Source organism: Rothia sp. 27098_8_27 (genome assembly GCF_041432805.1).
GTDB lineage: Bacteria > Actinomycetota > Actinomycetes > Actinomycetales > Micrococcaceae > Rothia > Rothia mucilaginosa.
Window position 1 is genome coordinate 57,672 of sequence record NZ_JAPWAJ010000005.1, and the last position, 115,343, is coordinate 173,014.

Sequence of the window (115,343 nt, forward strand, 5' to 3'; positions counted from 1 at the left end):
GTTGCTGGGGTACTTCGCCTTCACCCAGCGCTCGAAAACGCCCACCAGCGCGTCGGTAATCTTACCGAGCACCGCCAGCGCCACAATAGCCAGTAGCAGGCGGTCGGTGCGGCCGTTGTTCTGCGAGTCGGTCAGCAGGTAACCCAGGCCCATGGATGCACCCAGCAGCTCGGCGGCGACCAGGAACAGCCACGCCTGAGCCAGCGCCAGACGCAGACCCGAAACGACCGACGGCAGAACCGCGGGAAGCTGAACCGTGGTGAACAGGCGCAGACCCTTCAGGCCGAAGGCGCGTGCCGCCTCCACAAGCTTGGGGTCAACGTGCGCCAGAGCCGCAGAAACCGTGGTGTACACCGGGAAGAATGCACCAATAGCAACCAGGGTCACCTTGGAATTCTCGCCGATACCGATCCACAGCAGAAGCAGCGGAACCCACGCCAGGGACGGTACGGCACGTAGCGCACCAATGGTCGGTGCGGCAATCAGACGCACCGGCGCAGACAAGCCAATCAGCGCACCCAGCACCAGGCCGAGCACGGCACCAATACCGAAACCAATCAGCACACGCTGAGTAGAAATCGCCACGTGGCGGCCCAGTTCGCCGCGCTGCGCCAGCTCAACACCGGCGCTGACCACACGGTCGGGGGAGGGCAGCTGAACCTGGGTGAACACGCCGTTCGTGCTCAGAATGTACCAGAGGGCAATCAGCGCCAGGGGAAGAATCAGGCCCAGGTACTGCTTACCGGCGAACGGGTTCGACGGCAGCTTCACGGAAGAGACACGCTTCTCGGCACGCTCAGCGCGAGCGCTGGAGGCGGCGGTAATCGTTGCGGCGGTCATTACTTCTCAACCACCTTTGCGATCTTCTCAACGGCTGCGCTGTCAGACTTCTTTGCGAACTGGTCGTCCACAATGCTGTTCAGTGCCTTGTCCACGTCAGACTGGGAGGGAACGTCGCCGGACTCCACCAGAATCGGGCCGACACCCTTGAGAACCTCAACCTGCTTAGCGCCCGGAACCGGGTCGATGTCCAGGTGGGTGCGCTCCATGACGACCTGAGCGGTCTCGTGCTTAATGCCGGACTCCTCCTCGACAATCTTCACAGCCTCTTCGGGGTTCTTCTTAGCCCAGGCGCGAGCGTACTCGTACACGTCCACGATGGTCTGTGCGGCGGTCGGGTTGGACTGAATGAACTTCTCGGTCGCGTTCAGGAAGCCGTAGGTGTTGAAGTTCAGGTTGCGGTAGAAGAGCACGTCGCCGCTTTCCACCTCGGCAGCAGCCATGATCGGGTCCAGGCCGCTCCACGCGTTGACCTGACCGTTATCCAGGGCGGTGCGGCCGTCGGCGTGCTGCAGGTTCTGAATGGTCAGGTCCGAAGCGGAAATACCTTCCTGCTTGAGTGCCTGCAGCAGCAGGAAGTACGGGTCGGTACCCTTGGTCACGGCAACGGTCTTACCCTTCAGGTCCGCAACCTTGGTGATGCCCGAATCCTTGCGGGTCACCAGTGCCGACCATTCCGGCTGCGAGTAGAGGCTAATGACCTTGATGGGGGAGCCATTAGCGCGTGCCAGCAGCGCCGCCGAACCGGCGGTCGAGCCGACATCAATATTGCCGCTACGCAGCGCCTCATTCGCCTTGTTCGAGCCGGCCGACTTGACCCACTCAACCTTCTTACCCTCGGCGGCGAGGGCGGTCTCAAGCCAACCCTTCTTGCGGATAATCAGGGACAGCGGGTTGTAGGTCGCGTAGTCAATGGTCACGGTGTTCTGATTGCCACCACCGGCAGCACCGGAGGCGTTAGCGGAACCGGAACCTTCACCGGCGCAGGCGCTGAGCAGAGTAGCAAAAGCGGCGGCTGCAGCAAGGGACTTGAGGGCGGTACGGCGAGACGGGGAGTAAGTCATGATGAAATCTTTTCGCTTCTGAAGATGATGATGTGATGTGTAAGAAATGCGTTTCGTGGCGGCTTTAGGCGTTATCTTCCACGCCGAGCTCAGCCAGCAGTTCGCTGCGCAGCGCCGTGATCTCTGCATCGGCGCGGTCACGCGGGTGAGAACGGTCAACGGTCACAATGCGCTGGATGGTGGCGGGCGCCTCCGGGGTGTCCTTACCGAGGACAATCACCCGGTCAGAGAGGTACAGCGCCTCTTCCACATCGTGGGTGACCAGCAGAATCGTGGTCGGGTCTTGACGGTGCACGTCCAACAGCAAATCCTGCATGTTGATGCGGGTCAGCGCGTCCAGAGCACCGAAGGGCTCGTCGAGCAGTAGCACGCCGGGGTTGCGTGCGAGCGCTCGCGCCAGGGACACGCGCTGAGCCATACCGCCTGAAATTTCCTTGGGACGGTGGGTTGCGTATTCGCCCAGTCCGACCAGGTCGAGCAGGCGCGCTACGGATGCTGCGCCTTCAGATTTTTTGGTGCCCTGCGGCAGCCCGAGCGCCACGTTGTCGGCGACGGTGCGCCAGGGGAGCAGGCGCGGTTCCTGAAAGCCGATAGCTACGCGGGGGTCGAGGCCGGTCACTGCCTTCTCGCCGATACGCACGGTACCTGCGGTGATGCGGTTCAGTCCTGCTGCTGCACGCAGGAGGGTGGATTTGCCGCATCCGGAGGAGCCGATGACGGAGATAATCTCGCCGGGGGCTGCGGTGAAGGAGACTCCGCGAAGAACTTCGTGGGTTCCGCCGGGCACGGGGAAAGATTGTCCGACGTCTTCAAAGCTCAAGGGGACGGCGGCGGTGGATACGGCACGGCGGCCGTTCTTTTCACTGGTGGGTACGTCAGTTACTGCACTGTTGAGTGTCATGTCACTTCCATCGTTCCTGGCGTTAGCACCGGGGGCGGAAGAATCCGTGCCGGTTGCTGCGACGTCGTGGAGCCAGGTCTCTCAGTCGCTCTGGATGGTTTGCTTCTCCCACCCTATGGGCTGTGGTGTGCCTCAATCAACCCGGCGGGCGCGTATGAATTTCTATGACCGTATATTTCGCATTTATCACGAAATATTTCGGTTCCACGTCACAAAAAGATTTTTTCGTCACAAACGTGACCTCCCTCCCGCGTGCCCCGTACACTCAAACCACGAGATCATGAGTCCCGGCGCTAAGCTCTGGCTAGCCGGGCGGCAACCCTCTCCCGTAGCGGGGTGCCCCAGATGATGATCTGGCCTCAATGAAAAGAGGCAAGTACGGCGCGAACGCGCCACCTGCACGAAGGCCACCACCGAACGCAGAAGGCAAAAAGGAGGCGGCGCGCGGGGTGCAGGGCACTAACCCGATCCTCCCCGATCATTCGCGAAAGGAAAATCGATGGCTGAGCAGAAGAAGCGCATCGTAGTTAACGCATTCGAAATGACCTGCATTGGTCACCAGAGCTTCGACCTCTGGCGTCACCCGCGCTCCCGCGCAACCGAGTACAACACCATCAAGTACTGGACTGACCTGGCTAAGACCCTTGAGCGCGGCCTGTTTGACGCCGTGTTCATCGCTGACGTTGTTGGTATCTACGACGTGTACAAGAACTCTGCCGCTCCCGCCATTGAGGGTGCCGCTCAGGTTCCCGTGAATGACCCCGCAACCCAGATTTCTGCAATGGCTGCAGTGACCGAGCACCTCGGCTTTGGCGTGACTGCTGCCGCTACTTTTGAGCAGCCCTACACCCTGGCTCGCCGCTACGCCTCCCTCGACCACCTCACTGAGGGCCGCGTCGGCTTCAATGTTGTGACTTCTTACCTGCCTTCGGCTGCTGAGAACCAGGGCCTGCCCACCCAGATCCCGCACGACGAGCGTTACGAGATCGCGGACGAGTTCCTGGACGTCTGCTACAAGCTGTGGGAAGGCTCCTGGGAAGACGGCGCAGTAGTCAAGGACCGTGAGCGCGGCCTCTACGCTGACCCCTCCAAGGTCCACCCGATTGGCCACAAGGGCAAGTACTTCTCCGTGCCCGGCATCTCCCTGACCGAGCCGAGCCCGCAGCGCACCCCCGTGATCTTCCAGGCTGGTGCATCCAGCCGCGGCCAGAAGTTCTCCGGTAAGCACGCTGAGGCTGTGTTCATCAGCGCCCTGCGCCCGGACCTGACCCGCGTTGTGACCGACCGTATTCGCGCCGCTGCCGAGGAGCAGGGCCGTAGCCGTGACGACGTCAAGATCCTCGCAATGCTCTCCGTCATCGTGGATGAGACCGAAGAGAAGGCAAAGGCAAAGTACGAGGAGTACAAGAAGTACATCAACCTCGAATCTGCACAGGCTATCATCGGCGGCTGGTCCGGTGTTGACCTGTCCCAGTTCGACGAGGACGAGGTCCTGAACTACGTGCAGACCGAGTCGATTCAGTCCTTCCTGACCCCCTTCACCCTGCAGGCGAAGGACAAGAAGTGGACCCGCAAGGCCATCGCTGAGCACACCACCCTCGGCGGCATGGGCGATGTCATTGTTGGTGACCCGGTTCAGGTTGCTGACGAGCTGGAGCGTTGGATCGATGAGGGTGGCCTGGACGGCATCAACCTGGCATACCACGTCTCCCCGGGCTCCTTCGAGGACTTCATCGAGTACGTTGTGCCCGAGCTGCAGAAGCGCGGCCGCTACCGCACCGAGTACGAGGGCAACACCCTGCGTGAGAACATCTTCGGTAAGGGCCACACCAAGGTTGCTGACTCCCACCCGGCCGCTAAGTACCGCGGCGCATACGTGGGTAAGCCTTCGGCTGCTGACACCCCGGCTCGCGCAACCGCTGAATAAGCGTTGCCGCTGATGCGAACCGTGTAGGTGCGCTCAAACTTAACGATTGAAAACAAGAACGCCCGTTCTACTGGAGGATTTGTATCCCCGGCAGAGCGGGCGTTTCTTTGCGCTGTGCTTTCTTGATGCGGCACTTTCTTGACGTGGCGCGTTCTTTATACTGGGTGGCATGACTGAACTAAACCATGATGACCGCTGCCCCTGCTCGAGCGGCGAGGTGTACGGCGCCTGCTGCGGCAGGTTCCTGGGCGAGTTTGCCGCCTCCGGCACGTTGACTGCTCCCGCGCCGGAGCAGCTGATGTGCTCGCGTTTTACCGCGTTTGCGACAGGGGATGCGGCGTACTTGCTGGCGAGCTGGCATCCGAGTACTCGCCCGGCCGCCTTGGAGTTGGAGGATGATATCCGCTGGTATCGCCTGGATATTCTCGGTGCTTCGGGTAGCCCGTTTGATGCGTCCGGTACGGTGGAGTTCGTTGCGTATTACCGTTCGGTGCCGAGTGTTCCTGCGGAGGAGCGGGTGAAGGGCAGCATGCATGAGCTGTCGCGCTTTGAGAAGGTGGGCGGCGCCTGGTTCTATGTGGATGGAGACGTCCGCTAAGTCTCGTCACTTTCCCTGCCTCTCGTACGTGCAGAGTGTGGACATAGAAGAAATGGCAGAATCATTCCGAAACCGGAACGATTCTGCCGTTCCTTGTTTTAGTTAGCTTCTGTCTTTTAGAAGCTTTTCAAGATAGTTCTCTAAACGAGAGGCTACCTCCAGCTCATGGTCAGAAATAATGCCGGTATATTCGTGAACTGACCTGGAGACACCATCATGAAGGCGATATATCTGTTTTCCAGAAAGCGTCGGGATATCTCGACGCTCTTGAGAATTAAGAACCGAAGACAAAAGAATAATATCTCGGAAATGTCGACTTTTATCGGAATCTCCATTGTTGAGCAGGGCTGATACCTTCTCGTAAAGAGCGCCCAAACCATCAGGAACATTGACTGTAAATTGGCGGTCAGCGCAGAGTACAGATGCTTTACGGGTACGCTCAAGCCCAAACTGGGCACCACGAGTTTCTAACAGGCGGCCAAACCCCGGATACTCATAGGTGCGAGCGGCCTCCGACTGTCCCGAAGGGATGAGGATATCTATCTGAGCTTCACCGCGAACCCATCGGTGATTTTGACCTGATGCGTTGAATCCGGCAATTGAAAATCCGGCATTGCTAAGAGCCTCATGGAACTGACGAACATACGCCCGTGATGCGCGGATATCAAGAATAACGTCGATATCGTGAGTGGATCGAGAACCAGCGTAGCTTCGCTCTGCAGCCAACAGACGCATCATGCTTCCGCCTGCCAGGGACCATCCTTGCGGCATAATCTCTGAGATATCAGCCAGACCAAGCCAAGAGGCACGCTCTGCCCCAATAGCAGGAATCAAAATAGGGGATGCGGTCATGACTAAGACGCTTTCTTGAAAACAGAATCTTGAAGAATGCGCTCTGCCTCAGCGGAGCTTCGCGGATCCCCCAAATCTAGAAGATCTACCGCCACATGCAAGGGCAGAATGTGGGGCGGCTCATCGCATTCACGCAAGATAATGTTCGCCGAATCTACAGACGCTGGAAGCAGGTTGTACAGAAAAATGATGTTCTCTAAATCCTGGCTTGAAACATATGCATCAACCATTGAGCCGTACACCTGAGAAATATCGCTACTAATGCCGGTAAGCGACAATGCAGAGTCTTCCAAAATTGCAGGAATTTCAGCGGGAGGAGCCTGCAGATGATGCACTTTCAGACCGCGGCGAGCTCGGTATCGCTCAACAGACGCAGGTCCTTGCACCTGAATTGCTGAGGCGCGTTCTTTTGCCCTGCGGCGTTCCTCAGCAGATAGAACAGATGACTGACCATCGCAGTAACGCGCCAAAGCGTTGAATGCATCGAAGGAAATAGGACGGCCAGCATTACTGCGGTGCGCAGCGGGAAGAGCGTCGACAACCCAGCGGCTTCCCAATTTACGACCTTGGAGCATTCCGCGTTCTAAGCGGGCGCGCACGCTTCGCTCTGAAACCTTAGCTTCTTGAGCATACTCTTGAACGGACATCATGGCAGAATCATACCGAAAACGGAATGATTCTGCCATGATTTTCTCGTACCGGAGAGCGATAAGGAACATGCAAGAGCGAACCAGATACGCCAAAGGCAGGCCCCTCGGCAGCTTGAAAACTTACATTCTCAGCCGCATCAGGAACCTGCCTTCAGCAAATATGTAGACTGTCGGACTTAGCTAGTCCAGCCGTTAATGATGCCCATACCGAAGTAGATCACGAACACCGCGGAGACCAGGTACATCAGCCAGTGCACGTCCTTGCCGCGGCCCTGCACCAGGCGAATGAAAGTGTACGCCACGAAGCCGGCACCAATACCGTTCGCAATCGAGTACGACAGCGGCATGAAAATAATGGTCAAGAACGCCGGAATACCCAGACCCCAGTCGGTCCAGTCAATATTCACGGCCTGGCGAATCATCAGGAAGCCGACCACGACCAGCGCCGGAGCAACCGCCTCGAAAGGAACGATGGTGACCAGCGGCGAAATGAAAATCGCCAGCAGGAACAGCACACCGGTCACAATGTTCGCAAAGCCGGTGCGTGCACCCGCACCAATACCGGTAGCGGATTCCACGAAAATCTGGTTCGCCGAACCGGACGCTCCACCACCGACAACGGAACCGAAAGCGTCCACGAGCAGGACCTTGTCGATGTCCTCAACCTTGCCGTCCTTCATGGTGCCAGCCTCGGCGGCAAGACCCACCGAAACGCCCATCGCGTCGAAGAACACGGACAGCAGAATGGTGAACACCAGCAGCGAAGCAGCCAGCGGACCGATGTGGGTGAATGCGCCGAACAGGTCAGCGGAACCGATGAGGGAGAAGTTCGGGGTGGTGAACTTCATGTCCGCAAGGGAAGGCACGTTCAGGGACCAGCCGGTTGCCGACTCCTTCACGGAACCGGAGGGGACAACCGCCTCCAGAATCAGGGACAGTGCGGTGGAGGCGAGCACGCCCCACAGGATCGCGCCCTTCACGTTACGGATGAACAGGGCGATGGTGAAGAACAGGCCGAAGAGGAAGACGAGGGTGGGCCAGCCGAGCAGGTGACCGCCCGCGCCGAGGCTCACCGGAACGGTGGTGCCAGCTGCGTCAGGCATGCGGCGGATAATGCCGGAGTCGACCAGACCGATAAAGGAAATAAAGAAGCCGATACCGACCACAATCGCGGTCTTGAGCGACTCGGGGACCGCCTCAAACACCGCGGTACGGAAGCCGGTGAGCACCAGAACGGTCATGATCAGACCGGCAAGAACGACCAGGCCCATGATGTCTGCCCAGGTCAGGTTCGGGGTGGTGGCAATGGTGGAGGCGAGCAGCGCATTCACGCCCAGGCCAGCCGCCATGGCGAAGGGCTGCTTGGCGATAACACCCATGAGGATGGTCATCACGCCGGCAACCAGCGCGGTCACAGCCGCGACGGGTGCGATACCGAGGGTGCGTTCGGATGCGTCCTTGCCGAGGCCGATGACGAGGGGGTTCAGCACCACGATGTAGCTCATGGCGAAGAATGCGGCGAGGCCGCCGCGGAATTCTGCGGCGATGGAGGAGCCGCGTTCGGAAATCTTGAAGTAGCGGTCGAGTGCGCTGGTGGGCGCTGCCGCCTTCTGGGGTTCAGACATGTGAGGATCCGTTGATGTTGTTCGGTGTGTACTGTTGCGCCGCCGGTTTCGCGGGTGAAGCTCGCGGGCTAGGCTCATAACCGGGCGCCACGATGGTTCAACCATTGTAGGCGCCGCCTCCTAGCTTGTGCCGTTGAAACGCGTTGTGTGCGGCGGTTCAGTCGGTGCTGTGGTGTTTCCCCGACCCCTGCACCCAGAATCGGTGGTTGGGGCAGAGGGAAGAATAGCGCAGGGCGGGGTACCGGCAACCCGAAGGTGCCGATACCCCGCCCTGATGGCGCCCGCGCCTCCACATGTGGAGGGTGAGGCACCTGATGTATTTAGTGCATCCAGCCGGTAATCAGGCCGTTAGCGAAGAAGATGAGGAACACTGCGGAAACCACGTACATGAGCCAGTGAACTTCCTTGCCGCGACCCTGCACCAGGCGGATGAAGACGTAGGACAGGAAGCCTGCGCCGATACCGTCCGCGATGGAGTAGGACAGGGGCATGAAGATGATGGTCATGAACGCGGGGATACCCAGACCCCAGTCGTTCCAGTCGATGTTCACTGCCTGGCGGATCATCAGGAAGCCAACGAACACCATTGCGGGTGCAACAGCTTCGAAGGGCACGATGGTGACCAGCGGGGACAGGAAGATTGCGACGAGGAACAGTGCGCCGGTGACGACGTTCGCGAAGCCGGTGCGTGCGCCCGCGCCGATACCGGTTGCGGACTCCACGAAAATCTGGCTGGAGGAGGAGGAAGTGCCACCGCCGACTACGGAGCCGAGGGCGTCCACGAGCAGGACCTTGTCGACGTTCTCGATCTGACCATCCTTGATGGTGCCTGCTTCGGTCGCCAGACCGACGGAGGTGCCCATTGCGTCGAAGAACGCGGAGATGAGGATGGTGAAGATCAGCAGAACAGCAGCCATGCCGCCGAGGGTGCCGAAGGCAGCGAACAGGTCAGCGGAACCGAACAGGGAGAAGTCGGGCAGCTTGCTGGTGTTGGAGTCCCAGACGGGGACGTTCAGGGACCAGCCGGTGGGGGATGCCTGCGAGCTGCCGGAGGGCACGACCTTCTCCAGGATGATGGAGAGGGCAGTGGAGGCGAGCACGCCGTAGAGGATTGCACCCTTCACGTTGCGGATGAACAGCGCAATGGTGAGGAACAGGCCGAAGAGGAAGACGAGGGTGGGCCAGCCGAGCAGGTGACCGCTGACACCGAAGGAGACGGGCACGGTGGTGCCTGCTGCGTCGGGCATGCGGCGGATGATACCTGCGTTGACGAGGCCGATGAAGGCAATGAAGAAGCCGATACCGACGACGATTGCGACCTTGAGCGATTCGGGGACCGCGTTGAACACTGCGGTGCGGAAGCCGGTCAGCACGAGGATGGTCATCAGCACACCAGCCCATACGACGAGGCCCATGATGGCGGGCCAAGTCAGTCCGGGGGTGGAGGCGATGGTGGTTGCCAGCAGTGCGTTCACGCCGAGGCCTGCCGCCATGGCGAAGGGCTGCTTGGCGATGACGCCCATGAGGATGGTCATAACGCCTGCGACCAGTGCGGTCATTGCTGCGACCTGCGGTACACCGAGGGCATTGCCGGATGCGTCCTTGCCGAGGCCGATGATGAGGGGGTTCAGCACGACGATGTAGCTCATCGCGAAGAAGGTGGCGAGGCCGCCGCGGAATTCTGCGGCGATGGTGGAGCCTCGTTCAGTGATTTTGAAGTAACGGTCCAGTGCGCCCTTGGCTTCTGCCTTGGGGTTCTGGGGAGCCGCGGTGTTCTCAGAAGACATTCGTGAAAATCCGTAGATACTCATAGTCGGGGCGGGGTTCGGGGTTCCGATCCCGCATAAAAAAGTGCCACTTCCCGGTGTGTTGGGGAGGTGACACTGTTGTACCGAAATATTCTACGGTTAAAGTTTCTCTAAGCGTTAATCCAGGAAATTCCCAGCTTTCGCTTAGGAAGCCTAATAAGGCACGGTAAAAACTCTAAAATCCGCTGACTAGTAAAAAAATATATGTCATGAATCTAAATAATTCGAAAATCTATACCATTTAGGTTATGAAGGTGGTAGTCTTCTAGCACCAGGCCTGGGGCGGTGAAGTTTTATACCCGCCCGCTACAGACGGGGATTCAACGATGAAAAATGCTCTGAGAGTGTGCGCAGTATTGTGCACGGTTCTGACCTTTCTGCTGGGTAGCGCCCTCATCTCTGTCCTGGAGACGCAGACTCCTCTGGGTACCAATGCACAGGCACAGCTTTCTCTCCGTGCTTCGCAACAGTCTAAGTCTGAGCTGATTCAGAACTTTGATACCCTGGTGGATCGCTACGCTGCCGATGGTGCCCAGCTACTCAAGGTGGTCGCCGACCCCGAAGATTTCTGGCACGGAAAATCCGTCTACGTTTTTGGGGCAAATTCACTGAGCTCTGACGGTGAAACTATCGATTGGTTTGACCCGGATAAGCACGGGAAAAAATATCCATCACGAGCACTCGGGGATTCTTCGCTTGACGGCCAATACGCGCTAGCTGGTAGCCAAGAATTTGTGCGTGCTTTTGAAAACCTTGCCCGTGAACAAGGTATGGATGTTAAAGTTACCTCCGTTAACCCGGTGCGTGTTGTCTACGGGGCTGTTACTTCTTCGGGCTCTCTGACGAGCCTTATCTGCCTCGCTGTGCTCTTCTGTACCGCAATCATGGGGTGGTTGTCGGTCCGTTCGCGAACTCAGAATATTCTGCTTCTGAACGGATACTCCCCGCAGCGCCTGCAGCTAAGGGATGCACAAGATCTCCTGCTCCTGGCGCTACCTCCTGCAGCGGTAACAGCATTGTGCATGGGATGCGTAGAGGGGTTCGTGTACGGCGTGGCGCATCTTCCTCATCTGATGGGGGTTACAGCGCTGATTTTTGCCGTGTTTACCGTTCTCATGCTGGTTGCTCTACTGCTTATCAACCTCATGACTTGGCCGAGCATTAATGCGGTGGGACGTAGGGAACCGGCGTATCGACGTTTTACAGTTCCGAGTGCAATCGCTAAGTATGCTGTGGTGGTTTTAGTGGTGTGCACTATTCCGGGTCTGGTCTCAAGCGCTCAAGTGAGTTTGGGTAGGAGCGATTCGGCGGCTGGCTGGTCTCTTCTTTCTGACCAGTACACCTTACGGGTGAACGTGCCTGAAGCGACGATACGGGATGAACAGGCGCTCGCCTCCTACGACCAGGCCACAGTGCGTGCTTTAGGTTCTCTTGAATCACGGAACGGTGTCCTCTTGTCCTATGCGTTGGAAAACGTTAAGGGTTTGGAGGGTAGCGAATACGATGGCGCCCTTATGGTGAACCGCGCCTATGTGGACCTTCTTCAGCAACGTCTTGGCTTGTCGTTCAAGAACGTTGAGGATAGCAACTTCCCTGGATCTCAGTCTTTGCGTGCAGAGTATTCTTTCCACCAGAAAGACCGGGAGGATCGCGGATTTACTCTGCTCACTGTGGAGGATAAAACCAACTCGTCGGGGGTAAAGGTGCCTGCTTTGAGCTCTCAGGATTCACGGCTTCTGAACTATAAAAAGCCTGTTCTTGTGGTGACCGAATCGGCGACTCAGAATCTACAACCTTCCTTTATTTCTGCGGCCTTGACTACCGGTAACGTCATGGTTTCTCAGCCTGCGTCTGTACGGGCTGCCTACAACGCTGAGGAAATTGGGCAGACCCTACTTTCTGTGGACCGCGCGGGAGAGGAACACCTTTACATCGCGCAGCTGGAACGTAACCAGTATGTTGCGCATCTAGTGGGCCTAGCAATTCTCTGTGCGGCACTCATTATTGGCACAGCAATTAACACGTACATTACCCTTGCGGCTCGTGCTCGTAATGATTTTGTTTTACGTACTGCTGGTCTGCCTCTCAGAACAATTTTTAGTGGGTACCTTCTGAAGGAAACCTGCATTGTGTGCCTTTGCTCTGCTGCGGCGTTGGTACTTCTTCTGGTGCAGGGAGCAGAGTACGCTTTTTCAGCGATGGCGGCACCGCTGTTGTACGGCACTATTCTGGCGTTGGTGCTGAGACTGAGTTTTAACCGTATCTTCACCGCGACGGTTCACCGTCGTCACGTATAGGAGTGAATGATGAGGAATACTGCTTATCCCTCTGGCAATGTGGAACATCCTGAGGTAACTATCGCCTCCCGCGACATTGTGGTGTATGCGCAGGGGCAGCCCATTCTCCAGAGTCCTCACTTTGAGGCATATGCGGGGGAAGTAACTGGCATTGTGGGCCCGAGCGGATGCGGTAAAACGACGCTTTTGAATGTGTTGGGTCTGCTGATGCCGCCTCATGAGGGTGAGGTTGTTATTGGGGGCCGGCATATGGAACGTGCTCGTGAGAAGGCGCGTCTTGCGTTCTGGGCTGATGAAGCTTCCTTCGTTTTTCAGGATTACGGAATTATTGAGGAATGGAGCGTTATCGAGAATATTCTGCTTGATCGTAAGACCTTTGGTCGTGCTCGTATTACGGATGAGAGCCGCGAGCTTTTGAACGTCATTGGTCTTGAAGGGAAGGAACGTACTTCGGCTGCCCTGCTGAGTGGTGGTGAGAAGCAGAGGGTGGGTATCGCTCGGGCAATCCACAAGGGTGTGCGCTACATTTTTGCGGATGAGCCGACGGCAAGTCTTGATGCTGAGAACCGGGCATTGGTTGTTGAGCTGTTGAGCTCTGCTGCTCGGCGTGGAGCCACAGTTATCGTGGCGACTCATGATGCAGATATGATGACCGCCTGCGATAGGGTATGCCGTCTTGAAGCCCCTACCAGAATTCCCGATTCGGGATTAGTGGATGTAAATGTAAATTCTCATCGGAAGGAGAACGGATCATGACGACAAGGAGCCCTCTAGCTCGTGATGAGTATGATCGTGCGCCGGAAAATTCAGGAGGCGACACCCCTCGAAAAAACGGATTGCGGCACCTGCCGCGAAAAGTGGTGGGCGTTCTAGTATCTTGCGTGGTGTTTGTTGGCGCTCTTCTGGGTCTGTACTGGGGTGGAGCTTTTGAGCCATGGCTGAATGAGTATTCGACCACTACACCAGCTTGTGCAACAGCTTCTTCACCGGAGGATGTGCAGCAAGCTCTTGCGCGGACTGAAGAGCTTAATGCTATTCGTTCGGCTGCGAAGAATGTTGAATTCTCCCAGACTCTTCTGTGTGATGGGCAGAAGGCTGTTTTGACGATTACGTACACTGACCGGTCGGATTTTAAGCGTTTGAATGATGCGGTCACTTCGGCACATTTGGGTGCTGCTGCTGAGATTAAGCTCAAGAGGTAGGCGTGTAAAGAACGGTGGTTGTTTATCGCCCCTGCGCGAACAATGATAGTTTGTTAGGTTAGTAGACCCTAAGTTTCTGCTATATTCGAGGTGAAACATGTGTCGCCGGATGCAGGGTTCCGTGTGGTGAGCCTTTTTCGGCATAGATGAGAATTCGGCATAGATGAGAAGGAACCCACCGTGACTGAAACTCCCCAGGAAAACACCGCTGAGAATTACCCCGCCGCAGAATCCCTGCCGGTACGCCAGCGCGCCGTCGTAGCAACCGACCGCCCCGCCCGATACATTAAGCAGCTCGGCTCGCACATGGGTCGCAAGCTCGGCACCGCAGAACTGCCCGACGGTATCCGCCTCACCTTCAACCGCGACGGTATTTTCCGCGGCTACGGTGACCTGCGCGAAATCGACGGTGCCCTCATCATGGAGGTGCGCGCCGAAAGCGACGAGTTGGCTGCTGGTCTGGCGGATGTGCTGGACCGCCACCTGGTCCGCTTCGGTGAGCGTGACGAACTGGTCGTCACCTTCGAGGCGGTACCCGCCTCCTAGTCCCTGCTTTCTAGTCTTCGTTACCCTGCCCCGCCCTCCTGCACCTCGGAGGGCGGGGCAGTTCTATGCCCGCTGCGTGCGGAGGCTCCCGGGGTCGAACGCGCCGCGCTGCCCGGATTAGGTGACCCCGCCCGGATTAGGTGACAGAAAATTGTCCTATTTAGTGGGCGAAGACATATAAGCCCCCGAACACCCGTCAATCCCCGGTAAAATAGGCAAGAAGTGAACACTAAGCTCACCGCCTGTTCGCGCCGCACCGGGCGCCGGACGGTGAACTTCGAAAGGAAGATTTTCGTGTCTGAAGCAGCACGCCCCCTGCGCGTCGCCGTTATTGGTGCAGGTCCCGCCGGTATTTACACCGCCGATATCCTCACCAAGTCTGAAGAGGTCCGCACCGGCGCCGTCGAGGTCGCCATCGACATCTTCGATCGCTACCCCGCCCCCTTCGGCCTGATCCGCTACGGTGTGGCACCGGATCACCCCCGCATCAAGGGCATCATCACCGCGCTGCACAAGGTCCTGGACCGCGGCGACATCCGTTTCTTCGGCAACGTTGAATACGGCAAGGACCTGACCCTCGCCGACCTGCGCGAACACTACGACGCCATCATCTTCGCAACCGGCGCGATTTTTGATGCACCCCTGAACATTAAGGGCATCGACCTGGACGGCTCCTACGGCGCAGCAGACTTCGTCTCCTGGTACGACGGCCACCCCGACTACCCCCGCACCTGGCCGCTCGAAGCTGAGCAGGTTGCAGTGCTCGGTAACGGCAACGTCGCTCTGGACGTCTCCCGCATCCTCTCCAAGCACGCTGACGACCTGCTCGTCACCGAAATCCCCGACAACGTCTACGAGGGTCTGAAGGCTTCCCCCGTGACCGACGTGCACGTCTTCGGTCGCCGCGGCCCCGCACAGATGAAGTTCACCCCGCTCGAGCTGCGCGAACTCGCACACTCCCGCGACGTGGACATCGTCCTGTACGAAGAGGACTTCCAGTTCGACGCTGCTTCTGAGGAAGCCATGGAGAAGAACGCGCAGACCAAGGTCATGATGAAGACCCTGCGCGGCTGGCTGGAAGACCAGAAGACCAATGAGCAGACCGCATCCCGCCGCCTGCACCTGCACTTCCTGCAGTCCCCGCACGAGATCCTCGGCGAAGACGGCAAGGTCGTGGGCCTGCGCATGGAACGCAACAAGCTCGACGGCAACGGCGGCATCATCGGCACCGGCGAGTACGTGGACTACCCCGTACAGGCTGTCTACCGCGCAATCGGCTACTTCGGTTCCGAGCTGCCCGAAATCGGTTACGACGACAAGCGCGGCGTCATCACCAACGTTGAGGGTCGCGTCGTGGACGAGAACGGCGAGGTCGTTCCCGGCCTGTACGCATCCGGTTGGATCAAGCGCGGTCCCGTCGGTCTGATCGGCTCCACCAAGTCTGACGCGCTCGAGACCATCACTCACCTGCTCGAGGACCGCGAGAACCTCTACACTGCACCCGAGCCGGAGGCAGAGGCATTCAGCGCCTACCTGGACTCCAAGGGCATCAAGTACACCACCTGGGAAGGCTGGCACCGCCTGGACGACCACGAGAAGGCACTGGGCGCCGCATCCAAGGACGCAGCCGGTGAGCCTCGCGCCCGCGTGAAGGTTGTGGACCGCGACGAGATGATCAACATCTCCCGCGGCAAGTAATCCTTACGTTGAGTACGTAGAGCATAGAAATCGACCCCGTATCGTGAACCGGTGCGGGGTCGATTTTTATCTATATATAAGGAAGCGGGGGAGTAGGGGGCTCTCGGAAAGTGCTCGCCCGGAAGAGTTATCGAAAGAGCGGTTAAAGAAACCCACCCCGCACCATGAGGTCATGCGGGGTGGGTTGGGTAGGTGCCGAAGACACTCGAGGACATACCCTCCGGCTACCCGGACGCGCAGCGAGCCCATGCAGTGACTCCACGTGCGGCGCATCCCTTAACGGGGTCTAGAAAGCTAAAGAAACACCAAGATTAGCTCTCTAAACAAGCGCATAGCCGTACGGTGTGTAGACTATGCACACTTTTTGAGGACGTCTTCAATGCCCAAAATGGCCTTGAGTACGGTTTCAGTTTCAGTACCCAGCTTCTTGCGGGCTTCACCAGAAATGACGGCCTTCACGATGTTCTTGAAGGTCTTCCACTGCTTGAAGGCGTTAACGAGTGCCTTAATAAGCTTGTAAATGGCGATGCCCAGCTGAATGACAAACTTTGCAATACTGACAACGCAGGCAATAACACCAACGGGGGAGAGCGGTGCGTGGGCGCGTCCATCAGACTTACGAACAGCGGCCTTAGCGCTTGCAATCTGACGGCCTGCGTCAGTGCCCTGGACGGTGGTCAGGTTGCCCAGTGCGCTCTCAATGCCGCTATTAACGCGGTTGGAGGATCCAGGCTTCGCATACTTCAAACGGGCAGGTACCTGCTCTAGGCGGCGCAGAATCAGCTTGAGCTGCTGGTCGGCAGTCATTGCCTTCTGCGGATGCGCCATCTGCTGTGCCTGCGCTGCGGGTGCAGCTGCACAGCCGAGAGCGATGGTTGCGGTGCCTACGCCGAGTGCACGGAATGCCGTGCGGCGATTCATCGTTGCGGACACTGGATCCCCCTTTGGATCTCTATGCGGTTTATCGGTGCTGTAATGTGCGGTGACTTTACGTCTGGGGCTCCGGAAGTGGCCCCGTGCAAGGTCCGGAAGTGACCTCACGCCCTCTATAGTACGGTGCTCAAAGAGGGGGCTTCAAGCTATTTCAGGGGGTATTTTCAGCCGGCTTTCATCTCTCCTTGTCAATCGCTAGAGGTTTATCAAATCTTTATATTTCTGCGTCGTCATAATTGCGTAGATATCTGCACTGAGAGAAAAATAAGCGTCTGACAAGCCGGTTTATTGTATTCCCAAGAATGAATATTTGCATCTACGTGCATTCTGGCCTGTAGTTGCTTTGCGCGGCAGATTTTTGTGGGTTGCTTGAAGGTTGAGGCGAGTCTTGCTGAAGGGATGCGCCGCCAGATTCACCGAAGATGCACCGTGGAATCCATCACAGGATTCACCACAGAATTTGCCGCAGGATTCACCGCAGAATTCGCCGTGCACTCTCTTGCGGTTTTGTGGCTCGGCTTGTGCTTGCTTGTGCACCTTATGCTTGTGCCCCTTATATAGGGGCAGATACAGGGGCGCCAGATAGTACTGAAATTTTTAGAGATATTGTGGGGCTTTTAGGGCTGCCGTGAGCTGAGTGAGGGAGCGTAAAACAGATTTTCGGAACTCTACTGAAAGGCCATTCAAAGGTCTTTGACTCTCTTCGGAGCATTTCCGGAACAAAATTTTGGAAGATTCTGAAGAAAATTTGTAGAAATCAGAGTAGAAAATAGGGCTTCCTCGAGGCCTCCGCGGGTTCCCAAAAGCAGCTAAAACCCCTCCAAAAGCCCCTGATGTGGGGTGTTGTGAAGAAATTTTAAAATTTTTTGAAGTTTTTCTGAATCATCATTGACAAGCTTAAACGCATATGTGCCAGGCAATAAATGGTCGAAAATGGGGGTCAAAATCGGGCAAAATCGAACAAAACGGTTTGCACGCCTCCGCAAACCTGTCATAGACTAGTGGAGGTTCGAACGACGGGATGAAGAAAACTGAACCTGTTCGATCGACTAGGCCCCCATCGTCTAGCGGCCTAGGACGCCGCCCTTTCACGGCGGTAGCACGGGTTCAAATCCCGTTGGGGGTACTTGCAAATTTCACGATTTGCAAAGCCAAGTTTGATGATATAGAATTTATTTCTGTTGATTCCAACAAGGCCCCGTAGCGCAGTTGGTTAGCGCGCCGCCCTGTCACGGCGGAGGTCGCGGGTTCAAGTCCCGTCGGGGTCGCTCTGGCCGCGTAAGTTCAGATGATTATTCATCCGAAGACGCGGTCATTGCGTATCTAAAAGTAAATACGCAAGGCTCTGTAGCTCAGTTGGTAGAGCGTACGACTGAAAATCGTAAGGTCACCGGATCGACGCCGGTCGGAGCCACGAAATCCGCCTCCAGGCTTCTACAGTGGGGCGGGTTTTGTTTTTAAAAAACTTTGCGGTTGCAGATACTGCAAAACCGCCAAAAAGGCGGCATCTTGGGAATAAAACCCTGAGATGCCGCCTTTTTATATACGGTCTATGTACAGAACAGGTACATCACAATCACTGTAGAAACGCCCAGCAGGAAGCTACTCGATAATTTCTGCTCAAAGAGCGCATACAACGGGTTGCAGAAAGGATTGCCGCACCCATGACTGCCCAGAATTTCAGTACACAGCCTCCGGAGAGCTCACCCCAGATTCCCTGGGCAAAAAATGCTGCTGTCGATAGTGCTCAGGCGGGCGGAATCCGCTTCGAGAACATCACCAAAAGCTACCCGAGCCGAACCGGTGAACCCACCACGGTGCTGCAGAACCTGAACCTGCATATTCCCGCCGGGCAGATTACCGTGTTCGTCGGCCCCTCCGGATGCGGTAAAACCACTAGTCTGCGCATGATTAACCGCATGGTAGAGCCCAATAGCGGCACCATCACCATTGACGGCGTGAACGTGCACGAGAAGAACCCCTACGAGCTGCGCCGCGGCATTGGCTACGTGATGCAGCAGGGCGGGCTCATGCCGCACCGCACCGTCGCGCAGAATATTGCCACCGTACCGCGCCTGCTCGGCGCCTCCCGCAAGGAGGCGCAGGCGCGCGCCCTCGAACTGCTCGAAGTAGTCGGTCTGGATCCTTCGTACGCCAAGCGCTACCCCTCCCAGCTTTCGGGCGGTCAGGTGCAGCGCGTTGGTGTGGCGCGTGCTCTCGCCGCCGATGCGCCCGTCCTGCTGATGGACGAGCCGTTCTCCGCGGTGGATCCGGTGGTGCGCACCGACCTGCAGAAAGAGCTGTTGCGCCTGCAGGGTCGACTCGCCAAGACGATTGTGTTCGTCACCCACGACATTGACGAGGCGCTTCTGCTCGGCGATACAATCGCCGTCTTCGCGGAGGGTGGCCGCCTCGCACAGTTCGGTACTCCAGAAGAGATTCTCTACAGCCCCGCCGATGATTTTGTGCGCTCCTTCGTGAGCCGCTCCGTTGCCGGTCTGCTGGATGAGCAGACGGTACGCCAAGCGCGCGCACGCCGACTTGCCGCCTCCCGAGAAGCACAGAATGGTGCGGTAGAAGGCGAGAAAAGCGAATGAGTCTTCTAGAAAATATCGTGCTCGCGGCGCCACCTCTCGCCGCGCAGCCCCTAGTGGCATCACCCCTCGCCGCAAGCGACATGCACTGGGAATGGGTCGCCACCAACAGCCAGCGCATCCTCGAGCTGACCCTCAGCCACCTCTACCAGGGCGTCGTACCCGTCGCGATTGGCGCTCTCGTCGCGCTGCCGGTCGCCTACTACGCGAGCCGTCGCCGTGACCGCGGTTCCGAACGCCGCATCGGTGCGCGAACCCTCATGCACCTCTCCTCGCTGCTGTACACCATCCCCTCGATCGCACTGTTCGTGCTGATGCCGCTCATTCTGGGAACCTCCATTATTTCCCCGCTGAACATGCTCGTCGCCCTGAGCGTCTATTCCTTCTCGCTCATGGTGCGCTCCGGTGTGGATGCCTTCGACTCCGTACCCGATAGCGTGCACGAATCTGCACGCGCCCTCGGATACACGCCCCGACAGGCGCTGATGGAGCTCTACCTGCCCCTCGCTACGCCCGTCATTATGGCGGGAATCCGCGTGGCAACCGTGGCAAATATTGCGATGGTGTCCGTGGGTGCCCTCATCGGTGTACCCTCGCTCGGTACGCTCTTCACCGACGGACTCGCGCGCAATATCCCTTCGGAAATCCTGGCTGGCGTAATCCTTAGCCTGCTGCTGGCGCTGGTCCTCGACCTGCTCCTTATCCTTCTGACAAGGGCACTTACGCCCTGGCAGGCGGCTACGGTTGCGAACCGCCGCAGCCTCGAAAGGAAGGCATAACCCGTGAACGTCATAGAACGAACCTTCGCCTACCTCATGGACGGCGCCAACTGGCAGGGAAACGGCGGAATCCTCGTGCGCCTGCTCGAACACCTGAGCGTCACCGCCCTCGCCACTGCCTGCGCGGCACTCATCGTCGTGCCCCTCGGCCTCTGGGCTGGCCACCACCGACCCTCCGACGGCGCTAATCGCCGCCGCAGCAACCTGCTCATGAGCGCTGTAGCCGCCACCCGCGCGCTACCCGCGCTCGGTCTGCTCACCATCCTGGCGCTCTGGCTGGGCGTCTCAACCCTGCCAGCCCTCATCGTGCTCATTATTATTGCGGCGGCACCCCTGCTCGCCGGAGTTCTTGAAGGCCTCGCCGCCGTGCCGGAAGACCTCGTGGACGCAGCCCGCGCCCAGGGGCTCACCGAATGGCAGATCCTGACCCGCCTCGAAATCCCGCTCGCCGCCAACATGATGCTCGGCGGGCTCCGCTCCGCACTCGTGCAGGTCATCGCAACCGCGACCATCGTCGCCTACCTCAGCGGCGGAACCCTCGGCAGGTACCTCTTCGACGGGCTCGCCGTGCGCGACTACCCGCGCATGCTCGTCGCAACCCTGCTCGTGGCGCTTCTCGCCTTCGCCGTGGACGCGCTCATGGGCCTCGTGCAGCGTGCGCTCACCCCCGCGGGGCTCACCATCAACCGGAAGAAGGCATGAACCGATGAATCAGACGCATCAAACCTCCATGCGCCGTACCGTATCTCGTCGCGTTGCACTCACCGCCGCTGGAGCGCTCGGCATGGCGGGTATTCTCAGCGCCTGCGGGCTCAGCGGCGACAAAGTCTTCAGCGGTGAACACGAAGGAATCATCGTCGGCTCAGCAGCCTTCGCTGAATCCCAAATCCTTGCCGAAATCTACGCCGGAGCCCTCGCCCGGGCGGGATTCAACGCCCGCACCCAGCTGAGCATCGGCGCCCGCGAGGCGTACCTGGGGGCACTCGCCTCCGGTGCGGTGGACGTTATCCCGGACTACTCCGGCAACCTGCTTCTTTACCTGGACCCGAAGGCTACAGCTAACACTGCGCAGGAGATTCTGCAGGCGCTACCCGCCGCCCTCGGCACCCTCACCACGGGTGGCTCCGGGGCTGAAATCCGCGCCCTGAACGCCTCCGAGGCGGAGGATAAGGACTCGCTCGTCGTTACCGCGCAGACCGCCCAAAAGTACGGCCTGCGAAGCCTAGAAGACCTCGCCTCCCGCTGTACGAATCTGAAGCTTGGCGCCGCCCCGGAGTTTGCCGAGCGCGCCTACGGCATCCCGGGTCTGAAAGAGAAGTACGGATGCGTCCCCGCCGAGTTTGTGCCCCTCTCGGATGGCGGTGGCGCGCTGACCGTCAAGGCCCTGCTGGATGACACCGTGCAGGTGGTTGACCTCTACTCGACCACCCCCGCAATTGAGCAGAACAAGCTGGTGGTGTTGGAGGATCCGAAGAACATGATTCTGGCTCAGCAAGTGCTGCCCATTATCAATACGTCGCGAGTTCCCGACTCCGCGGCGGAGGTTCTGAATCGTGTCTCGGCGAAGCTGACCACCGCCGATTTGCGCACCCTCAACGACCGCGTTTCGGGCACCTCCAAGCAGGAGCCCTCGCAGGCGGCGGCTGCCTGGCTGAACGAGCACGGCTTCTAAGATTCCGCCTGATATTCCACATTAATTCCTCTACAGGAATGGATATAAACAACACCGACCTGGGAATATTCTAGAAATAGAATATTAACAGGTCGGTTTATATCGTCCTTCTCCCATACGTCTCCCACAGGTTAGGGGAGGGGCATACAGTAGCTTTTAGCCCTCAATCAGTAGCGCCAGAGCCTCGTAGGGGCGCAGGCTCAGCGTCACCGTCTCAGCCGAATCAGATACAGCAGAATCCGCCGTAGCGGAATCGACAGCAGAATTCTTGTAATTACACACCAGCACGCGACCGGAACGAACGAACTCAGCCGGAACCTCAACCTCGGTCGGCTCACCGTAGAAGTTCGTCAGCACCAGCAGGCGCTGCCCCGGGATACCGTTCTCAGCACTAGCCTCAGCGGGCAGCTCACGCAGGTACGCAAACACTCGCTCGTGATTCAACGCGTAGGGCGCGTACGAACCCACAGAGATGACCGGGTACTGCTTACGCAGGGCAATCAGGTTGCGGTAGTAGGGCAGAATCACGCCGTCGCGTTCCTCGTCCTCCACCGAAATACCGGCACCGGTCGCCGCATCACGCACCGGGGCGGGAGCCAGCCACGGCGAGGTGGAACCGAACCCGGCAGTCACCGGATCCGCGGTCCACTGCATCGGCACACGCGAATTATCGCGAGCCTTCGATGCCACAATCTCCAGGGCCTGCTGCTCGCTCAGACCGCGTTCACGTAGCATCGCGTAGGCGTTGTGCGCCTCCACATCCACGTACTGCTCGATCGAGGAGTAGACCGGGTCAATCATGCCGATTTCCTCGCCCTGGTACACGTACGGGGTGCCGCGCAGCAGGTGAATCACGGTCGCCAGCATGGTTGCTGACTCGGCGCGGTAACGCTCAACGTCACCAAAACGGTTCAGTGCGCGCGGCTGATCGTGGTTATTCCAGAACAGTGCGTTCCAGCCGCCGCCGGCCTGCATACCCAGCGCCCAATCGTTCAGGATCTGCTTCAACTCGGCAAAACGGAACGGCACCTTCGACCACTTCTCGCCGTTCTCGTAGTCCACCTTCAGGTGGTGGAAGCTGAACACCATGTCCAGCTCGTGGTGTGCCGGGTTGGAGTAGCCCACGCAGTTTTCGATGCTGGTCGAGGACATTTCGCCCACGGTCACGGTGTCATCATGCTGACCGAAGGAGGCGCGGTTCAGCTGCTGAATGCGGGTGTGCACAATCGGGGTGTCGGTGTATTGTGCCTTGTCCACGGTGCCTTCGGGGGCGTCGAGTAGCTCTTCACCCTTGCCGATGACGTTAATAACGTCGAAACGGAAGCCGCGCACGCCCTTCTCGTACCAGAAGTTCACGACCTTAAACAGCTCGTCGCGCACAGTCGGGTTGTACCAGTTCACGTCTGCCTGGGTGCGGTCGTACAGGTGCATGTAGAACAGGGGAGTGCCGTGCTCATCCGTGTACTCGCCAAAGCGGGACCAGCAGGAGCCGCCGAACTTCGACTCCCAGTTGGTCGGTTCGCGCAGCTGACCGTCCTCGGTGTATTTGCCGGGGCGAATGTAGAAGTAATCCCAGTACTCGCGCTCACCGGCGAGCGCACGCTGGAACCACTCGTGCTCGGTCGAAACATGGTTGAGCACCATGTCGAACATGACGCCCACACCGTGCTCGGCGAGGGCGGCAATCATCTCTTCAACGTCCTCCATGGTGCCCAGGTCGGGGTTGATGGCGTAGTAGTCGGAGATGTCGTAGCCGTTGTCGTTCTGCGGGGAGGCGAAGAACGGGTTGAACCACACCATATCCACGCCCAGGGAAGCAATGTAGGGCACCTTCTCGATGACGCCGCGCAGGTCGCCGTAGGCGCCACCCGCCGAGGAGTAGAAGGACTTGGGGTACACCTGGTAGATCACGGAGGACGCGAAATCCTTGCTGCCTGCCGGGCTGGTTGCCGGGCTGGCTGCCGGGGTGAGGGTGAGAGATGCGGTGGGTGCCTGTGTCATAGAAACCTTCTGAAACGTAAGCAGGGTTCAGCGTGTATAAAAGTGTGTATAAATCAGTGTGTTGGATACGAACCGTGCCGGTGTTACGTATGCTGCTACGTATCCACAGAGAGGCCCGTACGCGGCAGGCACGGCAGCCCGCCGCCTCCCGGTGCGTTCGCCGACTGAATATCGCCGCCCGCAACCTGGGCTCATTCCAGATTAGGGGGCATAATGGGGTGAAGTCCCCCATCTACCCCAAAGGGGGCAATTCTGCCGCAGATCCGGCACAACCCCCGTGGCCTCAACCCTCCCACCGATAGGCGGTTGCAGGCTCGTGCGCGTTTCGATGCATGAAACCAAAGTGACCCTGAGCTGAAGAGCGTTGGACGCCGCGCGTAAAATCAGTACTTGCATCACTACGGAAGGTAAAACAATGCCAGAACTGCGTTCACGTACTTCAACTCACGGCCGTAACATGGCTGGTGCCCGCGCCCTGTGGCGTGCCACCGGCATGGGCGATGACGACTTCGGCAAGCCCATTATTGCTATCGCGAACTCCTTCACCCAGTTCGTGCCCGGCCACGTGCACCTGAAGGACATGGGTGAGCTGGTCGCCGGCGCGATTCGTGAGGCTGGCGGCGTCGCCAAGGAATTTAACACCATCGCTGTTGATGACGGTATCGCGATGGGTCACGACGGTATGCTCTACTCGCTGCCTTCCCGCGATCTGATTGCTGACTCGGTCGAGTACATGGTCAACGCGCATCGTGCCGACGCGCTGGTCTGCATCTCTAACTGTGACAAGATCACCCCCGGTATGCTTCTGGCGGCTATGCGCCTGAACATCCCCACCATCTTTGTCTCTGGCGGCCCCATGGAGTCCGGCGAGGGTATTGAGGGTATTGTTGAGCACCGCCTCGACCTGGTGGACGCCATGGTGATGGCTGTTGATGACAGCGTCAGTGACGCTGCGCTCGCCCAGATTGAGAAGAATGCGTGCCCGACCTGCGGTTCGTGCGCGGGTATGTTCACCGCGAACTCCATGAACTGCCTGAATGAGGCGATTGGTCTGGCGCTGCCCGGTAACGGCACCACCCTGGCTACTCAGGTTGCTCGTAAGGAGCTGTTCCTGGACGCTGGCCGCCGCATCGTTGAGCTGGCTAAGCGCTACTACGAGCAGGATGACGAGTCGGTTCTGCCCCGCTCCATTGCGACCAAGGAGGCGTTTGAGAACGCTATGGCGCTGGATGTGGCGATGGGCGGTTCGACCAACACCGTGCTGCACACCCTGGCGATTGCGCACGAGGCGGGTGCTGACTTCACCCTGAAGGATATTGACCGCATTTCGCGTCAGGTTCCCTGCCTGGCGAAGGTTGCCCCGAACTCCACTAAGTACCACATTGAGCACGTGCACCGTGCCGGCGGTATTCCTGCCCTGCTGGGTGAGCTGAACCGTGCCGGCCTGCTGCACAAGAACGTTCATTCTGTTCACGCTGACTCGCTGGACGAGTGGCTGGACGAGTGGGATATCCGCAGCGGTAAGGCGAGCGAGAAGGCGAAGGAACTGTTCCTTGCTGCTCCCGGCGGCGTGCGCACCACTCAGGCGTTCTCCACCGCGAACAAGTACGAGTCCCACGAGACCGACGCTGAGAACGGCTGCATCCGCTCCGTGGAGCACGCGTACACCAAGGACGGCGGCCTGGCGGTCCTGTACGGCAACATTGCCCAGAACGGTGCAATCATCAAGTCCGCTGGTATTGATGAGGAGCTGTTCCACTTCAAGGGCCGCGCCTTCGTGGTCGAGTCGCAGGACGAGGCTGTGCACGAGATCCTGTCGAAGAACGTGAAGGAAGGCGACATTGTCGTCATCCAGTACGAGGGTCCGAAGGGTGGCCCCGGCATGCAGGAAATGCTGTACCCGACCTCCTACCTGAAGGGTCTGGGCCTCGGCAAGAAGTGCGCGCTGATTACTGACGGTCGTTTCTCCGGTGGTACTTCCGGTATTTCTATCGGTCACGTCTCCCCGGAGGCTGCTGCTGGCGGCGCTATCGGCCTGGTGCAGACCGGCGACGAGATTGAGATTGACGTGAACAACCGCATCCTGCGTGTGAACGTTTCGGATGAGGAGCTTGCTGCTCGCCGCGAGGCGAAGGGCGCTGCACCGTGGCGTCCGACGAAGCCGCGTGAGCGTCAGGTATCGAACGCCCTGAAGGTGTACGGTATGCTGGCTGCTTCGGCTGATAAGGGCGGCGTGCGCATCCTGCCCGAGGACGCATAAGCCCTTCACGCATCGTGTGAGAATTTAATATCTTGCCCTAATGGGCTGGCGCCCCGTTCCGCGGTTTTTCTGCGGGCGGGGCGCTGTTCTTTGTCCGCGTCTTTGTTCGTATCTTTGTCCACCGTCGTGGGATGCCCGGTGCGGCGTATTGCCTTGTCAGTGGTGTTGCAGTAGGGTGTAAGAAGGTATTTAGGTACCCGATTCACCGACTCAGCACAACCACTCGACACAACGCAATTCGCAACCCTCACGAGGACGCATTCATGGTTACCCTGCCCGCACGCGCACAGCGTGCTTTTACTCGTCGTGCCCTGACGGCTCTTGCCTGCATCGGTGCGCTCGCTTTGAGCTCTTGCTCCGCTCAGCCGCAGGCTGATGATTCTGAAACCGCCCCGATGATGGTGGCGACTTCTTCCGCGCCCGTTGATGCAAAGACCCTGTTCACCGCGGCGGACGGCTCCTGGAAGCCGAATACTGTGCAGATCTCTGCCGGTCTGGATGCGCCGGCAACGTACGACTCGGTAGCGACCCCCACGGATGAGCCGAGCACCAACGCCGAGTACGAGGCTGCATACGCCACCGCGAGCGGCTCCGCGAACACTATCGATGCGGGTACCCGCTGCGGCATAACCAGCCAGCTGGGTGGTTCCGCCGGTATTTACGTGTATGACGGTTCGGATTGTGCAAAGGCTCAGGAGGCGGTGCGTCTGTTCAACAGCCGCAAGAACCAGGACGGTTCGGCGAGTGTTGAGTGGTACCAGTGCGCTACGAAGGTGCAGGGCCGCGACTACATTACGGGTGCCTGCTTCACGAAGGGTGGTAGCGTTGAGAAGCCGCGCCTGGCGCTGATTCCGGCGCAGACCCGCATGCTCTCGGGTACGCTGACTTTCGCTGAAGCGTACGGTGGCGGCACTTTCGGTCAGGGTGATTCTGCGAAGACTGTTGAGGCGCTGCGTTTCACCAGCCCGGACTCTAAGGTCGCGTGTTCGGTGACCCCGTCGGGTGTGGACTGCCAGGCGCTGGTGGGTGTGACCCTGGAGGGTTGGGATGCCGCCTCCGGTAAGGCGCAGCAGCGTGTGCACATGGTGCAGGGTCAGGCTCCCGAGGTGAGCCTGGTCGGTCAGACCGCCACCCCGGAGCCGGTGAATACTGAGGGCATTGTTGCCCTGTCTACCGGTCAGGTGGTGACTGCGTACGGTTACACCTGCAAGTCGGTGAATACCGGTAAGGTGCATTGCGTGAGCGCGACGAATGGTTTCACACTTGATTCGATGGAGGTTGGCGTAGAACGCCGTTAAACCGAGAGCGCTGCTAAACCGAGAATGAAGGCGAGGCGTGCTACGAGTTGCCGCGCTCGCCTCCATAACTGACATGCGAAGGTGCCCGGCACCCCTCACTTAGGGGGTGCCGGGCACCTCGGTCTTTAACGTCGTTTAGCGGAAGTTGACGATGCGAACGTCCAGCTCGGAGGAGAGCAGCGGCTCCCATGCGGCGACAGCCTTCTGGAAGTGTTCGGTGCCCATGTGCTTTTCGAGCAGTTCCTGGGATTCCCAACGCTCGATGAATGCGAAGTCGGTGTCGGAGACGGCACCGAAGTCGTAGCTGACGTTGCCTTCGTCCTGGCGGCTTGCGGTCACGAGCGGTTCGATGGTCTTGAGGAATTCTTCGACGTGCTCGGGCTTGACGGATACTCCGGCGTAAACACCAATCATGGGGCTCTCCTTGTGGGGTGGTGCGGCGGTTGCCGCGTCGTATATGACTCTTTTACCGTACACCTTTCCCCGCGCCTCGGTGAGGTATGCGTGGGGGTTTCTCGCGCTGTGTTGTGTGCTGGGTTTTGTGCTGTGCCGGTGTGAGAGAGGAGTTGCGGTTATTCCATTCGCTGACTGTAAAAAAGGTGTTTTATATTTGCGTGCCCCTTTCTTTTCGACCTATAAAAGAATGAGGACGATACACCGCACGAATGGAAGGAGAAGCGGTATGGCACGCATGGGGGGTGACACTCATGGGATTTTCACCGGCGCACATCAAACGATGCACCCTGACCTGGGAGGCGCCCGACTATAGCGCCTCGTACCCTGCCGGGTACACGGATCAGGGCGTTGCTGTGATTGCGGTGGCTCAGGAGCATCGTAAGGCGCAGGGTTTTTGTTATTCGGCGTTGTCGACGGTGGTTTTTATTTCTAAGCAGGACGGCACCCGCACTGTGGTGAATGAGGAGCCGATGCTTTTCACTCACGTTCATTCCCTGATGGAGTGCTGTGATGAGGTGCATCCGCGTCTGCTGGGTCGTGCCGTGCTTTCTGCGTGGGATGTGGTTCCTGAGCAGTACCGTCAGAACCTGGTGACGATTGCTGCTGACCGTAAGAATTTGAAGCATCTTTTCCGTGATTGCGACCAGTTGAAGGGGATTATGGAGTACCGCGCCTTTGAGAAGGTGCTGGACCCGTACGATAACCATTCTTTGGGTGAAGTGCATGTGAAGCTTGCTGGCACGCCCGCGTATGAGCGGATGCAGGCTGAGGTGTGTGCGGCACGTACCGCTGTGGATGAGATGGTGGAGGAGGCACTGACCCCTCGTCCGCTGGATCAGCTGCAGGACTATAGCGTTTTCACGGATTGTTCGTTCCGTTCGACTCACAATAAGAAGTATCAGCGTGGCGGCCGTATGGGTATCGCCGGCGTGAGTGAGGACGGCTTCTATTTTCATGCCCACTATGATGGCGTGAACATTATGACCGGTGAGCTGTCTGCAATGTTGGCGGCTTATACGGTGTTCCATAGCGGTTCGCGCCGCCTGATTATTCATACGGATTCTTTGGGTGCGTTGACGTTTGTGTTGCGTTTGGCGCATAGCCGTTGGGCTTTTGAGGCGTGGGTTTCTGAGGGTATTCAGGATGAGCGTGTGGTGTCTCAGATGCGTGCTTTGACGGAGGCTATCCGCGAGAAGCGTGTGCTGGTGAAGCATGTTCCGGGCCATACGGGCCACGGTTTGCAGGAGAGTAGCGACTCTGTGTCGAAGATGCATCGCCATTTTCCGGGGCAGATTGTGGATAAGCGTCATCAGAGCGAGTTTAATCAGCGTTGCGAGTCGATTATTACTGCTTTGTCGGGGTGTGCGAAGGCTGTTCGCCTGCTTGCGCCGGAGTGGTTGCAGATTAAACCTTCTTCAATCCACACGGGAAACCGTTTATGGCGCTAAACTAGTCCAGGGTAGAAATGAACGCGCGATACATTCGCTGCATACGAAGGTATGCGATGTCGGAGGTGTCGCGTGTTTCTTTTTGCCCTTTTGCCTTCTCCGCATGCGCTTTTACGAGGCTCACCTGTAGCGCTGCTCTAGCTTGTAGCCCCGCGCATCCTGCAATGGTGCGTGGGAAAAGAATGCGGGGGAAACGAAAGCTCCCCCTGAGCGTCGAATCAATCGAACTCAGGGGGGGGAGCTTTTAGGTTATTTACCAGCGTGGGTGAACATAATCTTCACAATCGCAAGAACAATAACGGCGAGGGTGAGCCACACGGCGCTTCGGACAGTACGCCAGCAGATTGGCTCGCCGCGGTAGCGAGCAATCGCGAAGTTGAGGGTAAAAATACGCCACACCACGGTCACAAGACAGAGAATAATAGTGCAGTCAAAAATGATGTCGTAGGTGCCGCCGGGCGGTAGGAATGTCGCCAGAATCAGGAGCGCCACGGGGTACACGGTCGTACCCAGAATAGGGCTCGCGTTGCCCAGCGCGTGCTTGACGAAATCTCGCGGCGGGGTGCCGCCGTGCAGCACCCGGTACTCCTGCATTTCTGAGATGACGTGGGCAATGTAGGTGGTCAGACCGGTACCCGTAATGTAGAGGATTGCGGTGCCGTCAAAGATCGCGTTCGCGTCGTGAATGCTCAGCAGAGCCGCCAGCACCAAGAAATTACCGTAGGTGTACGCAGAGATACGGTGAGCAACGTCGTGCGCATCGAGTTCAGCGAATTTACGGCGTGCTTTACGGAATAGAAGGGGCATTCGATAGTCCTTTGGCGGGTGCGGGGATGAAAACTCAGACCCCCGAGTGTGTGACAAATAGCTTAGAGGAGCGATGACCACAGTCGGCAGAGGTTCTCCACCATCTTGATGCGGCGCGGGCGCTCCGCCCACTGGGTGTACAGCAGCTCGGTGCAGACCTGCTCGTATTCGGCGCATACTTCATCCAGCATCGCGACCATGCCGCGGTCAATGACGAACGTTGACACTTCCATGTTCAGTGAGAAGGAACGCGGGTCCATATTGGACGAGCCAATGAACGTAATTTCGTCGTCGACCATCATGAACTTGGAGTGCAACACGGTCGGGCTGGGGTACTGCAGAATACGCACACCCGCCTGCAGCAGCTGCTCGTAGTAGGAACGCTGCGCCATGTTCGGCAGGAACTGGTCGCCCTTCTCGCACACAATCACGGTGGTTTCAATACCGGAGTAGGCGGCGTTCGTGAGTGCCTGCAGTAGGGTCTCTTCGGGCACGAAGTAGGGCGAGCAGATGGTAATACGCCGCTCGGCGTTGTAGATCAGGTAGTTAATGAGGCGCAGGTTGTTTTCGGTTTCAAAACCGGGGCCGGAGGGCACAACCTGGGCGCGCATCCCATCCTTGTAGTAGGGGATATTGGTGTTAATTTCTGCCAGGATCAGCTGGTTCGTTTCGGAGTACCAGTCGGAGACGAAAACGGCGTTGAGCTCTTCAACGATGGGGCCGGTGCAGGAGAAGGTCAGGTCCTTCCACTCCAAGCCCTTCTTAATGTTTTCGGGCATGTCGTAGGAGCGGTGAATAGCGTTCTGCGAACCGGAGAACGCGACGCGTCCGTCCACGACGAGGACCTTGCGGTGGTTACGCAGGTCGGGTCGCTGCCACTTGAGTTTCCACGGTTTGAGCGGCAGCATGAGGCGCCACTGCATACCCGAGTCGTTGAGCATTTTCACGAGTTTCTTATAGGACGGGTATTTGCGGGAGCCGATGTGGTCGAGGAGTACGCGCACCTGTACACCGCGTTCGTGGGCTGCGAAGAGGGCGTCCCAGAGGACTGCGCTCGCCTCGTCGTAGGCGGTGATGTAGAACTCGAAGTGCACGTATTTGGTGGCGCGGTCGACTTCTTCCGCCATGGCGACCATTGCCTCGTGGTTGTCGGTGTGGAGGGTGAATTGGTTGCCGCCGACCAGGGGGAGCGAGCCGAGGGTGTAGTTGAGTTGGCTGGCTACCTTTGCCGGGTCGGAGAGGTCATCGGTGCGGGTGAGGAAGGGTTTGTTTTCGCTGACATCGCGAATCATGTCGTTCATGGCGTGTTGGCGTGCGCGGCGGTAGGCGGGCAGGCGCGAGGAGCCGAAGACGAGGAATGCGATGAACCCTACGAAGGGGATGAAGAAGATGGCCATGAGCCAGCCCAGGGCAACCACGGGTTTGCGGTTGTAGGGGAGCCAACAGAGGGCTGCGAGTCGGATGAGGATATCGGCAATGCCGAGTGCGAGGCGTAGCCAGTCTGGCAGGAAATCGAGATAGGCGGGGGCAAACAAGTTCATCCCTCTATTATGCCGATGTTTTGTGTGGGGCTGGAGCTTAGCTGGCTATGCTGTGGGCCTTAACGCCAAAAATGCACTTGAGCATTGTGTGCAGTGATGAAATAATTGCAGTTATGCAGAAAAAGGAACAGAGCCTTCGCGAACGCCGCCGCGAACAAACCTGGACGGCAATCCACGAAGCAGCCCTCAAACGCGTCCGCGAACACGGGATGCGCGGAACCACCGTTGAAGAAATCGCCCAGGAGGCGGGCGTCTCCCCGCGTACCTTCTTCAACTACTTCCCCTCTAAAGAGGATGCCGTCCTGGGTCTGCGCGAACCGGTGGTCAGCGAGGAAATCCTCGAAACAGACCGTGCCCACGAGGATGACAACACGATCATTCGTGTAACCCACCTTCTCTGGGAGGTCATTTTCCAGAGCTTCCACTACGCCAAGGGCAAGGACCCTCGAGCTCCCTATCAGGAGTTCCCCGAGTCCGCGAAACGAATGAAGATGCACTACATGAAGTGCGAACAGGTGCTCACCGAGTACCTGAACACCATCGACTGGGTGGCTTTTGATGCTGCTGGTCGCCGCGGCCCCTTCCCGCGCCGAAACCCGGCTGACCCGCTGACCGATCACTTCCGCGAGCGATCGCGCGCAAAGGTCCAGCTTGCCTCCGCGGTGCTTCGTCAGCTGGAGTTTGCCCGCGACCTGGAAGACAAAGAGGATATCGCCCGCCATATCCGCCAGACGGTGAAGACCTTCCAGTTCCTGCTTTTTGAGCAGAACCGACCGGCAATCTAGCGGCGGTTCACTGCTACAAATGACAAAAGCCCGCCGGAAACCGAATCGGAGGCCCCGAATCGAGGTAACCGAATCCAGAGCCCGGCGGATACTCACAACAGACATATATAGAACGTAACTAAGGATTAAACGATGAGTACAGAGGAAAAGAATCTACCTCAGCCGCCAGCCGGTGAGGCTAAGCAGGAAAGTAAAAACCGCATCCGCGCCATGTTCCTGGGCCTGGTCATTGTGATGCTCATGTCCTCGCTGAACCAGACGATTCTGGCGCCGTCGCTGCCCACGATCGTTGGTGAGCTTCACGGCGTGGAGCACATGAGCTGGGTGATTACCATTTTCATCCTGCTTTCGACGATTACGATGCCGGTCTACGGCAAGCTTTCTGACCAGTTCGGACGCAAGCCCTTCCTGATTTTTGCGATTGTTGCTTTCATGGCGGGTTCGATTGTTGGTGCGCTCGCTCAGGACATGAACTGGCTGATTTTTGCTCGTGCCCTGCAGGGTCTGGGCGGTGGCGGTCTGATGATTCTTTCTCAGGCTGTGATTGCTGACGTGATCCCTCCCCGCGACCGCGGCCGCTACATGGGTATTATCGGTGGCGTTTTTGCTTTCTCGTCGGTGGCTGGTCCGCTGATTGGTGGCTGGATTACTGAGGGTCCGGGTTGGCGTTGGGCGTTCTGGCTTAATCTGCCGTTGGCTATTCTGTCGATTCTTGCGGTGATTTTCTTGCTACCGCACCGCCCGTTCCGTGACCGTGAGAAGCACAGTATCGACTACCTTGGTTCGCTGATTCTGATGGCGGGTACGAGTGCGCTGGTGCTTGCCACGATTTGGGGTGGCAACCAGTACGAGTGGACCTCGCCCGAGATTATTGGTCTGCTGGTCTTCTCTGTGGTTGCTGCGCTGGTGTTTATCCCGGTGGAGAACCGTGCGGCTGAGCCGGTCATGCCCATGTACCTGTTCAAGAATCGTAACTTCCTGCTGACTCTGGGCGCTTCGCTGGCGCTGGGCGTGGCAATGTTCGGTGCGGTGGAGTACATCCCGACTTATCTGCAGATGGCGCTGGGTGTGAGCGCTACGGTGGCCGGTCTGCTGATGATCCCGATGATGGGCGTCATGCTGGTGGTGTCCATTGTGACGGGCCGCGTGGTGTCGAAGAGCGGTCGCTACAAGCGTTACGTGACGAGCGGTACCGCGATTGTGGCGCTGGGCCTGTTCCTGCTGTCGACCGTGACTATTGAGACTCCGACCTGGCTGTTCTGTGTGTACCTTGCGGTGATGGGTGCCGGTCTGGGTATGTCCATGCAGTTCTTGACTCTGATTGTTCAGAATGCGTTCCCGGTGAGCGTGGTTGGTACCGCGACGGCGTCGAATAACTTCTTCCGTCAGGTGGGTGCTACTGTGGGTGCCTCGCTGGTGGGTGGTCTGTTCACCTCGCGTCTGACCTCGCTGATTTCTGAGCGTATGCCGCAGCAGGCGCTGCAGTCTTCGGGTAGCCATGCGTCTTCGTCTCTGACTCCTGAGCTGGTGGCGTCTTTGCCGGAGCCGGTGCACGGCATCATTGTGAATGCGTATAACGATGCGCTGATTCCGCTGTTCCTGTACCTGGTGCCGCTGGGCCTGGTGTCTACGCTGCTTCTGTTCTTCATTCGTGAGGATGCGCTGGCGACGACCCTGGAGACTGAGCCGGCTGTTGATATTGCCCGTGCGGCGACCGGTGCGATTCCGGTGATTACTCCGGAGATGGCGGCTAAGGATGCTGAGGCTCTGAAGAGCATGCACGCCTCTGCTCGTGCTCGTATTGATGAGTCGTTGAGCTCGGAGGCTTCGCCTGATTCGGAGCCTAACGCTAAGAGCTAGGGTCTTAGCACTAAACGCGGAGGCGTTGCCTTCCTATATAAGTGGCGCCCCGGTGCGAGTCGTGTGCTCGTGTCGGGGCGCTGTTTTTGGCTGAGTTGCCTTAAATAGCGCGCTTAAGAGGTGTGCCTTAGTGCTTGGTTTAGGGGTTGGAAGTGTTGGTTTAGTCCCCTAAATGGTGGGTTTACGTGGTGTTTTACCCCGTTAAAGCGCTTATCGAAAAGGTTATTACGTCCCTATGTCGAGAGAATTGTTTCGGATGTAAAATTTTCGTAAAAATTGTTAATCCGCCCCTTTTCCCCGGTATTCCGGGGCATTTTTTTACCCAGCTCCCTTTTAGCTTGCATACAGGCTGTTCTAAGGGGTGAAAGTGCCCAATGTGGGTTTGGTGGAAGTGTTACAGGCTATATAAGATAAAGTACATATGCTCCTAGTGACAGTCATCACGAAGCAGTGCGCTAGGACAGCATGACACACATGCCTTAACACCGACATCTACACAAGGAGGGGAACCGTCCCATGTTTAGGTACATCCTCCAGCGATCGCTGACGTACCTCGTCATGGTCTTTATTACGACCACGATGGGTTACTTTGCAGCGGTTACTGCCCTGAAGCCTGCCCTCTTGGAGCAGGAAAAGGTTCCGAAGCCTAGCCCCGAGCAGGTGAACCGTAACTTCGCATCCCTGGGTCTCGATCCCGAAATGAACCCCTGGGACCGCTACGTTCAGTGGCTGACCAATGTGGTCACCAAGTTCGATTGGGGCCGTAGCCCCAACGGCGCGTACATTAACCAGGAATTTGGCCAGCGCGTGTGGGTTTCTACCCGCCTGCTGCTGGTGGCTACCATTCTCTCGATTGTGATTGGTATTGCCCTGGGTGTGTACTCGGCAGCTCGCCAGTACAAGTTCTCTGACCGTGTTATCACCGGTTACTCCTACCTGGTCTACATCATCCCCGCTCCCGTTGCTTACTTCGTGGTGCAGCAGGGCGCGACCACTATCAACAACATCGCCGTTGCTAATGGTGGAGAGAAGATTTTCTATGTGACCGGTATTTCGACTCCGGGTCTGACCGGATTCTGGGAAATCACCATGGATATGGCGGCGCACTACGTCGTGCCGACCTTCTGTATGACCATCTTCGGTTGGGCTGGTTACCAGATTGCACAGCGTCAGTACCTGCTCGATAACGTGAACGCTGACTTCGTGCGTACCGCTCGTGCTAAGGGCTTGACCCGTAACCAGGCGATTACTCGCCACGCACTGCGCGTCTCCTTCATCCCCGTGGCACAGTCCATCGCGTACCAGATTCCGATGATTTTTGCGGGTGCATTCTTCGCCGAGACCGTCTTTGCATGGCCCGGTATCGGTAAGTGGTCGATTGACTCCATTTCCGCGCAGGACGTGAACGCTGCGACCGTGACCCTCGCGTACGGTTCTGCACTGTTCGCTGTCGGTGCGATCATCGCTGATATCGCTACCACCATCGTCGACCCCCGAGTGAGGATCTCATGAGTCAGGTAACTGCAACTTCCTCCGTACCGGTGGTACAGGAGAACGGTGACTTCAAGGTCATCAACAAGAGCGTTATTATTCTGCGCCGCTTCCTGCGTAACAAGGCTGCAGTCTTCGGTCTGTGCGTGTTCATCGGCATGGGTCTGTTCGGTCTGTTCGGTAAGTACCTGACCAAGTACAAGCCCAACGACATTGACTACATGGCGCTGGGTGAAGGCCCCTCGGCCGAGCACTGGTTCGGTACCACCATCGCGGGTAATGACGTGTTCGCCATGATGTCTGAGGCCGTCTGGACCTCTCTCCAGATTGGTGTGGTCGTCGGTTTGGCCACTGTGTTCATCTCCGCAGTTTACGGTTGTGTGATGGCGTACTTCGGTGGCTGGATTGACAAGATTATGCTGTTCATCCTCGAGACCCTGATCATGGTTCCCTCGCTGCTGATTCTGGCAATTCTGATTAACGGTCAGGTTGGTAAGCAGATTCAGAAGAGCGTCCCCACCTGGGTTCTGCTCTCTGCAGTGCTGATTGCCTTCGGCTGGATGGGTAGCGCCCGTGTTATTCGTGCAATGGCGCAGTCCCTCATCAACCGCGACTTCGTGAAGGCTGCACGCTACATGGGTGTGCACCCCTTCAAGATTGTGATGCGCCACCTGGTTCCGAACATTGGCTCCCTGCTGGTTCTGAACTTCACCAGCGGCATCATGGGCGCTGTGCTCTCTGAGGTCGCTTACTCCTTCATCGGCATCGGTATTAAGTACCCCAACTACTCGCTGGGCTCGCTGATTTCGGATGCTTCGCAGCAGATTAACACCCTGCCGCACATGTTCTGGTTCCCGGTTCTGTTCTTCTTCCTGCTGGTTGGTCCGCTGGCCCTCATGAACGACGGTCTGCGTGACGCATTCGACCCGACCTCCATGTCTGTCGGTAAGATCAAGAAGTCCAAGAAGAACGAGAAGGCAGAGGCACCTGCTGCCGCTGCAAAGGAGGCGAAGAACTAATGAGTACCTCTCCCGTTCTGAGCGTTAAGGACCTCAACGTCCGCTTCAATACTGAGAATGGCGTCGTGCACGCTGTTCGCGGTGTGAACTTTGACCTGTACCCCGGTAAGACCCTGGGTATTGTGGGTGAGTCCGGTTCCGGTAAGTCCGTTGCCTCCATGGCAATCATGGGTCTGCACCCGACTACCGCTGACATCACCGGTTCGGTCAAGTACAACGGCACTGAGCTGCTGGGCTTGAGCGATAAGGAAATGTGCGCATACCGCGGCAAGGAGATCTCTATGATCTTCCAGGATCCGCTGTCCTCACTGACCCCCGTGTACACCATTGGTGATCAGATTGCCGAGGTGCTCAAGGTCCACAACAAGGGCATGAGCAAGCAGGCTATCAAGGACCGTTCCATCGAACTGATGCGTATGGTGGGTATTCCCTCGCCGGCTGACCGCCTGCGTTCCTTCCCGCACGAATTCTCCGGTGGTATGCGTCAGCGCATCATGATCGCTATGGCGATTGCGAATGACCCCCGCGTGCTCATCGCTGATGAGCCCACCACCGCACTGGATGTGACCATTCAGGCGCAGGTGCTGGAGGTTATGCAGAAGGCTCAGGAAGAGACCGGAGCAGCGACCATCATGATTACCCACGACCTTGGTGTTGTGGCTGGTATGGCTGACGACATTCTGGTGATGTACGCCGGTAAGCCGGTGGAGATTGCGAAGGCAGAAGATCTGTACAAGCATCCCTCCCACCCGTACACCATCGGTCTGCTGGGTGCGGTCCCGCGTGTGGACCGTTCCGAGAAGGTCTCCCTGGTTCCGATTGAGGGTACCCCTCCGAACCTGATTAACCCGGTGACCGCGTGCTCCTTCCGCCCGCGTTGCCCCATCGCTAAGAGCGGTGGCCAGTGCTGCCAGGACTCCAACGGCGAGCCCGATCTGCAGCTGCTGGAAGGCGTTGGCGAGGGCCACTACTCCTCCTGCACCATCTCTCAGGAGCTGGTCGGTAAGACCGCTGACGAGCTGTACCCGGTTCCGGAGCCCCCGGTATCGAAGTACGACGGTATTCCGCGTGAGGAGCGTGCCCCCGTCCTGGAGGTCCGCAACGTCAAGAAGCACTTCCCGCTCATGAAGGGTGCGCTGATTAAGCGCCGCGTGGGCACTGTGAAGGCTGTGAACGGCCTGTCCTTCGATATTCGTGAGGGCGAGTGCTTCTCCATCGTGGGTGAGTCCGGTTGTGGTAAGACCACCACCCTGCTGGAAATCATGGAGTTCAATAAGAACACCGACGGTGAGATTCTGATTAACGGAACCTCCACCAAGGACGGCAAGTCCGCAGGTGAGATTCTTGAGCTGCGTAAGAACCAGCAGATGGTGTTCCAGGACCCCACCGGTGCTCTGGATCCGCGCTTCACCGTTTACGAGGTGCTGGCTGAGCCCCTGGAAAACCAGGGCATGAACAAGGCAGACATCAAGAAGCGCGTCATCGAGCTGATGCACATTGTGGGTCTGCAGCCTGACCACGTGAACCGCTTCCCGAACCAGTTCTCTGGCGGTCAGCGTCAGCGTATCGGTATTGCTCGTGCGCTTGCTGTGAACCCCAAGCTCGTGGTTCTGGATGAGCCGGTGTCCGCACTGGACGTGTCCGTCCAGGCTGGTGTGATTAACCTGCTGGAGGAGCTGCGTGCAAACCTGGGCCTGAGCTACCTGATGGTTGCTCACGACCTCGCGGTGATTCGCCACGCATCCGACCGCGTTGCAGTGATGTACCTGGGTCGTATTGTTGAGATTGGTGACGTCGACCAGGTGTTCGACAACCCGATCCACCCGTACACCCGTGCACTGCTCTCGGCGATTCCGGTTCCGGATCCCGAGGTTGAGGCAAAGCGCCACCGCATTATGCTTGAGGGCGACCTGCCCACTCCGGTGAACGCGCCTAAGGGCTGTGGCTTCTCGAGCCGTTGCCCGGTCTTCAAGCTGCTGCCTGAGGACAAGAAGCGTCGTTGCCTGGAGGAGATGCCGGAACTGACCCACGTTGAGGGTGAGGATCACGGTTATGCTTGCTACTTCCCGGAGGCTGAGGCCGCTACGGTGTAGCTCTAGAGTCGGCTGAATAAGTCGCATGTGTGCCGAGGGGCGAATATTCGTTGAATATTCGCCCCTCGGGTTTTTAATGCCCGGTACTGGTGAGGCGCGTGCAGCTTGAGATTGTCACCTGGTGAGACGGCGGGAGCCTCAGAATGTGGCGCTTGGCACTGAAACCAGCAAGAAAACAGGAAAAACTGCACTGACTAGGCGTAACCTTTCTCACCATTCAAGATATGAATATTTATAGGCGAGCTTCTATACCGCGGGTAAGCCATAATTAAGCCTGTGGGTGCGCCGCTAGGGGCGTACCTCAAGGAACACATTCATAGACCGGCACTAATTCACCGCTCACCGCAGCCTATTGCGGCGCATGAGCAGGGAACCCTTGACGCTTTCCTGCAGGATTATTGAGGGTCAAACGTATAAGAGGACACTCTCATGGAGAAGAATTTCATCCTGAACCGTCGTACCGTTCTCGGTGGCGCTGCAGCACTGGGTACCGTGGGCGTACTGGCTGCGTGCGGCTCGTCCAAGGACTCCAAGGCAACCACCAAGGGTGCAACCGTGGGCACCGATGCCAAGGAGCTTTATGACCTTGGTGAGGCTGCTGTATCTGAGCTGAAGGATGGCGGCACTCTGCGCCTGGCTGTTCCGGGTATTGGTCCGGACTTCAACCTTTTCAGCGCGGACGGCAACTCCCTGTACACCCAGACCGCTATGAGCCCCGTGGCTTACGCAGGCCTGTGGCAGGGTGACCCCCTGGGTAAGCGCACTCTGGCTCCCGAGTTTGCGAAGAGCTTCGATGTCGCCGAAGAAAACGGTCTGCCCGTCGTCTCCATTGAGCTGAACCCCCAGGCTAAGTTCAACGACGGTACCCCCATCGACTACAAGGCTCTGCAGGCTACCTGGAACATCCTCAAGAGCACCGATGGTGACTACAAGATCGGAAGCAGCGGCATCTACAGCAGCATTGCTTCCGTGGAGCGCGACGGTGATGACTTCAAGGTGAAGGTAACTTTCTCCGCACCTTACTACCCGCTGAATACCCTCTTTGCTGGCATTGTGCACCCGGCTCTGCTGGACAAGGAACTCTTCAACACTGGTTTCGTTGACAAGCCGCACCCCGAGTACTGGGTTGGCCCCTTCACCATTGCTGAAGGTGGTTGGAACTCGACCGAGAAGACCCTGACCCTGACCCGCAACGACAAGTGGTGGGGCGAGAAGCCCGTTCTGGAGCGCATTGTCTTCCGTCAGATGGATCCCGCTGCTGAGCGCGCGGCATTCAAGAACGATGAGCTTGATGCGATTGGTGCTACCACCGCTTCCGCATACAAGGAGCTCAAGGACGTTGCTAACATCGAGATCCGCCGAGGCTCTCGCCTGTTCTCCGGTGGCGTGACCATGAACCCCGCCCGCATGCAGGATGTTGCTCTGCGCCGCGCTGTGGTTACTGGTCTGAACCGTGAGGCTCTCGCCAAGGTTCGTTTCCAGGGCCTGGATTACGAAGAGAAGCTTCCCAACTCGATGATTCACATGCCCTTCAACGAGTACTACCAGGACACCTACCCGACCCCGAACAACGATGCTGCTGCTGCATCCAAGATTCTGGAAGATGCAGGCTACACCAAGAACGGTGAGTTCTACGAAAAGGACGGCAAGCAGGCTGCCTTCAAGTTCTCCATCTTCGGTGAGGATCCCACCTCCAAGGCTGTCGGTCAGACCCTGGTTCAGCAGCTGAAGTCCGTAGGTATTAATGCTGAGCTCGACTCCCGTGCTGTTAGCGAGTTCAACAAGACCATGGCCTCCAAGGACTACGACGCAACCTCCTCCGGTTTTGCTCCGAGCTCCCCGGATGCTACCGAGGCTACCGAGCAGTTCTACATGCGTCGTAAGCCCGAGGAAGCCGGTTCCGATGAGATCAATGAGATGATTGCAAAGATGAAGCTCATTGCTGACGACAAGGCACGCAACCTGGCTTGCAACGAGATCGAGAAGAAGCACCTGGCTGAGTTCGCAGTGCTGATTCCGCTCATCAACGGTCCCGAGTACAAGTTTGTCAAGAAGGGTCTGCGCAACTACGGCGTGTCCCTCTTCCAGGGCACCGGCATTCACTGGGAGAAGGTTGGTTGGGCTAAGTAAGTCCTTGTCCCTTCACCTGCTAGGTGAATAGCCTAGAGCTATATGAAAGTGTCCACCCGGATTATCCGGGTGGACACTTTTTGCATTTCTGGAGGGGGCTTTGGGTGCTTTTGTGTACCTATGTGGGGGAGTGGTGGTATAGCTATCCGATAAAATCCCAAAAATTTGCGCAAAAACAGGGTATTCGTAGTATGAATATTCAAAAGACACGATAAATATTAAGAAATATTGTAAAAATACTTGGTTTTCGATCCTGAGGCGCGCTACAGTGGAGTTATACAAAGTTATGCAGTACTCTGTATAAATAATCATTACTTCGGGGATACGGGATACGCCCGCCCGCACAAGACAGAAGGAAACCACTCCCATGACCGCCAAGACCGCATACACCGCGAGCAGCCACGAAGCGACCAAGAACAGCTTCAGCCGCCGCGCCCTCATCGGCGGCACCGCGGCTCTGGGAGCTGTGGGTCTGCTCAGCGCCTGCGGCAACGGCAGCGCAAGCTCTGAAAAGACCAAGGCCGCCGGTGCCGGTGCCAATATCGAAGACCTCTACAATATCAACGCTCAGGACGTGAACAGCCTGAAGAAGGGCGGCACCCTGCGCCTGCCCGCCGGATCCATCGGCCCGAACTTTAACTTCTACACCCAGAGCGGTAACACCAGCGATAACGTCAACGTTATGAGCACCATCAGCCAGGCGGGCCTGTGGAACCTCGACTTTGATGGCACTTACAAGCTAAATACCGACTTCGCTGTCTCCTTCGAGCACAGCAAGAAGGACGACAAGATTCAGGTTGCCGTCAAGCTCAACCCCAAGGCTGTCTTCAACGATGGCACCCCCATCACCTACAAGGCGCTCCAGTCCACCTGGAACATCTTCAAGAGCCTGGATAACGGCTACAACATTGTCACCAGCGGCATCTACGAATTCGTCGAATCCGTAGAAAAGGGCGAAGACGACTACAGCGCAACCGTCACCTTCTCCAAGCCCTTCTACCCGCTGCAGAGCCTCTTCTCTGAGATTCTGCACCCCGCACTGGAAGACGTCGAGCTCTTCAACAACGGCTTCGTGGATGCGCCCCACCCCGAGTACTGGGCTGGCCCCTTCACCCTGGCGGATAAGGGCTGGGACTCCACCGCGAAGACCTTCAGTGTTGTACCCAATGACAAGTGGTGGGGCACCAAGCCCCTGCTGGACAAGATCGTCTTTACCCAGATGGAGTCCAGCGCTGCACGTGCCGCGTTCAAGAACGATGAAATTGACGCTATCGGTGCAAGCACCTCCTCCACCTATGCCGAGGTGAAGAATATTGCGGGTACCGAACTGCGTAAGGGCACCCGCCTCTACGCCGGAGGCCTGGATATTAACCCCCGCCGCGTCAAGGATGCTGCCCTGCGTAAGGCAATCTTCGTCGGTACCAACCGTGAAGCACTGGCAAATATTCAGTTCCAGGGTCTGCCCTATGAGGAGGCTATTCCCGGTTCGATGATTCACATGCCCTTCTCGCCCTACTATCAGGATTCTTACCCGACCCCGAATAACAGCGTTTCGGAGGCGCAGAAGATTCTGGAGGCCGCCGGCTATACCAAGAACGGCGACTACTACGAGAAGGACGGCACGAAGGCTGGCTGTGCAGTGGTGGTCTTCGGTGACGATCCGACCAACAAGGGTAAGGCTCAGACCTTCACCCAGCAGATGAAGGATGTCGGCATTGAGATCCGGATCAATCAACACGCCGATAGTGAGTTCGCCACCATTTTGGGCAACTGGGACTACGATATTTCCTTCAGTGGCTACTCGGTCTCTGCTGACGCGACCGAGAGTACCAAGCAGTTCTACTACTCCGAGAACAACGAAGGTATCGGCAGCAAGGAAATCGATGCCCTCATCGACGCCATGACCCTCATTGAGGATGACAAGGAACGTAACCTCGCCTGCAACGAGATTGAGAAGAAGCACATGGCGGAGTTCGCCTTCCTGGGCACCATTACGAACGGTCCTGACTTTGTGATGGTCAAGAAGACTCTGGCTAACTACGGTCCGCGCCTGTACAAGTCGATGGACTGGGCTGCTGTGGGTTGGATGAACTCCTAAACGGTTCTGCCCTATGAGCGGGTCGAATGTGTATGCACACATTCGGCCCGCTTTGCTGTGCCCGCTGGCTATTTCTGGGGGTGGGGGAGGGGTGTTGCGCGAAGGGTGATGGGGTCGTGCCGATATGGATTTAGGCCGGCTGCCTTAGGGTCGGGCGTAATAATTGAGAAATATTTATCGTGTTGCGCACCTGTAGTGATGTGTGTGGTGTACACTACTAAAAATATTAAATGTGGCTTAGAACATAGCTTTAGGTCACATTATTTTGCATGGCTTGACCTGCCCGCCCATCACCGCAGATAGCAGGCGCTCCTACAGGCGGAAACCCCGCCTCCAGAGCATGCGAGCCACCCACTCTACACTGCAAACACTGCATCAGCGCAGTCCACACCCACAAGGAGCCCATCATGAGCCCCCACCCCATCCCCTCCCTCTCCGGATTCAACCCGATCATGAGCCGCCGCGTACTGTTCGGCGGCGCAACCGCCGTCGCTGCTGCCGGCGTACTGAGCGCTTGTGGCTCCTCATCCTCCAAGACTGAGCACAAGGCAAGCGAAACCCCGTTCTATGAAATCAACGAGCAGGATGCCTCGAAGCTCAAGCAGGGCGGTACCCTGAACCTGAGCACTTACTCCCTTGGTCCGGACTTCAACCGCTTCTCCCAGAACGGCTCGAGCACCTCCGTCTCCGAAACCATGGGCATTATCGCCGGTGCCGGCATCTGGCGCAGCACCTTCAAGGGCGAAGATGAGCTCGACCCCAACTACTGCCTCGGCTTCGAAGCTAAGGAAGTAGACGGCAAGATCACCGCAGAGGTTCGCCTGAACCCCAAGGCAGTCTTCAACGATGGCACCCCCATCGACATCGACGCTCTCAAGGCAACCTGGCAGATTCAGCGTGACCCCGAGGGCGCGTACAAGATTGGCGCTGCAGGTATCTACGAGTTCATCGAAAGCGTTGAAGCTATCGATGGCGACCGCTACCACGCACGCGTTGTCCTCAAGACCGCCCACAACCCCGTCAAGGGTCTGCTCTTCGGCGGAATCCTGCACCCGGCAATGCTCGACGTCACCCTCTTCAATGAAGGCTTCGTGGACAACCCCCACCCCGAGCTCGGTTGCGGCCCCTTCACCCTGGCACCCAACGGCTGGAATTCCTCCGAGAAGACCTTCACTGCTGTGCCCAACGACAAGTGGTGGGGTGAGAAGCCCAAGCTGGACCGCATCGTCGTGCGTGAAATGGCAGACGCCGCAGCTCGCGCCGCCTACAAGAACGGCGAACTGGACGTCGTGGAATCACGTACCCTCAGCGCCTACAACGAGATGAAGGACGTTGCGAACTCTGAAATCCGCCGCGGTCGCCGCCTCTTCGCCGGTGGTATGAACCTGAACGCACAGCACATCACCGATGTTGCTGTCCGTAAGGCAATCTTCCTGGGTATCGACCGTGGTGCTCTGGCAAAGATTCGCTTCCAGGGTCTGCCTTACGAAGAGGAAGTTCCCGGCTCGATGCTTCTGTTGGGTTACTCCCAGTACTACCGCGACAACTACCCGGCACGTAACCCGGAGGAAGCACGCAAGGTCCTGGAGAAGGCAGGCTACACCAAGTCCGGCGACTTCTACGCGAAGGACGGCAAGACCATCACCCTGAAGCTGACCACCTTTGGTGATGACGCCACCACCAAGGGCCAGGCACAGACCTTCATTCAGAGCATGAAGGAAATCGGCATTAACTTCGAGCTCGATTCGCGTGCACAGTCTGAATTCTCGAAGGTTGTTGGTAACCGTGAGTACGACGTAAGCATTTCGGGCTTTGGCGTAGGCTCCGAGCCGACCAGTGCAGCCGAGTACTTCTACCACTCCAAGAACTGGGACGGCGTCGGCACCCCCGAAATTGACGCTATGGTCGACGAGATGGTCACCATCCTCGATGACGCTAAGCGCGCCGAGAAGTGCAACGAAATTGAGAAGAAGCACATGAGCGAGGTTTGCCTCTTCATCCCCTTCCTCAATGGCCCGGACTTCAAGGCATGCCGCCCGAAGCTCGCTAACTACGGTGCGTTCCTCTTCAAGAGCCTCGACTGGTCTACCGTCGGCTGGATGGCATAAGCCGCAGTTTTAAGCTCCCCGCCCCTATACGTTTTCGCAGTGTCGTATAGGGGTGGGGAGCTTTTTCTTGTGGAGGGTTCAGTGCGCTTTAGTTGCCCCGACGCTGTGCTTGTAACTTGTAACGACTCTCAAAGTACCGGGTGTGACGCGCTCGCGCGCCAATGCTACATAATATTTCATTTTTTAGTTTTCGCACGCGGCTTCCGCATGATGATGCGGTTTCAGGCGCTGAACCCGTGATTTTTAGACGGTGTATAGTTCTTCCACGGATTGGACTGTGGTCTGCGTCGCTTCTTTTGGGGGTATACTGTGTTTCAACCACAAACAATGTGGGGGCTCTCACAAAGGTGATGGGCGGGAGCTTCGGCGCTCCCGAAAAATCAGCGCACAACACGGTGCGCTTATCGAATAGCACCCGAGCCCTCCGGCATGAGGAGAATACATGACTCATCTACGTATTAATCGCCGTACCCTGCTGACCGGCACCGTTGCCCTGGGTACCGTCGGCCTGCTCGCTGCATGCGGCGGCGGCTCTGACAAGAAGATCAGCGGTAAGGCTGCATCAAGCACCGAGGAAATCGTCAAGAACCTCGAAATCAACAAGCAGGACCGCTCCTCCCTCAAGCAGGGTGGCGAGTTCCGCGGTAGCGTCTCCGCAGTCGGCCCGAACTTCAACATTCTGACTCAGAGCGGCTACACCACCGAGAACCTCACCGCATTCGGTGGCGCCTGCAACATCCCCTCCGCTATCGGCTTCACCTCCCTAAGCCCTGCTGGCGAATACAGCCTCAACGACGACTATGTCAGCGACTACAAGGCAGAGACCGTTGGCGGCGTGCAGACCATCACCTTCAAGCTCAACTCTAAGGCTGTCTTCAATGACGGCACCCCCGTTGACGTTGAGGCAATCCGCGCCGCGTGGACCGTCTACCGCAACCCTGATGACGGCTACAACGTTATCGCCGCTCCCTTCTGGCAGCAGGTAGCATCCATCGACCCCGTGGATGGCGACAAGACCCGCGTCAAGATCGTCATGTCCAAGCCCCTGTACCCCGCTGAGACCCTCGGCCTGCTCGGTCTGCACCCCGCACTGACCGACAAGGAGCTCTTCAATAACGGCTTCGTGAACAAACCCATGGATCAGTACTGGTCCGGCCCCTTCAAGATTGGCGAGTGGAACTCTTCGGCTAAGACCCTCACCCTCGTGCCCAACGACAAGTGGTGGGGCGAGAAGCCTCTGCTGGATCGCATCATCTGGCGCGAAATGGGCGACGAAGCAGAGCGCGCAGCGTTCAAGAATGGCGAGCTGGACAGCATCGGCTTTGCTGGCCTGGCAACCTACAACGCTGTCAAGGGTCAGCCCGGTGTCCAGATTCGTACCGGCCAGAGCCTCGGCGTCATCAACCTGCAGTTCAACCCGACCCGCGTGACCGACACCGCTCTGCGCCGTGCAGTCTTCGCAGCGGTTGACCGCTCTCAGCTGGCTAAGGTCAAGTTCGGCCAGATCAACTGGGAAGAGCCCCTGACCGGCTCCCTGATCGCTATGCCCTTCCAGAAGGGCTACCAGGACGCTATGCCTTCTAACCCCGGCCCCGAGGCTGCGGCAAAGATCCTGGAAGCAGCAGGCTACTCCAAGAATGGCGACTACTACGCCAAGGACGGCAAGACTGCAGGCTTCTCCATCACCTACTTCGGTTCGGATGCAACCTCCCTGGCTCAGTTCCAGAACCTCGAGCAGCAGCTCAAGGCAGCAGGTATTAAGCTTGAGCAGGATAACCAGCCGCAGTCCCAGTTCAACTCCGTGATGGGCTCTAAGCAGTACGACTGCGCCTTCTCCGGCTGGGGTATTGGTGCTGACCCCGCAGACAGTGTTCAGTACTTCTACACCAGCGAAATCAACGAGGGTGTAGGCGATCCTGAACTGGATAAGTTCATCGCGTCCATTTACGAGAAGGAATCTCACGAGGAGCAGTTGAAGATGGCTGCTGAGGCTGAGAAGCAGCACATGGAGAAGGTCGCTATTTACTTCCCCTACGCTAACGGCCCCAGCTACGCAGCTGTGAAGGAGAAGCTGGCTAACTACGGTCCTTCCCTCTTCGCAACCAGTTACACCGACCCCAAGCGCTGGACCAATGTGGGTTGGCAGAACTAAAGCCACACGTTAATTTTCTGGATTCCTATTCGGTAGTTTCTGAATTTTTGGAGGCGCCGGCATAAGACTCCGGAAGGGTAAAGTCCCGCGGTATTCCGCCTCAGAGGCGGGATGCTGCGGGACTTTTCTGCGTTTTTGATGGGTGGTTATTGTGGTGGGGCAGTTTCGGGGATTGGCTGAAATATTTTCCCTGAAACGGTGAACTAGGTCATAGTGCATGGGAAATGTGTGTATACTATTGCCAATGCAAAATGTGCGTGCTGTCACAAAGGTGTGCGGGTTGTGTTCCCCCGCGTACAAAAATTCAGCATCCCACCTAACTGAGGAAAACTAATGACCACTTTCACCCTCAACCGTCGTACCCTGCTCACCGGCACCGTTGCCCTGGGTACCGTCGGCCTGCTCGCAGCCTGCGGCGGCAACTCCTCCAAGAACGAAACCAGCGCTCTCTCCGCCGGCGACGACCTCTCCAAGGCAGTCTCCTACAACGAGAAGGACCGCTCCGCCCTCAAGGACAGCGGCGAGCTGCGACTGAGCGCAGACGGCATTGGCCCGAACTTCAACATCCTCAACACCAACGGCTACACCGCCGGTAACCTGAACATTCAGGCGGCAATCAACTCCGCCTTCACCGGCGGCTTCTATGCTGACTTCCGCGGCGAGTCGCACATGAACGAGGACTACGTCACCGAATACAAGGCGCAGACCGTTGACGGTGTGCAGACCGTGACCTTCAAGATCAACCCGAAGGCAGTCTTCAACGACGGTACCCCCATCGACGTGAACGCCGTCAAGAGCTACCAGACCATCTACACCGCCGCGGCATCCGGTTCGGACTACCAGATTACCCCCTCGCCCATCTGGGAACAGGTCGCAAGCGTCGAGGCAGTGGACGGCGATACCCGCCACGTGAAGGTCACCATGTCCAAGCCCTGGTACCCCATCGAAGGCAGCTTCACCTCGTTCCTGCACCCGGCATTCGCCGATCCCAAATTCTTCAACGACGGCCTGAACGACAAGCCCCTCGACCAGTACTGGGCAGGCCCCTTCAAGGTCGGCGAGTGGAACTCCTCCTCCAAGGTGCTCACCGTCGTCCGCAACGAGAAGTGGTGGGGCCAGAAGCCCGCTCTTGAGCGCATCACCTGGCGTGAAATGAGCTCCCAGGCAGAGCAGGCAGCTTACAAGAATGGCGAAATCGACTACGTGGACGCCAGCACCCTCAGCTCCTATAACGAGCTCTCCGGCGTGGCAAACACCGACATCCGCAAGGGTAGCGCTCTCAGTGTGGGCAACTACGAAATCAACCCGGAAAAGGTGCCCCTGCCCGTCCGCCGCGCATTCGTTGCAGCCCTCAACCGTGAGCAGCTGCAGAAGCTGCGCTACGAGAAGCTCGGCTGGAAGGAAACCCTGCCCGGCTCCATGTGCATGCTGCCCATGCAGGAAGGCTACCAGGACAACTACCCGACCAAGCTTGGCAAGGACGTCGCCACCAAGATCCTTGAGGACGCAGGCTACACCAAGTCCGGTGACTACTACACCAAGGACGGCGCTAAGGTCTCCTACCCGGTCATCACCTTCGGTAGCGACCCGGTTGTCAGCTCCACCGCGCAGTTCCTCGTCCAGCAGATGAAGGAAATCGGCGTTGAACTGACCATCGAGAACCACGGTGCCTCTGAAATGTCGAGCATCATCTCCTCGAAGAACTTCGCGATTAAGACCGGTGGCTACGGCATCACCACCTCCCCGGTGGATGCGGCGAACTACTTCTACATCTCCGAGACCAACAACGGTCACGGTAAGGATCTGGACTCGCTGGCAGCAACCATGATGTCCACCGAGGACCCGAAGGAACAGCTCAAGATCATGAACGAGCTGGAGAAGCGCCACCTGGACGAGGTCGCCATCTACGTGCCCACCCACAACGGCCCGAACTTCAAGGCGTGCCGTAAGGGCCTGGCGAACTACGGCCCCATGCTCTTCGGCCTGCCCTACTACAACCCGAACGTATGGATCAACGTCGGTTGGGAGAAGCAAAACTAAGCGTTGAGCACCGCTCACACACTCCATAAGGGGTAAAAGCGCTACAGCGGCGTGTTACAAAAGGATTAAAACCTTCTGTAGCACGCCGCTTTCCCGTTCCTAAGAGAGTCGCACGGATATACTTAAAACAAATGTGGGCATTCTGCCCGCAACCCCGGCAGAGACTGTCCTCCCGCCGGGTTGGAGTGTGGGTTACGCACCGTTCGCGTACCGCCTCCACAACACTGCGAATACTCTAGGAGAAATTCCATGAAGAGCATGTCTGTCTCTCGCCGTACCCTCCTGACCGGCACCGTTGCCCTCGGCACCGTTGGTCTACTGGCTGCCTGCGGCAGCTCGAAGGAAAAGGTTGGCGGTAGTGCCGCTAACAACGCTGAAGATATTCTGAAGAACCTTCAGGTCAACAAGCAGGACCGTTCCTCTCTCAAGCAGGGTGGCACCCTGACCCTCGCGGCTACCGCCCTGGGCCCGAACTTCAACCTGCAGACCCAGAGCGGCTACACCTCCAGCAACCTGGACGCTCTGGCACCCTGCAACATCGCTGCTGTCATGGGCTTCTACACCATGAGCCCCGAAGGCGAAGGCACCCTCAACCCCGAGTTCTGCACCGAGCACAAGACCGAGACCGTCGATGGCGTGCAGACCGCGACCTTCAAGATCAACCCCAAGGCTGCCTTCAACGACGGCACCCCCATGGACGTGAACGCTGTTCGCGCCGTGTGGAAGGTCTACCGCGCAACCACCGACAACCCCTACCACATCACCGACAACACCATGTGGCAGCAGGTTGAGAGCATCGAGGCTGTGGACGGCGACAACTTCCACGTCAAGGTCACCATGAAGGCTCCGTATTACCCCTCCGAGGGTCTGTGCGCCTTCGCAATCCACCCCGCACTGGAAGACGTCAACCTCTTCAACGAAGGCTTCGTTGACAAGCCCCTCGACCAGTACTGGGCTGGCCCCTTCAAGGTTGGCGAGTGGAACTCCTCCCAGAAGGTTCTCACCCTGGTCAAGAACGACAAGTGGTGGGGCGAGAAGCCGGTGCTGGACCGCATCATCTGGCGTCAGATGGACTCCGAAGCAATCCGTGCAAGCTTCAAGAACGGCGAACTGGACGCCTTCACCTTCGTGGGCGCAACCAGCTACAACGCTGTGAAGGGCCAGGCAGGCACCGAGATTCGCCAGAGCCAGAACACCAACGTCAACATCATTCAGCTGAACCCCAAGCGCATCGAGGACCTGGCACTGCGCCGCGCAATCCTTGCTTCTGTGGACCGCGAGCAGATCGCTAAGGCATACTTCTCGCAGCTCGGCTGGACCGAGCCGCTGCCCGGCTCCATCATCGCAATGCCGTTCCAGAAGGGCTACCAGAACAACTACGCTGGTGACACCGGTGCACAGGCAGCTGGCAAGATTCTGGAGGCCGCAGGCTACTCCAAGTCCGGCGACTACTACGCTAAGAACGGCAAGGTTGCTGGCTTCGCTCTGACCTCTTTCGGTTCCGAGGCGGTCTACCAGGCGGTCTACCAGATTCTGGAGCAGCAGCTGAAGTCCGCAGGTATCCGCCTGAGCGCTGACAACCAGCCGCAGTCGAACTCCAACTCCGTGCTCGGCCAAAAGAGCTACGAAGCAATCTTCACCGGTTGGGGCGTTCTGCCCGACCTGGCTTCCTCGGCACCCTACTTCTTCACCACCGAGGTGTTCGGAGTCGGTGACCCCGAAGTTGATAAGCTCATCGAGAAGCTGCAGAACACCGAGAAGGAAGACGAGCGCATCAAGATCGCTAACGAGGCGGAGAAGCTCTACTACGAGAAGGTCGCAGTGTACCTGCCCTACGCAAACGGCCCGATGTACGCCGCTGTCAAGGCTAAGGTTGCGAACTACGGTCCGTCCCTGTTCAAGCAGAGCTACACCAGCGCTGACTACTGGGTCAACGTTGGCTGGCAGGAGTAGTACCGCTTGCGGTAACGCTCTAGTCGTCCTGTAGGACTCGAAATCCCGGGTACTCTCACGAGAGAGTGCCCGGGATTTTTCTGTCCCGCTTGTTCTGCGTCCTTTAGCTGGATACATTAGCGGGATATGTAATTACAAAAACTAGGGGAGCGCCACTCTAACTGGCTGCTACCACTCGCCCAGGTACAGGGCACGCTCCTGCAGGTACCTCAGCATCTTCGGGTTCTGCCGCAGATAGAAGATGCGGTAAACGCCGCCTCCAGCAACGATAAACGCCAGCGGGAAACCCAAAATCACGAGCACACGGCTCATATTGGCGGACAGGTCAAAAGGATCACCGCTGGTTGCCACCAGCACAATCCACAGAGAATATCCAGCGCAAGCTATCGGGGTACCCCACATTCCGCGCACCAGCCAGCTCACCAGCGTCACCGCAATGACCCACGCGAGTGCCAACGTGAACTGATGCCGCTCCGCGTGAGCCCAGGGGAGAGCCCCCACGAAGATAATTGCGGGGATGCCGAGGTAACCGGGGATATTCAGTGAGGCAAGAATGTTTACGCAAAAGTAGCCCAGGAAAATAGCGCTCAACGACGAAGACAGGAACAGGTGCAGGGGTATCGTGCCGTCGCCGCTATAGGCTGCGGTGGGGCCCGCATACACGGTGTCAAACATGAGGGTCAGCGGAGTCATCATGTACTCGATCCAAACGACCAGCGCAAAAGCACCGAAAATACCCAGAGCCTGCATCAGCGCAATTAACCGTGAACGCGCATCCCGAGGAATGGTGAAGCTCTGGCCCTTCGCCTTGACTCCGCAGACATGAACGACAGCCACCATCGCCGCGATGCACAGTACCCAGCGCAAGAGGACGCCCGGCAGCTCAGGAAGACCGCCGTAAGCCCCCGTGGCGGGGTTACCCCAGGCTCCGGGGAGCAGCGTAATAGCGTGAGCACCCTCGGGGAGGCTGGTAGAGGAAGCAAGCCGGTGCGGCTCGTAGATAACCCACCACAGAAGGCAGGCTGGAATCAGCGCGGAGAGCTTACGCAGCAGAACCGGGAACGGCGGGGAATCGTAGACGAGCGCCTCAAGATTGAGCCGGCGCATCAGCCGTCGAACAGGAGAAAGAGCATGCAACTCTTTTTGCTGCTCTTCCCACACCCCGGTATCCCATGTCCTAGTATCAGAAGACATCATCGTACTCCCTATCACGTGAGAACTTCCTTGTTGAGCTTATTATCACATTAGCAGAAATACCCCCCCGGCCAGTGCCTAAACCCCAGCAAACCTCTGCCCAGCAAACCCCGGCCCAAAGACTCAGCACATCAGGAAGCAGGGCATAAGGGAAAGGGAGCATAAGGAAAGGGGCCCCACCACAATGGTGGGGCCCCTTAGAGCCTCAGAAAGCGAACTACTTAGTGGTCACCTTCAGGACGGTGCTCAGGTTCTGGTGAGCAACGCCCGGCAGGCCCTTCACCTCAGCAAACTTGCGGGTGTTGGTGACAATCACCGGGGTAATCAGCGGGTAACCCGCCTCCTTGATAACCTCGGGATCGAACTCAATCAGAGTGTCGCCGGCGGCAACAACATCGCCCTTGGCAACCTTCACGCTGAAGCCCTTACCGTCAAGGTTCACGGTATCCAGACCAACGTGAATCAGCAGCTCAATGCCGTTCTCCAGCTTCAGGCCCACAGCGTGGCCCGAGGGGTAGGTTGCGGCAACCTTACCGGCTGCGGGAGCAGCAACAGTGGTACCGGTCGGCTCAATCGCCACACCCTCGCCCAGCTTGCCAGCCGCGAAAATCGGGTCCGGAACATCGGCCAGAGCAACGGCGGTACCCTCAATCGGGGCGTGCAGCTCAATGACCTCACCGGCTGCAGCGGGAGCCGCGGCGGCAGCAGCCGGAGCAGCCTTAGCAGCAACAGCCTCAGCCTTGGGAGCGGCCTCAGCATCCTCAGCCTTACGCTCCGCAGCGTGCCTTACAGCGTCAGCCTTCGACTCGTAACCGAACAGCAGAACACCGGTCATAGCGCCGAAGAACGCAATAGCCAGACCAATCACGTACAGGTACGAGGGCTGCATAGCCGGAATCGACAGCAGCGAAGTGAACGCGAACGCGTAGGACTTAACGCCCAGGAAGGAAATGGTAGCACCACCAATAACAGCGGGAACCAGAATAATCGGAATCACGCGCTTGTAACGCAGTACCACACCGTACATCGACGGCTCAGAAATACCACCGAGCAGACCGGACATCGACGCACCGATAGCAGTCTGACGCAGCTCACGGTCATGCTTCGCACGGATAGCCACACCGGTGACCAGACCGAACACAGCGAAGTTGTACGCACCCATCGGGGACTGAATGAAGTCAGTACCCATGGTCTGCAGGTTGTTAATCATGACAGCGTTCAGCGGCCAGTGCAGACCCAGCGGAACCATGAACAGGTACAGGCCAGCAATCAGAGCACCAACCAGAGCCGGAGCAACATCGTTAATCATCTTCAGGAAGTCAGAGATGCCCATAGCCACACCGATACCGATGGGGCCAACCAGGAACGCGGTCACCGGAACCAGAATCATGACCGAAATCATCGGCACGAACACCATCTGCAGCATCGAAGGAATAACCTTCTTCAGGAAGCGCTCAAGCGGAGCCAGCAAAGCAACAGCCAGCAGCGGGGGGAAGACCTGACCGGTGTAGCTGAACGCGTACAGCGGCAGATCCAGACCGAAGAACGGAACGTTCAGAATCTTGGTGGCGGGGTCAGCCAGAGCAGTCAGATCGGTGAAAGTACCGGTCATCAGTGCAGCGGGGATAGCCGCACCAACCCACATGTTCGCGCCCAGACGCTTAGCAGCGGTAGCACCCAGCATAATGGGCATGAAGTTCAGAACCGACAGCGAAGCAGCCTTCAGGATGTACCAGAAAGCGAACTGGTGCATCCACTGGTTGTTCAGAGCGGTAGCGGCTTCCTTATCAGCCACGCGAGCACCGTTAATGATGTCGATGTTCACGCTCTGACCGGTCAAGTCAGTGTACTGGCCGAAGAAACCCAACTGCTGCAGGAACACGATCAGGGTCAGAATCATCGAGGTACCCAGCAGTGCCCACAGCAGAGGACGGAAGGAGTCAGACAGGACGTCGAAGACGTTGGTGATCCAGCCAGCCTTCTTGCCCTCAGCCTCAACCTTGGTGTCACCCTCAGCGTGGCCGGACATAGAAGGCAGAGCGTTGATCTCGTTGTACACAGCCTCAACGCGCTCGCCCAGCACCACCTGAGTCTGGCCGGACTGCTCAATCACAGAGAGAACGCCGGGCAGGCCCTCAATCTTCTTGTTCTGCACTGCATCGTTAGACACAGGAGTGACACGAAGGCGGGTTGCACAGTGAGTAATGTGCGCGATGTTCTCGGGGCCACCCAGGCCGTCAAGAATCTTCTCGCCAAGTTCGCGGTTATTCACGATACTTCCTTAGATATGCGGTCAATGTCTATGCGGTTGTTGCCGGAGGCTGTGCCTACCTGACGTTGCGGTGGCCGAAAAAGCCCCGGAAAACACGTCCAGAAAACACAAAAGACCCGAGTCTCTCGACCACCGGAAGCACTACACTCGTGCCCACTATGGAGCTTCGGTACAGCAAATAGAGGGGATTCTCGGCAGATATATGCTGCCGTCCCATACGGTGTTGAGTAACTCAGGTCTTGCCTGCCAAACCAGTAACAACCCTGAAGAAGGTTTCCCTTCTCAAATAGTTCCCTGTAACTCTAAGGGTTTTCCCAAGTTAAGAGCAAGGTGAGAGGCAAAAGCTATCAGAAGCTGTTAAATGTTTCACCCAAGTAATAGATGGGACACACCATCGGCAGTGCTATTAGGAGTGCCCAGGCTGGCTCCGGAATACTCCGGCACGCCCCAGACCGGGCGCCCTTGAAGATGCGGAAGGACCCCGCATCCACAGGATACGGGGCCCACACGCTACCGAAGCAGCTACCTTTCCGACTAACTACTTAGCCGGGAAGAAATTCAGCGGAGCAACCTCCAGCTCAGGGTAATTACGCTTCTGCCAACGGCGATTACGATGCGCATTCACCTCAATCAGCGCGGCACCCAGAGCACCGGCGCCCAGAGCCGTCCACAGCAGATGCGGAAGCACAGTAACGAACTGGTGGTACTCCACCAGAATCGGCACGAACAGCGCCGCGAAGAACACCGCCAGCAATGCACCAAACAGCAGAACACGAGCACGGTTGAACGGACGAGCCACCGCAGCCAAGTTCCACAGACCCATCATCACCAGGGTAATGAACGAAGCCGTCTGAACCTGACGGATATCCTCAACACCCATGCCGCGAGCCGTGAACGTCACCGCCAACAGCATCGCAACTACAATAATCGAGTTCGGAACCGTGTAATTCAGCACGCGGCGCAAGAAGCCCGGCACGTAACGGCGCGAATTCGGCAGCAGAGTCAACGCGAAGGACGACGCACCCACAATCAAGAAGTCCGCAGTCGAGTACTGACGCGGCAAGAACGGGAAGGTCAAACCGAAGAGGCTGAACAGAACACCCAGAAGAATCGCGAAACCAGTCTTCGTCAAGAACAGGTTAGCCACCATCTCAATGTTCGTAATGACCTGACGGCCCTGCTCCAGCGCAGCCGGCAGGGACGAGAACTTACCGTCCAGAAGAACCAGACGAGAAACAGCCTTCGTCGCCGGAGCAGCGTTACCCATCGCAATACCCAAGCTTGCATGCTTAAGCGCCAGAGCATCGTTAATGCCGTCACCGGTCATCGCCACCACATGGCCGCGCTCCTTCAGAGCAATCACCATGTTCTTCTTCTGCTCGGGCGACACACGACCGAAAATATTGTGAGTAGCCGCAGCCTCAGCAAGCTCAGGACCATCCTCAGGCAGAGTCGACGCATCAACCGCACCCGCAGACGTATCCATGCCCGCAGTCTTCGCAGCCGCAGCCACAGTGAACGGGTTATCACCCGAGAAGACCTTCAAAGTCACACCCTGACGATGGAAATACTCCACAATCTCAGGCGCATCCGCTCGCACATTCTCACGGAAAATCACGAACAGAACCGGGGTAGCATCCGACGGGATCTTCTGGATCGGCTCATCCTTCTCGTTGCGAACCACCGCAGAAGCATGCGCCAAAACCATCGTGCGCAGACCCAGCGCCGCCAGCTCGGCGGCACGCTCACGCTCAGCGGTGCCCTTGGCGAGAAGCGCCTCCGGAGCGCCCAGAAGCCACGCGCCCGAATCCTTAAACTCAATCGCGCTAAAACGCAGAGCCGACGAGAACGGCACAATACCGCTCACCGACGCCGACGAAGCATCCGGGAAACCACCGGTCAGAGCTGCAGCGGTCGGGTTCGCGTTCTCATCGTGACCAAACCACGCCAGCGCCTCATTCCAACCGGCAGGCAGAGAACCACGCCAAGAAGTGTGCTCCGCCGAGTTAGCATCCGGGCCCTCAGCCTCAGCAACGGTGTCCAGCGGGCGCACCGAATCAAAAATCACGCCACCCTCAGTCAGGGTGCCGGTCTTATCGAAGCAGACCACATCCACACGAGCCAGAACCTCAACCGCAGGCTGCTCCTGCACCAGGATGTTGTGCTTACGACCCAGCGCCACAGCCGCCGCTGCAAACGCCAGAGTAGTCATCAGCGCCAGACCCTGCGGAATCATCGAAGCAACCGAGGACACCACAGCAATAGAAACCTGCTCCCACAGGTGGTTCTGCTGCACGGTCTCCAGGCCACCAGCAGCCTGAATCTGGCCCCAGGACACCACAGGAATAATGACCGCAAGACCCACCGTAATCCAGCGGACCACACGGTTCAACGCATCACGCAGCTCAGACTGAATACGCGAGAACTGACGCGCCTCATCAGAAATCTTGCTTGCACGAGAATTCGCACCCACGTGAGAGAGCAGGACGCGGCCAGTACCACCCAGCACACTCGACGCCGACAGCACCATATCGCCGGGGCGCTTAGCAATCGGGTCGTTCTCACCGGTCAGCAGGGACTCGTCCAGCTCCAAAGAATCGGAGGTGAGCACAACAGCATCCGCCGGAACCTGATCGCCGCGCTTGAGGATGACAACGTCACCCTCAACCAGCTGCTCCATCGGAACCTCAACGCTTTTGCCGTCACGCACGGCAGTAGCGGGGGAGCGGTCCAGCAGGGAGATGCGGTCCAGCTCAAGCTTCGCCTTGTACTCCTGCACAAAACCAATCACCACGTTAGCGATAACAGCCCCCAGGAAGAGCAGATCAGCCCAACGCTGGTACATGATCACTACGGCACCACAGGCACCCAACACAAAGTTGAAGACCGTGAACAGGTGCGCACGCATAATGCTCCACAGCGTGCGAGAAGACTTATTGTTCTGGGTATTGACCCTACCTTCAGCAGTCAGGCGGGCAACATCATCGCTGCTCAAACCGTGCTGGGCAATATCGAAAGATCCGCTATGCGGTGTTTCAGAATATTCGGGAATGTAGCCGGCAACGGCAGGCGCTGCCGTTTTCTGCTGAGGATCCATGCGGGGGTCTCTTTCTCGAATGGATGGAATGCTGAACTGAATAGAGTTCAGTATTGCGGACACTACCTTTCAGTGTATCCGTGCAGGAGGGGATAAAGATAATCTCCGCCCTGTAATGAACTGATATTTACAGCCATTCCAGAACGGAGATTTAATATATGCGAATACTGGCATATTTTGAGGTGGAAAGTGTTTGCGGGATGGTTCGCTAACGCCCCATAAAATCAGCGCGTCAGCAAACTCAACGCTCCGGCAGAATCAGCGTTCCGGCAGAATCAACAAACGATTCGTCACCGGATGCCTCAACACCTCAATCGGATGCTGATACACCTCAGACAACAACTCCGCCGAACACACCTGCTCAGGGGCACCCGAAGCAACCACCTCACCACCACGCAACAACACCATACGGTCAGAATACGCAGCGGCCACATCCAAGTCATGAAGCACCGTCAACACCGCAGCACCCTCAGCAGCCAACTCGCGGCTCACCCGCAACGTCTGCTCCTGATGCGTAATATCCAACGCCGCAGTCGGCTCATCCAAAAGAATCAGTGGAGTCTGCTGAGCGAACACACGCGCCAAATGCGCACGACCACTCTCACCACCGGACAGAGTCGTAATATCGCGATCCGACAAATGAGTCACCGACGTACGCTCCATCATCGAAGCAACCACGGAGTCATCCTCTTCAGCGCGCTCCGTGCCCTTCCACGGGGTACGGCCCATCTGAACCACCTCATGCACCGTGTACGAAAACGCCACATTCAACTTCTGCAACAGCATCGCACGCTGACGCGCCATCTGACGGGCAGAAATCGAGCCCAAAGGGGTGCCATCCAGCAGAATCTCACCGCTACTGGGGGCAATATCACCAGCAATCACACCCAACAGAGTCGACTTACCGGCACCATTGGGACCAATCAGCGAAACAACCTCGCCCGCAGCAACCGACAGAGACACATCATTCAAAATCTGACGACCACCAGCGTTAAAACACACACCGGACAGGCTCAACAACTCACTCACGAAGCACCTCCGCCCTGACCCAGGGAACGACGCAACAACACGAAGAACGTCGGGCCGCCCACCAAAGCCGTAAAAATACCAATCGGCAAATCAGCAAACGGCACCAGCGTACGCGCACCCAAATCAGACAGCGCAATCAACAGCGCGCCACCCAATGCCGAAGCCGGCAACAACACACGATTCGACGGACCCAAAATCATGCGCAACAGGTGAGGAATAATCAGACCAATAAACGCAATAATGCCCGCATACGCCACCGCAGCACCCGTCAACAAAGCCGTCGCCGCAATAGACACCGCACGCAGACGCTCCACGTTCACGCCCGAATGCTGCGCCGCACGCTCACCCAACGCCAGAACATCCAGCGAAGACGCCATCACAAAACACGCCAGCAAGCCGATCAGAATAACCGGCCACACGCTCGCCACAGCCTTCCACGTGGAGCCGTTCAGCGAACCCATCTGCCAGAACACAATCTGATCGCGGCTCGTCGTATCAGCAATAAACATGAGGAACGCAATAATCGCATTCGCCACCGCAGTCACCGCAATACCCGTCAAAATCATCGACAGGACCTTCGCACGACCCGAAGAACGCGACAGGAAATACACCAGCGCAGTAGCCGCCAACGCACCCACAAACGCGAATGCAGGAGTCGTGAAAATACCGAAGAACTGCAGATTCAAAACAATCGACAAACACGCGCCAACCGCTGCCCCCGAGGAAACACCAATCACGCCCGGCTCAGCCAACGGGTTACCAAACACCGACTGCATCACCGCACCGGAAGTACCCAAAGCGGCACCCACCAGCACGCCCAACAGCACACGCGGGAAACGGATATTCCACAGGGTGCTATCCGCCAGCTGCATCGCCGGGTTCTCCGGCGCAAGACCCAGACGGCGGCCCACAGAAGCAACCACCTGATCAATCGGGATATTGTACTGGCCCAAACCCGCAGACAGCACCATCACAACGCATAGCGCCACTGCCAAAAACGTAAACGTCAGACCGGCACGACGCCGACGCGAAGCACGATAATCCCGCGCACCCGCCGCACTTTTCACGGCAGCCACTACTGGCCCCCCGCAGGAGTCGAGTACGCAGCCTTAGCCAGCGACAAAAGCACCGCCGGAGTATTCGGGCCATAGGACAGAATCTGGCCGTCACCCATATCAATAATGCGCTTATTCTTACCGGCAGTCGTCTCACCCACACCCGGGCGAGCCAAGAAACCATCCAAACCGCCGGTGGACTTAATGCCGCCGCTCATGGTCAGAATGACATCCGGGTTCAGCTTCACCAGCGCCTCACTGGTCGCCGGAATAATATTCGTCGCGTTCTGCTCAGACGCCACATCCCTACCGCCAATAGCCTGAATCAAATCGTCAGCGCCCGAACCCTTGCCGAGCACAAAGAACACGCCAGCGGTACCGCGCACGTACAGGAACGCGAACGACACCTGCTGTGCACCCTTCGGGGCGACGTCCTTGAGCACCTGCAGAGCATAATCCAGGTCCTTCTGCACGCGGGCAGCAACCTGCTCGCCCGCCTCCGGAACACCAAGTGCCTGCGCAACAGCCTTGAGCTGCGGAATGATCTTATCCATACGACGCTCATGATCGAAGACCACCACGGTCACGCCCGCTGCGCGTAGCTGATCCACAATCTCAATCGGGCCGTTGCTCTTATCCCACAGCACCAGGTCCGGGGAGGTCGCCAGAATCGCCTCAGCGTTCAGGTCGTGACCGTTCTGAGTCACCAGCGGCAGATGAGCCAGCGACTGCTCCGTCGAGGAGGTGACACGACCGACCAGACGACCGCCCAGACCCAGCGCAATCATCTGCTGAGCCAGAGTGCCGTACAGGTCCAGTGCCAGCACGCGGTCAGCGGACTTAACGGTCACCTCGGTGCCGTTGAAATCCTTGAACGTCACCGGGAAAGCCGGAGTGGGGGTATCAACCATCGGCTGAATTTCGGGGGTATCTGCGGCACTATTGGGACCGCGCAGAGCCTTCTGATCAGGGGCAATAGAAGAACGCAGCTGATCGGCAAGGTTCTCCAAAACGGTGCGGGTGCTCTGCTCATCTACCACAGCCTGCGAAGTGCTTGAAGAAGCGGCCGGGTTCTGAGTACCCACACCGCAAGAGCTCAGCAGAAAAGCGGAAGTGATGGAGAACGCCGCATACTTCACTGCATCGCGGCGGTTCAGGGCAGAAGAAGAAAGGGAAGAAAACATCGTCGTCTCACAGAAAAAAGGGAGTTAGAAAAACTGGGGTAGGCGCCAGGGTAAAACCTGGCACCTGAAGCGGGGGTGCAGTGAAAATCTGCACCCCCGCACGGACCGTGTCGGCTTACCGGTGAACCTCGTGATTGAGTTTCACGGGCGAGCCGACAGTGTGGGCATCCTCGTGAGGTGCCGTTATGCCTTCTTGCGGCGGCGAGTGTACACGACGGTACCCGCACCGGCTGCAACAGCGATGAAGCCTGCAACCAGGGTGCCCTCAACACCGGAGGCGCCGGTGGAAGCCAGAGGCTTGCCGGTGACCGGGTCGCAACCCTCACCCTCGTAGACGGTCTCGGACACGGTCTTGGTGGTGGTCTTCGCGCCGTTAATCGCCGCGGAGAAGCTCAGCGGAGCCATGTCCTTACCGGCGTCGTAGAAGCCAGCGAACGCCTTCGCGCCCTCAGCGGTCAGGGTGGTTGCCGCACCGTTGACGCTCACAGCGTCAGAGGAGCTCTGCAGACCCGAAAGATCCACCTTCAGCAGTGCCACCTCACCGTAGTTAGTTGCCTTGCCGGAGGGGTCATTGCTGTTCATGGTTGCGTAGAGAGTGCCGGAATTGCCGTTAATCTCAAGGCGCGGGTTCGCAATGGTGGTGTCCAGAATGCCGTGGTGGCCGGTGAAACGAACCGAACCGCTGAAGGAGATGGAACCCTTGCCGCCCTTGAAGGTGCCGGTGCCGTTAGACCAGTTGAACGCATCCGAAGAGTAGGAGGTGCCGTTCAGCTCCCAGCTACCGTTCGCGATGCCGCCGCGCACGTAGTTGCGGAAGGAATCGCGCACGCCCCAGCCAAGGTTTGCGCTCTTAATGGTGCCGTCGGATGCGCCCTGCTCCTGCACCTCGCGGGTGCGGGTGACGGGTACGCAGACAGGCTGTGCCGGGTTGTTGCTGACAGAACCGTTCGAGGAGGAACCGCTGTTAGAAACGCTGCCGGAGGTGCCTGCCGAACCGTTAGAACCGGAGCCGTTAGCGCCGGAGTTACCGGAGGAGTTCGAGGAGCTGTTATCGGAAGAGCCGTTCTCAGAACCCTTGTTATCGGAGGACTTGTTCTCAGAGACGCGGGGAATCTCAACGGTGTTCTCCGCCGTCTGCTCGCTGAGCTTTACAGAGAAGCTCAGCGGTGCCATGGCGTTGTCGGCACCGCGGTACTGGCCGGCGAAGAGCACGTCGGAACCTTCAGCGGTGAGCGCGACTGCCGCGTTCTGCGCCGAGAAAACGCCGTCCTTCACGCTCGCGCCGGAGAGGTCCACCTCGGCGATAGCCAGGCCGGTCTTAGAAACGGACTTGCCGTCGCGGGTCAGTGCATCAACATCAGCGACCAGGGTGCCCTTGCCGTTGACGACGACCAGGCGCATGTTCTTGATGGTGCTCTTGAGCTGACCGTTGTGGCCGGTGAACTCTGCGGTACCCGCGAAGTTGATCTGACCGGTCTTGGTCTCGGGGTTGTACACGCCGGATGCCTGAGTGTACTTGAAGCCGCCAGCTGCGGTCTTCTCCATGCCCTCAACGTTCACGGAGCCGTGCGCGAAGCCGGTCAGGTACTTCAGGAAGGACTCGCGGATATCCCAGCTGAGGGTGCCGGACTCGACGACGTTGCCGGTGACCTTTTCTTCACGCTTGGGCTCGGTGGTTGCGGCGGGGGAGGAGGGTGCTGCGGAGGTGGGAGCTGCACTCGGCGCTGCAGAAGTGGGTTCGGCGGGCTTGGGTGCCTCGCTGGTCGGTGCGGAGGAAGGCCCGCTGCTGGGCGCAGCAGTCGGCTCGGCGCTGGGTTCAGTGCTGGGCTCAGGGCTCGGCGCGGGTGCTTCCTTGGTCACGATGGTTGCGGAGAAGCTGAGTGCATCCAGCTCCTGACCTGCCTTGTAGAAGCCCGCGAAGGCGCCGGTTGCCTCTTCGGAAAGCTTGACGCGGGTGCCGTTTTCTTCGTCAACGCTGGGCAGGGTGATGGTGTTACCCTCAACCTTCAGACCGGAGGCGTTGAAAGTGCCGATGGTCATGTTCTTGGTTTCGACCAGGTCGTTCGGGGTGGTGTTGCCGTTGTAGGGGCGCGACTGAACGTTGGCGCGCACGGTGCCCACGCCGTCCTTAATGGTGACGGAGAGATCGGAGATGATGACTTCCAGCAGACCGTGGTGAGCGGTGTAGTGAATCGAGGAGCCGGTGAAGGTGACCGAGTATTCGCCGTTGGCTACGGTGCCTTCGGCAGAGGTGAAGTGATAGGAGCCGTCTTCGTTGGTGGTGACGCCGGTCAGTTCCTGGGAGCCCTGGGAGAAGGCGCCGTTGATGTAGGAGCGGAAGGACTTCTTCAGGCCCCAATTGACGGTGACGTCCTGCAGGCTCTGCTCTGAGACTGCGGTTACCTCACCGGCGCTGATGTGGGAGTTGGTTTCAGTTGCGAAGGCTGCGGGTACACCGGCGACGCCGCTGAGGCCGATGGTTGCTGAAGCCAAGAACGCCCAGGTGCGCTTGGTGAGAGAGGTGGTAGACATTCGGTGTCTCCTTGAATTTTGTGATTGTGGTGTTCGTATCAAGTCTAGACCTATTAGCCCATATTTGTGTAGGTTAATGGTTGTGGTGACTTGTTCATAAGGTTTACCTTAGCAAATTTTTTATGAGAACTATTGCCAAAACCGGTTTTTGGTGACAATATGTCATTAACAGTTTGGTGACACAGTGTCATCAAAACCTTTATTGTCCACCCACAAGCCACTTTAGGAACTCACCATGACTATTACCGCCCCCGAAACCACCCAGGAACGCTTCTCCGCACGCCTGAAGGAAAGCACCAAGCACGTCCACGACAACGCCGAACACTCCACCTTCATGGAAGACCTCATGGGCGGCTCCCTCAACACCGAGGCATACCTGCGCCTCATCAACCAGTACGTGCACATCTACGAAGCACTCGAAGCAGTCTCCGAACACTACCGCGCAGAACCCAGCCCCATCACCGAACCTTTCACCCACCCCGGCCTCGACCGCGCAGAATACATCCGTGCAGACATCCGCGCACTCGGCCAGGAAGGCGACATCGACGCGCCCCTGCCCGCAACCGCAGAATACGTAGAGCGCATCCGCGCCACCATCAACTCCCCCGAACGCTACCTCGCACACCACTACCTGCGCTACCTCGGCGACCTCTCCGGCGGCCAGGCAGTCGCAGCGCTCGTCACCCGCCACTACGGCATCCCCGCAGAAGCACTGAGCATGTACCGCTTCACCGAACTGCCCAAGCCCAAGGTCTTCAAGGACGGCTACCGCGAACTGCTCGACAACGCACCCCTGACCGACGAACAGCGCGAAGCCCTCATCGAAGAATGCATCGAAGGCTTCCGCATCAACGCCTCCCTGTTCGCACAGCTGGGCCGCAAGGTCGCCGAGGCATAAACACCGAACGCGCATAAACAGAACGCCTCAACGCACAACCTCTCACCGCTCAATGCACAAGCCCGCGGGCATAACAAAAGGGGCGGATGCTTTCACAAAGCATCCGCCCCTTTCGGCGTTAGTTTCAAACTAGTCGAAGACTAGCCCTTCGCAACCTCACCGAAGTAAGAAGCGAGAGTACCCTCGTGAGCTGCACGCAGCTCATCCAGGTCAATGGAAACCTCATCCTGGAAGTCCAGAGCGTTCGACGCAGCATCCACCACACCAATACGTGCGAAGGGGAACTGGCGAGCGGTGCACATATCCTTGAAGCGCACCTCCTCAGAACGCGGAACCGAAACCACAACGCGGCCCAGGGACTCCGAGAACAGCAGAGTGAACAGGTCCACGCCGTCACGCTCAGCAACCTCACCCAGACCAATGCGGGCACCGGTGTTGAAACGCAGGCAAGCCTCCGACAGAGCCGCAGCCAGACCACCAGCAGACACGTCGTGCGCGGCATCAATCATGCCGTCACGAGACATGTTCACCAGCATGTCACCCAGCTGACGCTCCAGAGCCAAATCAACCTTCGGCGGCTGACCGCCCAGGTGACCCTTGAAGCGAGCCCACTCGGAGCCGTCCAGCTCATCGCGGGTGGTACCCAGCAGGTAGATAGCCTGACCGTCATGCTCAGGAGCCCAACCCGAAGGGGTGCGGCGGGTGACGTCATCCATCACGCCCATCATCGCCACCACGGGGGTCGGGTTAATAGCCTTACCACCGGTCTGGTTGTACAGGGACACGTTACCGCCGGTCACCGGAACACCCAGCTCCATGCAGCCATCAGCCAGGCCGCGAACAGCCTCAGCGAACTGCCACATGACGTCCGGATCCTCGGGAGAACCGAAGTTCAGGCAGTCAGACACAGCCACGGGGCGTGCGCCAACGGTCGCAACGTTACGGTACGCCTCAGCCAAGGACGCGCGAGCACCCTCGTACGGATCCAGGTAGGTGAAACGCGGGGAGGCGTCGGTCGCCAGAGCAACACCGAGGTTGGTGTTCTCGTCCACGCGCACCACACCGCCGTCGTCCGGCATGGACAGGGCGGTGTTGCCCTGAACGTAGCGGTCGTACTGGTTGGTGATCCAGGACTTGGAGCACATGTTCGGGGACGCCATGAACGCCTTGATTGCCTCGCCCAGCTCCTTACCGCGCGGGCGGGAATCGTCGGCAGCCGAACCGGTGAAGTGGTTAGCCTGGACGTCATCCTGCCACTCGGGGCGTGCGTAAGGACGCTCGTAGGTCGGGCCGTCGTGCGCAACGGTGCGGGGGTCAACATCCACGATGACCTCGCCGTCCCACTCGATGACCAGGCGGCCAGAGTTGGTGACCTCACCGAGGAAGGAGTACTCCACGCCCCACTTGTTCATGATCGCTTCGAAGCGCTCCACGTTCTCGGGAGAGACAACAGCCATCATGCGTTCCTGAGACTCAGACATCAGAATCTCGCCCGGGGTCAGGGTGGGGTCACGCAGCAGAACCTTAGTCAGGTCGACGTGCATGCCGCCCTCACCGTTAGAAGCCAGCTCGCTGGTTGCGCAGGAAATACCCGCAGCACCCAGGTCCTGAATACCCTCAACCACGGAGCCCTTGAACAGCTCCAGGCAGCACTCAATCAGAACCTTCTCAGCGAAGGGGTCGCCCACCTGAACGGCAGGACGCTTCGAGGGCTTGGTGTCATCGAAAGACTCGGACGCCAGCACCGACGCACCGCCGATACCGTCGCCACCGGTGCGTGCACCGAACAGAACAACCTTGTTGCCCACGCCCGATGCGTTCGCCAGGCGGATGTCCTCGTGACGCATAATACCCACAGCCAGTGCGTTGACCAGCGGGTTTGCCTGGTAGCAGGAATCGAACTCAACCTCGCCGCCGATGTTCGGCAGGCCCAGGGAGTTACCGTAACCACCAATACCGGCAACCACGCCGCCAATAACGCGGGCGGTGTCCGGGTGATCAATCGCGCCGAAACGCAGCGGATCCATCACAGCAATCGGGCGTGCACCCATGGAAATAATGTCACGCACAATACCGCCCACACCGGTCGCAGCACCCTGGTAGGGCTCCACGTACGAGGGGTGGTTGTGGGACTCAATCTTGAAGGTAACAGCCCAGCCGTCACCAATATCGGTCACACCGGCGTTCTCACCGATACCGACCATCAGGTCCTTCTTCATCTCATCGGTGACCTTCGCACCGAACTGCTTCAGATGAACCTTAGAAGACTTGTAGGAGCAGTGCTCGGACCACATGACCGAGTACATTGCCAGCTCAGCCGCGGTAGGACGGCGACCAAGAATCTCCTTAATGTCCTCGAACTCGTTCTCCTTCAGACCCAGCTCAGCCCAGGGGAGTTCGGTGTCCGGGGTTGCCGCCGCGTGCTCGACGGTGTCGAGGTTAAACTGCTTTTCGCTCATAACTTCTTAGAATCCTTGTCGTGCGTTAGCGGGCGTTAATCAGGTTGGCAAGAACGGAGGTGAACACGCCGAGACCATCGGCGCCACCGCGCAGAGAAACCTCACCAAAACCGGAAGAGGAAGGACCGAAGCCGGGCTCCACAGCGTGCTCCGGGTGCGGCATCAGACCGACCACGTTACCGCGCTCATTGCTGATACCAGCAATGTCATTACGGGAACCGTTCGGGTTGAAACCAACGTAGCGGAACACCACGCGACCCTCAGCCTCCAGCGCCTCCAGAGTCTTCGGGTCAGCAACATACTGACCGTCCTGGTTCTTCAGGGGGACAACAATCTCCTGGCCAGCAGCGTAATCGCTCGTCCAGGAGGTGGAGTTATTCTCAATGCGCAGAACCTGGTCACGGCAAATGAACTTGCGGTGATCGTTCTTAATCATCGAACCGGGCAGCAGGTGAGACTCAGTCAGAATCTGGAAACCATTGCAAATACCCAGAACAGGCAGGGGAGCGGAACCGGAGGTGCCAGCAGCGTTAGCGGCATCAATTACCGAACGCATCACGGGAGCCTTCGCAGCAATAGCGCCAGCACGCAGGTAGTCACCGTAGGAGAAACCGCCAGGAATAATGACGGCATCAACGTTCTTCAAATCAGCGTCGTCGTGCCACAGCTCAACGACGGTACCGCCAGCCAGACGGACAGCACGCGCAGCGTCACGGTCATCCAGGGTGCCGGGGAAAGTCACCACGCCAACGCGTGCGTCAGCGAAAGCGGGGTTCGGGGAGTAGCTAGAGAAGTCGCCAACCAGGGGGACTTCAGTGGGTGCGAGGGACTCTGCCATAGGTATTAGTCCTCCAGAACCGAAACGTTCACAACGTCTTCGATGACGGGGTTCGAGAGCAACTCTTCAGCAGCCTTGCGGGCAGCCGCGAGGTGCTCCTCGGTTGCCTCACCCTCGACGGTCAGCTCGAAGCGCTTACCCTGGCGAACATCAACGAAGGAATCAACGCCGATACGGGGCAGCTCGTGAGAAATAGCCTTACCCTGCGGGTCAAGAATTTCGGGCTTGAGCATAACATCAACAACAATACGGGCCATGTGTGGGCACTCCTTGGGTGCGTGGGTTCTGTATGAGCCGTATCTCATCTTACCGTACTAACGACCGTAACGGGGGTATGTGTTCGGTTGGTGGATACCCTAAGAGGCTCGAATCACGTCTTTTACGCCTCGAGGGGTGGAAGATAGCGCTCGCACACCCGCAGCAGACGCTCACGCAGCTCAATCGAACGCTCCGACAGCTCACGCTGAATCCGCACGTACTCAGCCTTACCCTCGGTCGTCTCCACGGGAATTGGCTCGTAGCCCCACGCACGAATCTCGTAGGGGGCCGCGCGCATGTCCAGCTCACGCGCATCCCAGGCTAGATCGAAGCAATCCATGACCAGGGTTGAATCAACCAGCGGCAGCAGCTTGTACGCCCACTTGTACACGTCCATATTCGCGTGCAGGCACGCGGGCTGCTCCAGGACGCGCTGCGTCTCGCGGGTCGGCTGCAGCTCGTTCAACGGTGCCGCCTGCGGCATGAAGAAACGGAACGCATCAAAGTGCGAGCAGCGGATGCGGTGCTCCTCCACCACGCGGTCCGTGCCCTCCGCACCCAGGCGCAGCTGTAGGTAGTCGTGGCGGATATTGTTCTCCACCGACTTGTACGCCATCGCCCACTCGTGCATGCCGAAGCAACCGAACTGGCCCTTCTTTGCGGCCGTGTTACGCAGGATCTCGTGGGTGAAGGCGAGGGCGGTGGCGCGGCGCTCCACGAAGTCGGTGACGTCCACGGTGACGGCGGAGGCGGCATCCGCCTGGGCGCGCGCAACCTGCAGGGTGCAGCCAGCGTCAAGGAGCTCCTGCTCGGTGGCGGGTCGGTAAAAACGCCAGGAGGCGCGCTCGGGCGCATCCAGCAGGATGATGCCGGCGCCGGGGTGCCAGCGCTTAAACTGGCCGGGCTTGAGCGTGTAGTAGGTGAAGAGGAAGTCCTCCACGGGGTGCACTTCGTGGCGGGCGCGACGCTGCGCAAACGGGTCGGCGTAGCGGCCGGCACGCGCCTCATGGGCGGCAGCGGCGGCACGCCATTCGCGGGCATCCATCACATGGGAAAACACAACACTACTCATGCTTCTAGCCTAAACGATGCTGTGACAAGGTAGTGGACGTAGCAATGTCTATCTAGTTACTAGAAGACCGGGCTTTAAACTCACGTTCATAATCGTCAAACTGTGGGCTATTAATCACTGCAGTCCGAAGATAACGGGCAAATTGACCCGCTCCTGCTCGTTCAAGTGCGCGAGGAATATCAGTCTCCGTGAATCCCTTAGAGTGAGCATAAGATTCCTGGGAAAGATAGACCTCGGCAAATAAGGAGGGATGAGCGTATTCGGTGAATTGCATCAGAAAATCATCCGCGCTGAGTGTCTCATAATTTTGAATATTCTGAGCTTCTTCCGTGGAAGCATAATCGAGCAGTTTGCGGTCATTGGTGACTAATGCGTGCATGCCGCCGTGTTGGGCGGCAGCATGCACATGAAGATCGTTTATATCGGGAAAGCCAGCAACTGGTTCAACAGGGAAACCTGCGATTAGGGACTTGCAGGATGTCAGGATTTGTTGTTTCCATTTCTCAATTTTTGCATCATGAATCATTGGGTCCTTTCGGCGTGTGTGGTATCCAAACTCATCCATGATTCCGGTGGATACGTATGGAGCGAAAAATCTGTAGTCACTCTCCTTTGTCAAAAGGAGAATCCAATCGCGAAGAGTCTTAGACATCAGAATGTTCGTATCCAGTAGGACAGATTCAGCATCTGATAATGTGCTCTCTTTTACCACGCAGGTCCTCCGATAATGTCGTTGAGATTGTTCTCTTCCTCAAATTTCCAAAGATCTTTGAGAGCTTGTTCCTTCTGAGCGATGGTCTTCTCCAAAAGGGTCTTGCGGAAAACTTCTGCGTCCCCGGTGCGGATGCGGAAATGGCTTCCTACTTTGAACGCGGGGAGCTCGCCGGAACGAATAGCCTTCATAAGGGTCGGGCGTGAGATGCCAATGCGACGAGCTGCCATAGTAGTGGTCAAGTACTGTGGGTTGGTCTGAATCTCGATGCGCTGGCCCTGTGCTAAAGCATGCAAAACCTGTTGAATAACTTGGCTAAGCGCATCACCGATTTCCTGGCTTTCATTCCCTGAAACGGTCAGAGTAACGGCAGTTTCGTTTGAGTCCCCGAGTAGCTTTTTTGCTTCGGTTTGGGCTTGATTAAGGGTTTCCTCCTGCAGGAGTTGGGTGTTGGGCATCTTTGTTCCTTCCTTGTATTACTGGATTGCATTTGGTGCTTAGCTCAAGTAAGTTAGAACCTCGCAAAATGTAGTCCAGTAGCTATAACTCTACCTTGTATCTGAAATAACTGTAAAGTGTTTCAGTTATTTCATTTGTAAACAGAAAAGGGGAGGGGCGGTGCTGAGAAAACCCAGCACCGCCCCTCCCGAAGCGTACAGCCCACAAACGAGCTAAACCCTAGCGGCCAGTACCACCGTAAACAGTAGCCTCGCCCTCAGCATCCAGACCGAACGCAGTGTGCACCGCGCGAACAGCCTCATCCAGCTTGCTCAGCTCAGTAATCACCGAAATACGAATCTCAGAAGTCGAAATCATGTCAATGTTCACGCCAGCGTTAGACAGGGCCTCAAAGAAAGTGAACGAAACACCCGTGTTAGTCTTCATGCCCGCGCCAACCAGCGACAGCTTACCAACCGACTCGTTGTAAATAACCTCCTGGAAACCCAGCTCCGCCTTAGCATCCTCCAGCGCCTTCAGCGCGGTGGGGCCCTGATCCTGATCCAGGGTGAAGGAAATATCGGTCACGCCGGGGCGGTCAGTCGGCACGTTCTGAACAATCATGTCCAGGTTAACCTTCGCCTCATTAATCAGACCGAACACCTTAGCTGCCGAACCGGGAACATCCGGAACACCAACAACAGTAATCTTTGCGCGGGTGCGATCATGCGCGACACCAGAAATCAGGGGCTGCTCCAAGGGAATCTCCTTCAGATGGGTGGGGGTCAGTTCCGCGGACTCCTCCGGAACCACAATAGTGCCTTCAAGGTTAGAGAACGAAGAACGCACGTGAAGCTTCAAATTAAAACGACGAGCATACTCAACACTGCGCAGGTGCAGAATCTTCGCACCGTTCGCCGCCATCTCCAGCATCTCTTCACTGGTGATGGTATCCAGCTTGTGCGCGGTCGGCACGATGCGCGGGTCGGCAGTGAAAACGCCGTCCACATCCGAGTAAATCTCGCACACATCAGCGTTCAGAGCAGCAGCCAGAGCAACAGCAGTCGTATCAGAACCGCCGCGGCCCAGAGTCGTAATATCGCCGCTCTGACGGTTCATACCCTGGAAACCGGCCACAATCGCAATATTTCCGGCCTCAATCGACTCACGGATACGCTCCGGGTTGACCTCCACCAGACGTGCAGAACCGTGCACGCCGTCGGTAATCATGCCAGCCTGAGAACCAGTGAAAGACTGGGCCTTAGCACCCAGGTCGTTAATAGCCATCGACAGGATGGCAGTTGAAATGCGTTCACCGGCGGTCAGCAGCATGTCCAGCTCACGGGAAGGAGTGACATTGCTGGTGACCTCTGCGGCAAGGTCGAGCAGCTCATCGGTGGTGTCACCCATAGCGGACACCACGACGACCACATCGTTACCTGCCTTCTGAGTGTCCACGACGCGGCGGGCAACGCGCTTTACGCCCTCCGCATCAGCTACGGAGGAACCGCCGAACTTTTGGACGATCAGGCTCATTGATATCTCCAGGTCAGTTACTTGTGTGCTACCGGCAGACGCCGGCTCCTCATTTATAGTAGACGGCGTTCAGTGCAAGCGGCTAACTGTGCACCCGTATGTATTGCCCCGTGAAATATTACGTAGTGTTACATGGTGGCGATGCAGGGTATGGAGGCGAAGGCGCAGAGGCGGGCACAGCAAGCCTGAGAGGGCCAGTTTTTAGGTCCACGGGTTCACGTACGTGACACCCGGCAACGGCGGAACATCCGGCTTCGGGGTGCGCAACGGGGCGTTCTGAATCGAGCGGATCTTCTCCTCGTAATCGGGGGTGCGGAACACCTCCGGAGCATCCTCCGCCTGCTCGGTTGCGGGTGCCTCAGTGGGTTCGGAGGCGGCGCTCGCAGGAGCCTCCTCAACGGAGTCTTCGCCCAGGTCAGGGGCGGATTCTGCGACGGTTTCAGCATCGGCAGAATCGGCGGGTGAGCCCTCAGCGCCGGATTCCTTGTCGCTGGATTCCTCAGCCTCCTGCAGGACCCGCTCAATCAGCTGCTCATCCACCGTACCTTGCACGCCGGCGGGCGCCTCCGTGCGGGAACCTGCAGAATCCTCAGAATCCAGGTCATCAAACATGCTCGAATTCCAGCGGCGACGACTCTGCTTCGCCTCCTGAGCCTGAACCTGAGCCGCCTGCTCACGCTCCTGCTCCTCCTCACGGTTCACGCGCTCAAAATCCTCGGCGGCAGTATGAGCCACCGCCGTGCCCTCGCTAATGACGCGGCGGCCCTCCAGCGCGCGGCCCAGGGTAATCTCGTCCGCGTACTCCAGGTCGCCACCGACCGGTAGACCCGACGCGAGACGCGACAGACGCACACCCAGTGGCACGAGCATGCGCGAGAGGTAGGTTGCGGTCGCCTCACCCTCAAGATTCGGGTCCATCGCCAGAATAATCTCTTGGATACGCTCATCCGCCAGGCGGGACACTAGCTCACGAATACGCAGCTGCTCCGGGCCCACACCCGCCAGCGGGTTAATAGCGCCGCCGAGCACATGGTAGCGGCCGGTAAAGGAACGGGTGCGCTCAATCGCCACCACGTCCTTCGATTCTTCGACCACACACAGCACGGACGGGTCGCGGCGCTCATCACGACAGATTGTGCACAGCTTCGTCTCGGAGACGTTACCGCACTCCTCGCAGAAACTGACGCTGGTCTTCACCGTGGAAATGGCGTTGGCTAGGCGCGCCATATCGGCAGCATCCGCATTCAGAATGTGAAAAGCGATGCGCTGAGCCGACTTGGGGCCCACACCCGGCAGGCGGCCGAGCTCGTCAATAAGGTTTTGAACTGCTCCCTCGTACATGGCTTCTCCTTACAAATGCGGTGTGTTGTGCTGGTGTGTTGTTCTTGTGCTGGTGTGCTGTTCTTGGGCGACGTTATGAGTATGCACCCAACCCCTGACAGTTTAGGGGCGTTTCGCGTAGCGGGTAGGTGCTGGAATGAGTGCGCCCGCCATCGGTGCGATGGCGGGCGCGGCACCTGCCGGGTGTTAGATTCCCGGATTAGGGCTGGTGCAGGGGGCGTTCGTCAATGACGGTGCCACCAATAATTTTTTCGATAGCGCGCAGGCCGATGAAGGTGCTGTTTTCGAGCTTCTCGTCATCCTCAGAGACGTAGTCCTCATCGGATGCGGTGCGTGCCGGGCGAGCCGGTGCCGCCGGTGCGCTGGGAGTCGGCGCGCTAGGAGCCGGTGCTGGGGTTGCGTTAGAAGCCTGCGCTGCGGGCTTCTCATCGCTTGCCGGAGCAGTATCAGCCGGTGCTGCCTGCGGTGCCTCTGCCAACGGACCAGCCGCCGCGAGGGGTCCCGCCGGCTCAACCGGAGTAGCAAGCGGGCCTGCCGGTGCTACAGGTGCAGTCGGCATTGCGGGCGCAGCGGGTGCCTCAACCGGTTCAACGTAGGCAGGCTCATCCTCAAAAGGGGGCTCCTCCTCATACGGAGGTTCCTCCGCGTGAGGGGGCTCCTGCGAGAACGGGGGCTCCTGCGAGAACGGGGGCTCCTGCGCGTACTGGGGTTCCTGTGCTTGCTGGGGTTCAGTAGCGCTCTCCTGCTGCGGAACTCCACTACCGGAGGCAGCAAAGGAATCACGCTCACCAAAACCGCCCGCCGGAGCAACCGGAACCTGCTGACCTGCCGGAACCTGCGGAGCAACCGGAACCTGCTGACCTGCCGGAACCTGCGGAGCAACCGGAGGCTCAGGCGCAAGCGGGCCAGCCGGGGCTTCCTGAACCGGTGCCTGCACTGCCGCCTGGGCAACCTGCTGAGGTGCCTCCTCGGGGGCGCTCTGCGGAATCGGGGCAACCTCCCACGCACCCAGGGGTGCATCCACGCTCGTAGACTCGGGGGTGTTTGCACCGGTCAGCGGCTGACCGTGGCGACGCCACGCATCCTCACCGCCGCGCGGACCATCAGCCAGCGGGGCCGGCTGAGCGGGCTGCGGGGGAGTCTGCTGAACGGGCTGCTGAGGCGCCTGCGGGGCAACAGCGGCCGGAACTGCAGGCTGCGCTGCGGGCTGAGCAGCAGGCTGAACTGCGGGCTTGACCTGCTCACCGGGCTTCGCCACCTGAGCGTGAATGGTCACCTGACGGCGCAGGAACTCACTCACGCGGGCGGTCAGCTCGGGCACAAAACCCTTGACCGCGCGCAAAGTCGCAATGTCGGCGCTCACGTACAGGGTTGCGCCGTCCATGCGGGCGGGGCGAACCTTCATCAGCTGCTCCGCCGCACCCGGAACGCTCATTCGGTTAAGAATGGCGCGCCAATTACCCTGAACCGCAGCCAGCGGATCGTTCGGGTCAAGCTTCAAAGGCGCGGAGGGGGCACCCGCCGGAGTTGCTGCAGGAGAAGCCGAGGCATTCGGCGCCGCCGGAGCATGAGGTGCCGCCGGGGTGTTACCCGCTAGGGGAGCACCAGCCGCAGGGGCCTGCATGGTCGGTGCCAGAGGTGCAGCGCTAAGGGGCGCGCCCGCCAGCGGGGGAGCACCCGCGCTGGCATGCTGAGAACTGCCCTGCTGAGGGGCTGCCTGCTGAGAAGTAGGCTGCTGCGCGGCCGGAGCCGCCTCCTGAACCGGGGCGCTAGGAGCCTGCGCATGAGGCGCCTGAGTCTTAGGCGCCAGGCCAGCCGCCGCCATACCCGCCGCACGAGCAGCAGACATGCCACCCTGCGCCGGACCAGAACCAGCAGGAACCGAACCAGCAGCACCAGAAGCCACGCGACGCTCCAAAACCTGCAGGCGAGAAGCCAACGCCGCAACCTCCGCGCCACCGGCGGAACCCTCCACCGCAGGCAGAAGCAGACGAGCACACAGCAACTCCAGCTGAAGCTGCGGATTTGCCGCACCCGTCATACCATTCAGAGTCTCATTCGCCGTACCCGCAGCAACCGTCAGCTCACGCTCACCCAAAGCCTGAGCCTGCTGAGCCAGACGCTCCAACTGATCCTGCGGAACACCCTGCAAAATCTGGCCGGCAGCCTGCGGAACAGCCTTTACCACAATCAAATCACGCAGGCGCTCCAGCAGATCCTCCACAAAACGGCGAGGATCCTGACCGGTCGCCACCACACGCGACACCGCACCAAAGAGAGTCGGCGCATCCTTCGCACCCAACGCCTCAATGACCTCATCCAGAAGCTGCGCGTGGGTATAACCCAGCAGCGCCACCGCACGGTCATACTCAATACCGTTCTGCGATGACGCACCAGCCATCAGCTGATCAAGAATCGACAGCGAATCACGCACCGAACCGCCACCAGCACGAATCACCAGCTGCAACACACCCGGCTCAACCGGCACCTGCTCCTGATCGCACAGACCTTGCAGGAACGGCAGAAGAACCTCCGGCGGAACCAGACGGAACGGGTAATGGTGAGTACGCGAACGAATCGTACCCAGCACCTTATTCGGCTCAGTCGTCGCGAAGATAAACTTCACGTGCTCCGGCGGCTCCTCCACAATCTTCAGCAACGCATTGAAACCCTCACGGGTCACCATATGCGCCTCATCAATAATGAAGATCTTGTAACGGTCACGCACCGGCGCCAAAGTAGCGCGCTCACGCAAATCACGGGCATGATCCACACCGCCGTGGCTCGCCGCATCCATCTCAATCACGTCAAGAGAACCGCCACCATCACGCGAGAGCTCACGGCACGAATCGCACACACCACACGGAGTAGGAGTCGGGCCCTGCGCACAGTTCAAACAACGCGCCAAAATACGCGCCGACGTGGTCTTACCGCAACCACGCGGACCCGAAAACAGGTACGCGTGATTCACACGGTTCTTCTCCAGGGCGACCATAAGAGGTTCGGTCACGTGCTCCTGCCCGATAACCTCAGCGAAGGTCTCGGGGCGATAACGACGATAAAGGGCAGTGCTCACGGCAACCTCTTCAACTCGGGGTGCGGATAGGACAATCCCTACCATTTTAGACGCTCCACCCTCGGCACGAGTGGTCACCAGTCACCGGCGAACACGCACACGTCACGGATGCTCATCGGGCAGTCCGTACGCCCACAGAAATACCGCGGATGCACCGAATTCCCAAGAACCCAAAAATCCGGTACACTGGTTCTTGCCTCTTACGTGGCGTTATCTTGGAAAACTCCCCCAGGACCGGAAGGTAGCAAGGGTATTCGAGCTATGACGGGTGCGTAAGGGGTTTTTCTATGCCTAAAATCAGCTACATAGACAATCAGGCACCCGTCATACCCGTCTCACTGTCGTTCGACGGCTTCAACCCAGGATTCCGCCTCGTTAGGGCTCGGCGGCTTCGACGCAGGATTTATTACCTCGCTCGCTCGGAATCCTGCGCCTCAGTTCGCTCGCTCGGAATTCTGGGTTTCAGCGGTTGCGTAAGGGGTTTTTCTATGCCCAAAAGTAAGAGTACAAGCACCCACAAATGTGCTTTCTGTTACTTTTCCCATCCAGGGCTTGCGCGCCCGGTAAAAGCGTAGTAAAGTTTTATTCGTTGCCTACGCAATGCGTAGAAAACATAGCTGGAGGATTCGCCTAGCGGCCTATGGCGCACGCCTGGAACGCGTGTTGGGTTAACAGCCCTCGGGGGTTCAAATCCCCCATCCTCCGCCACCGATCCCCGGTCTTAGATTCTAAGACCGGGGATTTTTTATACCCCTTGGTACTATTTCTTCAGAACCCCACGGTTACACGCGCCGCCGAGGCGCCCCACACCTGCAGAAAGCACCACCATGATCTTCAAAAAAGTAGGCGACAGCCGCCCCTACCCCCAACACGGCATGACCCACGCCGACTGGGGAGGAATCCCGCCGCAGCAGGTACGCCTCGACACCCTCATCACCACCCAAAAAACCCTCAACCTTGAGACCCTACTCGCCGAAGACTCCACCTTCTACGGTGACCTCTTCCCGCACGTGGTCAAATGGGGCGGCGAACTCTACCTCGAAGACGGCGTGCACCGCGCGCTACGTAACGCCCTGCACCGCCGCGCCGTCATGTACGCGCGTGTACTGGACCTGGACTCCATCTCACCGGCGCTACTGCCCGGCGCGTAGCTCGCGCACATAACTCAGCTGCACAAAATGCCGCAGACCCATGCTTGGAGCATCGGGTCTGCGGCATTTTTATTGACGTATAACTGAGCTATGTTCCGCGGTTCAGGTTCCACGGTTCAGAGATACCATGCTTAGGATGCGACCTTCAGGTTCGCCTCCTGCACCGGAGACTGCTCCGGCAGGGACTCCTCGGAGTCCAGACGGACAGGGTTGCCCTGGGCGTCAAAGCGTGCACCCAGGCCCATCTGAATAAAACGGATAGTATTCAGAATCTGGCGCTCGCGGGTTTCCTCGTCCGGTGCGTCCTCCGCGCGACCGGCGCTTGAAGAGAGCGAACCATGCACGAGCATCGCCAATTCGCGGATGTCGTTCTTGGGAATGTAATCCTCGGCAATGGCGGCAGACAGAATGTGTGCCAGCACCATCTGCAGTTCCTGCACGTGCTTGCCGAGCTTTGCGTAGGACTCGGGGGAGAGCATGGAACGCATTGCGGGTCCCGGGGGCAGATGGCGGCGTGCCATATCGTTAATCTGCAGGCGGATATAGACCGCGAGCTGGTCAATCGGGTTTTCGATGCCTTCCAGGCCGACGCGTAGTTCGTTGAGGAAGCGTTCGGTCTCATCCAGGGCGTAGGCGACCAGCAGTTCGCCCATGTCGGCGAAGTAGTTGTAGACCGCGGTGCGGCCGATACCGGCGTTCTTGGCGACGTCGGTCATGGTCAGGCCGGAGAGGCCGCGGGCGTAGAGGATCTCGCCGAAGGAGTTGAGGATGGCGCGCTTGGTGTTCTCACGCTGAGCGGCGTTGGTTGCTGCAGAAATACGGGGCATAGTGACACTCTACCCTAATACGTCATCAAATGACGAATTTATCGAATGTGTCACCAAGAAATTTGCGTAATCCATGCAAATTTTCACAAATATGACAAAAATCAGTCCTCACAAGAACCCCAAACGAGTAGCCGCCGCCAAATCAGAACCTACCAACGACGCAATCGGATACCCCGTATGGCCACGCCCAGGAGTCACCTGCAAAAGAGTTCGCGCACCCAACCCCTCATAGAACGCGCTACCCTCCTGCGCCGCAATCCGCGCCGACCAGCTACCCTCAGAACTCGTCGCCATCCGCCGACGACCCGACGGCGAACGCCCATCCAACACACCCACATGCCAGCTCATCACCAGGTGCGCATGCGAAGAAGGATTCAGCGCAGCCAGCTCACGCACCCGAGCCGGCACGCCGTCAGCACCGCCTCCACCAATGAAAGTGGCGCCGCCTCCGCGAATCCACTCAATATCGTGCGACAACAGCTCATAGCTGAGAAACTCCGCACCACCCGAATAGCCCGCAAGCCAGACGCGGCTCATATCCACCTTGTACGCCAGGGCAATCTCCTCAATGAGGGCGCGAACCATCCTGCCGTTCGAGCGGGCACGAATCCACCAGTTATACGTCAGCGGAGGCGCATAAGAATCACCATCGGCCAGGCGAGGCTCCCGCAGGCTACCCGGCGATAGCACCGGCACCGACAGCATATTGAATTCAGCTGCCACCTTCGCCAACTCGGCACGCAGGGGGGAGGTACGGCGCAGCAGGCGGCTACCGGCGCGGGAGAGATGATCACCATCAAAATAGAACAGCACACCGGGCGCAGACTCCGACTCGGACAGAAGGTGCAGATTATCGACCCTGTAGTAGATATTGCGGCCGCTGTGCGTAAACGACCGGTAGCCGAGCAGCTCAGACGAAGCCAGAAACATCGGCTCCAGCAGGGAAAGACCGGTGCGCACAGCCTGCGCCGCATAGGTGACCAGCGGATGCAGACGCGGAATATGCGCGCTCAGCCGCCGCTGGTTACGGTGCCGCCGCCTCCGCACCTGCTGTGAAGAACCCCGTACCGACCGCCGAAGCGAGGCGCGTAGCGCACGCCCCGCCCCCAGCAGGGATACCACCTGCTCAGTGCGGTGAATTCCGTGGCCCAGATTCTTCATACATTTATTGTAAATGTGCGGTCAGGAAGGCTGGCGGGGTGGTCATGAGCGTCCACACTCTTGAACGAAGCCCGTAAACCTGCCGCCGGCACGGCATATAGGTACTATTAGATAGGCTCGGGTGGCAGACGAGCCGGTGACCCCTGCCCTGCATTGCAGGCTCACCACCACGCGTGAGGGCTCGTACCTTGCGTGAAGAAACACATCGCATGAAGAAAGACTTGGGGAAAGTAATGGCTAAACCCGTTAGCGAATCTAAGGCTCAGACGAGCACCGTCAAGGTGCCCTGGGCTGGTCGCCGCGGCTACTTTGATCTGCTGCTGGGCGCATCCTGCGTCATCCTGATCATTTCGAATATTGGTGCAACTAAGGGCGTGGAGTTCGGTCCGCTGCCCTTCGAACTGCCCCTCATTGGTAACACCATCGTCACCGACGGTGGTTTCTTCCTTTTCCCTCTCGCCTACGTTATTGGCGACCTTCTTTCTGAGGTGTACGGCTTCAAGCGTGCCCGCCGCGCGATTGTGGCCTCCTTCGCCTCAGCCGCTTTTGCTGCCCTGTGTTTCCTGCTGATCGTGCACCTGCCCGCTGCGAGCTTCTACACCGGCCAGGAGGCGTTCGCGCAGGTTCTCGGCCCGGTCTGGCAGATTTTTGTGGGCTCCCTGCTCGGTTACCTCTTCGGTCAGACCCTGAACGCCTGGGTCATGGTGGCAATGAAGAAGGCAAGCAAGGGCCGTTTCCTGTGGCTGCGTATGATTGTCTCCACCCTGGTTGGTGAGCTGCTCGACACCGTCATCTTCTGCTCCATTGCGGCACCGGTGCTTGGTATCGACACCATGGAAGCATTCATCAACTACGTACTGATTGGCTATATCTATAAGTGCCTGGTCGAGGTGATCCTCATGCCGATCAGCTACCCGATTATTGGTTGGTTCAAGCGTCACGAACTCGAGTACGTGGCATAAGCTAACCTCCTGACAGCTGATGTGCAGAGCCGCCCGGCCTAACGACCGGGCGGCATTGCCATTTCAGCTTTATTCAATACACAGCATGTCTAAGAAAGAGATACGTTATGTCTAAACTGCAGGGGAACACCCCCGAGCAGTCGGAGAAGAACGACTCGTTGAATCGTTCCCTCTCCCACGGCCAGTTGACCATGATTGCGATGGGCTTGGCGCTGGGTACGGGCCTATTCCTGGGCTCCTCCTCCGCCATTAAAATTGCGGGCCCCGGCGCAATCCTCTCTTACGCTATTGGTTCGATGATTGCGGCAACCATTGCTGCGTGCGCGGGCGAAATGTCCGTGCGTCACCCCGTCCAGGGTGGTTTCGGCACCATTGCGAGCCGATACCTGAACCCCTTTAGCGGCTACCTGACTCGCTGGGCGTATTGGGCGTGCACCGTGCCGCTGGCTGGTGCTGAGCTGGTGGCGGTTGGCCACTACATGGCGTACTGGTTCCCGGACGTTCCCCTGGCTGTGTTCGTTGCTCTCTTCGGTGCGATTATTCTGGTGCTGAACCTGGTGAGCGTGAAGTCCTTCGGCGCCCTGGAGTTCCTGCTCTCTTCGATTAAGGTTTCTGCCGTCATCGTGTTCATGGTGATTGGTGTGCTGTTGGTGTTCGTGGGTCTGCCCGGTCACGCTGCGGCGGGTACCGCAAACCTCGTGAACGACGGCGGCTTCCTGCCCAACGGCCCCGCATCCATCTGGATTTCGATGGCTGTTGTCATGTTCTCCTTCGGCGGCGTGGAAATGATTTCTCTCTCCGCCGCGGAGGCGAAGGACCCGGCACGCTCGGTGGCAACCAGCGTGAAGGCAATGATTTGGCGCCTGTCCACCTTCTACGTGGTGTCCATGGCAATTATTCTGTGCCTGGTGCCCTGGCAGACCGCCGCACAGAACTCGGAGCTGACCGAGTCGCCGTTCGTGCTGGTCTTCTCCGAGCTGGGTATCCCCTTCGCGGCGGACATCATGAACTTCGTGGTGCTCGTTGCTGCGCTCTCTGGCGCTAACGCCTCCCTGTACGCGGCAACCCGCCTGCTGCACGCCCTGGGCTCTGACCGCATGGCTCCCGCAGTGGCTGCCCGCACCTCCTCGCGTGGCGTGCCGGTCGTGGCTCTGCTTATCTCCTTCACCGGCGTTGTCGTGGCAACCGTGATGGCTGTTGCCAAGATTGGCGACATCTTTGCCTTGCTCATGGCGCTGGTGACCCTGTGCATCCTGATCGTGTGGATCATGATTCTGCTGACCTACCAGGCGTACAAGAAGGACCAGAAGGACGCCTCCTCCTTCACCGTGCTGGGTGGCCGCGTCACCGCAGGTCTGGCTCTGGCGGGTGTTCTGGCGACCCTGGCGGCAATGTTCATGCTGCCCGGCTCGGGTGTTCAGGAATCGATCATGGTCGGCATCGTCTTCTTCGTGCTGATTTCTATTGGCTACGCCATCTCGTCGAAGGTTCAGGGCGGTTATGAGCGCCCCGACCTGGACGCTATGCACGCCGACGAGAACACCAGCGCGGCACAGCACTAAATAGCGTGAAAGCCTCGCGAGGCTAAAACATAAAAGGCACCGGATGGGGGAGCACCCCCGTTCGGTGCCTTTCGCTTCTGTGCTCTATTCGCTTTTGTACCCTAGACGGCGCTGTTCTGAGCGATGTGAGTGTGCCCGTAGAATAGTTAACTATTCGTACCCGTCAACGCGGCTAGAAGCCGCAGAAGCCGGGTGCGAGCACACATTGCACATCACGCCCCTAAGGCGTACTGACGGAAGGCACCTTCGTGTCCCACAACGACGATACCCGCAGCCACGCTGCAGCGGGGACCGCCGGATCGCGCACCCTGAAGCGTTCTCTGTCCCACGGACAGATGACCATGATCGTGATGGGTTCCGCGCTCGGTACGGGCCTCTTCTTGGGTTCGGGCACCGCCATTGCGATGGCTGGTCCCGCGGTCATTCTCACCTACGCTATTGGTTCTGCGCTCGCTTCGGTGATTGGCGCGGCAACCGGTGAAATGGCGGTTCGCTACCCTGTCCGCGGCGGTTTTGGCACTATCGCTACCCGCTACCTGGGCCCCTTCGCGGGCTTTTTGACTCGCATCGCATACTGGACGGCGACTGTTCTGATTGCCGGTGTTGAGCTGGTGTCGGTAGCGACTTACCTGAATTATTGGTGGCCGCAGCTTCCGCTGTGGGCGGGTATTGCCGCGTTTGGTGTGGCGCTGATTGTGCTGAACCTGACCAGCGTGAAGTCTTTTGGCATGCTGGAGTTCTTCCTGTCTTCGATTAAGGTCATTTCGATTATTGCCTTCCTGCTGGTGGGCCTGTGCCTGATTTTCTTCGGTCTGCCCGGTCACGCTGCGGTGGGTACCGCAAACCTCTTCAACGACGGCGGCTTCATGCCTAACGGCCTCCAGTCGGTGTGGCTGTCGCTGGCTGTGGTGATGTTCTCCTTCGGTGGTATTGAGATGATCTCAATCTCTGCTGCGGAGGCGAAGGACCCCTCCCGTTCGGTGCGTTCCTCGGCAAAGGCGATGATGGTTCGTTTGGCGACCTTCTACGTGCTGGCGGTTCTAATTGTTGTGGCTGTTATTCCATGGCGTTCGGCATCGGGTCTGGGCGACGCTGTGGAGGCATCCCCGTTCGTTCTGGTCTTTGAGCAGCTCGGTATTCACGGTGTGGCACACTTCGTGAACTTTGTGGTGCTGATTGCGGCGCTGTCGAGCGCGAACGCGAACCTGTACGCGGGTGCGCGTCTGATGCACTCGCTGGCGGCTGACGGTATGGCACCTCGCCAGCTGGCTCAGGTGAACCGCGCTGGCGTTCCGGCTCGTGCGGTGTGGCTGTCGACCAGCGGCATGGTCATTGCTATTCTGCTGGCGCTGTACAGCCCGAAGGAAGCGTTCCTCTCCATGATTTTTGTGATTATGGTGTGCGCGCTGACCGTGTGGGTTCTGATTCTGTTCGCCTACATCGTGTACAAGCGTGTTGAGCCTGCAACCAATGGTTTCCGCCTGTGGGGTGGCCAGTTCACCGCGGCGGTTGGCGTTCTGCTCCTCTTCGCGGTGTGGGTTGCGCTCTTCATGGTGCGCGGTTCTATGGTTCCGGCAATTGTGGGCGTGGGCTACTTTGTGGTTCTGAGCCTGCTGTACTTTGCTCGTATCCGCCACACTCACATGATTGATGAGCAGACCTTCGTGGAGGCTCAGCAGGCAACTGCCGAGTACGACGCCATGAAATACGACGCTGATCATGCCCTGGAGACTGCGGCTAAGCTGGGCCGTTAAGGTTCTGCAGCTGCCGTGAGGGCCGGTGTTGGGGCCTGCAGAGACTCCAACACAGTAATAAACGAAAAATACGGAAAATTTCTGGAATTCCTCGTAATAAAACCGTAAAAATACCGTGGGCTCCCAAGGCGGGTCTATCATAGACAGTGAACCGTATGATCTTGTATGCGTTCAAATGTCTGTGTGTTGGATGAGGCTCGAAAGCATCGTAGCTTTCGAGCCTCATCGCTTTAACTACCAAATATATTTCTAGCCCCCGAATCATCATCAGCTGATTCATTTGCTGTACCTCGCGGATTCGTACGAATAGCCCCCTCATAGCGGTGGGGGAGTAGAGTTAAAACCATGCAAAGCCACGAAAACACCCCCGAAAAGACCTCCGCCGGTAACGCCGGCACCACCGACGAACTGCTAGTGCATGTGCCCGCCCGCTGGGGCGATATGGACGCCTACGGGCACGTCAACAACGTTGCCATCCTCTCGGTCATGGAAGAAGCCCGCGTGGCGCTCTTCGGCCCGCCGCCCTCCTCCGGGCAGAAGCCCACCGTGGCACCGCAGCCTCCGATTCCGCTTTTCGACCTGGTCGCCGAGGGCGTGCAGGCGCTTATTGCCGAGCACGGCATCCGCTACCTGGCTCAGCTGCCCTACACCGGTGAGCCCGTACCCGTGCGCCTGAGCGTGGAGAAGGTCAGCGCCGCATCCGTGCGGATTGGCTACTCGATTCTCTCCCCGGTGGACGGCCGCGAATGCGTGCGTGCCTTCACCGTGCTGGCGTTCTGGGATTCCGTGGCAGGGCGACTGACTCGACTCAGCCCCGAGCAGCGTGAACTGCTGAGCTCCTACTTGCCGCAGAAGTAGAGGCGCTCCGCTGTAATAAACCGGTCGTGAACGGGGTCAAGCGTATGCTTTAAATACCTTCTGCAAAGGGTGCAAAAGGTTCATTCCCGGGAGAGATAACAATGTCGTTTCATCACACTCAGGCAGGCCTCGCCGGCTGGGGGCGCCGCACGATGCGCGCCACCGGATGCGCTGCCGCCCTGCTCCTTGCCCTGACCGGCTGCTTTGGAGGTTCTCAGAGCGAAAACTCTTCGTCGAGCCCCAGCCCCTCCAACACGGCTAACCACTCGCAGTACCCGCTCCCTTCCTCCACCGCGTCACCGACGAAGAAGACCGAACCGACCGTCACCGAGACTCGGGTGTCCGCCCCCGCAGAGAGCGCCGAGGCGAAGGCATCCGAGTCCTCCGCACCCGCTGAGGCGAAGGGAACCTCCGCAACGGTCGCAAACCCCACTGTCGCTGCGACGCCCCGTGCGCCCGAAAAGGTGGAGGCTGAACGCGCCTCCGCCGGCGAGCGCTGCGGACACATCGGACGCAAGGGCTACCTGAAGACTGGTGCGGAAATCATGGTGCTGCGCGGTACCGTGGACTGCGCCCACGCCCTGGACGTGCTGACCGAGTACATCACCACCCCGCGTGCCGACGACAACCTGACCGAGCACCAGGTTGCGAAGGTTCAGGACGCCACCTGCTACTGGAACCCGCAGTACGCGATGGCTGAGAACCGTCGCGAGGATCGCGGCGCCCCCGAATGCACTATCGGTGAGGATGTCGCTTTCGTGGCTCGTCTGGAAAACCCGGATGCTCCCCCGATTCCCTTCCTCATGGAGCCCTCCTACTACGATTCCGGTGCCGGCTACTACCGCTTCAAGAGCGATGACGAGCGCACCCTCTGCGAGCTGAACCCCGCGGACGGAACCCTGGTGTGCGAGCGCCGCATCGGCGAGCAGACCGGCAACGGTAACGGCGCGGTCGGTCGTACTTTTGCCGGCCCGGTGGAGGTAACTCGCATGAACTTCAAGACCGGCGCCAGCGAGGTGAATACCGTGAATGAGTCCTCGGCTCTGCACGGGGAGACCACCACCGCAAACACAAAGATGATGCACACCTGGGATGTGGTGACTGTGCCCGCTGCCGATGGTAATCAGCTGACCTGCTTCGGCGAGATTGAGACTGGCTCAATTAGCTGCCATGACGGAAACGGCCACACTATTCTGGTGCGTGGCAGGCACGAAGGCTAAGCGCTCTAGAGGAGGGGTCACCCTGCAGGGTCCTAAGATGCCGTATAGCTAGCTCACAGGTAGCGTCTTTAGAATACTGGTTAGGAACCCGAACCGATGACGCAGAAAGGTCACCATGCATCCGGCACAGAAGCACTCTACCCAGACTTCTACCCAGGCTCGTTCTACTACCCTCCGCACCGCTAAGCGCTACAGCCCCGTAGCGCTCGGTGCCACGCTGCTGCTAGCGCTGTCGGCATGTTCCGGAGGCGCTACCACCGCCTCCCCGAGCGCCACCGCAACCCCTAGCCCGAGCGCTACGAGCGCGAAGGCGACCGCCAGCCCCACCCGCACCGCAACGGTTACTGAAAGCACCCCGACTGCCGGTACCGTGCACACCCCCACCGCAGCGGCTACCGTGAGCCCCGGAACTATCACCACCGCAAGTCCCGCGGCGACCGCGCAGGCGAGCGCGGCGTCGAGCCCTTCCGCATCGGCTAAGGCGAATACTTCGGCGAGTGCAGTGGCGAAGGCGTCGAGCACCGCAAGCCTGTCCAGCTCGGATGTTCAGTCTGCGGGCGGTAGCTGCGGCAGCATGGACGCTACCGGCTACCTGAAGCACAACGCTACGGTTCAGGTGACCTCGGGTGCGGTGGATTGCCTGTTTGCGCGTGAGCTGATCCGCCAGTTTGTGGTGCAGAACCCCGCCGAGGTGACCGATAAGGCGAATGGTGAGCGTACCGTCATGTCGGCGCGCTGCTACTGGAAGCCGGGCGACGGTGCGGATCGTGCGACCCCTGAGTGCGTATCCCTGGATGGTGGCAGCACCGTCATTACCGTGAAGCTGACCAACTAGCCTGCGGCTCAACCTCGGCAAAGTTTTAGGCAGTAAACACAAGCGCCGCGTTGACGAATGATTCGTCAACGCGGCGCTTTCGTGTCTCGAAGCTATCTCAGGCAGCTGGCGCGGCGGGTTTTAGAGCTCCCCGCGTGCGCGGGCGGCGAGCACGTCATCCAGGCGGGCGAAGGTCGAACGCCAGGTGGTGCGCACCTCCTCGTGGACCGAGGCGGGCATGGGGCCAATCTCAATGACGATGCGGGTACCGGAACCCACGCCGTCGGCGGTAATCACGGTTTCGGGGAAGAAACGGTGACGCTGGTACACCAGCACGCTACCGGGGTTGCCCAGGTGGTCGGGCAGCTGCTCGGCGTATTCGAGCTCCTTGAACGGTTCAATGCTCAAAAAGCGGCTCTGCAGAATGCAGGACACCGAGGGGTCAACCTCGTTGATCATGGACAGGCGCTGCATGCCGCCGACGACAGGCTCCACGACAACGTCGGTGGGGCGCACGTGCCAGCCTGCGGGGCCGTACCAGCGGACCAGCAGTTCGGGGTCCAGGTAGGCGCCGAAGACGTCCTCGACCGGGGCTGCAATCTCGTGGTCGAAGACGAGAAGCTCCTCATCGGGAACATGAGTGATGCTCATAGGGTTCTCCTTAAACGGGTTGAAGAGCGGGTTTAGGGCTTCTTGCCGGAGTAGTAGTTGCCGAGGAACTCGTCACGGTACTCGAAGTAGGTGCCGTCCTTGATGGCTTCGCGGGCGTCGTCCACCATGCGCACGATGAAGCGCTCATTGTGGATGGAGGCGAGGGTCGCCGCCAGACGCTCATCCGCCTTGAAGAGGTGACGCAGGTAGGCGCGGGTGTAGTGGGTGCAGGTGTAGCAGTCGCAGCCCTCGTAGATGGGTGAGAAGTCCGCCTTGAAGCGCGCGTTGGTGATGTTGTAGCGGCCGGTGGGGGAGTAGACGGCTGCGTTGCGTGCCACGCGGGTGGGGGAGACGCAGTCGAAGGTGTCTACACCGTTTTCGATGCCGACGAAGATGTCGTCGGGTTCGGAGATGCCGAGCAGGTGGCGGGGCTTGGATTCGGGTAGCTCTTCGGCGCACCAGCGCACGATGGTGCCGAGGTTTTCCTTCTCGAGAGCGCCGCCGATACCGAAGCCGTCGAAGGGCATGGAACCGAGGTCCTGGCAGGCCTTGCGGCGCAGGTCCTCGTACTGTGCGCCCTGAATCACACCGAACAGCGCCTGGTAGGGCTTGCCCACGCGCTCAGTGGTCAGGCGCTGGTGCTCGGCGATGCAGCGCAGCGCCCACAGGCGGGTGCGTTCGAGCGCCTCCTCCTGGTAGCCGCGGGAGTTGTACAGGGTGGTCAGCTCGTCGAAGGCAAACATGACGTCGGCACCAATCTGGTGCTGAACCTGCATGGACACCTCGGGGGTGAAGCGGTGAATCGAGCCGTCAATGTGCGACTTGAAGTTCACGCCGTCGTCGTCAATGTGGGCGAGGCGTTCCTTGCCCTTCGCCACGTCGTCGTCACCGAGGGGGCGGCCGTCGGCGCCCTTAGCGTCCGCGACGGTACCCATGTCGATCACCTTCTTGAAGCCGGAGCCCAGGCTCATGACCTGGAAACCGCCGGAGTCGGTGAAGGTGGGGCCGTCCCAGTTCATGAACGCACCCAGGCCGCCTGCCGCGTCCAGGATTTCGGGGCCGGGCTGCAGGTACAGGTGGTAGGCGTTGGAGAGCAGAGCCTGAGCGCCGAGCTCCTTCATGGATTCGGGCAGGACCGCCTTGACGGTTGCCTTGGTGCCCACGGGGGTGAAGGCGGGGGTCTGAATCTGTCCGTGCGGGGTGGTGATGACACCGGTGCGTCCGCGGAACTGTCCGCCGTTGGCTTCTACACGTTCAGCACTGGGGGAGGCGGTGTCCGCCAGGCGGCTGGTGATGGTGAAGCCAAAGTCCTCGGTGGGGAAAGAATTATCTAGAACGCTCATTCTTCTCTCGATTGTTTGCTTTCCGTCTGAATGTCTACACCCTAGCCTACCGGAAAACCCCGCCTCTCTTGCCGGAGGCGGGGTTCACGAGAATTTAGCTGAGGGTAGCTAATCTTAGCCGGCGAAGTCGCCGAGCATATCCACGGTCGGCACGAAGAAGAGGGTGCCGGTCACCGCGGTGCTGAAATCCAGCAGGCGGTCGTAGTTGGCGCCATCCACTCCCAAGAACATGTTCTTCAGCATCTTCTGAACGGTCGAGAAGGTGCTGGCGTAGCAGATGAAGTAGGTGCCCAGCTCGTTGTTACCCACGGTGCCGAAGGGCATGTTGTCGCGAATAACCTTGAAGTCGTCACCAATATTGGCGATAGCGGAGTGCGAGTTGGCGGGCTTCTCGTCCTCGCCCATCTCGATGTCGTCGTGCTTGGAGCGGCCAATGACCTTCTCCTGCTCGGAGACGGGCAGGGCGTTCCACGCGGTCATGTCGTGGATGTACTTCTGTACGAACTGGTAGCTACCGCCCCTGTATATGGGGTCGCTGTCACCGATGATGCCGAAGTATTCGCGTGCCGCGGGGGTCTGCGGGTTTTCGGTGCCGTCCACAAAACCGATGATGGAGCGGCCGTCCCAGTAGCGGAAGCCGTGCACCTCATCCAGTACCTCAGCAATATCGCGCAGAGCCGCGGTAATAGCGGACGCCATATCGTAGGCGACGGACGGCTGGGTCGCGCGGATGTGGAAGTGCAAATCGCCGGGAGTGGACACCGCGGTGTGCTTATGGCCCCTAATCTCCTCGAACTCCACGAGCTCCTGCGGCAGCGGCTTGGGCAGATCCAGGGTCAGCCACGCGCTGTGGCTGATACCCAGCACAATGCTGGCGTTCTCGGGCGAGTAGCGGTTCGCGGCGGTGTGGTTGAGGTTAATGACGAGCCCGCAGAGGTTCTGAAAACCCTCAATGAGCGCATCCTGGCTGATGTCTTCCTTGAACTTCCACACCATGAAAATGGTGTTAGCGTTCGGGCTGGCAGTGACCTGTTGTGATTCTGGTGCAAACATAAAACTCACCGTACGCCCGTGTGTACGCCCCTGCAATGAATCTAGCCCTAACCTTCTGCACAGGCCCTAACCTTCTGCACTGAACGGAGAAGATTAGGGCTGGGGGCAAAGAACAGCAGGGTTTTAGAAACTGTGCCTTAGAAACTGTGGGAGGCGAGGTCACGGGCATGCGCCAGACGCGCCGCCGTCTCAAAAATAGTCCACGCCTGCACCTGAGCGGACATCTCCACCGGCGCGCCGGGCTTCACAACTTTGCTCATCGGCTCGGTGAACCGCGGGGAGAACTGCACGAGCGCCTTACCGCGAATCTCATTCGGGTCAATACCGTACTCGTTCATCGGCAGGTTGGGGTCGAACTCGCGGCGGCCCTCCCACAGGGCGCGTGCGGTCGAGTACACCAGAGTCGAGGCGAGCGCTCGCGCCTCGTCACTGAGCAGCGGCGAGGACGCCGCCATACCCAGGTAGCGCACGAGAATGCCGGTGAACAGGCCGCCGTCGCCGTCACCGTGAGAGATGAGGATGCGGCGGCGAGCACCGGAGAGGAACTCCACCTCTTCGGTCATGTGCTTGACGATGCCGACGATGAGGCGCTCGGCGCGTTCTGCGGGGTCCACCTCGCAGTGCACACCGGATGCGGCGAGGCTCAGCAGGGCGCCCAGGGCGGTTCCCTGGTTGTAGGTGAATTCGCTGCGCTCGTACTCGTACTCGTCGCCGCGCACGTTCACGCCGTCAATATAGAGCGAACGTTCTGCATCCCAGAGGGTTTCGTTCATCCAGTCCATGAGCGCGGCGGCAGTTTTCGGGTCGCCTGCACGCGCATACGCCAGAGCGGTCGGCGCGGTTGCCGCAGCATTCACAAAATCACGCTTGGACTTGCGCCAACTCATGCCACCCACCGGGGAGAAACCCTTCGCCAGCTGCTCGAAGAGGGCCGCGCCAGCATCCTGGGCGGCAACATCATTTGCGCCGGTCAGCTCAATGCAGAAGGAGTTCATGCGGCCCACCGCGAGGGTTAGCCACGCCATATCGTCAAAGTAGTCGTTCGCGAAGCGGCCGTAATTACGCACGTTAATGCCGCGCAACAGTGCGCGGGCGCGGTGCAGCTCTTCCTGTGCGGCAGTAATATCGCCTCCGCGCAGGTGACGCTGACCGGCATCAATCACGCAGTCCAGCAGGTGTGCCTGCCACCAGTAGTGCCACGCGTTCAGGCGCTGGATCAGCGGGCGCGGGTCGGGAACCTGTACCGAACCGATGAGGGCGCCGGGAACACCGAGGATGCGGTGCACGAAGGTGTCGGTGACGCTGTCGGCTGCGGCAGCGGCGTGCGAGGAGGTGCGCTGGGCGTACTCGCTTATCGACTCCAGAGACTGCTCGTTGTGGGAAGACGGCTGGGAATTCATGGACCCTCTGTAGTAGCGGTGAAGTATTACGTCTGAATTATCCCACTTTTTGCCCTGCCGCCGCCTGGATGCTGTGGGCGGGCTCTCGGGTGTGATTCCTTTTCGAGAGCCCGCCGAGAACATGCACCGCAGGGAACGGGGTGAACGCCACTCAAAAACCGGTTAGGAGGCGGCAGTCAGCGAACGCCCGCTGTACAGATCCACTTGCTCGCCGGTGATGGGGTGCTCAAAGTGCAGGCTGTACGCCAGTAGTTGCAGTGGGTACTCGGGGCGGTCAGGCGCGTCAGGGAGCACCTTCGGGTAGAGCACATCGCCCAGAATGGGGGAGCTGAGCATATTCAGGTGCGCCCGCAGCTGGTGCGTTTTGCCGGTGTGAGGCGCCAAATCATAGAGCGCCCATTCTCGTTTTTCGTTCAGCATAGGCTCGGCACGCCACCCCTCAACAGCCTGCGCGCTCGGAGTGAAAGTCCGCAGAATCTTCGCGGTCGTCAGCGTATTCGGCTCCACACCCTGCACCGCGCACTCTTGCTCAGAAAGCTGCTGAACCTGCAGCTGATCGCGAATCTTCTGAATATGCGAACGCACCTGCAGCCCCTCCGCACTCAACGCCTGCTCGGCGGCGGCATCGGTGGGAATCGGCGCCACGGCACGGTAGGTCTTCGACACCTGACGGTGCTGAAACATCATCTGGAAGGGGCGGCGCGCCTCCACGGTCTTGGCAAAAAGCAGCACGCCCGCGGTTGGGCGGTCCAGGCGATGAATCGGAATCAGTAGCGGGTTCTGCTCACGCACCCGCAGCTTGGTCAGCGCGGTCTGCGCAATATAGGAACCGCGCGGGGTGGTCGGTAGAAAATGCGGCTTATCAATCGCCAGCACGTGCTCGTCCTCGTAGAGCACCGGCATGTCGGAGGGTAGCTGCGGCTCATCGGCAAGCTCACGGAAGTACCAGATGCGCTCACCCGGCATATACGGGCTACCGCTAGTCAGAATCGTGCCGTCGTCCAGGCGCACCTCACCGGTATTAAAGCGGGCGTGAATAATCTGCGGGTCGTTCGGGTAGAAGCGCGCAATCAGGTAATCCGCAATGGTCGCCGGAGCCGTATTGTTCGGGGTGAGCTCGGCGGGGAGCTCCTCCACGCGCGGCAGGATCAGCTGAATCGGGTCGATACCGTTCTTCTGAGCCAGCGGAGGGGTCAGCAGACGGTGATGCGTGCGGCGCGCCGGTTTCGCCTGATAGGCGGTGCCGGGCTGCGTGTGGGCGGTGTTCTGTGCGGGCATGGCTCTACTCTACCGCCTGCGCGGGGTTGGCTTAGTGGAGGCTCAGGTGAACCAGGCTGAGCCGGGCTGTCTACTGGATGAAGCGGGTGGAAATATTGCCGTGGGTTTGACCGTGGGGTTGTGGAATGCAGTTTTGTCTGACACTCATGAATGTTTGTGTGAATACGTGGAACAGAAAACGAAAACTTCACAAATTTTTGAAATTATTGGACATTTAATTTAAAAAAACTGCATTAATTTTGCAAAAACTATCGATTGAGTGCGGTATTTTCTAAAATGCTGTCAAATCAGAAACTAATAATCCTCAATTTAGCACCCATGGTTTTTCTAAGTATAAAAGATGTAAAGCAATTAAAGACCTGATAACCTGGGCATCCTACGTCATAAACACCTTAATAAAGGCTAGAAACCGCCTTAAAGCGGTACGATTAAGACACAGAAGTTCGAAATATCGAACGAAGGGGTCGAAATGGGACAGAAACAGCGCAAGGATGCAGAGATTAAAGGAATAGCCCCGATGACAGCGATGCAATCGGACAATTCTAAAACACCGGAAAATAAAGCAGGAGAGGTTATGGAACATTCACAAAAGAATGCGGAGCCTCGCACCGGTGCCCTGCGTATGGAGCCGTACGAACGCGAAGAGCAAATTCTGAAAATTGCTGCAGAACATTTCGCTCGCCGCGGCGTGCTCGGCGCCTCCATGAGCGCTATCGCTCGCGATGCTGGCATCACCCGTGCCCTGCTTTACCACTACTTCCCCGGCAAGGATTCCCTGGCAGCCGCCGTCACCCGACGCGAAGCCAAAGCAGTCCTCGAGGCCCTGGGTGAGCATCACGAAAACCCCGAAGAGGCGTTGCGCAATGCACTGCGCACCTACTTCCTCGTCGTAGCCGGTGTCCCCACTCCCGGTGGGGAGGACTTCCCGAACAACCCTACCGACTACCTCGAATGGATGCTTGAACGCACCGGCATGCCGATTAATGACCGCACCCGCGTCATCCTCGGAGGCTGGTTGCAGCTCGTCGACTACTTCGCCCTGCACGTCGTGCAGCTCAACCCCCGCGGTCAGCGCACCGTTCGCTCCCGCGGGCTCGGGCTCGAAGAAGCCATTGACCTGTGCCTGGGTGCCGTGGACACCCTCACCGGCGGCTACTAGCCGCCCCAAGAGATGACAGGTCAACGTAGGACTTCCCGCTCCGATGTTTGGTTATGTGCTCCACGGCAAAGATGACGTGGACATCCGGGCGGTTATTCCTCCGCCACGCCGCTTGCGACGTGGTGGACTCCGGGAACACCACCCGGTTCGTGAGTAGGGAAACATAATGCCCCGTACCCCCTTCCGTGAGGGTGCGGGGCATTATGATGCTCAAGTTGAGGTTGAAGAAAATAGTTTTACTCTGAGGCTAAGCTTGAGGTTCTGCCCAGTCTAAATGGAACGGCGCAGTCTAAATGGAACGGCGCAGCGACAGGCCACGAACCGTCGCATAGAACCCCTGCGCCTGCAGTGCCGCACGCAGCGCCTCCACCGGATGCTCCACAACCTCGCCGCCGGAGGTGCCCAACGTGGATGTACTCACTGTGTGGGTGCCCAAAAGCTCCACATCGTTGACCTTCTCCACCGAAATCTTCTCTGCACCACCGGCGGACACCAGGCGCGCCAGGGCGGGGGCCGCCGCCTCCAGAAGTACCGGGTCGGTGGTGAAAGCCAGCAGGGTCTTCGCGCCACGCTCCACGTACAGCACCGGTGTGCCGTCCACCAGCACCACGCAGGCGCCAGCCTTGCGTGCCGGGCGGTGCTTCACGGTGCCCTCGCCCTCGTGCGCAAAGGAGGGAATCGCGGGCCAGCTCAGCGCCGCACCGTACGGGTTCGCCGGGTCCGTCGCCGCCAACAGGGTCACCGTGAACGTGCCGTACACCCGCTCCGTATCGGTACGCTGCGGGGTGTAGGCGCTCGCACCAAAACCCTGCGGACCTGTGGGAACGCTGAGGCTATCGGCGGTAGAACGCAGCAGGTCCACCGTTGCGGGGGCGGCGAACTGCGCCGCGCCCAAACCTTCAATAAAGTAGCCGCGACGCACCAGCGCACGATCCTCAGCCGCCGAATAAATCCGGTACAGCTGCGAGAATCCGCCGGCAGAATCCTCCACCTGCAGGCACCCGCGAGTCAGCACACCGTAGCGGTCCAGCAGCAGGTCGGCGCGTGCGAGCGCTGTAACCGTCGCCTCCACCGGCTCCTGCAGTAGCGTGTCCACGCGCGAGAAACGGCCGCTATCCTGCGGGGCAACGGTGGGAGCGGCGGCATGGAGCCCGCCGCGCAGGGAGCGCAGACCGCGCCCGACGCTAGCGCCGTATCCGCTAGTCGGTGCCGAATATCCATCAGAACCGTAGCCGCCCGCCAAGCCGTTACCCATGGAGGCGCGCGCCGCCGCAATACGACCCGCACCGCGGCGACCCACCCGCGACAGACGCGCAGGAGCCGCCGGAGTCGGATGCGCACTGCGGACGCCCGCAAGCATCGCCCGAACCGGCGCGAAACTATCGTTCGTCACCGCACCAGCCCACACCAAGCGCCACAGCGCCGCCGAAACCTCCGCCGCATCCGGGAAAGTCACCACCTGACCGGCAGATGCCGCAGCGCTCATCAGCTGCGCCACCCGCTCACGCAGCGCCGGCACGAACAGGCCGCCGTGAGCCAGCGCCTCATAGATGGCGTGCTCCAGCGTGCCCGGAGCTTGCAACGCCTCCCAAAGCTCGGGGTTCTCCGCGCGCAACAGCTGCTCCGGGTAGTCCTCGCCCATGGTCAGCTCACCCAGAGTCAGTGAAGAACTCTCGCTCAAATGCAGGCGAATCCAGCCGTCAGACTTCTGCGCGCTACCGCCGCCCAGCTGACCGGCGCCGGTAAAGAACACCCTGCCGCTTGCCATAAGCTCGTCCAGCATGTGCGGCTGGTAGCCGGGCACGCGCGCCGGAAGAATCAGCGTCTCCAGCGCGGAAGCCGGTACGCGCACACCCGCCAGTTGGTCGATGGCGGTGAGCAGATTCTCCGTGGCGGAGGCGGAATCCTGATCCGCATGTTCTGCGCCGTGCTCAGCCAACGGGTTGGGTGCCGCTGTGCTGAGGGGCGCCACCCTCTCGCCCACCACAGTGGTGGCGCGGCGGGAGGGCATGAACGCACCGTAGGCGCTCGCCTCCGGCAGGGTCTGAGCAACCCGCACGGATAAAGAACGAACGTTCTGCCAGGAAGGTAGGAAAACGCCATAGACCTGTGCCGATACCGGCTCAATCTCCTCACGCAACGCCGCCAGAGAACGGGCACGAATCGTACGCAAAACCTGCGCATCCACCCACTCAACACCGGCAGATCTCAAAGCACGCAGCACCTCGGGCAGGAACTCGCCGGAGCTCAGACGGCGCTGCTGCTGAAGACGCTGCAACACCGGAGTCAGCACGCCCACACCCACCGGGGTCAGGCGCGAAAAATGCTCCGCCGCCTGCTGCGCCGTGAAGGGAATATGGGTGCGCGCATAGCGAGAAACCAGATCCTCCAAAGGCTCCGCGACCGGCTCCAAAAGGGCAGTAGGAAGCGCCGCGGCGGGCATAATGCCCAGCCCATCGCGCAGACGCGCGGCATCCTCAACCACCGCATAGTACAGCTGCGGCTCGGCGGAACCGTCGGCAGCTCCCATGAACGAGAACGCGCGGCGCGAGCGCACCAGCTCTTCCGCCAGGGCACGCGCCTGATCCGTGCTGGCGTGCGCGCCGTACTCTTCGCCGTAGTTTTCAGAGTCCTCGGACTCGCCGAAATCTTGAGAACCGTGTGCCGCAGATTGAGCCCGCGGGTTGTCAGCCTGCAAGCGCAGACTCAACTCCCGCGCGCTCAACGGACCCAGCTGACGCAAAAGATCCGCCACACCCTCCACGCCGCAGGCGCGGTAACGCTCACCCGTGCGCTGCAGACGCTGCTGAGTCTGCACCAGAACTGCCGGATCCAGCAGGTCGCGCAGACCGCTCGAACCCAGCAACTCAGCCAGCAGAGCCGGGTCCAGCGACAGCGCGGCGGCGCGACGTTCGGCGGCGGGCGCATCGCCGTCGTATAGGTGCTCGGCAACGTACTCAAAGAGCAGGGTGCGCGCAAAAGGCGAAGGGTCGTTCGTCTCAACCTCCAGCATGGACACCGCCCGAGACTGCAACGAACGGTGCACTTGAACCAGCGCCGGAACATCGTACACATCCTGCAGACACTCGCGTGCCGTCTCCAAAAGCACCGGAAAATCAGGGTACTTACGCGCCACATCCAACAGCTGCGCCGCACGCTGACGCTGCTGCCACAGCGGGGTGCGCTTACCCGGATCACGGCGCGGCAACAGCAGGGCACGCGCCGCGTTCTCACGGAACCGAGACGCAAAAAGCGCCGAATCGCCCACGCGTTCGGTGACAATCGCCTCCAGCTCGTCCGGGTCGAAAAGGAACAGGTCAGCGCCGGGCGGCACATCATCCATGCCGGGCAGACGCAGAATCAAGCCGTCATCACTCGCCATGACGGAGGCGTCCACCCCGTACCGTTCCTCAATGCGGGCGCGCACCGCCAGCGCCCAGGGTGCGTGCACCCCGTAGCCGAGCGGCGAGTGCAGGACCACGCGCCAATCGCCCAGTTCGTCGCGGTGCCGCTCCACAATCATGCGGGTGTCGGAGGGGACCGCCCCGGTGGATTCGCGCTGCTCACGCAGGTAGGCGAGCAAGTTATCGACCGCCCAGGTGTCCAGTCCGAGCTGTTCGAGCTGCTGGCGGGCGGCGGCGCTATCGGTGGCGTCCAGGCTGGAGAGGGCGCGCGTGAACGCACCCGTCTGCACGCCCAGGGCGTAGGGGCGGCCCATGCGGTCACCGTGCCAGAAAGGCAGGCGCGCGGGCTGACCGGGTGCGGGGGAGACCCGCACCGCGTCGTGCGTAATTTCTTCAATGCGCCAACTGCTCGCGCCGAGGGTGATGACCTCGCCGGCACGGGATTCGTACACCATTTCCTCGTCGAGCTCACCCACACGCTTGGGGCCGCGCTCTTCATCGCCGCTGACCAGGTAGACGGGGAAGAGCCCGCGGTCGGGAATCGTGCCGCCGCTGGTGACGGCGAGGCGCTGCGCACCCGGGCGGCCCTCAATACTGCCGGAGGGGGCTTCCTCGGTGGGGGTGCGATCCCAGATGATGCGCGGGCGCAGTTCTGCGAACTCGTCGGAGGGGTAGCGTCCGGCGAGCATTTCGAGTACGGAGTCGAAGAGCGCGCGCGGCAGCTCGGCGTAGGGTGCACTGCGGCGTAGCGCCTCGTACCAGGAGTCCACGCTGATGGGGCCCAACGCGCAGGCGGCGACGGTCTGCTGCGCGAGTACGTCCAGGGGGTTGGTGGGTGTGGCAAGCGGCTCGAGGGTTCCGCTACGCATGCCGGCGAGGGTGACGGTTGCGCCGAGCAGGTCGCCGCGGTGCTTGGGGTAGAAGAATCCGCGCGAAATTTCGCCCACTCGGTGTCCGGCGCGACCCACGCGCTGCAGTGCGGAGGCGACCGATGGAGGCGCCGCCACCTGGATGACGAGGTCCACGTGACCCATGTCGATGCCCAGCTCCAGGGAGCTGGTGGCGACCACGCAGCGCAGGGTTCCGCCCTTGAGCGCCTCCTCGATGAGGGTGCGCTGTTCCTTGGACACGGAGCCGTGGTGCGCGCGGGCGAGCGGCGGCACCTCGGCGATGTCGCAGATGCCTGCCGCGTAGTCTTCGGGGCTGATGCCCTGCTTTGCGAGCACGCGGCGTAGGTGAATATCGTTGAGTGCCGCGGTGAGCTTTTCTGCTAGTCCGCGCGAGTTAACGAAAACAATTGTAGAACGGTTGTTCTCAATATGGTCGACGATGCGCTCCTGTACGCGCGGCCAGATGGAGGTCTCGGGGCGCTCGCTATCGGGGGTGTCTCGCAGCGCCTTTTCGTGCAGTGCCCCTTCTAGCAATGCCTCTTCTGGGATGGTGAGCGTATTTTTGGGCGCGGTGTTATCGCCCTGTCGCGCCGGGTTTGCTTGCGCGGTTTCTTGCCCGGGGAACACGCCAATGGCATCTTCCAGTGTGTAGGGTGCGCTTGCCGGGATGTCTACGGTACTAGAGATAGGCTGTGCCGCACCCTGCGGCGAGCCGGCAGAAGCGGAGTGTGCAGTCCCGCCGCCTGGCACCTCCGAGGGTGCATATTCTGAGGGCGCGTAGAGCCCCTGCCCGTAGTCGTTGGCGCCTCCGAGTGCCGCCATATCGGGTACGGGCACGCTCAGGCGCAGGTCCCATTCTTTGGCGATCGGACGGCTCATGATGGTCACCGGCTGAATGCCGCCGAGGAACCGGGCGACCGCCTCCGGATTTTCGACGGTTGCGGAGAGCCCAATGCGCTGTGCGGGCTTTTCGAGGAGCGCGTCGAGTCGTTCGAGGGAGACCGCCAGGTGTGCGCCGCGTTTGGTGGCGGCGAGGTTGTGAATCTCGTCCACGATCACCGTGGTGACGCCCGCAAGGGTGTTGCGGGCGGCGCTGGTGAGCATGAGGTAGAGGGATTCGGGGGTGGTGATGAGAATGTCGGGCGGGTTGTTGATGAGTTGGCGGCGTTCGCGTGCGGGGGTGTCGCCGCTGCGCACGCCCACGCTGATGTTCGGTTCGCCCGTGTTGTTTTCGCTCAGGCGCGTGATTCCGGTCAGCGGTGCGCGCAGGTTGCGTTCGACGTCGGCGCCGAGTGCTTTGAGGGGTGAGATGTAGAGGATGCGCGTGCCGCCTGCGGTTCCGGCTTCGTGTTCGCGGTGCAGGGCGTCGAGTGCCCAGAGGAAGGCGGCGAGGGTTTTGCCGGAGCCGGTGGGGGCGATGATGAGGGTGTTGTTGCCGTTGCGGATGCTCTCCCAGGCGCCTTCTTGGGCGGCGGTGGGTGCGCTGAAGGTGGTGCGGAACCAGTCGCGTACGGGGGCGGAGAAGTGGGAGAGTGCGTCGGTCATGTATCTATTATGGCGGGGTTTATGGTGTGCGCCTCTTGAATTGTTGGGGGTTGGGGGAGGAAGATGTGCTTGACAGTGTCTCTACAGAGTATGTAATATTTTACTTGTAAAGTAATAGACTGAGGGAACAACCCAAAGGAGCCTCACCATGACCCGCCTGAACGAAGAACAGCTCATCAGCCTCTTCCACGAGCCGCGCACCGTCTCCTCCTTCACCGAGGAACCCGTCACCGACGAGCAGCTGCGTCGCATCCAGGAACTGACCTACTACGGCCCCACCGCCTTCAATAGCCAGCCTATGCGCATCACCTGGGTCAAGAGCCCCGAGGCACGCGAGCGCCTCGTCGCACACCTGGTAGACGGCAACAAGGCTAAGACCCAGGCGGCACCGGTGACCGCAATCCTCTCCGCAGACGCGAACTGGGTAGAGCACGCCGACACCTTCAACCCCAACGCTGCCGGCTTCATCAAGGGCTTCTACACCACCGAGGAGCTTGCCACCCCCGCCGCTGAGCTGAGCGCTCACCTGCAGGCAGGCTACTTCATCACCGCAATCCGCGCCCTCGGCCTGGACGCTGGCCCCATGACCGGCGCAGACTTCGCCAGCATCAAGAAGGAATTCTTCGCGGATAACGCAGAGATCCCCTTCCTGATCGTCAACATCGGCCACGGCGAGGCTCCCGCATACCCGCGCGGTGCACGCTTCAGTCACGATGAGGTTGCCCGCTCCCTCTAAGAGTGCGCGCCTACGGCATAGCTCAAGCTAAACCCTAGATTTAGGCTTATAGATAGTTCAAGGGCGGTTCCCCATCGTGGGGAACCGCCCTTGAACTATATGTGCACAAGAGGTGCCAGAGTATTCACCTCTGGGTATTCACATCTGCAACGCCGCGTTAGCGAGCACCAAACTGACCCACCGACAGCTGCGGAACAGACGAGGAACACGCGGTCGTATCCAGCGGAACGATCACACCACCGGAACCGGAGGGAAGACCCACCAAGAAGCCCTGAACCGGGCGGCTACCGCAATCGTCACCGAAGCGTGCCGGGTATACCGAACGTAGTACCGCGGTGGTGCTATCGCCGGGGTTGAGGGTCACGCCCGCAGAATTCATGTACTCATCGGAGGTGGACGCCTCACGACCAACCCAGGTTCCCGAAGGACCCGCGTGGACCACGCGCGGGTAGCCGCGCAGGGTGCAGGGGGTGTTCGAGGAGTTCTGGAAGTACAGGGTGTAGTTTCGGGCGCCGGGGGAGCCTTCTCCAATAGCAACCGAAACGTTCAGGTCGTCCAGATCGCACTGGCCGGGGCCTTCAGTGGTGTTGTTGGAGGAGCTAGAGGACTTCTCCGAAGAGCCCGAGGAATTCGAGGAGTTGGACGAATTCGACGAGTTTGAAGAACCCGAAGAGTTCGAAGAGTTGCCCGAAGAGCGAGAACCCGACTGGGAAGACGAATCTGAGCTCTTCTGGGAATCCTGCTGAGAATCTGCAGAGTCGTCTGACTTGTTCTGCTCGGAACCCTCGTGGGAGGACTTAGAAGAATGAGAGTCAGAGTTCTGCTTCGACTCGTGAGTCTCGGTGTGGGAAGAAGACTCGGAGTGCTCAGAGGAAGAGCCGCGGTTCTCCGCCTCGGGGGAGTTCACCACGGTAATGGAGCCCGGGGTTACCGAAGGGGTAGCCCCGTCAGAGGCTACTCGAATCGTGCCGGGCTTGACCGAAGCCGAAGCACTCGGCTGCGCCGAGGTACCTTCAGCTTCCTGACCGGCCTGGGACGCGCCGCATCCACTGAGCGCGAGCACGCAGCAGAGGAGGGTGGTTGATGCGAGTACCTGAGCCGATTTAAACATGATTACATCGCCGCCTGCATTTGGATTTCTGCTCCGTCCATACCGGGGGCGTACTCGACCTGGCAGCACAGGCGGGAGTACTCGTTGGCGACGTCATCGACCATGTCGAGCAGGTCCTGCTCAGCTTCGGTGCGCTCACCGGAAGCTTCGAAGTGCTCGGGGTCGATGAAGCCGTGGCAGGTAGCGCAGGATGCGTTACCACCGCAGGTTGCGAGGACCGGCACACCGTTAGCCTGGAGGGTTTCCAGGAGGGTGTGGTGGTCTTCCCACTGAATGTCGTAGTTTACGCCTGCTTCGTCAGTGACCTTAATCGTTACGCCCATGCGTTCTCCTTCTTCTGTAGTGATGCGTTTCTATTGTAGAGGTAGGGGCTGTTATTCACCGTACTTTGTGGTGCATACCCAACCCTACCGTCACGCATATCACGGGAACGCATATTAATTTTTATGCTGAATAGCATGTCTGTATTGCCCCCAGTCTACCGCGTATTGCCCTGACAATGCGGGATATCAGCGCCAACGAATACTGCCCACAGATGCAAAGACATGCTGGGGGCAGTATAAAGAACCGGCACGCAGGCGCGCTTTTACGGTGACGAAGACCTACTCTGATTCCTTCTCCGCAGCCTTCTCGGCGTCCTGCTTTTCTGCGCTGTGGTTATCGGAATTCTGGACTCTTCCTCCGGGGCCGCGCACAATACCGCGTACGCTATCGCGCGGATCGGCGTAGCGCAGGTCGATACCGAAGGTATTGCGGATCTGGCGTGCCGAGTTCAGGTGCCAGCGCTGCGAATCTGAGGGGGTCACGGAGGTGACCGCCTTCTGACCCGGAGCCAGCTTCTCGTGGCGGATATCGTAGTGCTTACCGCCCATAGTGATGGTGAAGCCGTGCTCCTGCAGCAACTGCACGAACGCATCCACATCGTGCGGGATCTTGCGGCCGCGCTGCCTCTTCGTACCGCTCATCCTCGGCTGCGATTCGAAGGGGTTGCGGTTGGGTGCGGTGCCGCGACTAATACGAATTACCTGCTGATCGGAGTGCGAGAACTCCACCTGGTAGCCGTTGAGCGAGTACACGGTGCGGCTGCTGCCGGGAATTGGGCGGCGGTCCTCGGCCTCATCTAGGATGCGGGCAATGTACTCGCCGGTCAGGCCGAGTGCCTTCAGCTGTGCCTGAGCCTCGGGGGAGAGCTGGTAGCCTCCGGCGAGAGCCTGCAGCGGGCGTAGCGCCAGCACTTCGGCGGTCAGGGGGTTGAGCACCACCTGGTAGCCTTCCTCTTCATGCGTGTAGAGGGTGACTTTGCGGCCGTAACGGTTCTCCTGCGCGCTTTCTTGAACCACCGTGCTGACAGGGGATTCGATGATGTCCAGCAGCAGCTCGTAGGTGAGTCCGTGGCGCATCATGTAATCCATGACGCCGGGGAGTACACCGTAGATGCGGCGGCGAGGCGGCACGTCACCGTAGAATTCCTTCTCGATGCGCGCGGCAATACGCTGGTTCTCCAGCGGCACCTCGGTCAGCGGGATGAGGCGCTGGTTGGAGGGACGAATCTTGGCGCGTGCGGCGGCAGGCTTGGGCGCCTGACGGTATGCGTCCACGAGTGCCTGCTGCTGCTCCATGAATTCCTGGGCAATGAGCGGTAGGAGGGTGAAGTAGAGCTCTGCCGCTTCGGGCTTGAGCGCGCCGTTCTCATCGAGTAGGGACGCGCCGTCCTGGGAAAGCAAATCCCACGGCTTATCGCTTGCACTGTTCTCTTCGGAACCCTGATTGTCCCGGTAGCTATAGGCGGCGAGGGAGGCAAGCTCCTGCAGGCGAACGTACACCTCAAGAGGAACGGTGATCTGCTTAGCGGACATTATTTTTCCTCCTCGGTGGTGTTTTCTGCCCGAGCTGCTTTATCTTCTGCCTGTTTCGCCAGGGTGTTGCTGAGCTCCTCGAGCTGCACCTTGCGCAGGTTCTCCGCGTGCAGAACATGGAAATCCGGGGTTTTCGCCAGGGCAAGAACGGTCCGCTCGTCGGGCGAAACCGCGATCTCCAGACCCTGTGCCGCGTAGATACGGGTCCAGCCTTCAGCCATGCGCACGCTCTCGGGGCTGCTCAGAGCATTAAGCATCAGGTCGAAGACGAACGGTGGGTTCTTCTTCAGGAAGGTGCGGGCGCGCTCGCTGAATTCGAGTTCCAGGGCGTTGAGCGAGGTGTATTCGCCGTGCGCCAGGGATGCCTGTACCGCTTCGTTGTAGTCGGCGTCGTATTCGTCAATGACGGTAATAATTTCTGCGGAGGCAGTGTTTACGTCCACTCGGTAGTCGTCGTGCGTGAAGCGAATGGTCCAGTCGTTGATACGTTCCGCTTCGCCGTCGCGCAGGATGGTGCGCACGAGCTCTTCGCTAATGTTTTCGCGTTCGAGGCGGGCGCGCAGGCTCGGGCGCAGTCGGTAGCTGCGTTCGCGGTCCTCGGCGGTAATGGCGTGAGGTGCGGCGGCTACCGGTTCTACTGCCGGAGTGCTCGGGGCGGGTGCGGCAGGCATCGGTGCACCCGGTTTCGGTGCAGCGGGCTTCGGCGCGCTCTGCTTGGGAGCTGCGGGTGCGCCCGGTAGGGACTGGCTGAGTACGGGCAACTCTTCAACAGGTGCCTGCTCGCTAGATACTGCCGTATGGGTAGCTTCTGCGGCTTCGGCAGCCTGTTGGCGGGTACGCAGACCCTCCAGGTACTCTTCGATGCGCGGCGGCCGGTAGGTTAGCGTGGACTTGCGGAACATACCGGGGGAGGGAGCACCGGGAGTCGGTGCCGCAGGCTTCGGCGCAGCGGGCTTGGGCGCTACAGGTTTCGGTGCAGCGGGCTCGGGTGCCGCAGGGGTAACCGTGGCGGGGGTCGGTGCAGGAACAGTCTTTTCTGTAGTCGCCTCTGCGGGTGCCTCCACGGGCGCTTTTTCCGGCACGCTGGGAGCCGGAGTAGGAGCCGGGGCGGGTGCCTGTGCCGCGCGGGCAGCAAAGAGCGCGGGGGAGGGCGCGGGCTTCGGGGCTGCAGGCTTCGGGGCAACAGGCTTGGGCGTACCAGAAGCGCTCACTTCAGGGCCCTCAACTACTGCAGGTTCGGCGGGGCTAGTTTCAACCTCAGCCGTAGGCTCTACAGTATTTTCAGCTGACTGCTCTTGCAGCTCGCCCTGTTCCTCATCAACAGGCTCTTCCTCACCGCGACGCAGGGCTGCAACGAGTTCCTGACGTGAGGTATAAGGGATGATTTCCTCGGGTGAGTCGATATATCGGGGGAAATTCTCGTAGAGAATCTTTGCCGCGGCCTCAAAGAGCTTCTCCGCGGTGGTGCTGGCGGCGGGTGCGCAGGGGCAGAGGATCTCCTGGCGCTGCGCGTCGTAGAGGGACCAGTGGGCGCATCGTTCGGTGGGCGGGAAGTAGTCGAGTGTTCCCAGATCGGCTATATCGATGAGTGCACCTATCAGGGACTGCGGAATGGATAGCTGTGCCATAGTGCTCCTTCGCGTTGTCTGCTCTCCAGCCTATGTGTGGAGGGTCCTCTTTCCATCCTAGGCGTTTTTTGGCGGGTGTGCCCCGGAGCACGTCATCTGGGAGCGTAAATCTGTGGATTCACAGGTTGAGGCGCACTTTTGGTGCAGTTTTTGGGTGCGGATGCGGCAGCGGCTGGTGGAGCATCATTGCTGCACCTCTATATAGGTATCTCTATGTGCTGCGGTTTCTGCTCGCCGCGCCGTCTGCCGTGAATGTGGTGCCTTGTGCTGTACCCGGCGCTTTCGGTGGGGCACTTTTTGAGCGCATTTCTGGGGATACAAAAAATCCCCGGTTCCGAAGAACCGGGGATCGTTGGTGCGCCCGAAGGGATTCGAACCCCCAACCTTCTGATCCGTAGTCAGATGCTCTATCCGTTGAGCTACAGGCGCATGTTCCTCGCTTCGGATTTCTTCAACCCGTCGCGGCAACAGGTACTACTATACGGATGTCCTTGGATGTGTGCAAGCCGAAAAACTTGAAATTTACCCAAAATCCCCTCCGTGGGGATCGAAAGCACCCCGTTTTACCGCATGATTCCGGGGTTTTTGTGCTCGCAAAATTTTTTCAAAATATTTTCTCGGCACCCTAAAACCGGCGCTGCAGGTCCCTGAAATCCCCCGGAGGATCCCGCCGTAAGCCCTAAAAGTTCTTTACAGAAATCCTCTCGTACTCTAAGAATGTGATGCGCAGAACGTAAGAAATGGCGTCATAGAAAGCTCTATAGACCATTAATGCGTTATTCTGTAAGCATCACGAGGAAGTGGAGACTGTCCAAGCGTGCATATTTGCCATTATTTGCACGCTTGTAGTGTTTAACTGCTTCTTTGTTACCGCAGACCTAACCGGATCAACGTAGTATCCGGGCCACCGATTGAAGGGGAAAACGTCAATGGCTGACACCTCAACTCGTACTCTCTCTGCTGAGCTCGAAAAGGAGCTGCAGAGCGCACCCACTACCCACCAGGGCCTTCTGGACTGGGTTCGCGAAGTTGCGGCCCTGACCCAGCCCGCACACATCTACTGGGTCGATGGCACCCAGGAAGAATACGACCGCCTCGCTCAGGAACTGGTCGACGCTGGCACCTTTGTTCGCCTCAGCGATCACGAATTCCCGAACTCTTACGCAGCTTTCTCCGATCCTGACGACGTGGCACGTGTCGAGGAGCGCACCTTCATCTGCTCCGAGACCGAAGAAGGCGCAGGCCCGACCAACAACTGGCGCGACCCCGTCGAAATGAAGCAGACCCTGACCGGCCTGTTCGAGGGCTCCATGCGCGGCCGTACCATGTACGTCATTCCCTTCGTCATGGGCTCCCTGAAGGCTAAGAACCCCAAGATTGCTGTTGAGCTCAGCGACTCCGCATACGTTGTCTGCTCCATGCGCATCATGGCAACCATCGGTAAGGACGTTCTTGCCAAGCTGAACGAGACCAACGGCTTCTTCGTCAAGGCTCTGCACAGTGTTGGTGCACCCCTGGAGCCCGGTCAGGAAGATGTTCCCTGGCCCTGCAACCCCGAGAAGTACATCGTCCAGTTCCCCGAGACCCGCGAAATCTGGTCCTTCGGCTCCGGCTACGGCGGTAACGCTCTGCTCGGTAAGAAGTGCTACGCGCTGCGTATCGCATCCGTTATCGGTCGCGACGAGGGCTGGATGGCAGAGCACATGCTCATCCTGAAGGTCACCAACCCCGAGGGCAAGGTTCGCTACATCTCCGCAGCGTTCCCTTCCGCATGTGGCAAGACCAACTTCGCAATGATGGAGCCCACCATCGACGGCTGGAAGGCTGAGATGGTCGGCGACGACATCGCATGGATCGAGTTCGACGAGAACCACCAGGCACGCGTGGTCAACCCCGAGGCTGGCCTGTTCGGCGTGGCACCGGGCACCGGTTACTCCACCAACCCGAACGCTATGAAGGCTATCGCCAAGGGCAACACCATCTTCACCAACGTTGCACTGACCGACGACGGCTCCGTCTGGTGGGAGGGCAAGACCGACGAGGCTCCCGCACACCTGACCGACTGGACCGGTAAGGACTGGACCCCCGAGTCCGGCCGCCCGGCAGCTCACCCGAACTCCCGCTTCTGCACCCCCGCATCCCAGGTCGACATGCTCGCTCCCGAGTACTACGACCCCGAGGGTGTGCCGCTGAGCGCTATCGTTCTGGGTGGTCGCCGTAAGACCACCATCCCGCTGGTTTCTGAGTCTGAGAGCTGGGAGCAGGGCGTGTTCCGCGCTGTCACTCTGTCCTCTGAGACCACTGCGGCTGCTAAGGGCGCTGTCGGTGTGATTCGCCGCGACCCGATGGCAATGCTGCCCTTCATCGGCTACAACGCTGGTGATTACTTCAAGCACTGGCTGGACCTGGGCAAGAAGCACGGCGCTGAGAATATGCCGAAGGTCTACTACGTCAACTGGTTCCGCCGTACCCCCGACGGTGGCTTCGCATGGCCCGGCTTCGGCGAGAACTCTCGCGTTGTGAAGTGGATCTGCGACCGCCTCGACGGCAAGGCTGGCGGCCAGGAGACCTTCCTGGGCACCGTTCCCACCAAGGAAGACCTGGACCTGACCGGTCTGGAAATCTCCGAGGAAGAACTGAAGGCTGCTCTGGCTGTCTCGAAGGAAGAATGGGTTGCTGAGCTGCCCAGCATCGACGAGTGGCTCGAGAAGTTCGGCGACAAGCTGCCTGCTGAGGTTCGCGAACAGCGCGACGCTCTGGCAAAGGCTCTGGAGGGCTAAGACATTCCAGCTAATACCTAAGGTTTAGCGCATTGAAGGAGCGGAATCTCCCGATGAGATTCCGCTCCTTCCTTCTGCTTGGGGAAAATTTGAATCCCCGTCAGCTGGGGGGAATGATAAGTTTTCTCGCAAAGGTGTGAATGTAAGGCTATGCAGTCCACTTGCTCTTGAGAAATACTTTAAATCCCCGCCGGGGTGGTTGGGGCACAGAAGCAGCTGGTTATAATTTCTTGCCTCTCTTATCACCCCTATACAATTCCAATGTAAGATTTTTGAATGCACATGGCTTTCACGAGCTGCGCATATCCGCTGCTACATGTACTGATATGTGGTGGCACGAGAGATTAGAAGGAGTATCCATGCGTTTGACAGCATTCTCGGATGTCTCGCTCCGCGTTCTGATGCTCCTGTCTGCTCTGGAGCCCGGTCAGAAGCTTTCCACCCAGAAGATCGCTGAAGGTGTGGACACCCCCTACAACCACGTGGCGAAGGCTGTAGCTTTCCTCGTGAACATGGGTTACCTGGACTCGACTCGCGGTCGCGCCGGTGGCGTCATGCTTTCCGACGCTGGTCGTTCTGCGACCGTCGGCACTGTTCTTCGCGCTACTGAGGGCGATATCCCCATGATTGAGTGTGAGGATGAGAACGGACACTGCCCCCTCGATAAGTTCTGCCGCCTGCGCAACGTGCTGGCGAAGGCTCGTGAGGCGTTCTATGCTTCGGTGGACTCGGTTGTGATTAGCGAGCTGACTGCCGGTGCACGTCCCGTTGGCCCGGTATTTGTGGAGCTGGGCTTCGCGCCTCCGGAGAATGCGCTGCCTGTGCGCTAAGCCTGCACGCTAAAGGAATACGTGGTACCTATGGAGCTTTCCGGTGGGAGGCTCCATAGAGCTTTTAACACGAAGTTTAGGGTGTTTCTGCGGTTGATGCGGGGGCTGCTGGGCGGTTCGCGCGGGGGTCTCTGGGCTTTCTTGCAGGGTTTTCGAGGGGAGTGGGGAGTATTTTGCCGCTGATTGCGTGACTGCTGGAACCTGCGTGAGTCCTAAATTTGTGCAGTAAATGCAGAATATTGCAAATTTGCTTTTCAAATGCAGAAAATGTGACCATATTCATTTTTGCACCACACTGCATACTTTCCATAGTAAATATATTTTCATTCCAGAATTTTTATGCAGACTTCGGGGCTAGTCACCCGGCGAACTCAAAAACAGCGCTGAAAATATATAGTGTGACGCGGGGCTCTCTCTTTGAGTCAAGCTGAACCATAAGTCTCGCCTAGACCCCTCAACACCTCTCAGGGAGTGACCTGCACTCAGCGCAAACACCCCGCAAAATGCTACGGTAAGGGTGCTTTATAAACACTCCGTCACCAACTGAGCTGTCCGAGTGAATGCCCCAGCATCACACATATCAAGGGCATCATCACAACGACCAGGTGACCACACAGGAAGAAGGCAAGACATGCTCTCCGAGAAGTCCCGCCCCATTATTGAGGCAACGCTGCCCATCATTGCTGAGCGCATCAACGACATCACCCCCGACTTCTACCGTCGAATGTTCGCCGCCCGCCCCGACCTGATGGACGGCATGTTCTCCCGCTCCTCCCAGCTCGAAGGCACCCAGCCCAAGGCACTGGCAGGCTCCATCGCTGTGTTCGCTTCCTACATCGTCCAGAACCCGGACTCCTACCCCGACGAGGTCCTCTCCCGCGTTGCACACAAGCACGCATCCCTGGGCCTGAAGGAAGAAGAGTACCCCACCGTCTACAAGTACCTCTTCGAGGCGATCGCCGCTAACCTGGGCGACCTGGCTACCCCCGAAATCGTTGAGGCATGGACCGAGGTCTACTGGCTCATGGGCAACGCCCTCATCAAGCTGGAGAAGGGCCTGTACGCTTCCCAGGCAAACGACGTCATGTTCGCGCCCTTCAAGCTCGTTGACCGTAAGGAGACCGGCGAGGACGTCGTCGTGCTGACCTTCGAGCCCGCCGACGAGACTCCCATGACCGAGTCTAAGGGCGGCCAGTACATCTCCATCGTTGTTCCCGCACGCGACGGTCTGCGCCAGGCACGCCAGTACACCCTGCTGCCCAGCGAAAAGAACCAGCGCCGCATCGGTGTGAAGCTCGACCCCAACGGCGAGATGACCTCCATCCTGCACGAGCTGGAAGTCGGCGCAGTCGTCGAGATTTCCAACCCCTACGGTGACCTGACCCTGGAAGGCTTCGGCGACCCCGAGGCACCGCTGTACCTCTTCTCCGCAGGTATCGGCACCACCCCCATGCTCAGCTTCCTCTCCGAGCTGGTTGAGAAGGGCTCCGAGCGCCCCGTGACCGTGGTCCACGCAGACCGCCGCCTGGACACCTGGCCCCTGCGCGAAGAGCTCGCCGAGCTCGTCGGCAAGCTGCCCAACGCACGCCTCGTATCCTTCATCGAGGGCGAGGGCGGCGACTTCACCGGCCGTGTCGACGTCTCCAAGCTGGACGTTCCCACCAACGCTAACGTCTACCTCTGCGGCCCGCTGCCCTTCATGCAGGGCGTACGCTCCGCACTGGTGGAGGCAGGCGTTCCCGGCAAGAACATCAACTACGAAATCTTCGGCCCCGACCAGTGGATGCTCCACGACCAGGCTCGCGAAGCGTAAAAACCCCGTAAGCCGGCTCGTCCGCTAGGTTCCTTAAACCCGGCTAGGTTCTCCTCTTAGACAGAAGAACCTAGCCGGGTTTTTAGAACTCAAAATAAAAAGTCCCGCCCCGCAGACGAATCTGCGGGGCGGGACTTTTTAGTAGCTAGCTAGTGCTTAGCCCTGGCGAACCAGAGCCAGAACCTCGTCGCGGACGCGCTCCATAGTCGCAACATCCGGTGCCTCAAGGTTCAGGCGCAGGAAAGGCTCGGTGTTCGAAGGACGCAGGTTAACCCACCAACCCTCTTCGGTGTTGGTGAAGGTGGTGCCGTCGGAGTCCTCAACAACCACGGGAGCGTTAGCGTAGTGTGCACGCACGCGGTCCACAGCGGCAGCCTTGTCTTCCAGCTCGGAGTTGATCTCACCGGAAGCAACGTACGGGGAGTACTTCGCGCTGATTTCGGAGAGAGGCTGATCGCTACCACCCAGAGCAGCCAGCACGTGCATTGCAGCGAGCATGCCGGTGTCTGCGTTGAAGAAGTCCTTGAAGTAGTAGTGAGCGGAGTGCTCGCCACCGAAAACGCCGTTCTCCTCAGCCATAACAGCCTTGATGAAGGAGTGGCCCACGCGGGTCTTCACTGCGCGGCCGCCCAGCTTCTCAACCAGCTCAGGAACAGCCTTCGAGGTGATCAGGTTGTAGATGATGACGGGCTCTTCGTTACCCTCTGCCTTCGCACGAGCAATCTCGCGCTCAGCAACCAGAGCGGTCACAGCGGAAGGAGTGACGGGCTCACCCTTCTCGTCGATGACGAAGCAACGGTCAGCGTCGCCGTCGAATGCCAGACCAATGTCAGCACCGTGCTCAACAACAGCCTTCTGCAGGTCAACCAGGTTAGCCGGCTCCAGCGGGTTAGCCGGGTGGTTCGGGAAGGTGCCGTCCAGCTCGAAGTACAGGGGAACGATTTCCAGGGGCAGGCCCGGCAGGATGGTGTCGCCCAGAACAGCGGGAGTGGTCATACCACCCATGCCGTTACCAGCGTCAACAACAACCTTCAGGGGGCGGATGGAAGACAGATCAACCAGCTTGCGCAGGTACTCTGCGTAAGGCTTGAGAATGTCCTTCTCGGAAACGGTGCCAACCTTCTCAACCGAAGGAATCTCGCCCGAATCCAGGTACTTCTGAGCCAGGTCGCGAATATCGAACAGACCGGACTCGGAAGACAGCGGAACAGCGCCAGCCTTAGCCATCTTCATGCCGTTGTACTCTGCGGGGTTGTGGCTAGCGGTGAAGGTAACACCGGCAGCGTTCTCAACGCCACATGCGAAGTACAGAACGTCAGTGGAGATCAGACCGATCTTCTCAACATTTGCACCGCGAGCGGTTGCACCCTGGGCGAATGCATCCATGAATTCGGGGGAGGAGGGGCGCATGTCGCCACCGACCAGAATGGTCTGGCCCTCCAGGCCCAGAACGTCTACGAAAGCCGCGCCGGTAGCGCGAACAGTCTCTGCGGTAATGGTTTCGCCGACGATGCCACGCACGTCGTACGCTTTGAATGAGTCATGTAGATTAATAGTAGTCACGCCTTTTATTTTAGCGGTAAAGAAGTGCAACTAGCCTCTATAATGGGCAGGTAAAACCTTATAAATTCCGCTGAATGTATGGGTTTTTTATCACGTCACTTACTTCAAGCAACTCACGTCGAGAGGTATTTTCCCCCATGGGTGAGATTTTTCCCCTAAAAAACCAGATTCAGAATTATGCGTGGGGTTCCCGCGAAATTCTCGGACGCATGCGTGGCGTGCCCGTCCCCACCGAACAGCCTGAGGCTGAGGTGTGGGTTGGCGCGCATCCGGCTGCGCCCTCCCGTGCGACCGTTGACGGCACCGAGTCCCCGCTCAACGAGCTGATCCAGGCTGAGCCCTCCCGTTTCTTGCGCCCGGACCGTACCTCCGACTGGTTCCCCTTCCTCTTTAAGATCCTTGCGATTGACGCCCCCCTGTCAATTCAGGTGCACCCCACCCCCGAGCAGGCTATCGCCGGCTTCGAGGATGAGCAGGCGCGCGGCATCGCGATTGACGCGCCGCACCGCAACTACAAGGACCGCTACTCCAAGCCTGAAACCGTCATCGCCCTGACCCAGATGCGCGTGCTCACCGGTGTGCGCACCTCCGAGCAGCTGGCAGAGCTTGCCGAGGCATTCAAGGCCGCCTGGCTGGCAGAGCGTGTGGAGCTTACCCCCAAGCAGCTGCTGACCGAGATTATTCGCATGCCCGAAGAGACCGCCACCGCGGCTGTTGAGCAGCTCGTTGAGGCGGCAGCACAGCTGACCGGCTCCGACAACGCACGCATCGCTGACGCAGCTGAGCTCGTGCAGATCGTTGCCGGCAAGTACCCCGGTGACCGCGGTCTGCTCGTCGCCTTCGTCATGAACCTGGTTCACCTGGCACCGGGCGAATCCGCCTTCACCCCCGACGGTCAGGTGCACGCCTACGTCTCCGGTACCGCTATTGAGCTGATGAACCCCTCCGATAACGTGATGCGCGCGGGCCTGACCGCAAAGCACATCGACACCGAGGAGCTCATCAAGGTTCTTGGCGAAAGCCAGGACGCACCCGTTATTCAGCGTCCCACCCCCGAGAACGCACCCGTCGGCACCTATGCCATGTGGGACGAGCGCATGAGCGTGACCCGCATCCGCGTTGAAGAGGGCAAGCCGCAGGAATACACCTTCGAGGGCATTAGCGCCGCGCTGAGCGTATCCGGCAAAATCACTATTCACGCAGCAGATGGCAACGGCACCGAAGAGTTCGTTCTGGGCGCCACCGAGTCGGTACTGCACGTGGGTGAGCCCTCGGCGGCAACCCTGAGCGGTAATGGCGAGCTGTACATCGCTTCTTATGTTTAGGAAATAATCCTCGATAACTAAAACTTCTAGACAGTTATAACTAGCCAGTTATAAGGAGTGTCGAAAGATACTTCAAGACTGACACATAATAAAGAATCCACGTTCTTCCCTGTATCTATTCAGGTTGGGGGAGGCGTGGATTTTTTATGCCCCGAATATGGGAGGCAGGGGATATTTTTGTGTCTACCCTGCACAGTGTGTTCTGGGTAACCTATAATTGATCTTATAAATATGCGTGCACCTGTGCCTTTATGCACTTCTTCATTGGGTACGCAGCCCCAAACCACTAGGAGAACACCGTGAAGATTATCCTCACTGTCACAGGAATCGACCACGAAGGCATTATTGCCGCCGTGACCGCAACCCTCGCCGAGCGCAAGGTCAACGTCCTCGACGTCTCCCAGACCATCATGGGCGAATTCTTCACCATGATCATGCACTGCTCCTTCGACGAAGAGCAGCAGAACCTCATCGACCTGCAGGAAGCCATGGTTGGTGTTGAGCACGAACAGAAGGTCCAGATTCGCATCCAGGCAGAATCCATCTTCAAGGCAATGCACACCATCTAAGCGGCCACCATGATGAATGACAATATTCTTGAAACCATCCGAATGATCGAGGAGCAGAAGCTCGACATTCGCACCGTCACCATGGGCATCTCCCTGCTTGACTGCGCCGACTCCGACGGCGAAGTAGCCCGCCGCAACATCTACGACAAGATCACCAGCCGCGCCGCAAACCTCGTCAGCGTCTGCGAAGGTATCGAAGCTGAGCTCGGCATCCCAATCGTCAACAAGCGCATCGCCGTCACCCCCATCGCGCTGGTGGCAGGTGCCTCCAATGATGAGGACTATGTAGAGTTCGCTCGTACCCTCGACGCAGCTGCCAAGGCAGTCGGCGTGAACTTCGTCGGCGGCTTCAGCGCCCTCGTCGACAAGGGCATGACCCCCGCCGACGAAAAGCTGATTCGCTCCATCCCGCGAGCGCTCGCAGAAACCGACGTGGTCTGCTCCTCCGTGGATATTGGATCCTCCCGCGCCGGCATCAACATGAGCGCCGTCAAGCTCATGGGTGAAACCATCCGCGTCACCGCAGACCTGACCGCGGACGCGCACGGCTTCGGCTGCGCCAAGCTTGTCGTCTTTGCGAACGCCGTCAGCGACAACCCCTTCATGGCGGGCGCATTCCACGGCGTGCAGGAGGCAGACACCACCATCTCCGTAGGTGTCTCCGGCCCCGGCGTGGTACACCGCGCCCTGCAGAAGGTCCGCGGCGAATCATTCGACACCTGCGCCGAAGAAATCAAAAAGGCAGCATTCAAGATTACCCGCGTCGGCCAGCTGGTCGGTACCCTCGCCGCTGAACGCCTTGGCGTGCAGTTCAACATTATCGACCTCTCCCTGGCACCCACCGCAGAGATTGGTGACTCGGTCGCGCACATCCTCGAAGAGATGGGTCTGGAAACCGTCGGCACCCACGGCACTGTTGCGGCACTTGCGCTGCTCAACGATGCGGTCAAGAAGGGTGGCCTCATGGCATGCTCGAACGTTGGTGGCCTCTCCGGCTCCTTCATCCCGATTTCTGAGGACATCGGCATGATTGAATCCGCAGCCGCCGGGCACATCAGCCTCGACAAGCTCGAAGCGATGACCGCCATCTGCTCCGTCGGCCTGGACATGGTCGCGGTTCCCGGAGACACTCCCGCCGCCACCCTCGCCGCAATGATTGCCGACGAAGCAGCAATCGGCGTGATGAACCACAAGACCACCGCGGTCCGCGTCATCCCGGCGGTTGGTCTGGGCGTAGGCGACATGGTTGAGTTTGGCGGCCTGCTCGGTCGAGCACCCGTCATGCCCACCCACACCCCCAGCGCGGAGGCGTTCATCGCCCGCTGCGGTCGTATTCCGTCGCCGGTTCACGGTTTCCGCAACTAAGTTTGATTCCGTAACTAAGCCCTAGGTGCGCTGAGAACCAATAGAAAAAGGGGAGGCACCGAAGATCATCTCTTCGGTGCCTCCCCTTGTGCTGTATGAGCTACCAAGAAGCTACTGATACACGAAACGGCTCATCAACGCCTCAAGCGCCAAACGCGCATTCGCGTTCGTCCGCAGACGACGCAGGGTCAGCTCGACCGCCTGCACATCCTCCAGCA

84 protein-coding genes, 5 tRNA genes, 1 other RNA gene and 2 riboswitches (2 of these 92 cut by a window edge) are annotated in these 115,343 nt (G+C 59.1%); of the genes, 47 read left to right on the plus strand and 43 right to left on the minus strand.

Translation table 11 applies throughout. From position 1 onward, the window contains the following. The 3 genes from O3675_RS06695 to O3675_RS06705 form a co-directional block, all read right to left on the minus strand. Positions 1-840: the 5' portion of an ABC transporter permease gene (locus O3675_RS06695; RefSeq protein WP_049350468.1), read on the minus strand. The gene continues 3 nt to the left of window position 1, outside the view; 840 of the gene's 843 nt are visible here — the first part of the coding sequence; it begins with the start codon at positions 838-840; the stop codon falls past the left edge of the window. Then, positions 840-1,904 (minus strand): aliphatic sulfonate ABC transporter substrate-binding protein, encoded by a 1,065-nt coding sequence (locus O3675_RS06700; RefSeq protein WP_371571669.1) that lies wholly within the window; start codon positions 1,902-1,904, stop codon positions 840-842. The genes O3675_RS06695 and O3675_RS06700 overlap by 1 nt, the downstream gene beginning before the upstream one ends. Before the next feature lie 64 nt (positions 1,905-1,968). After that, a complete protein-coding gene (locus O3675_RS06705; RefSeq protein ID WP_049327389.1) occupies positions 1,969-2,805 on the minus strand; it encodes an ABC transporter ATP-binding protein in 837 nt (278 codons plus the stop codon). Positions 2,806-2,809: 4 nt separating this feature from the next. Next, positions 2,810-2,906: riboswitch (SAM riboswitch) on the minus strand. A 175-nt stretch (positions 2,907-3,081) separates the two neighbouring features. Next, a riboswitch (SAM riboswitch) is annotated at positions 3,082-3,190 on the plus strand. Positions 3,191-3,304: 114 nt separating this feature from the next. Between O3675_RS06705 and O3675_RS06710 the strand changes: the two genes are divergently transcribed. Continuing rightward, positions 3,305-4,732, plus strand: coding sequence for an LLM class flavin-dependent oxidoreductase (locus O3675_RS06710; protein ID WP_371571671.1), 1,428 nt, complete (start codon positions 3,305-3,307; stop codon positions 4,730-4,732). Positions 4,733-4,901: 169 nt separating this feature from the next. Further along, positions 4,902-5,330 carry a YchJ family protein gene (locus tag O3675_RS06715; protein WP_371571673.1) on the plus strand — a complete coding sequence of 143 codons (429 nt, stop codon included), beginning with the start codon at positions 4,902-4,904 and terminating at the stop codon, positions 5,328-5,330. Positions 5,331-5,432: 102 nt separating this feature from the next. On the opposite strand, the gene O3675_RS06720 is transcribed toward O3675_RS06715, so the two are convergent. The 4 genes from O3675_RS06720 to O3675_RS06735 form a co-directional block, all read right to left on the minus strand. Further along, entirely contained in the window at positions 5,433-6,182 is a 750-nt protein-coding gene (locus O3675_RS06720) for a hypothetical protein (RefSeq protein ID WP_005509213.1), read from the minus strand. 2 nt (positions 6,183-6,184) lie between these two features. Further along, complete coding sequence (locus O3675_RS06725; protein ID WP_005507246.1) at positions 6,185-6,868, minus strand: hypothetical protein; 684 nt, start codon at positions 6,866-6,868, stop codon at positions 6,185-6,187. Between the two features lie 140 nt (positions 6,869-7,008). Continuing rightward, positions 7,009-8,457 carry an NCS2 family permease gene (locus O3675_RS06730; RefSeq protein WP_049361864.1) on the minus strand — a complete coding sequence of 483 codons (1,449 nt, stop codon included), beginning with the start codon at positions 8,455-8,457 and terminating at the stop codon, positions 7,009-7,011. 320 nt (positions 8,458-8,777) lie between these two features. Further along, positions 8,778-10,244 (minus strand): NCS2 family permease, encoded by a 1,467-nt coding sequence (locus tag O3675_RS06735; RefSeq protein ID WP_371571676.1) that lies wholly within the window; start codon positions 10,242-10,244, stop codon positions 8,778-8,780. A 347-nt stretch (positions 10,245-10,591) separates the two neighbouring features. On the opposite strand from O3675_RS06735, the gene O3675_RS06740 reads away from it, so the two are divergent. The 5 genes from O3675_RS06740 (at position 10,592) to O3675_RS06760 (ending at position 16,008) form a co-directional block, all read left to right on the plus strand. Beyond that, positions 10,592-12,562: a hypothetical protein gene (locus O3675_RS06740; RefSeq protein ID WP_371571678.1), complete on the plus strand. Its 1,971-nt coding sequence runs from the start codon at positions 10,592-10,594 to the stop codon at positions 12,560-12,562. Between the two features lie 6 nt (positions 12,563-12,568). Next, the gene (locus tag O3675_RS06745) at positions 12,569-13,318 is read left to right on the plus strand and encodes an ABC transporter ATP-binding protein (protein ID WP_371571680.1); all 750 of its coding nucleotides are present in this window, start codon (positions 12,569-12,571) and stop codon (positions 13,316-13,318) included. Continuing rightward, entirely contained in the window at positions 13,315-13,764 is a 450-nt protein-coding gene (locus O3675_RS06750; RefSeq protein WP_371571681.1) for a hypothetical protein, read from the plus strand. Before O3675_RS06745 ends, O3675_RS06750 begins: the two co-directional genes overlap by 4 nt. A 180-nt stretch (positions 13,765-13,944) precedes the next feature. Beyond that, positions 13,945-14,310: a DUF2218 domain-containing protein gene (locus O3675_RS06755; protein WP_070505823.1), complete on the plus strand. Its 366-nt coding sequence runs from the start codon at positions 13,945-13,947 to the stop codon at positions 14,308-14,310. Positions 14,311-14,604: 294 nt separating this feature from the next. Then, the gene (locus O3675_RS06760; protein ID WP_303935151.1) at positions 14,605-16,008 is read left to right on the plus strand and encodes an FAD-dependent oxidoreductase; all 1,404 of its coding nucleotides are present in this window, start codon (positions 14,605-14,607) and stop codon (positions 16,006-16,008) included. 351 nt (positions 16,009-16,359) lie between these two features. Here the strand turns inward: O3675_RS06760 and O3675_RS06765 are convergent, their stop codons facing one another. Beyond that, positions 16,360-16,941, minus strand: coding sequence for a hypothetical protein (locus O3675_RS06765; RefSeq protein WP_371571683.1), 582 nt, complete (start codon positions 16,939-16,941; stop codon positions 16,360-16,362). A gap of 1,053 nt (positions 16,942-17,994) precedes the next feature. On the opposite strand from O3675_RS06765, the gene O3675_RS06770 reads away from it, so the two are divergent. The 7 genes from O3675_RS06770 (at position 17,995) to O3675_RS06800 (ending at position 21,986) form a co-directional block, all read left to right on the plus strand. Further along, positions 17,995-18,067: transfer RNA gene (locus tag O3675_RS06770), tRNA-Glu, on the plus strand. 68 nt (positions 18,068-18,135) lie between these two features. Then, positions 18,136-18,209 (plus strand) — tRNA-Asp (locus tag O3675_RS06775). Between the two features lie 73 nt (positions 18,210-18,282). Continuing rightward, positions 18,283-18,355: transfer RNA gene (locus tag O3675_RS06780), tRNA-Phe, on the plus strand. 250 nt (positions 18,356-18,605) lie between these two features. After that, complete coding sequence (locus O3675_RS06785) at positions 18,606-19,538, plus strand: ABC transporter ATP-binding protein (protein ID WP_371571685.1); 933 nt, start codon at positions 18,606-18,608, stop codon at positions 19,536-19,538. After that, positions 19,535-20,314 carry an ABC transporter permease gene (locus O3675_RS06790; RefSeq protein WP_371571686.1) on the plus strand — a complete coding sequence of 260 codons (780 nt, stop codon included), beginning with the start codon at positions 19,535-19,537 and terminating at the stop codon, positions 20,312-20,314. The genes O3675_RS06785 and O3675_RS06790 overlap by 4 nt, the downstream gene beginning before the upstream one ends. Positions 20,315-20,317: 3 nt before the next feature. Then, positions 20,318-21,016, plus strand: coding sequence for an ABC transporter permease (locus tag O3675_RS06795; RefSeq protein ID WP_303965050.1), 699 nt, complete (start codon positions 20,318-20,320; stop codon positions 21,014-21,016). Between the two features lie 4 nt (positions 21,017-21,020). Next, positions 21,021-21,986 carry an ABC transporter substrate-binding protein gene (locus O3675_RS06800; RefSeq protein WP_371571689.1) on the plus strand — a complete coding sequence of 322 codons (966 nt, stop codon included), beginning with the start codon at positions 21,021-21,023 and terminating at the stop codon, positions 21,984-21,986. A gap of 156 nt (positions 21,987-22,142) precedes the next feature. Here O3675_RS06800 and O3675_RS06805 read toward each other — a convergent pair whose 3' ends face one another. Then, complete coding sequence (locus tag O3675_RS06805; RefSeq protein ID WP_371571690.1) at positions 22,143-23,987, minus strand: alpha,alpha-phosphotrehalase; 1,845 nt, start codon at positions 23,985-23,987, stop codon at positions 22,143-22,145. Positions 23,988-24,402: 415 nt separating this feature from the next. Here O3675_RS06805 and ilvD point away from each other — a divergent pair, with 415 nt between their 5' ends. Together ilvD and O3675_RS06815 are read left to right on the plus strand one after the other, a co-directional pair. Beyond that, on the plus strand, positions 24,403-26,247 hold the full coding sequence (gene ilvD / locus O3675_RS06810) for a dihydroxy-acid dehydratase (protein ID WP_314928907.1): 1,845 nt from the start codon (positions 24,403-24,405) through the stop codon (positions 26,245-26,247). Positions 26,248-26,510: 263 nt separating this feature from the next. After that, complete coding sequence (locus O3675_RS06815) at positions 26,511-27,545, plus strand: 2-oxoglutarate dehydrogenase (protein WP_371571692.1); 1,035 nt, start codon at positions 26,511-26,513, stop codon at positions 27,543-27,545. Positions 27,546-27,680: 135 nt separating this feature from the next. Here the strand turns inward: O3675_RS06815 and O3675_RS06820 are convergent, their stop codons facing one another. Then, the gene (locus tag O3675_RS06820) at positions 27,681-27,959 is read right to left on the minus strand and encodes a putative quinol monooxygenase (protein WP_044150828.1); all 279 of its coding nucleotides are present in this window, start codon (positions 27,957-27,959) and stop codon (positions 27,681-27,683) included. A 293-nt stretch (positions 27,960-28,252) separates the two neighbouring features. On the opposite strand from O3675_RS06820, the gene O3675_RS06825 reads away from it, so the two are divergent. After that, positions 28,253-29,449: an RNase H family protein gene (locus O3675_RS06825; protein ID WP_314363356.1), complete on the plus strand. Its 1,197-nt coding sequence runs from the start codon at positions 28,253-28,255 to the stop codon at positions 29,447-29,449. 249 nt (positions 29,450-29,698) lie between these two features. On the opposite strand, the gene O3675_RS06830 is transcribed toward O3675_RS06825, so the two are convergent. Then, positions 29,699-30,256 (minus strand): hypothetical protein, encoded by a 558-nt coding sequence (locus tag O3675_RS06830; RefSeq protein WP_005507226.1) that lies wholly within the window; start codon positions 30,254-30,256, stop codon positions 29,699-29,701. Positions 30,257-30,318: 62 nt separating this feature from the next. Continuing rightward, on the minus strand, positions 30,319-31,797 hold the full coding sequence (gene cls / locus O3675_RS06835) for a cardiolipin synthase (protein WP_371571694.1): 1,479 nt from the start codon (positions 31,795-31,797) through the stop codon (positions 30,319-30,321). 113 nt (positions 31,798-31,910) lie between these two features. Here cls and O3675_RS06840 point away from each other — a divergent pair, with 113 nt between their 5' ends. The 11 genes from O3675_RS06840 to O3675_RS06890 all read left to right on the plus strand — a co-directional run bounded on the left by O3675_RS06840 (position 31,911) and on the right by O3675_RS06890 (position 51,526). Continuing rightward, a complete protein-coding gene (locus tag O3675_RS06840) occupies positions 31,911-32,582 on the plus strand; it encodes a TetR/AcrR family transcriptional regulator (RefSeq protein ID WP_230457276.1) in 672 nt (223 codons plus the stop codon). 132 nt (positions 32,583-32,714) lie between these two features. Then, positions 32,715-34,442, plus strand: coding sequence for an MDR family MFS transporter (locus O3675_RS06845; RefSeq protein ID WP_371571696.1), 1,728 nt, complete (start codon positions 32,715-32,717; stop codon positions 34,440-34,442). Between the two features lie 516 nt (positions 34,443-34,958). Continuing rightward, positions 34,959-35,954 (plus strand): ABC transporter permease, encoded by a 996-nt coding sequence (locus O3675_RS06850; RefSeq protein ID WP_005507218.1) that lies wholly within the window; start codon positions 34,959-34,961, stop codon positions 35,952-35,954. Beyond that, complete coding sequence (locus tag O3675_RS06855) at positions 35,951-36,952, plus strand: ABC transporter permease (RefSeq protein WP_005507216.1); 1,002 nt, start codon at positions 35,951-35,953, stop codon at positions 36,950-36,952. The genes O3675_RS06850 and O3675_RS06855 overlap by 4 nt, the downstream gene beginning before the upstream one ends. Further along, positions 36,952-39,045: an ABC transporter ATP-binding protein gene (locus O3675_RS06860; protein WP_049361847.1), complete on the plus strand. Its 2,094-nt coding sequence runs from the start codon at positions 36,952-36,954 to the stop codon at positions 39,043-39,045. The genes O3675_RS06855 and O3675_RS06860 overlap by 1 nt, the downstream gene beginning before the upstream one ends. A 429-nt stretch (positions 39,046-39,474) precedes the next feature. Next, positions 39,475-41,175, plus strand: a complete 1,701-nt coding sequence (locus O3675_RS06865) for an ABC transporter family substrate-binding protein (protein WP_303945912.1) — start codon at positions 39,475-39,477, stop codon at positions 41,173-41,175. Between the two features lie 367 nt (positions 41,176-41,542). Beyond that, complete coding sequence (locus O3675_RS06870) at positions 41,543-43,273, plus strand: ABC transporter family substrate-binding protein (RefSeq protein WP_371571698.1); 1,731 nt, start codon at positions 41,543-41,545, stop codon at positions 43,271-43,273. A 407-nt stretch (positions 43,274-43,680) separates the two neighbouring features. Continuing rightward, positions 43,681-45,381: an ABC transporter family substrate-binding protein gene (locus O3675_RS06875; protein WP_070685245.1), complete on the plus strand. Its 1,701-nt coding sequence runs from the start codon at positions 43,681-43,683 to the stop codon at positions 45,379-45,381. A gap of 442 nt (positions 45,382-45,823) precedes the next feature. Beyond that, complete coding sequence (locus O3675_RS06880) at positions 45,824-47,533, plus strand: ABC transporter family substrate-binding protein (protein WP_371571700.1); 1,710 nt, start codon at positions 45,824-45,826, stop codon at positions 47,531-47,533. Between the two features lie 333 nt (positions 47,534-47,866). Further along, positions 47,867-49,573: an ABC transporter family substrate-binding protein gene (locus O3675_RS06885; RefSeq protein WP_070505852.1), complete on the plus strand. Its 1,707-nt coding sequence runs from the start codon at positions 47,867-47,869 to the stop codon at positions 49,571-49,573. Between the two features lie 249 nt (positions 49,574-49,822). After that, the gene (locus O3675_RS06890) at positions 49,823-51,526 is read left to right on the plus strand and encodes an ABC transporter family substrate-binding protein (protein ID WP_371571702.1); all 1,704 of its coding nucleotides are present in this window, start codon (positions 49,823-49,825) and stop codon (positions 51,524-51,526) included. Between the two features lie 168 nt (positions 51,527-51,694). Here the strand turns inward: O3675_RS06890 and O3675_RS06895 are convergent, their stop codons facing one another. From O3675_RS06895 to O3675_RS06925, 7 genes are all read right to left on the minus strand, one after another. Then, the gene (locus O3675_RS06895) at positions 51,695-52,723 is read right to left on the minus strand and encodes a dihydrodipicolinate synthase (RefSeq protein ID WP_371571704.1); all 1,029 of its coding nucleotides are present in this window, start codon (positions 52,721-52,723) and stop codon (positions 51,695-51,697) included. A 214-nt stretch (positions 52,724-52,937) separates the two neighbouring features. Continuing rightward, on the minus strand, positions 52,938-54,992 hold the full coding sequence (locus O3675_RS06900) for a glucose PTS transporter subunit IIA (protein ID WP_371571706.1): 2,055 nt from the start codon (positions 54,990-54,992) through the stop codon (positions 52,938-52,940). A gap of 538 nt (positions 54,993-55,530) precedes the next feature. After that, positions 55,531-58,089, minus strand: a complete 2,559-nt coding sequence (locus O3675_RS06905; RefSeq protein ID WP_371571708.1) for an HAD-IC family P-type ATPase — start codon at positions 58,087-58,089, stop codon at positions 55,531-55,533. 258 nt (positions 58,090-58,347) lie between these two features. Next, a complete protein-coding gene (locus tag O3675_RS06910; protein ID WP_371571710.1) occupies positions 58,348-59,118 on the minus strand; it encodes a heme ABC transporter ATP-binding protein in 771 nt (256 codons plus the stop codon). Then, positions 59,115-60,194, minus strand: coding sequence for an iron ABC transporter permease (locus tag O3675_RS06915; protein WP_304274358.1), 1,080 nt, complete (start codon positions 60,192-60,194; stop codon positions 59,115-59,117). The genes O3675_RS06910 and O3675_RS06915 overlap by 4 nt, the downstream gene beginning before the upstream one ends. Beyond that, entirely contained in the window at positions 60,194-61,357 is a 1,164-nt protein-coding gene (locus tag O3675_RS06920) for a hemin ABC transporter substrate-binding protein (RefSeq protein WP_371571712.1), read from the minus strand. Before O3675_RS06920 ends, O3675_RS06915 begins: the two co-directional genes overlap by 1 nt. Positions 61,358-61,540: 183 nt before the next feature. Further along, positions 61,541-63,889 (minus strand): HtaA domain-containing protein, encoded by a 2,349-nt coding sequence (locus O3675_RS06925; RefSeq protein ID WP_371571713.1) that lies wholly within the window; start codon positions 63,887-63,889, stop codon positions 61,541-61,543. Positions 63,890-64,124: 235 nt separating this feature from the next. Between O3675_RS06925 and O3675_RS06930 the strand changes: the two genes are divergently transcribed. Continuing rightward, positions 64,125-64,787, plus strand: a complete 663-nt coding sequence (locus tag O3675_RS06930; protein WP_049346635.1) for a heme oxygenase (biliverdin-producing) — start codon at positions 64,125-64,127, stop codon at positions 64,785-64,787. 140 nt (positions 64,788-64,927) lie between these two features. On the opposite strand, the gene purL is transcribed toward O3675_RS06930, so the two are convergent. The 9 genes from purL to O3675_RS06975 form a co-directional block, all read right to left on the minus strand. Further along, complete coding sequence (gene purL, locus O3675_RS06935; protein WP_049338232.1) at positions 64,928-67,246, minus strand: phosphoribosylformylglycinamidine synthase subunit PurL; 2,319 nt, start codon at positions 67,244-67,246, stop codon at positions 64,928-64,930. 25 nt (positions 67,247-67,271) lie between these two features. Then, on the minus strand, positions 67,272-68,084 hold the full coding sequence (gene purQ / locus O3675_RS06940; RefSeq protein WP_005507195.1) for a phosphoribosylformylglycinamidine synthase subunit PurQ: 813 nt from the start codon (positions 68,082-68,084) through the stop codon (positions 67,272-67,274). 5 nt (positions 68,085-68,089) lie between these two features. Further along, positions 68,090-68,341, minus strand: coding sequence for a phosphoribosylformylglycinamidine synthase subunit PurS (gene purS, locus O3675_RS06945; protein ID WP_005507194.1), 252 nt, complete (start codon positions 68,339-68,341; stop codon positions 68,090-68,092). A 122-nt stretch (positions 68,342-68,463) separates the two neighbouring features. Next, entirely contained in the window at positions 68,464-69,414 is a 951-nt protein-coding gene (locus O3675_RS06950; RefSeq protein ID WP_371571716.1) for a 3-methyladenine DNA glycosylase, read from the minus strand. A gap of 52 nt (positions 69,415-69,466) precedes the next feature. Beyond that, positions 69,467-70,126: a PIN domain-containing protein gene (locus tag O3675_RS06955; RefSeq protein ID WP_371571718.1), complete on the minus strand. Its 660-nt coding sequence runs from the start codon at positions 70,124-70,126 to the stop codon at positions 69,467-69,469. Further along, on the minus strand, positions 70,120-70,584 hold the full coding sequence (locus O3675_RS06960) for an excisionase family DNA-binding protein (protein ID WP_070541855.1): 465 nt from the start codon (positions 70,582-70,584) through the stop codon (positions 70,120-70,122). The genes O3675_RS06955 and O3675_RS06960 overlap by 7 nt, the downstream gene beginning before the upstream one ends. 220 nt (positions 70,585-70,804) lie before the next feature. Next, positions 70,805-72,100 (minus strand): aspartate kinase, encoded by a 1,296-nt coding sequence (locus tag O3675_RS06965; RefSeq protein ID WP_005507189.1) that lies wholly within the window; start codon positions 72,098-72,100, stop codon positions 70,805-70,807. A 201-nt stretch (positions 72,101-72,301) separates the two neighbouring features. Next, positions 72,302-73,441: a recombination mediator RecR gene (recR, locus tag O3675_RS06970; protein ID WP_303955243.1), complete on the minus strand. Its 1,140-nt coding sequence runs from the start codon at positions 73,439-73,441 to the stop codon at positions 72,302-72,304. A 199-nt stretch (positions 73,442-73,640) separates the two neighbouring features. After that, positions 73,641-76,517, minus strand: a complete 2,877-nt coding sequence (locus O3675_RS06975) for a DNA polymerase III subunit gamma and tau (protein WP_371571721.1) — start codon at positions 76,515-76,517, stop codon at positions 73,641-73,643. A 191-nt stretch (positions 76,518-76,708) separates the two neighbouring features. Here O3675_RS06975 and ffs point away from each other — a divergent pair. From ffs to O3675_RS06990, 3 genes are all read left to right on the plus strand, one after another. Then, an RNA gene (gene ffs, locus O3675_RS06980) (signal recognition particle sRNA small type) lies at positions 76,709-76,805 on the plus strand. Between the two features lie 331 nt (positions 76,806-77,136). Next, positions 77,137-77,225, plus strand: a tRNA-Ser gene (locus O3675_RS06985). Positions 77,226-77,344: 119 nt separating this feature from the next. After that, the gene (locus O3675_RS06990; protein WP_005507186.1) at positions 77,345-77,668 is read left to right on the plus strand and encodes a type II toxin-antitoxin system VapB family antitoxin; all 324 of its coding nucleotides are present in this window, start codon (positions 77,345-77,347) and stop codon (positions 77,666-77,668) included. A gap of 131 nt (positions 77,669-77,799) precedes the next feature. Here O3675_RS06990 and O3675_RS06995 read toward each other — a convergent pair whose 3' ends face one another. Together O3675_RS06995 and O3675_RS07000 are read right to left on the minus strand one after the other, a co-directional pair. Then, positions 77,800-78,495: a TetR/AcrR family transcriptional regulator gene (locus O3675_RS06995; protein WP_303937202.1), complete on the minus strand. Its 696-nt coding sequence runs from the start codon at positions 78,493-78,495 to the stop codon at positions 77,800-77,802. A 108-nt stretch (positions 78,496-78,603) separates the two neighbouring features. Beyond that, the gene (locus O3675_RS07000; protein ID WP_371571723.1) at positions 78,604-79,656 is read right to left on the minus strand and encodes a hypothetical protein; all 1,053 of its coding nucleotides are present in this window, start codon (positions 79,654-79,656) and stop codon (positions 78,604-78,606) included. A 233-nt stretch (positions 79,657-79,889) separates the two neighbouring features. Between O3675_RS07000 and O3675_RS07005 the strand changes: the two genes are divergently transcribed. The 6 genes from O3675_RS07005 (at position 79,890) to O3675_RS07030 (ending at position 86,847) form a co-directional block, all read left to right on the plus strand. After that, the gene (locus O3675_RS07005; RefSeq protein WP_049327351.1) at positions 79,890-80,618 is read left to right on the plus strand and encodes a queuosine precursor transporter; all 729 of its coding nucleotides are present in this window, start codon (positions 79,890-79,892) and stop codon (positions 80,616-80,618) included. A 107-nt stretch (positions 80,619-80,725) separates the two neighbouring features. Beyond that, positions 80,726-82,180, plus strand: coding sequence for an amino acid permease (locus tag O3675_RS07010; protein ID WP_049327350.1), 1,455 nt, complete (start codon positions 80,726-80,728; stop codon positions 82,178-82,180). A gap of 248 nt (positions 82,181-82,428) precedes the next feature. Then, on the plus strand, positions 82,429-83,934 hold the full coding sequence (locus tag O3675_RS07015) for an amino acid permease (protein ID WP_371571725.1): 1,506 nt from the start codon (positions 82,429-82,431) through the stop codon (positions 83,932-83,934). A 345-nt stretch (positions 83,935-84,279) separates the two neighbouring features. Further along, complete coding sequence (locus O3675_RS07020) at positions 84,280-84,792, plus strand: acyl-CoA thioesterase (RefSeq protein ID WP_371571727.1); 513 nt, start codon at positions 84,280-84,282, stop codon at positions 84,790-84,792. A gap of 101 nt (positions 84,793-84,893) precedes the next feature. Next, positions 84,894-86,012, plus strand: a complete 1,119-nt coding sequence (locus tag O3675_RS07025; RefSeq protein WP_371571729.1) for a phosphoglycerol transferase — start codon at positions 84,894-84,896, stop codon at positions 86,010-86,012. 115 nt (positions 86,013-86,127) lie between these two features. Beyond that, the gene (locus O3675_RS07030) at positions 86,128-86,847 is read left to right on the plus strand and encodes a hypothetical protein (RefSeq protein ID WP_371571730.1); all 720 of its coding nucleotides are present in this window, start codon (positions 86,128-86,130) and stop codon (positions 86,845-86,847) included. 120 nt (positions 86,848-86,967) lie between these two features. Here the strand turns inward: O3675_RS07030 and O3675_RS07035 are convergent, their stop codons facing one another. From O3675_RS07035 to O3675_RS07055, 5 genes are all read right to left on the minus strand, one after another. Continuing rightward, positions 86,968-87,477, minus strand: a complete 510-nt coding sequence (locus O3675_RS07035) for an SRPBCC domain-containing protein (protein ID WP_005507177.1) — start codon at positions 87,475-87,477, stop codon at positions 86,968-86,970. Positions 87,478-87,509: 32 nt separating this feature from the next. After that, the gene (gene tgt / locus O3675_RS07040; RefSeq protein WP_070541876.1) at positions 87,510-88,820 is read right to left on the minus strand and encodes a tRNA guanosine(34) transglycosylase Tgt; all 1,311 of its coding nucleotides are present in this window, start codon (positions 88,818-88,820) and stop codon (positions 87,510-87,512) included. A 114-nt stretch (positions 88,821-88,934) separates the two neighbouring features. After that, positions 88,935-89,873, minus strand: a complete 939-nt coding sequence (locus tag O3675_RS07045; RefSeq protein WP_371571732.1) for a Dyp-type peroxidase — start codon at positions 89,871-89,873, stop codon at positions 88,935-88,937. A gap of 137 nt (positions 89,874-90,010) precedes the next feature. Further along, on the minus strand, positions 90,011-91,273 hold the full coding sequence (locus O3675_RS07050; RefSeq protein WP_371571734.1) for a glycoside hydrolase family 76 protein: 1,263 nt from the start codon (positions 91,271-91,273) through the stop codon (positions 90,011-90,013). A gap of 162 nt (positions 91,274-91,435) precedes the next feature. Continuing rightward, positions 91,436-92,551, minus strand: coding sequence for a pseudouridine synthase (locus O3675_RS07055; RefSeq protein ID WP_371571735.1), 1,116 nt, complete (start codon positions 92,549-92,551; stop codon positions 91,436-91,438). A 46-nt stretch (positions 92,552-92,597) separates the two neighbouring features. Between O3675_RS07055 and O3675_RS07060 the strand changes: the two genes are divergently transcribed. Both O3675_RS07060 and O3675_RS07065 read left to right on the plus strand, forming a co-directional pair. Further along, entirely contained in the window at positions 92,598-92,774 is a 177-nt protein-coding gene (locus O3675_RS07060; protein ID WP_371571736.1) for a hypothetical protein, read from the plus strand. Between the two features lie 351 nt (positions 92,775-93,125). Beyond that, positions 93,126-93,710 carry a TetR/AcrR family transcriptional regulator gene (locus tag O3675_RS07065; protein WP_371571738.1) on the plus strand — a complete coding sequence of 195 codons (585 nt, stop codon included), beginning with the start codon at positions 93,126-93,128 and terminating at the stop codon, positions 93,708-93,710. A gap of 289 nt (positions 93,711-93,999) precedes the next feature. Here O3675_RS07065 and O3675_RS07070 read toward each other — a convergent pair whose 3' ends face one another. Beyond that, positions 94,000-99,549 (minus strand): DEAD/DEAH box helicase, encoded by a 5,550-nt coding sequence (locus O3675_RS07070; RefSeq protein WP_371571740.1) that lies wholly within the window; start codon positions 99,547-99,549, stop codon positions 94,000-94,002. Between the two features lie 148 nt (positions 99,550-99,697). Here O3675_RS07070 and O3675_RS07075 point away from each other — a divergent pair, with 148 nt between their 5' ends. After that, complete coding sequence (locus O3675_RS07075; RefSeq protein ID WP_371571742.1) at positions 99,698-100,285, plus strand: malonic semialdehyde reductase; 588 nt, start codon at positions 99,698-99,700, stop codon at positions 100,283-100,285. A gap of 157 nt (positions 100,286-100,442) precedes the next feature. Here the strand turns inward: O3675_RS07075 and O3675_RS07080 are convergent, their stop codons facing one another. The 5 genes from O3675_RS07080 to O3675_RS07100 form a co-directional block, all read right to left on the minus strand. Beyond that, positions 100,443-101,396, minus strand: a complete 954-nt coding sequence (locus O3675_RS07080) for a DUF4232 domain-containing protein (RefSeq protein ID WP_371571745.1) — start codon at positions 101,394-101,396, stop codon at positions 100,443-100,445. Positions 101,397-101,398: 2 nt separating this feature from the next. Then, a complete protein-coding gene (locus O3675_RS07085; RefSeq protein WP_005509285.1) occupies positions 101,399-101,719 on the minus strand; it encodes a 2Fe-2S iron-sulfur cluster-binding protein in 321 nt (106 codons plus the stop codon). Between the two features lie 279 nt (positions 101,720-101,998). Continuing rightward, positions 101,999-103,252 carry a cell wall biosynthesis glycosyltransferase gene (locus O3675_RS07090; RefSeq protein ID WP_371571747.1) on the minus strand — a complete coding sequence of 418 codons (1,254 nt, stop codon included), beginning with the start codon at positions 103,250-103,252 and terminating at the stop codon, positions 101,999-102,001. After that, complete coding sequence (locus O3675_RS07095; RefSeq protein WP_371571749.1) at positions 103,252-104,880, minus strand: DNA repair protein; 1,629 nt, start codon at positions 104,878-104,880, stop codon at positions 103,252-103,254. The genes O3675_RS07090 and O3675_RS07095 overlap by 1 nt, the downstream gene beginning before the upstream one ends. Before the next feature lie 353 nt (positions 104,881-105,233). Next, positions 105,234-105,309: transfer RNA gene (locus O3675_RS07100), tRNA-Arg, on the minus strand. Between the two features lie 500 nt (positions 105,310-105,809). On the opposite strand from O3675_RS07100, the gene O3675_RS07105 reads away from it, so the two are divergent. The 3 genes from O3675_RS07105 to O3675_RS07115 all read left to right on the plus strand — a co-directional run bounded on the left by O3675_RS07105 (position 105,810) and on the right by O3675_RS07115 (position 110,303). Then, positions 105,810-107,660, plus strand: a complete 1,851-nt coding sequence (locus tag O3675_RS07105; RefSeq protein ID WP_371571751.1) for a phosphoenolpyruvate carboxykinase (GTP) — start codon at positions 105,810-105,812, stop codon at positions 107,658-107,660. A gap of 359 nt (positions 107,661-108,019) precedes the next feature. After that, positions 108,020-108,490 (plus strand): Rrf2 family transcriptional regulator, encoded by a 471-nt coding sequence (locus tag O3675_RS07110; RefSeq protein WP_311450002.1) that lies wholly within the window; start codon positions 108,020-108,022, stop codon positions 108,488-108,490. Positions 108,491-109,121: 631 nt separating this feature from the next. Further along, complete coding sequence (locus O3675_RS07115; protein ID WP_371571753.1) at positions 109,122-110,303, plus strand: FAD-binding oxidoreductase; 1,182 nt, start codon at positions 109,122-109,124, stop codon at positions 110,301-110,303. A 156-nt stretch (positions 110,304-110,459) separates the two neighbouring features. Here the strand turns inward: O3675_RS07115 and O3675_RS07120 are convergent, their stop codons facing one another. Further along, complete coding sequence (locus tag O3675_RS07120; RefSeq protein ID WP_371571755.1) at positions 110,460-111,866, minus strand: phosphomannomutase/phosphoglucomutase; 1,407 nt, start codon at positions 111,864-111,866, stop codon at positions 110,460-110,462. 137 nt (positions 111,867-112,003) lie between these two features. Between O3675_RS07120 and manA the strand changes: the two genes are divergently transcribed. The 3 genes from manA to O3675_RS07135 all read left to right on the plus strand — a co-directional run bounded on the left by manA (position 112,004) and on the right by O3675_RS07135 (position 115,125). Then, positions 112,004-113,191: a mannose-6-phosphate isomerase, class I gene (manA, locus tag O3675_RS07125; RefSeq protein WP_303975781.1), complete on the plus strand. Its 1,188-nt coding sequence runs from the start codon at positions 112,004-112,006 to the stop codon at positions 113,189-113,191. A 299-nt stretch (positions 113,192-113,490) separates the two neighbouring features. Then, positions 113,491-113,760, plus strand: coding sequence for an ACT domain-containing protein (locus O3675_RS07130; protein ID WP_005507158.1), 270 nt, complete (start codon positions 113,491-113,493; stop codon positions 113,758-113,760). A gap of 9 nt (positions 113,761-113,769) precedes the next feature. Next, a complete protein-coding gene (locus tag O3675_RS07135; RefSeq protein ID WP_371571757.1) occupies positions 113,770-115,125 on the plus strand; it encodes a PFL family protein in 1,356 nt (451 codons plus the stop codon). 111 nt (positions 115,126-115,236) lie between these two features. Here O3675_RS07135 and O3675_RS07140 read toward each other — a convergent pair whose 3' ends face one another. After that, positions 115,237-115,343 carry the end of a DNA polymerase III subunit delta' gene (locus O3675_RS07140; protein WP_371571759.1) on the minus strand. It continues 1,036 nt past the right edge of the window, so the window shows 107 of its 1,143 coding nt (coding positions 1,037-1,143); its start codon lies beyond the right edge, outside the window — the gene reads right to left on this strand; the stop codon is at positions 115,237-115,239.

Excerpts from the sequence above, each read along its gene's own strand:
- O3675_RS06700 (WP_371571669.1), bottom strand. The coding sequence starts at position 1,904 with ATGACTTACTCCCCGTCTCGCCGTACCGCCCTCAAGTCCCTTGCTGCA.
- O3675_RS06705 (WP_049327389.1), bottom strand. The coding sequence starts at position 2,805 with ATGACACTCAACAGTGCAGTAACTGACGTACCCACCAGTGAAAAGAAC.
- O3675_RS06710 (WP_371571671.1), top strand. The coding sequence starts at position 3,305 with ATGGCTGAGCAGAAGAAGCGCATCGTAGTTAACGCATTCGAAATGACC.
- O3675_RS06715 (WP_371571673.1), top strand. The coding sequence starts at position 4,902 with ATGACTGAACTAAACCATGATGACCGCTGCCCCTGCTCGAGCGGCGAG.
- O3675_RS06720 (WP_005509213.1), bottom strand. The coding sequence starts at position 6,182 with ATGACCGCATCCCCTATTTTGATTCCTGCTATTGGGGCAGAGCGTGCC.
- O3675_RS06725 (WP_005507246.1), bottom strand. The coding sequence starts at position 6,868 with ATGGCAGAATCATTCCGTTTTCGGTATGATTCTGCCATGATGTCCGTT.
- O3675_RS06730 (WP_049361864.1), bottom strand. The coding sequence starts at position 8,457 with ATGTCTGAACCCCAGAAGGCGGCAGCGCCCACCAGCGCACTCGACCGC.
- O3675_RS06735 (WP_371571676.1), bottom strand. The coding sequence starts at position 10,244 with ATGTCTTCTGAGAACACCGCGGCTCCCCAGAACCCCAAGGCAGAAGCC.
- O3675_RS06740 (WP_371571678.1), top strand. The coding sequence starts at position 10,592 with ATGAAAAATGCTCTGAGAGTGTGCGCAGTATTGTGCACGGTTCTGACC.
- O3675_RS06745 (WP_371571680.1), top strand. The coding sequence starts at position 12,569 with ATGATGAGGAATACTGCTTATCCCTCTGGCAATGTGGAACATCCTGAG.
- O3675_RS06750 (WP_371571681.1), top strand. The coding sequence starts at position 13,315 with ATGACGACAAGGAGCCCTCTAGCTCGTGATGAGTATGATCGTGCGCCG.
- O3675_RS06785 (WP_371571685.1), top strand. The coding sequence starts at position 18,606 with ATGACTGCCCAGAATTTCAGTACACAGCCTCCGGAGAGCTCACCCCAG.
- O3675_RS06790 (WP_371571686.1), top strand. The coding sequence starts at position 19,535 with ATGAGTCTTCTAGAAAATATCGTGCTCGCGGCGCCACCTCTCGCCGCG.
- O3675_RS06800 (WP_371571689.1), top strand. The coding sequence starts at position 21,021 with ATGAATCAGACGCATCAAACCTCCATGCGCCGTACCGTATCTCGTCGC.
- O3675_RS06805 (WP_371571690.1), bottom strand. The coding sequence starts at position 23,987 with ATGACACAGGCACCCACCGCATCTCTCACCCTCACCCCGGCAGCCAGC.
- ilvD (WP_314928907.1), top strand. The coding sequence starts at position 24,403 with ATGCCAGAACTGCGTTCACGTACTTCAACTCACGGCCGTAACATGGCT.
- O3675_RS06815 (WP_371571692.1), top strand. The coding sequence starts at position 26,511 with ATGGTTACCCTGCCCGCACGCGCACAGCGTGCTTTTACTCGTCGTGCC.
- O3675_RS06820 (WP_044150828.1), bottom strand. The coding sequence starts at position 27,959 with ATGATTGGTGTTTACGCCGGAGTATCCGTCAAGCCCGAGCACGTCGAA.
- O3675_RS06825 (WP_314363356.1), top strand. The coding sequence starts at position 28,253 with ATGGGATTTTCACCGGCGCACATCAAACGATGCACCCTGACCTGGGAG.
- O3675_RS06830 (WP_005507226.1), bottom strand. The coding sequence starts at position 30,256 with ATGCCCCTTCTATTCCGTAAAGCACGCCGTAAATTCGCTGAACTCGAT.
- cls (WP_371571694.1), bottom strand. The coding sequence starts at position 31,797 with ATGAACTTGTTTGCCCCCGCCTATCTCGATTTCCTGCCAGACTGGCTA.
- O3675_RS06840 (WP_230457276.1), top strand. The coding sequence starts at position 31,911 with ATGCAGAAAAAGGAACAGAGCCTTCGCGAACGCCGCCGCGAACAAACC.
- O3675_RS06845 (WP_371571696.1), top strand. The coding sequence starts at position 32,715 with ATGAGTACAGAGGAAAAGAATCTACCTCAGCCGCCAGCCGGTGAGGCT.
- O3675_RS06850 (WP_005507218.1), top strand. The coding sequence starts at position 34,959 with ATGTTTAGGTACATCCTCCAGCGATCGCTGACGTACCTCGTCATGGTC.
- O3675_RS06855 (WP_005507216.1), top strand. The coding sequence starts at position 35,951 with ATGAGTCAGGTAACTGCAACTTCCTCCGTACCGGTGGTACAGGAGAAC.
- O3675_RS06860 (WP_049361847.1), top strand. The coding sequence starts at position 36,952 with ATGAGTACCTCTCCCGTTCTGAGCGTTAAGGACCTCAACGTCCGCTTC.
- O3675_RS06865 (WP_303945912.1), top strand. The coding sequence starts at position 39,475 with ATGGAGAAGAATTTCATCCTGAACCGTCGTACCGTTCTCGGTGGCGCT.
- O3675_RS06870 (WP_371571698.1), top strand. The coding sequence starts at position 41,543 with ATGACCGCCAAGACCGCATACACCGCGAGCAGCCACGAAGCGACCAAG.
- O3675_RS06875 (WP_070685245.1), top strand. The coding sequence starts at position 43,681 with ATGAGCCCCCACCCCATCCCCTCCCTCTCCGGATTCAACCCGATCATG.
- O3675_RS06880 (WP_371571700.1), top strand. The coding sequence starts at position 45,824 with ATGACTCATCTACGTATTAATCGCCGTACCCTGCTGACCGGCACCGTT.
- O3675_RS06885 (WP_070505852.1), top strand. The coding sequence starts at position 47,867 with ATGACCACTTTCACCCTCAACCGTCGTACCCTGCTCACCGGCACCGTT.
- O3675_RS06890 (WP_371571702.1), top strand. The coding sequence starts at position 49,823 with ATGAAGAGCATGTCTGTCTCTCGCCGTACCCTCCTGACCGGCACCGTT.
- O3675_RS06895 (WP_371571704.1), bottom strand. The coding sequence starts at position 52,723 with ATGATGTCTTCTGATACTAGGACATGGGATACCGGGGTGTGGGAAGAG.
- O3675_RS06905 (WP_371571708.1), bottom strand. The coding sequence starts at position 58,089 with ATGGATCCTCAGCAGAAAACGGCAGCGCCTGCCGTTGCCGGCTACATT.
- O3675_RS06920 (WP_371571712.1), bottom strand. The coding sequence starts at position 61,357 with ATGTTTTCTTCCCTTTCTTCTTCTGCCCTGAACCGCCGCGATGCAGTG.
- O3675_RS06925 (WP_371571713.1), bottom strand. The coding sequence starts at position 63,889 with ATGTCTACCACCTCTCTCACCAAGCGCACCTGGGCGTTCTTGGCTTCA.
- O3675_RS06930 (WP_049346635.1), top strand. The coding sequence starts at position 64,125 with ATGACTATTACCGCCCCCGAAACCACCCAGGAACGCTTCTCCGCACGC.
- purL (WP_049338232.1), bottom strand. The coding sequence starts at position 67,246 with ATGAGCGAAAAGCAGTTTAACCTCGACACCGTCGAGCACGCGGCGGCA.
- purQ (WP_005507195.1), bottom strand. The coding sequence starts at position 68,084 with ATGGCAGAGTCCCTCGCACCCACTGAAGTCCCCCTGGTTGGCGACTTC.
- purS (WP_005507194.1), bottom strand. The coding sequence starts at position 68,341 with ATGGCCCGTATTGTTGTTGATGTTATGCTCAAGCCCGAAATTCTTGAC.
- O3675_RS06950 (WP_371571716.1), bottom strand. The coding sequence starts at position 69,414 with ATGAGTAGTGTTGTGTTTTCCCATGTGATGGATGCCCGCGAATGGCGT.
- O3675_RS06960 (WP_070541855.1), bottom strand. The coding sequence starts at position 70,584 with ATGCCCAACACCCAACTCCTGCAGGAGGAAACCCTTAATCAAGCCCAA.
- O3675_RS06965 (WP_005507189.1), bottom strand. The coding sequence starts at position 72,100 with ATGAGCCTGATCGTCCAAAAGTTCGGCGGTTCCTCCGTAGCTGATGCG.
- recR (WP_303955243.1), bottom strand. The coding sequence starts at position 73,441 with ATGTACGAGGGAGCAGTTCAAAACCTTATTGACGAGCTCGGCCGCCTG.
- O3675_RS06990 (WP_005507186.1), top strand. The coding sequence starts at position 77,345 with ATGATCTTCAAAAAAGTAGGCGACAGCCGCCCCTACCCCCAACACGGC.
- O3675_RS06995 (WP_303937202.1), bottom strand. The coding sequence starts at position 78,495 with ATGCCCCGTATTTCTGCAGCAACCAACGCCGCTCAGCGTGAGAACACC.
- O3675_RS07000 (WP_371571723.1), bottom strand. The coding sequence starts at position 79,656 with ATGAAGAATCTGGGCCACGGAATTCACCGCACTGAGCAGGTGGTATCC.
- O3675_RS07005 (WP_049327351.1), top strand. The coding sequence starts at position 79,890 with ATGGCTAAACCCGTTAGCGAATCTAAGGCTCAGACGAGCACCGTCAAG.
- O3675_RS07010 (WP_049327350.1), top strand. The coding sequence starts at position 80,726 with ATGTCTAAACTGCAGGGGAACACCCCCGAGCAGTCGGAGAAGAACGAC.
- O3675_RS07020 (WP_371571727.1), top strand. The coding sequence starts at position 84,280 with ATGCAAAGCCACGAAAACACCCCCGAAAAGACCTCCGCCGGTAACGCC.
- O3675_RS07025 (WP_371571729.1), top strand. The coding sequence starts at position 84,894 with ATGTCGTTTCATCACACTCAGGCAGGCCTCGCCGGCTGGGGGCGCCGC.
- O3675_RS07030 (WP_371571730.1), top strand. The coding sequence starts at position 86,128 with ATGCATCCGGCACAGAAGCACTCTACCCAGACTTCTACCCAGGCTCGT.
- O3675_RS07035 (WP_005507177.1), bottom strand. The coding sequence starts at position 87,477 with ATGAGCATCACTCATGTTCCCGATGAGGAGCTTCTCGTCTTCGACCAC.
- tgt (WP_070541876.1), bottom strand. The coding sequence starts at position 88,820 with ATGAGCGTTCTAGATAATTCTTTCCCCACCGAGGACTTTGGCTTCACC.
- O3675_RS07045 (WP_371571732.1), bottom strand. The coding sequence starts at position 89,873 with ATGTTTGCACCAGAATCACAACAGGTCACTGCCAGCCCGAACGCTAAC.
- O3675_RS07050 (WP_371571734.1), bottom strand. The coding sequence starts at position 91,273 with ATGAATTCCCAGCCGTCTTCCCACAACGAGCAGTCTCTGGAGTCGATA.
- O3675_RS07055 (WP_371571735.1), bottom strand. The coding sequence starts at position 92,551 with ATGCCCGCACAGAACACCGCCCACACGCAGCCCGGCACCGCCTATCAG.
- O3675_RS07065 (WP_371571738.1), top strand. The coding sequence starts at position 93,126 with ATGGAACATTCACAAAAGAATGCGGAGCCTCGCACCGGTGCCCTGCGT.
- O3675_RS07070 (WP_371571740.1), bottom strand. The coding sequence starts at position 99,549 with ATGACCGACGCACTCTCCCACTTCTCCGCCCCCGTACGCGACTGGTTC.
- O3675_RS07075 (WP_371571742.1), top strand. The coding sequence starts at position 99,698 with ATGACCCGCCTGAACGAAGAACAGCTCATCAGCCTCTTCCACGAGCCG.
- O3675_RS07080 (WP_371571745.1), bottom strand. The coding sequence starts at position 101,396 with ATGTTTAAATCGGCTCAGGTACTCGCATCAACCACCCTCCTCTGCTGC.
- O3675_RS07085 (WP_005509285.1), bottom strand. The coding sequence starts at position 101,719 with ATGGGCGTAACGATTAAGGTCACTGACGAAGCAGGCGTAAACTACGAC.
- O3675_RS07090 (WP_371571747.1), bottom strand. The coding sequence starts at position 103,252 with ATGTCCGCTAAGCAGATCACCGTTCCTCTTGAGGTGTACGTTCGCCTG.
- O3675_RS07095 (WP_371571749.1), bottom strand. The coding sequence starts at position 104,880 with ATGGCACAGCTATCCATTCCGCAGTCCCTGATAGGTGCACTCATCGAT.
- O3675_RS07105 (WP_371571751.1), top strand. The coding sequence starts at position 105,810 with ATGGCTGACACCTCAACTCGTACTCTCTCTGCTGAGCTCGAAAAGGAG.
- O3675_RS07110 (WP_311450002.1), top strand. The coding sequence starts at position 108,020 with ATGCGTTTGACAGCATTCTCGGATGTCTCGCTCCGCGTTCTGATGCTC.
- O3675_RS07115 (WP_371571753.1), top strand. The coding sequence starts at position 109,122 with ATGCTCTCCGAGAAGTCCCGCCCCATTATTGAGGCAACGCTGCCCATC.
- manA (WP_303975781.1), top strand. The coding sequence starts at position 112,004 with ATGGGTGAGATTTTTCCCCTAAAAAACCAGATTCAGAATTATGCGTGG.
- O3675_RS07135 (WP_371571757.1), top strand. The coding sequence starts at position 113,770 with ATGATGAATGACAATATTCTTGAAACCATCCGAATGATCGAGGAGCAG.